103 protein-coding genes and 2 pseudogenes (1 of these 105 cut by a window edge) are annotated in these 115,343 nt (G+C 71.5%); 54 read left to right on the top strand and 51 right to left on the bottom strand.

Annotated features, from left to right (window positions below; translation table 11 throughout):
• Positions 1–723 carry the start of a BTAD domain-containing putative transcriptional regulator gene (locus ISP_RS41940; RefSeq protein WP_235190564.1) on the bottom strand. The gene continues 2,907 nt to the left of window position 1, outside the view, so 723 of the gene's 3,630 nt are visible here — the first part of the coding sequence; it begins with the start codon at positions 721–723; its stop codon lies off the left edge, out of view.
• A 282-nt stretch (positions 724–1,005) separates the two neighbouring features.
• The gene (locus ISP_RS41935) at positions 1,006–4,239 is read right to left on the bottom strand and encodes a BTAD domain-containing putative transcriptional regulator (protein ID WP_013229852.1); all 3,234 of its coding nucleotides are present in this window, start codon (positions 4,237–4,239) and stop codon (positions 1,006–1,008) included.
• A gap of 269 nt (positions 4,240–4,508) precedes the next feature.
• Here ISP_RS41935 and ISP_RS41930 point away from each other — a divergent pair, with 269 nt between their 5' ends.
• From ISP_RS41930 to ISP_RS41915, 4 genes and pseudogenes are all read left to right on the top strand, one after another.
• A complete protein-coding gene (locus tag ISP_RS41930; protein WP_013229851.1) occupies positions 4,509–4,754 on the top strand; it encodes a WXG100 family type VII secretion target in 246 nt (81 codons plus the stop codon).
• Entirely contained in the window at positions 4,751–4,996 is a 246-nt protein-coding gene (locus ISP_RS41925) for a WXG100 family type VII secretion target (RefSeq protein WP_013229850.1), read from the top strand. Before ISP_RS41930 ends, ISP_RS41925 begins: the two co-directional genes overlap by 4 nt.
• Before the next feature lie 46 nt (positions 4,997–5,042).
• Positions 5,043–5,645: a helix-turn-helix transcriptional regulator gene (locus ISP_RS41920; RefSeq protein WP_013229849.1), complete on the top strand. Its 603-nt coding sequence runs from the start codon at positions 5,043–5,045 to the stop codon at positions 5,643–5,645.
• 111 nt (positions 5,646–5,756) lie between these two features.
• Positions 5,757–6,965: pseudogene (locus ISP_RS41915) on the top strand (amidase family protein); the annotation flags it as partial.
• Positions 6,966–7,203: 238 nt separating this feature from the next.
• Here ISP_RS41915 and ISP_RS41910 read toward each other — a convergent pair.
• From ISP_RS41910 to ISP_RS41895, 4 genes are all read right to left on the bottom strand, one after another.
• Complete coding sequence (locus ISP_RS41910) at positions 7,204–8,373, bottom strand: coiled-coil domain-containing protein (RefSeq protein WP_013229848.1); 1,170 nt, start codon at positions 8,371–8,373, stop codon at positions 7,204–7,206.
• 105 nt (positions 8,374–8,478) lie between these two features.
• Entirely contained in the window at positions 8,479–10,473 is a 1,995-nt protein-coding gene (locus ISP_RS41905) for an SDR family oxidoreductase (protein ID WP_013229847.1), read from the bottom strand.
• 102 nt (positions 10,474–10,575) lie between these two features.
• Positions 10,576–11,409 (bottom strand): class F sortase, encoded by an 834-nt coding sequence (locus ISP_RS41900; RefSeq protein ID WP_013229846.1) that lies wholly within the window; start codon positions 11,407–11,409, stop codon positions 10,576–10,578.
• Positions 11,410–11,412: 3 nt separating this feature from the next.
• Entirely contained in the window at positions 11,413–12,873 is a 1,461-nt protein-coding gene (locus ISP_RS41895; protein ID WP_013229845.1) for an MSCRAMM family protein, read from the bottom strand.
• A 318-nt stretch (positions 12,874–13,191) separates the two neighbouring features.
• Here ISP_RS41895 and ISP_RS41890 point away from each other — a divergent pair, with 318 nt between their 5' ends.
• Together ISP_RS41890 and ISP_RS41885 are read left to right on the top strand one after the other, a co-directional pair.
• Complete coding sequence (locus ISP_RS41890; protein ID WP_013229844.1) at positions 13,192–14,025, top strand: Bax inhibitor-1/YccA family protein; 834 nt, start codon at positions 13,192–13,194, stop codon at positions 14,023–14,025.
• Positions 14,026–14,218: 193 nt separating this feature from the next.
• Positions 14,219–14,929 carry an LppU/SCO3897 family protein gene (locus ISP_RS41885; protein ID WP_013229843.1) on the top strand — a complete coding sequence of 237 codons (711 nt, stop codon included), beginning with the start codon at positions 14,219–14,221 and terminating at the stop codon, positions 14,927–14,929.
• A 64-nt stretch (positions 14,930–14,993) separates the two neighbouring features.
• Here the strand turns inward: ISP_RS41885 and ISP_RS41880 are convergent, their stop codons facing one another.
• A complete protein-coding gene (locus ISP_RS41880) occupies positions 14,994–16,214 on the bottom strand; it encodes an acetyl-CoA C-acetyltransferase (protein WP_013229842.1) in 1,221 nt (406 codons plus the stop codon).
• Positions 16,215–16,392: 178 nt separating this feature from the next.
• Between ISP_RS41880 and ISP_RS41875 the strand changes: the two genes are divergently transcribed.
• The 4 genes from ISP_RS41875 to ISP_RS41860 all read left to right on the top strand — a co-directional run bounded on the left by ISP_RS41875 (position 16,393) and on the right by ISP_RS41860 (position 21,708).
• Positions 16,393–17,763, top strand: coding sequence for a cystathionine beta-synthase (locus ISP_RS41875; protein WP_013229841.1), 1,371 nt, complete (start codon positions 16,393–16,395; stop codon positions 17,761–17,763).
• Positions 17,764–18,009: 246 nt separating this feature from the next.
• A complete protein-coding gene (locus ISP_RS41870) occupies positions 18,010–19,473 on the top strand; it encodes a hypothetical protein (protein WP_013229840.1) in 1,464 nt (487 codons plus the stop codon).
• 343 nt (positions 19,474–19,816) lie between these two features.
• On the top strand, positions 19,817–20,269 hold the full coding sequence (locus ISP_RS41865; RefSeq protein ID WP_013229839.1) for a hypothetical protein: 453 nt from the start codon (positions 19,817–19,819) through the stop codon (positions 20,267–20,269).
• A gap of 281 nt (positions 20,270–20,550) precedes the next feature.
• Complete coding sequence (locus ISP_RS41860) at positions 20,551–21,708, top strand: cystathionine gamma-synthase (protein WP_013229838.1); 1,158 nt, start codon at positions 20,551–20,553, stop codon at positions 21,706–21,708.
• A 3-nt stretch (positions 21,709–21,711) separates the two neighbouring features.
• Here the strand turns inward: ISP_RS41860 and ISP_RS41855 are convergent, their stop codons facing one another.
• Positions 21,712–22,185, bottom strand: a complete 474-nt coding sequence (locus ISP_RS41855) for a TIGR03618 family F420-dependent PPOX class oxidoreductase (RefSeq protein WP_013229837.1) — start codon at positions 22,183–22,185, stop codon at positions 21,712–21,714.
• 81 nt (positions 22,186–22,266) lie between these two features.
• Entirely contained in the window at positions 22,267–22,539 is a 273-nt protein-coding gene (locus tag ISP_RS41850) for a hypothetical protein (protein ID WP_013229836.1), read from the bottom strand.
• A 95-nt stretch (positions 22,540–22,634) separates the two neighbouring features.
• Between ISP_RS41850 and ilvA the strand changes: the two genes are divergently transcribed.
• Positions 22,635–23,837, top strand: coding sequence for a threonine ammonia-lyase (ilvA, locus tag ISP_RS41845; protein WP_013229835.1), 1,203 nt, complete (start codon positions 22,635–22,637; stop codon positions 23,835–23,837).
• Positions 23,838–23,874: 37 nt separating this feature from the next.
• On the opposite strand, the gene ISP_RS41840 is transcribed toward ilvA, so the two are convergent.
• The 6 genes from ISP_RS41840 to hppD form a co-directional block, all read right to left on the bottom strand.
• A complete protein-coding gene (locus tag ISP_RS41840) occupies positions 23,875–24,708 on the bottom strand; it encodes a hypothetical protein (protein WP_013229834.1) in 834 nt (277 codons plus the stop codon).
• A 93-nt stretch (positions 24,709–24,801) separates the two neighbouring features.
• The gene (locus ISP_RS41835) at positions 24,802–25,356 is read right to left on the bottom strand and encodes a hypothetical protein (protein WP_013229833.1); all 555 of its coding nucleotides are present in this window, start codon (positions 25,354–25,356) and stop codon (positions 24,802–24,804) included.
• Positions 25,353–28,901 carry a hypothetical protein gene (locus ISP_RS41830; RefSeq protein WP_013229832.1) on the bottom strand — a complete coding sequence of 1,183 codons (3,549 nt, stop codon included), beginning with the start codon at positions 28,899–28,901 and terminating at the stop codon, positions 25,353–25,355. Before ISP_RS41830 ends, ISP_RS41835 begins: the two co-directional genes overlap by 4 nt.
• Positions 28,901–29,209, bottom strand: coding sequence for a type VII secretion target (locus ISP_RS41825; RefSeq protein ID WP_013229831.1), 309 nt, complete (start codon positions 29,207–29,209; stop codon positions 28,901–28,903). The genes ISP_RS41830 and ISP_RS41825 overlap by 1 nt, the downstream gene beginning before the upstream one ends.
• 10 nt (positions 29,210–29,219) lie before the next feature.
• Positions 29,220–29,756 carry a YbaB/EbfC family nucleoid-associated protein gene (locus tag ISP_RS41820; protein ID WP_014467736.1) on the bottom strand — a complete coding sequence of 179 codons (537 nt, stop codon included), beginning with the start codon at positions 29,754–29,756 and terminating at the stop codon, positions 29,220–29,222.
• Positions 29,757–29,878: 122 nt separating this feature from the next.
• Complete coding sequence (gene hppD, locus ISP_RS41815; RefSeq protein ID WP_013229829.1) at positions 29,879–31,078, bottom strand: 4-hydroxyphenylpyruvate dioxygenase; 1,200 nt, start codon at positions 31,076–31,078, stop codon at positions 29,879–29,881.
• Positions 31,079–31,186: 108 nt separating this feature from the next.
• On the opposite strand from hppD, the gene ISP_RS41810 reads away from it, so the two are divergent.
• Positions 31,187–31,660, top strand: coding sequence for an Lrp/AsnC family transcriptional regulator (locus tag ISP_RS41810; RefSeq protein WP_013229828.1), 474 nt, complete (start codon positions 31,187–31,189; stop codon positions 31,658–31,660).
• 4 nt (positions 31,661–31,664) lie between these two features.
• Here ISP_RS41810 and ISP_RS41805 read toward each other — a convergent pair whose 3' ends face one another.
• The 3 genes from ISP_RS41805 to ISP_RS41795 form a co-directional block, all read right to left on the bottom strand.
• Positions 31,665–32,477 (bottom strand): MBL fold metallo-hydrolase, encoded by an 813-nt coding sequence (locus tag ISP_RS41805; RefSeq protein WP_013229827.1) that lies wholly within the window; start codon positions 32,475–32,477, stop codon positions 31,665–31,667.
• Between the two features lie 49 nt (positions 32,478–32,526).
• On the bottom strand, positions 32,527–33,030 hold the full coding sequence (gene greA / locus ISP_RS41800) for a transcription elongation factor GreA (RefSeq protein ID WP_013229826.1): 504 nt from the start codon (positions 33,028–33,030) through the stop codon (positions 32,527–32,529).
• Between the two features lie 197 nt (positions 33,031–33,227).
• Positions 33,228–33,683, bottom strand: coding sequence for a DUF4307 domain-containing protein (locus ISP_RS41795; protein WP_013229825.1), 456 nt, complete (start codon positions 33,681–33,683; stop codon positions 33,228–33,230).
• A gap of 133 nt (positions 33,684–33,816) precedes the next feature.
• Here ISP_RS41795 and mca point away from each other — a divergent pair, with 133 nt between their 5' ends.
• Together mca and ISP_RS41785 are read left to right on the top strand one after the other, a co-directional pair.
• Positions 33,817–34,737, top strand: coding sequence for a mycothiol conjugate amidase Mca (mca, locus tag ISP_RS41790; protein WP_013229824.1), 921 nt, complete (start codon positions 33,817–33,819; stop codon positions 34,735–34,737).
• Entirely contained in the window at positions 34,734–35,063 is a 330-nt protein-coding gene (locus tag ISP_RS41785) for a hypothetical protein (protein ID WP_013229823.1), read from the top strand. Before mca ends, ISP_RS41785 begins: the two co-directional genes overlap by 4 nt.
• Before the next feature lie 84 nt (positions 35,064–35,147).
• On the opposite strand, the gene ISP_RS41780 is transcribed toward ISP_RS41785, so the two are convergent.
• From ISP_RS41780 to ISP_RS41765, 4 genes and pseudogenes are all read right to left on the bottom strand, one after another.
• Positions 35,148–37,640 (bottom strand): polynucleotide kinase-phosphatase, encoded by a 2,493-nt coding sequence (locus tag ISP_RS41780; protein ID WP_013229822.1) that lies wholly within the window; start codon positions 37,638–37,640, stop codon positions 35,148–35,150.
• A complete protein-coding gene (locus ISP_RS41775; protein ID WP_013229821.1) occupies positions 37,637–39,004 on the bottom strand; it encodes a 3' terminal RNA ribose 2'-O-methyltransferase Hen1 in 1,368 nt (455 codons plus the stop codon). Before ISP_RS41775 ends, ISP_RS41780 begins: the two co-directional genes overlap by 4 nt.
• A 68-nt stretch (positions 39,005–39,072) precedes the next feature.
• Positions 39,073–39,492, bottom strand: a complete 420-nt coding sequence (locus ISP_RS41770) for a hypothetical protein (RefSeq protein WP_013229820.1) — start codon at positions 39,490–39,492, stop codon at positions 39,073–39,075.
• 871 nt (positions 39,493–40,363) lie between these two features.
• Positions 40,364–40,504: pseudogene (locus tag ISP_RS41765) on the bottom strand (RICIN domain-containing protein); the annotation flags it as partial.
• A gap of 226 nt (positions 40,505–40,730) precedes the next feature.
• Here ISP_RS41765 and ISP_RS41760 point away from each other — a divergent pair.
• Positions 40,731–42,698 carry a thioredoxin domain-containing protein gene (locus ISP_RS41760; protein ID WP_034284173.1) on the top strand — a complete coding sequence of 656 codons (1,968 nt, stop codon included), beginning with the start codon at positions 40,731–40,733 and terminating at the stop codon, positions 42,696–42,698.
• A gap of 83 nt (positions 42,699–42,781) precedes the next feature.
• Entirely contained in the window at positions 42,782–43,339 is a 558-nt protein-coding gene (locus ISP_RS41755) for a hypothetical protein (RefSeq protein ID WP_013229818.1), read from the top strand.
• Between the two features lie 216 nt (positions 43,340–43,555).
• On the opposite strand, the gene ISP_RS41750 is transcribed toward ISP_RS41755, so the two are convergent.
• Entirely contained in the window at positions 43,556–43,978 is a 423-nt protein-coding gene (locus tag ISP_RS41750; protein WP_013229817.1) for a hypothetical protein, read from the bottom strand.
• An 18-nt stretch (positions 43,979–43,996) separates the two neighbouring features.
• A complete protein-coding gene (locus ISP_RS41745; protein ID WP_013229816.1) occupies positions 43,997–44,947 on the bottom strand; it encodes a DUF6745 domain-containing protein in 951 nt (316 codons plus the stop codon).
• A gap of 235 nt (positions 44,948–45,182) precedes the next feature.
• On the opposite strand from ISP_RS41745, the gene ISP_RS41740 reads away from it, so the two are divergent.
• Positions 45,183–46,556, top strand: a complete 1,374-nt coding sequence (locus ISP_RS41740) for a glycosyl hydrolase family 28 protein (RefSeq protein ID WP_013229815.1) — start codon at positions 45,183–45,185, stop codon at positions 46,554–46,556.
• Positions 46,557–46,636: 80 nt separating this feature from the next.
• Positions 46,637–48,526: an acyl-CoA dehydrogenase family protein gene (locus ISP_RS41735; protein WP_013229814.1), complete on the top strand. Its 1,890-nt coding sequence runs from the start codon at positions 46,637–46,639 to the stop codon at positions 48,524–48,526.
• A 67-nt stretch (positions 48,527–48,593) separates the two neighbouring features.
• Here ISP_RS41735 and ISP_RS41730 read toward each other — a convergent pair whose 3' ends face one another.
• Complete coding sequence (locus ISP_RS41730) at positions 48,594–49,355, bottom strand: DUF2382 domain-containing protein (protein ID WP_037374310.1); 762 nt, start codon at positions 49,353–49,355, stop codon at positions 48,594–48,596.
• Between the two features lie 310 nt (positions 49,356–49,665).
• On the opposite strand from ISP_RS41730, the gene ISP_RS41725 reads away from it, so the two are divergent.
• Both ISP_RS41725 and ISP_RS41720 read left to right on the top strand, forming a co-directional pair.
• Complete coding sequence (locus tag ISP_RS41725) at positions 49,666–50,139, top strand: carboxymuconolactone decarboxylase family protein (RefSeq protein ID WP_013229812.1); 474 nt, start codon at positions 49,666–49,668, stop codon at positions 50,137–50,139.
• A 195-nt stretch (positions 50,140–50,334) separates the two neighbouring features.
• A complete protein-coding gene (locus ISP_RS41720) occupies positions 50,335–50,685 on the top strand; it encodes a hypothetical protein (protein WP_013229811.1) in 351 nt (116 codons plus the stop codon).
• Positions 50,686–50,911: 226 nt separating this feature from the next.
• Here ISP_RS41720 and trhA read toward each other — a convergent pair whose 3' ends face one another.
• Positions 50,912–51,553 (bottom strand): PAQR family membrane homeostasis protein TrhA, encoded by a 642-nt coding sequence (gene trhA, locus ISP_RS41715; protein ID WP_013229810.1) that lies wholly within the window; start codon positions 51,551–51,553, stop codon positions 50,912–50,914.
• Between the two features lie 113 nt (positions 51,554–51,666).
• On the opposite strand from trhA, the gene ISP_RS41710 reads away from it, so the two are divergent.
• From ISP_RS41710 to ISP_RS41700, 3 genes are all read left to right on the top strand, one after another.
• Positions 51,667–52,443, top strand: coding sequence for an isoprenyl transferase (locus ISP_RS41710; protein ID WP_034284012.1), 777 nt, complete (start codon positions 51,667–51,669; stop codon positions 52,441–52,443).
• Between the two features lie 461 nt (positions 52,444–52,904).
• A complete protein-coding gene (locus ISP_RS41705) occupies positions 52,905–54,197 on the top strand; it encodes a PhoH family protein (protein ID WP_013229808.1) in 1,293 nt (430 codons plus the stop codon).
• A 123-nt stretch (positions 54,198–54,320) separates the two neighbouring features.
• The gene (locus tag ISP_RS41700; protein WP_230468592.1) at positions 54,321–57,404 is read left to right on the top strand and encodes an amidohydrolase family protein; all 3,084 of its coding nucleotides are present in this window, start codon (positions 54,321–54,323) and stop codon (positions 57,402–57,404) included.
• 4 nt (positions 57,405–57,408) lie between these two features.
• Here ISP_RS41700 and guaB1 read toward each other — a convergent pair whose 3' ends face one another.
• Positions 57,409–58,848: a GMP reductase gene (guaB1, locus tag ISP_RS41695; RefSeq protein WP_013229805.1), complete on the bottom strand. Its 1,440-nt coding sequence runs from the start codon at positions 58,846–58,848 to the stop codon at positions 57,409–57,411.
• Positions 58,849–58,891: 43 nt separating this feature from the next.
• Between guaB1 and ISP_RS41690 the strand changes: the two genes are divergently transcribed.
• From ISP_RS41690 to ISP_RS41680, 3 genes are all read left to right on the top strand, one after another.
• Positions 58,892–59,359 (top strand): DUF309 domain-containing protein, encoded by a 468-nt coding sequence (locus tag ISP_RS41690; protein WP_013229804.1) that lies wholly within the window; start codon positions 58,892–58,894, stop codon positions 59,357–59,359.
• The gene (locus ISP_RS41685; RefSeq protein ID WP_013229803.1) at positions 59,353–59,541 is read left to right on the top strand and encodes a hypothetical protein; all 189 of its coding nucleotides are present in this window, start codon (positions 59,353–59,355) and stop codon (positions 59,539–59,541) included. Before ISP_RS41690 ends, ISP_RS41685 begins: the two co-directional genes overlap by 7 nt.
• A 192-nt stretch (positions 59,542–59,733) precedes the next feature.
• Positions 59,734–60,018 (top strand): hypothetical protein, encoded by a 285-nt coding sequence (locus ISP_RS41680; RefSeq protein WP_013229802.1) that lies wholly within the window; start codon positions 59,734–59,736, stop codon positions 60,016–60,018.
• A gap of 84 nt (positions 60,019–60,102) precedes the next feature.
• On the opposite strand, the gene ISP_RS41675 is transcribed toward ISP_RS41680, so the two are convergent.
• From ISP_RS41675 to ISP_RS41650, 6 genes are all read right to left on the bottom strand, one after another.
• On the bottom strand, positions 60,103–60,726 hold the full coding sequence (locus ISP_RS41675; RefSeq protein WP_013229801.1) for an MBL fold metallo-hydrolase: 624 nt from the start codon (positions 60,724–60,726) through the stop codon (positions 60,103–60,105).
• On the bottom strand, positions 60,723–61,340 hold the full coding sequence (locus ISP_RS41670) for a Pr6Pr family membrane protein (RefSeq protein ID WP_013229800.1): 618 nt from the start codon (positions 61,338–61,340) through the stop codon (positions 60,723–60,725). Before ISP_RS41670 ends, ISP_RS41675 begins: the two co-directional genes overlap by 4 nt.
• A 91-nt stretch (positions 61,341–61,431) precedes the next feature.
• On the bottom strand, positions 61,432–61,872 hold the full coding sequence (locus tag ISP_RS41665) for a hypothetical protein (RefSeq protein ID WP_013229799.1): 441 nt from the start codon (positions 61,870–61,872) through the stop codon (positions 61,432–61,434).
• Positions 61,873–62,086: 214 nt separating this feature from the next.
• Positions 62,087–63,619 carry an ATP-dependent DNA ligase gene (locus tag ISP_RS41660; RefSeq protein ID WP_013229798.1) on the bottom strand — a complete coding sequence of 511 codons (1,533 nt, stop codon included), beginning with the start codon at positions 63,617–63,619 and terminating at the stop codon, positions 62,087–62,089.
• A gap of 31 nt (positions 63,620–63,650) precedes the next feature.
• Positions 63,651–64,502 (bottom strand): helix-turn-helix domain-containing protein, encoded by an 852-nt coding sequence (locus tag ISP_RS41655; protein WP_014467732.1) that lies wholly within the window; start codon positions 64,500–64,502, stop codon positions 63,651–63,653.
• Positions 64,502–65,899, bottom strand: a complete 1,398-nt coding sequence (locus tag ISP_RS41650; protein ID WP_013229796.1) for a class II fumarate hydratase — start codon at positions 65,897–65,899, stop codon at positions 64,502–64,504. Before ISP_RS41650 ends, ISP_RS41655 begins: the two co-directional genes overlap by 1 nt.
• Positions 65,900–66,021: 122 nt before the next feature.
• Between ISP_RS41650 and ISP_RS41645 the strand changes: the two genes are divergently transcribed.
• The gene (locus ISP_RS41645; protein ID WP_034284007.1) at positions 66,022–67,011 is read left to right on the top strand and encodes an NAD(P)/FAD-dependent oxidoreductase; all 990 of its coding nucleotides are present in this window, start codon (positions 66,022–66,024) and stop codon (positions 67,009–67,011) included.
• Here ISP_RS41645 and ISP_RS41640 read toward each other — a convergent pair whose 3' ends face one another.
• From ISP_RS41640 to ISP_RS41615, 6 genes are all read right to left on the bottom strand, one after another.
• Positions 67,012–67,770: a S1 family peptidase gene (locus ISP_RS41640; protein WP_034284005.1), complete on the bottom strand. Its 759-nt coding sequence runs from the start codon at positions 67,768–67,770 to the stop codon at positions 67,012–67,014.
• 8 nt (positions 67,771–67,778) lie between these two features.
• A complete protein-coding gene (gene glpX / locus ISP_RS41635; RefSeq protein WP_176742217.1) occupies positions 67,779–68,828 on the bottom strand; it encodes a class II fructose-bisphosphatase in 1,050 nt (349 codons plus the stop codon).
• Positions 68,829–68,913: 85 nt separating this feature from the next.
• Complete coding sequence (locus ISP_RS41630; RefSeq protein ID WP_013229792.1) at positions 68,914–69,135, bottom strand: exodeoxyribonuclease VII small subunit; 222 nt, start codon at positions 69,133–69,135, stop codon at positions 68,914–68,916.
• Complete coding sequence (locus tag ISP_RS41625; RefSeq protein ID WP_013229791.1) at positions 69,132–69,536, bottom strand: hypothetical protein; 405 nt, start codon at positions 69,534–69,536, stop codon at positions 69,132–69,134. The genes ISP_RS41630 and ISP_RS41625 overlap by 4 nt, the downstream gene beginning before the upstream one ends.
• A complete protein-coding gene (gene xseA, locus ISP_RS41620) occupies positions 69,533–70,780 on the bottom strand; it encodes an exodeoxyribonuclease VII large subunit (RefSeq protein WP_013229790.1) in 1,248 nt (415 codons plus the stop codon). The genes ISP_RS41625 and xseA overlap by 4 nt, the downstream gene beginning before the upstream one ends.
• Positions 70,777–71,529 carry a lipid droplet-associated protein gene (locus ISP_RS41615; RefSeq protein ID WP_013229789.1) on the bottom strand — a complete coding sequence of 251 codons (753 nt, stop codon included), beginning with the start codon at positions 71,527–71,529 and terminating at the stop codon, positions 70,777–70,779. Before ISP_RS41615 ends, xseA begins: the two co-directional genes overlap by 4 nt.
• Positions 71,530–71,671: 142 nt before the next feature.
• Here ISP_RS41615 and ISP_RS41610 point away from each other — a divergent pair, with 142 nt between their 5' ends.
• Entirely contained in the window at positions 71,672–72,667 is a 996-nt protein-coding gene (locus tag ISP_RS41610; protein WP_014467730.1) for a 4-hydroxy-3-methylbut-2-enyl diphosphate reductase, read from the top strand.
• Positions 72,668–72,805: 138 nt separating this feature from the next.
• On the opposite strand, the gene ISP_RS41605 is transcribed toward ISP_RS41610, so the two are convergent.
• Both ISP_RS41605 and rmuC read right to left on the bottom strand, forming a co-directional pair.
• A complete protein-coding gene (locus ISP_RS41605; RefSeq protein ID WP_230468591.1) occupies positions 72,806–73,579 on the bottom strand; it encodes a DUF6542 domain-containing protein in 774 nt (257 codons plus the stop codon).
• A 689-nt stretch (positions 73,580–74,268) separates the two neighbouring features.
• Positions 74,269–75,183, bottom strand: coding sequence for a DNA recombination protein RmuC (gene rmuC / locus ISP_RS41600; RefSeq protein WP_013229786.1), 915 nt, complete (start codon positions 75,181–75,183; stop codon positions 74,269–74,271).
• A 218-nt stretch (positions 75,184–75,401) separates the two neighbouring features.
• Between rmuC and ISP_RS41595 the strand changes: the two genes are divergently transcribed.
• From ISP_RS41595 to ISP_RS41585, 3 genes are read left to right on the top strand one after another with little or no spacing between them, the layout of a single operon-like run.
• Complete coding sequence (locus ISP_RS41595) at positions 75,402–76,553, top strand: exonuclease SbcCD subunit D (RefSeq protein WP_034284170.1); 1,152 nt, start codon at positions 75,402–75,404, stop codon at positions 76,551–76,553.
• The gene (locus ISP_RS41590) at positions 76,550–79,501 is read left to right on the top strand and encodes an AAA family ATPase (protein WP_013229784.1); all 2,952 of its coding nucleotides are present in this window, start codon (positions 76,550–76,552) and stop codon (positions 79,499–79,501) included. Before ISP_RS41595 ends, ISP_RS41590 begins: the two co-directional genes overlap by 4 nt.
• Before the next feature lie 21 nt (positions 79,502–79,522).
• Positions 79,523–79,714 carry a DUF1737 domain-containing protein gene (locus tag ISP_RS41585; RefSeq protein ID WP_013229783.1) on the top strand — a complete coding sequence of 64 codons (192 nt, stop codon included), beginning with the start codon at positions 79,523–79,525 and terminating at the stop codon, positions 79,712–79,714.
• Here the strand turns inward: ISP_RS41585 and ISP_RS41580 are convergent.
• The gene (locus ISP_RS41580) at positions 79,671–81,110 is read right to left on the bottom strand and encodes a DNA-3-methyladenine glycosylase 2 family protein (protein WP_013229782.1); all 1,440 of its coding nucleotides are present in this window, start codon (positions 81,108–81,110) and stop codon (positions 79,671–79,673) included. The genes ISP_RS41585 and ISP_RS41580 overlap by 44 nt on opposite strands.
• Positions 81,111–81,212: 102 nt before the next feature.
• On the opposite strand from ISP_RS41580, the gene ychF reads away from it, so the two are divergent.
• The 4 genes from ychF (at position 81,213) to ISP_RS41560 (ending at position 83,750) form a co-directional block, all read left to right on the top strand.
• On the top strand, positions 81,213–82,295 hold the full coding sequence (gene ychF, locus ISP_RS41575) for a redox-regulated ATPase YchF (protein WP_013229781.1): 1,083 nt from the start codon (positions 81,213–81,215) through the stop codon (positions 82,293–82,295).
• A gap of 65 nt (positions 82,296–82,360) precedes the next feature.
• Entirely contained in the window at positions 82,361–82,951 is a 591-nt protein-coding gene (locus ISP_RS41570; RefSeq protein WP_013229780.1) for an ArsR family transcriptional regulator, read from the top strand.
• A complete protein-coding gene (locus ISP_RS41565; protein WP_013229779.1) occupies positions 82,948–83,415 on the top strand; it encodes a hypothetical protein in 468 nt (155 codons plus the stop codon). Before ISP_RS41570 ends, ISP_RS41565 begins: the two co-directional genes overlap by 4 nt.
• A 2-nt stretch (positions 83,416–83,417) precedes the next feature.
• Positions 83,418–83,750 carry a hypothetical protein gene (locus ISP_RS41560; RefSeq protein ID WP_013229778.1) on the top strand — a complete coding sequence of 111 codons (333 nt, stop codon included), beginning with the start codon at positions 83,418–83,420 and terminating at the stop codon, positions 83,748–83,750.
• Between the two features lie 407 nt (positions 83,751–84,157).
• On the opposite strand, the gene ISP_RS41555 is transcribed toward ISP_RS41560, so the two are convergent.
• On the bottom strand, positions 84,158–84,442 hold the full coding sequence (locus ISP_RS41555; RefSeq protein WP_013229777.1) for a 4a-hydroxytetrahydrobiopterin dehydratase: 285 nt from the start codon (positions 84,440–84,442) through the stop codon (positions 84,158–84,160).
• Positions 84,443–84,602: 160 nt separating this feature from the next.
• Here ISP_RS41555 and ISP_RS41550 point away from each other — a divergent pair, with 160 nt between their 5' ends.
• From ISP_RS41550 to ISP_RS41540, 3 genes are all read left to right on the top strand, one after another.
• Positions 84,603–85,652, top strand: coding sequence for a thiamine ABC transporter substrate-binding protein (locus ISP_RS41550; protein ID WP_049878186.1), 1,050 nt, complete (start codon positions 84,603–84,605; stop codon positions 85,650–85,652).
• 77 nt (positions 85,653–85,729) lie between these two features.
• Positions 85,730–87,286, top strand: a complete 1,557-nt coding sequence (locus tag ISP_RS41545) for an ABC transporter permease (RefSeq protein WP_013229775.1) — start codon at positions 85,730–85,732, stop codon at positions 87,284–87,286.
• Entirely contained in the window at positions 87,286–88,293 is a 1,008-nt protein-coding gene (locus ISP_RS41540; RefSeq protein ID WP_013229774.1) for an ABC transporter ATP-binding protein, read from the top strand. The genes ISP_RS41545 and ISP_RS41540 overlap by 1 nt, the downstream gene beginning before the upstream one ends.
• A gap of 18 nt (positions 88,294–88,311) precedes the next feature.
• On the opposite strand, the gene ISP_RS41535 is transcribed toward ISP_RS41540, so the two are convergent.
• The 3 genes from ISP_RS41535 to ISP_RS41525 are packed head-to-tail and all read right to left on the bottom strand — an operon-like array spanning position 88,312 to position 91,255.
• Entirely contained in the window at positions 88,312–89,187 is an 876-nt protein-coding gene (locus tag ISP_RS41535) for an ABC transporter permease (protein ID WP_013229773.1), read from the bottom strand.
• Positions 89,184–90,161, bottom strand: coding sequence for an ABC transporter ATP-binding protein (locus ISP_RS41530; RefSeq protein ID WP_013229772.1), 978 nt, complete (start codon positions 90,159–90,161; stop codon positions 89,184–89,186). Before ISP_RS41530 ends, ISP_RS41535 begins: the two co-directional genes overlap by 4 nt.
• A complete protein-coding gene (locus ISP_RS41525; RefSeq protein ID WP_013229771.1) occupies positions 90,158–91,255 on the bottom strand; it encodes a LolA family protein in 1,098 nt (365 codons plus the stop codon). Before ISP_RS41525 ends, ISP_RS41530 begins: the two co-directional genes overlap by 4 nt.
• A 148-nt stretch (positions 91,256–91,403) precedes the next feature.
• Between ISP_RS41525 and ISP_RS41520 the strand changes: the two genes are divergently transcribed.
• The 3 genes from ISP_RS41520 to ISP_RS41510 all read left to right on the top strand — a co-directional run bounded on the left by ISP_RS41520 (position 91,404) and on the right by ISP_RS41510 (position 94,005).
• Complete coding sequence (locus tag ISP_RS41520) at positions 91,404–92,120, top strand: response regulator transcription factor (RefSeq protein WP_034283998.1); 717 nt, start codon at positions 91,404–91,406, stop codon at positions 92,118–92,120.
• Entirely contained in the window at positions 92,117–93,436 is a 1,320-nt protein-coding gene (locus tag ISP_RS41515) for a sensor histidine kinase (RefSeq protein WP_013229769.1), read from the top strand. The genes ISP_RS41520 and ISP_RS41515 overlap by 4 nt, the downstream gene beginning before the upstream one ends.
• A 161-nt stretch (positions 93,437–93,597) precedes the next feature.
• On the top strand, positions 93,598–94,005 hold the full coding sequence (locus tag ISP_RS41510) for an NUDIX domain-containing protein (protein ID WP_013229768.1): 408 nt from the start codon (positions 93,598–93,600) through the stop codon (positions 94,003–94,005).
• A gap of 66 nt (positions 94,006–94,071) precedes the next feature.
• On the opposite strand, the gene trpS is transcribed toward ISP_RS41510, so the two are convergent.
• Positions 94,072–95,091 (bottom strand): tryptophan--tRNA ligase, encoded by a 1,020-nt coding sequence (trpS, locus tag ISP_RS41505; protein ID WP_013229767.1) that lies wholly within the window; start codon positions 95,089–95,091, stop codon positions 94,072–94,074.
• A gap of 216 nt (positions 95,092–95,307) precedes the next feature.
• Here trpS and ISP_RS41500 point away from each other — a divergent pair, with 216 nt between their 5' ends.
• On the top strand, positions 95,308–95,607 hold the full coding sequence (locus ISP_RS41500) for a YciI family protein (protein WP_013229766.1): 300 nt from the start codon (positions 95,308–95,310) through the stop codon (positions 95,605–95,607).
• A 3-nt stretch (positions 95,608–95,610) separates the two neighbouring features.
• On the opposite strand, the gene ISP_RS41495 is transcribed toward ISP_RS41500, so the two are convergent.
• A complete protein-coding gene (locus ISP_RS41495) occupies positions 95,611–95,760 on the bottom strand; it encodes a hypothetical protein (RefSeq protein WP_014467724.1) in 150 nt (49 codons plus the stop codon).
• 194 nt (positions 95,761–95,954) lie between these two features.
• On the opposite strand from ISP_RS41495, the gene typA reads away from it, so the two are divergent.
• From typA to ISP_RS41465, 6 genes are all read left to right on the top strand, one after another.
• Positions 95,955–97,880, top strand: coding sequence for a translational GTPase TypA (gene typA / locus ISP_RS41490; RefSeq protein ID WP_013229765.1), 1,926 nt, complete (start codon positions 95,955–95,957; stop codon positions 97,878–97,880).
• 380 nt (positions 97,881–98,260) lie between these two features.
• Positions 98,261–99,997, top strand: coding sequence for an ABC transporter family substrate-binding protein (locus ISP_RS41485; RefSeq protein ID WP_013229764.1), 1,737 nt, complete (start codon positions 98,261–98,263; stop codon positions 99,995–99,997).
• A 290-nt stretch (positions 99,998–100,287) separates the two neighbouring features.
• Positions 100,288–102,099 carry an ABC transporter family substrate-binding protein gene (locus tag ISP_RS41480; RefSeq protein WP_034283994.1) on the top strand — a complete coding sequence of 604 codons (1,812 nt, stop codon included), beginning with the start codon at positions 100,288–100,290 and terminating at the stop codon, positions 102,097–102,099.
• Positions 102,100–102,285: 186 nt separating this feature from the next.
• A complete protein-coding gene (locus tag ISP_RS41475; protein WP_013229762.1) occupies positions 102,286–103,302 on the top strand; it encodes an ABC transporter permease in 1,017 nt (338 codons plus the stop codon).
• The gene (locus ISP_RS41470) at positions 103,295–104,224 is read left to right on the top strand and encodes an ABC transporter permease (RefSeq protein WP_013229761.1); all 930 of its coding nucleotides are present in this window, start codon (positions 103,295–103,297) and stop codon (positions 104,222–104,224) included. The genes ISP_RS41475 and ISP_RS41470 overlap by 8 nt, the downstream gene beginning before the upstream one ends.
• 80 nt (positions 104,225–104,304) lie before the next feature.
• The gene (locus ISP_RS41465; RefSeq protein ID WP_013229760.1) at positions 104,305–105,321 is read left to right on the top strand and encodes an ABC transporter permease; all 1,017 of its coding nucleotides are present in this window, start codon (positions 104,305–104,307) and stop codon (positions 105,319–105,321) included.
• Positions 105,322–105,494: 173 nt separating this feature from the next.
• On the opposite strand, the gene ISP_RS41460 is transcribed toward ISP_RS41465, so the two are convergent.
• A complete protein-coding gene (locus tag ISP_RS41460; protein WP_014467722.1) occupies positions 105,495–107,276 on the bottom strand; it encodes an ABC transporter ATP-binding protein in 1,782 nt (593 codons plus the stop codon).
• Between the two features lie 113 nt (positions 107,277–107,389).
• On the opposite strand from ISP_RS41460, the gene mshB reads away from it, so the two are divergent.
• Genes mshB through ISP_RS41445 form a run of 3 tightly spaced genes read left to right on the top strand, consistent with a single transcriptional unit; the run spans position 107,390 to position 109,390 of the window.
• Entirely contained in the window at positions 107,390–108,232 is an 843-nt protein-coding gene (gene mshB / locus ISP_RS41455; protein WP_013229758.1) for an N-acetyl-1-D-myo-inositol-2-amino-2-deoxy-alpha-D-glucopyranoside deacetylase, read from the top strand.
• Complete coding sequence (locus ISP_RS41450; RefSeq protein ID WP_013229757.1) at positions 108,229–108,621, top strand: hypothetical protein; 393 nt, start codon at positions 108,229–108,231, stop codon at positions 108,619–108,621. Before mshB ends, ISP_RS41450 begins: the two co-directional genes overlap by 4 nt.
• Positions 108,614–109,390, top strand: coding sequence for a hypothetical protein (locus ISP_RS41445; protein ID WP_013229756.1), 777 nt, complete (start codon positions 108,614–108,616; stop codon positions 109,388–109,390). Before ISP_RS41450 ends, ISP_RS41445 begins: the two co-directional genes overlap by 8 nt.
• 88 nt (positions 109,391–109,478) lie before the next feature.
• Here ISP_RS41445 and ISP_RS41440 read toward each other — a convergent pair whose 3' ends face one another.
• Entirely contained in the window at positions 109,479–110,240 is a 762-nt protein-coding gene (locus tag ISP_RS41440; RefSeq protein WP_013229755.1) for a site-2 protease family protein, read from the bottom strand.
• Between the two features lie 264 nt (positions 110,241–110,504).
• Here ISP_RS41440 and ISP_RS41435 point away from each other — a divergent pair, with 264 nt between their 5' ends.
• On the top strand, positions 110,505–110,792 hold the full coding sequence (locus ISP_RS41435; protein ID WP_161790928.1) for a WhiB family transcriptional regulator: 288 nt from the start codon (positions 110,505–110,507) through the stop codon (positions 110,790–110,792).
• Between the two features lie 285 nt (positions 110,793–111,077).
• On the top strand, positions 111,078–114,341 hold the full coding sequence (locus tag ISP_RS41430; RefSeq protein WP_013229754.1) for a glycosyltransferase family 2 protein: 3,264 nt from the start codon (positions 111,078–111,080) through the stop codon (positions 114,339–114,341).
• Between the two features lie 67 nt (positions 114,342–114,408).
• Here ISP_RS41430 and ISP_RS41425 read toward each other — a convergent pair whose 3' ends face one another.
• Entirely contained in the window at positions 114,409–114,873 is a 465-nt protein-coding gene (locus ISP_RS41425; protein ID WP_004559274.1) for a metallopeptidase family protein, read from the bottom strand.
• Positions 114,874–114,950: 77 nt separating this feature from the next.
• On the opposite strand from ISP_RS41425, the gene ISP_RS41420 reads away from it, so the two are divergent.
• Positions 114,951–115,304, top strand: a complete 354-nt coding sequence (locus ISP_RS41420; RefSeq protein ID WP_026468546.1) for a DUF3499 domain-containing protein — start codon at positions 114,951–114,953, stop codon at positions 115,302–115,304.
• Positions 115,305–115,343 lie beyond the last annotated feature (39 nt).

Raw genomic sequence — 115,343 nt, 5'->3', positions numbered from 1 at the left:
TTCGACGCCGAGTTCCGCGACGAGCGTGGCGCGGGCGTCGCGGAAGACGTCGAGGGCATCGGCGGGCCGTCCGCTGCGGTAGAGGGCGAGCATGAGCGATTCCCGCAGCGACTCCCGCAGGGGGTGCTCGCCGGCCAGCACGGCCAGCTCCGGCGCCAGGTCGAGGTGCCCGCCGAGGGCGAGCACGGCTTCGGCCCGCCGTTCGAGCGTGTTCAGCCGGAGCTCGGCGAGGTATTCGCGGTGCCGCTCGGCGAACCCGCCGGGAACCCCGGAAAGGGCCTCGCCTTGCCAGAGCGCGAGAGCGTCGTCCAGTTCGGTGACCGCGGCCCGCGGATCACCCTGCTCGAGGTGCCGCTGCGCGCGTTCGCGGTGCCGTTCGAACAGGGCCGCGTCGAGCGCGTCTTCGCCGAGGAGCAGGGAGTACCCGGCGGGATCGGAGACGAGGACGCTGGCCGCCGACCAGCGCGACCGGTCCGGTTCGAGGGCCCGGCGCAGCCCGGAGACGTAGGTGTGGACGCTGCCTTCGACGCTCGCGGGCGCGGAATCGCCCCACACCCCGGCGATCAGTTCGGCCCGCGGGACCGGCCGGCCGGCGTTGACCGCGAGCACCGCGAAGATGGCGCGCTGACGGGCGGGGCCGAGGCCGATTTCGGCCGTCCCGCGCCAGGCCCGCAGCGGGCCGAGCACGCCCACCCGCAGGCCCGGGTCCGCATCCCCTGGCATGTCGTTGCCGTCCCCTCTGGGGCGTGCGCCCCAGACCCCATCCCCCAGGGACATCTGGTACCGGCTACTCCGGTGACCTTACCGACGTGGCACCCCCTCGCAAGGTTGCGCGTACTCGCGTGATCAGAGGGCCGACACGCGTGATCAGGGGGGCGACTCGCGTGATCAGAGAGTCGACACGGCCAGATCGGGAAGGCCAACCGTGTCGACCCTTCAATCACGCGAGTCGACCTCTCAATCACGCGTGTCGGCTCCTCCAGCACACCGGCAGCCGGTGCGGGGTCACTTCCCGGCGGCGACTCGCGGCCTCGCCGCGTGGGCCCGCCGGATGCCGAACGGACCCATCCGGGCCTCCGCGCGCCGCACGTCCCACACCGCACCCATCTCCGTGTACGCCGTCAACGCGGCCCGAAACGCCGTACGCGCCTCCGCCAGCTCGCCCGACTCCGCCAGCAGGATCGCCGCGTCCTCGTTGGCCTTCGCGTGCTTGAGCAGCCGGCCGGCCACCCGGTAGTGCCCGGCCGCCGTCAGGACCGGCCCCGGATCACCGGTCGCCAGGCCGCGGCAGTGCGCGGCCGCCGCCGCGTGGGCGGGTGGGACCTCTCCCTCGGGTTCGAGCAGGCGCAGCGCCTCCTGCACCCGCGGCCGGTCGCCGAGCGCCAAGGCGAGCCGCACCAGGTCGGGCAGCCACTGGTAGCGGGCCGCCGGCGGGTGGTTGTCCTCCAGCAGCGGCAGCAACGCCGTCAGGGCCGCCTCCGGCCTGCCCTCCTGCTCGGCCAGCAGAGCGCGCGCCGCGAGCAGGAAGTCCCCGCCGTCCGGCTCCAGGCCCGGTGGCCACTCCCGGCGGTCGGCCGCGTCCAGGTGTGTCCGCGCCTGTGCCGGTTCGCCGCGGTGCCCGGCGATCAGCGCGCCGACGCCGTGGACCAGCAGGGCCGAGCCCGGGCTGCGCAGGACGTAGGAGGCGGTCTCGGCGCCGCCGCGGATCACCGCGTCCAGCTCGGCCAGCGCCGCCGGCCAGCGGCCCAGCCAGTAGTAGTGCACCGCGCCGGCCAGGTGCATCTCGCCCGGCACCGCGCGGGTCGCGGCGATCCGGCGGGCGGCGTCGAGCGGCTCGGCGGCGTCGTCGAGGCTGTCGAGGTTCGGCACGGCCAGTGCCGCGTCGTCCAGCGGGTGCAGGCCGGCCGGTGCCAGCGCCGTCTCGTCGCCGAGTTTCTCCAGCGTGGCCAGCAGCGCCTCGTGCCGCCCGCGCCACATCTCCGGGACGTCGGTGTCGTCGAGGGTGCGCTTCAGCTCGGCGGTCGCCTCGGCGAAGTCGCCGCGGCGGTAGTAGACGTAGGCCAGGATCCAGCGCATCTCGGCCGCACGCCTGCTGTCGGAGGTCCGCGCGACGACCGAGCGCGCCTCGGCTTCGGGCTCCCGGCCGAGCCAGAACAGCAGCCGGGCCAGGGTCGCGGTCAGCGTCTCCCGCGCGTCCGGCGGCAGCGTGCCCTGGGTGACGGCGTGGCGCAGCAGGTCCACCGCGACCCGCGGGGTCTCGGTGGCGACCGTCCCGATGTGCTCCAGCAGCCACCCGGTGACCCACGGGTCCACCTGCGCGGGCGCGGCGGCGAGCTGCTCGGCAACGCGTTCGGCGGGTGCGCCCGCGGCGGCGAAGGCCTCGGCCAGCTGCCGGTGCAGCGCGACCCGCATCGCGGCGGGCGTCTTTTCGTAGAGCACCCGGCGCACCAGCGGGTGCCGGAACGCCAGCCGGTCGCCCGATTCGACGAGCACCCCGGACGTGATCGCCTCGTCGACCGCGCCGACCAGCGCCGTCGGCGGCCGCTCGGTGGCGACGGCGATGTCCGCCAGCGAGAACTCGTGCCCCAGCAGCGCGGCCCAGCGCAGGGTGTCGCGGGCCCCGCTGGAGAGGAAGCTCAGGTACAGCGTGGTCCGCGAGCCCAGCGGCGGCGGGATCGTCTGGCACGCATTGCCGTCGAGGTGCGCGTGGACGCCGTCGAGCACGATCATCGACTGGCCGAGCAGCGTCTCGATGATTTCCCGGACGTAGCGCGGGTTCCCGGCCGCGTAGGAGACGAGCAGCTGCAGCCCGGGCCCGGCCGGCGCGCCGGCCAGCTCGGTGGCCAGCTCGCGGGTGGCGTCCTCGGTCAGCGGCGGCAGGACCAGGACGGTGATGTCATCGTTGTCAAGCTCAGCCCGCAGGTCTTCGAGCGCGGCCGGTCGTGGCACCGGACGGCAGGCGCCGACGAGCAGCAGCGGCAGCTCGCGCGTCTCCCGGCTCAGGTAGCGCCAGACGCGCAGGGTGGCGTCGTCGGCCCACTGCAGGTCGTCGACCACCAGCACGAGCGGCGCCTCCGCGCACAGCTCGCGGACCAGCCCGAGCACGTCGTCGACGGGATCCTCGCCGGACTGCCCGGCGAGCCGCGCTGCCAGGGCGGCCCGGCGCTCGTCGGTGGCGCGCGGGTGCACGCCCAGCGCGTCGAGCAGCGGCCGCAGGGAGAACCGCTGGTCCAGGGCGTCCGCGGCGGCGAAGGCCGGGTGGAAATCCTTCGCCGCGGCGAGGACTTCGGCGAGCAGTGCGGTCCGGCCGATGCCCGGCTCGCCTTCCAGCCACACCGAGCGCCCCACGCCGGCACCGAGGCCGACGACGGCTTCGTGCAGCCGGTCGAGTTCGGCTTCCCGGCCGACGAAGATCTCCGCCCGCTCCGGCAGCGCCGCGGCCGGCACCCGCGCCGGTCGTGGCGGCGGGGGCTTCGGTTCCGGCGCCGCGACGGGTTTCTCCAGCAGCTCGTCGTACAGCCGCCGCAGGGCCGGCCCGGGTTCGGTGCCCGACGACTCGACGAGCCGGTCGCGGACGTCGGTGTAGACCGCGATGGCCTCGGTCCGCCGTCCGGCCCGGACCAGGGCCCGCATGAGCAGTCCGCGCAAGGTCTCGCGGAACGGGTGTTCGCGGGTCAGCGCGGTCAGTTCGGCGACGAGTTCGGTGTGGCCGCCCGATTCCAGCACGACCTCGGCGCGGCGCTCGGTGGTCGCGAGCCGCACCTCGGTGAGCCGGGCGCGCTGGGCGGCGGCGAACGGCCCGGGCAGGCCGGACAGCGGAACGCCCTGCCAGAGCCCCAAAGCTTCGTCGAAGGCCTCGCGCGCACCGCGGAGATCGCCCGCCGCGTGCCGGCGTTGCGCCTGCTCGCGCAGGGCCTCGAACCGGTGGACGTCGATCGCTTCGGCGTCGAGGCGCAGCGAATAGCCGGACCCGATCGACGCGAGCAGCTGCGAGCCCTCGCCCTTGGCCCGGCCGGGTTCGAGCGCCCGCCGCAGCCCGGAGACGTAGGTGTAGATGGAGCCCTGCGCGCTCTGCGGCGGCGCGTCGCCCCAGACGGCGTCGATCAGCTCCTCACGCGAAACCGTGCGGTTCGGGTGCATCGCCAAAGCGGCGAGGACCGTACGGCGGTGCGCGGAGCCGAGGTCGAGCTCCGTGTCGCCCTGCCAGGCTTTCAGCGGGCCCAGCAGCTGGAGTACCACAGGCGCGGTTGGGGGGTCCAGGGGGGCTCGCCCCCCGGCCGGGGTCTGGGGCTCGGCCCCAGAGGGAGGCAGTGCGGAGCCGTCCGCGGCCGACATCGGTCTCCCTTCGTGCGTGAACGAATCGTCACGCGCCGGATGCCTGCCGTGAGCATACGCGGACGGCGTGAACCGGCAGGCAAGGATGGCGGACATTCGGGCAACGGCACCTGGGTGGGGTTCCGCGCCGCCACCGGGTGCGCCACGCTCGGGAGCCCGGGAGAGGAGCGCGGATGCCGACCGAAGACATGCAGCGAGCCGCCGCTTGCTTCGCCTACGCCCTCGAAGGAGCCCGTTCCTGCCTGCGCGACGTCAACAGCGAGATGGCGGTGGCGCAGGCGTCGTGGCGCGGGGAAGCATCGGTGCGGTTCGGCCAGGCGATGAGCGACTGGGAGCAGGAGTTCGACGTGATCCTTTCGCGGCTGAGGGAGCTGCTGGAGGCGACCGGCGGCCCGATGCCGCGGCCGCGCCTGCCGTGACGCGGCTCGACTTCGGCTTCGCCGATCTGGTGCTGGACCGGATGGGTGCCATCACCGGTGAGCTCGGCGAGCTGCTGGCCGACCTGGAGGCCCGGGTCGAGCCGGAGCTGGCCGGCTGGACCCCGGAGGCGCGGGAGGAGTACTGGCGCGCCAAGTGCGACTGGGCCCGCGCGGCCGGGCGGATGCCGGGCTGCCTGGAGCGGGCGCGGGCGGCGTTCGGGGAGCTGTCTTCACGCGCGTGAAGACGGAATAGGGAAGGCGTGAAGACACGCCGTCCACACTGCCCCCATGAAGCCCGTCGAAGTGAGCGTCCTCGCCGCGGACCCGATCACGCACGCCGGCGCGGTGAGCCTGCTGGACAACCACCCCGACGTCCGGCTGACCGACCTCGTGCCGGACGTGCTGCTGGTGATGGAGGACCACGTCACCGAGACCGTCTTCGGCGAGATCCGGGCGGCCAAGGCGTCCCACGTCGTGCTGGTCGTCGAGCACTTCCGCGAAAGCGACCTGATGGCGGCGCTGGAGTGCGGCGTGGTGGCGATCCTGCCGCGCCGCGAGACGGGCGGCGCCGAGCTGGTGACGGCGGTGCTCGCCGCGGGTGACGGCACGGCCAACCTGCCGCCGCGGCTGCAGGGCGCGCTGCTCGCGCAGGTGCAGCGGATGCGCAAGGACGTCCTGGAGCCGAACGGGCTCACACTGTCGGGGCTCGCGGCCCGCGAATGCGACGTGCTGCGGCTGGTCGCCGAGGGGTTCGGCACCGAGGAGATCGCGGCGAAGCTGTGCTACTCGGAGCGGACCGTGAAGAACGTCCTCTACGGCCTGATGACGCGCTGCGGCCTGAACAACCGCGCCCACGCCGTCGCCTACGCGCTGCGGGCCGGCGCGATCTGAGACGTTTTCTTTGCCGCTGTCACCTTTCCGCGGGTTGCTTTTCGGGGGTTCCGGGTGGCGAAGCCCCCGGCCCGGGGCGAAGCCCCGGATGTTGCAGCTAGGGTCGCGATCATGGCGCTCACGGCAGTGGAGATCGCGGCCTCCGTCCGGGCCGGGAAGCTCGATCCGGTGCGGGTCACCGAGGAGACCCTCGACCGCATCGCCGCGGCCGACGGCGTCATCGGCGCCTTCCGCCGGGTGCGCGCCGAGGAGGCGGTGAAGGAAGCCGCGGAGGTCGCCGTGCGGCCCGATCTCGCGTCGTTGCCGCTGGCCGGGGTGCCGGTCGCCGTCAAGGACGTCACGGAGCTGGCCGGTGAGTACGCATCGCACGGTTCGCTGGCCGGATCGTCCGCACGGGCCGACGCGGACGGCGTGATCGCGGCGCGGCTGCGCGCGGCGGGCGCGGTGATCGTGGGGCTGACGCGGGTGCCGGAGCTGTGCATCTGGCCGATGAGCGACACCCCGGACGGCATCGCCCGCAACCCCTGGGACCCGACCTACGCGGCGGGCGGATCGTCGGGCGGCAGCGCGGCGGCGGTGGCGGCCGGCCTGGTCCCGCTGGCCCACGGTACGGACGGCATGGGCTCGGTCCGCCTGCCGGCGGCGATGTGCGGCCTGGTCGGGCTGAAGCCGGGCGCGGACCTGCTGGCCGAGGGTGGCTGGTTCGGCATGTCGGTGCACGGCCCCCTGGCCACGACGGTCGCCGACACGGCCCTGTTGCTTTCGGTGCTGGCGGACTCGCCTTCGCTGGCTTCGGTGTCTTCGCCGGCTCCGGTCCGCATCGGCCTGTCGACGACGGTGCCGGTGCTGCACACCCCGGTCCCGAAGGAGCTGGTGGCGGCGGTCTCGACGGCGGCGGGCCACCTGGCGGCGGCCGGGCACGCGATCGCCCCGGCGGCACCGCGTTACCCGGCGACGATGGTCCTGGGCATGACGGCCCGCTGGCTCGCGGGTCCGGCGGCCCAGGCACGCGCGTTCGACGTGCCGCGGCTGCAGCGCCGGACCCGGGCCCACATCCGCGCGGGGCGGCTGGTCGAGCGCGCGGGCCTGCTCCGGGAGAGCACGCGGGACCACTGGGTTTCCCGGGCGGAGGAGTTCTTCGCGTCGCACGAGGTGTTGCTGACGCCGACGCTGTCGCACTGGCCGGTGAAGGCGGCTCGCTGGCACGAGAAGGGGTGGCCGGCGAACGTCCTGCCGTCGACGCGGCTGGCGGGCTTCACGGGCCAGTGGAACTTCGCGGGCTACCCGGCGATCACGGTCCCGGCGGGCCGGTCGGTGGTCTCGGGACTGCCGACTTCGGTGCAGCTGGTGGCGCGTCCGGGAGGGGAGTCGCTGCTGCTGGGCTTGGCGGCCCAGCTGGAAGCGGCGAACCCCTGGCCCCGGACCGCGCGCAACCAGCGCCCCAAGGTGGCCTTCGGTGCGTTGGACGCACCCAAGGTGGCCTTCGGTGCGTTGGACGCACCCAAGGTGGCCTTCGGTGCGTTGAGCGCACCCAAGGCCACATTGGGGCGTTCGGAAGTCAGGCGCCCGGCTTGCTCCCGGTCGGCGAGAGCGGCTTCGCGCCATTGCCGTTCGCGCCGTTGCCGTTCGCCGGCTTGGTCGCCGGGCCGTTCGAGTTCGCCGGCTTGGCGGCCTGGGGCGCCGGCTTCGGGACCGCGGCCGGCTTGGGAGCCGGCTTCGGGGCCGCCGCCTTCGGGGTGGCCGGCTGCACCACCGGAACGACCGGCGCCGCCGGCGTGGTGGCCGCCTCCGAGTCACCGCCGACCAGCCGGGAAGCCTGCGGGATCACGGCCTCCTCCGGCAGCGTCGCCAGCTGCGTCTCGCTCCGGTTGAGGATGTCCTCCGCCATCGCCAGGCTCTTGCGCGCCTGCTCGCGGATCTCCGTCAGCCGCTCGACCTTCCGGTTCGCCACCGTCGTCCGCTGGGCCGCCTGCGTGGTCGCCTCGTCGAGCCGCCGCTTGGCCTCGGCGGTCGCCTCGTCGAGCCGTCGCTTCGCCTCCGCCGTCGCCTCCGCGAGACGGCGTTCCGCCTGGTTCTTGCTCGCCGTGCGCTGGTCGGCGACGTGCTTCTCCAGTGCCGCCTTCTGGGCCGCCTGGGACGCCTCGAACTCGCGCTCGAGCTTCCGGCGCTTCCGCTCGGCCTCGTTGTCCAGCAGCTCGCGCCGCTGGGCCGCCTCGACCGTCAGCCGCTGGACCTCGGCGCGCGTCTCCGCCAGCGCGCTCTCGTGCTCCGTGTGCAGCAGGTCGGCCTGCTTGTCGAGCTCCTCGACCAGCCTCGTGTACCGCTCGCGCAGCTTCGTCGACGCCTCCGTCGAGGAAGCCCACGTCTTCTCCGCGGCCACCTCGGCGCGCTTGATGATCTCGTCGGCGCGCGCCTGCGCGAGCGTCACCGTGCGCTGCATCCGCTCGTCGAGGTCCTCGAGCCGCTCCGGCGGCTTCTTCAGCTCCTCGACGCGGGCTTCCAGCGCCGCGACCTGTTGCCGGACGGACTCGACCTCGCGGGTCGCGGCGGCGGCCTGCGCCGCGGCGGCGTCGCGTTCGCTGAGCACCCGGCGCAGCTGGGCCTCGACGTGGTCGAGGTACTGCCGGACCTCGTTGCGGTCGAAGCCGTGCCAAGCCTGGGTGTACTCACGACGGAGGGGGAGGAGGCCGTTGAGGGCGGTTGCGGCGGGGTCGCGCTCAGGAACCATGGGCCCGACCGTACCCGGGCACCCGCCGCCTCCGCCTTCCGGCTTGACGAATCACCAACACGTGTCGCCGTGTCGCCGGAACGGCCGCACCCTGGAAACGCTGCGTTACCAGTGGAAGCCGCGCGACAGCCGGGCCAGCGCCATTGCCGCGCGCGAGAGGTGTTTCTCGCCACGTCCGATCTTGAGTTCGCCCGAACCGCCCGCCGCGGCCGAATCCGGGAAGATCCGGAACCCCTGGTACGCGATCGCGTCGGTGAGCCCCGGTGTGAGCGTGTAGGCCAGCCCGATCGCCTGCCCGGCCGGGGTGCCGATGTGCTTCGGCCGCTCGACGAGCGCCGTCATCACCATGTCCGCGGCCTGCTCCGGCGACTTAGTCGGGAACGCGTCGTAGATCTTCGTCGGGCGGATCATCGGGGTGCGCACCAGCGGCATGTGGATGGTGGTGAACGTGATCCCGTCGCCGTGCGTCTCGGTCGCCGCGATCCGCGAGAAGTAGTCCAGCGCCGCCTTCGACGCCGCGTACGCCGAGAAGCGCGGCGCGATGCCCTGCACGCCGATCGACGACACGTTCACGATGTGCCCGAACTTCCGCTCCGACATGTGCGGCAGCACCGCGAGGATCAGCCGCACCGCACCGAAGTAGTTGATGGCCATCGCGCGCTCGTAGTCGTGCATCCGGTCGTAGGACAGCTTGATCGACCGGCGGATCGACCGGCCGGCGTTGTTCACCAGCATGTCGATCCGGCCGTGCTCGGCCAGCATGGCGTCGACGGCCTTGCGCACCGAGTCCTCGTCGGTCAGGTCGGCCGGGTACACCGACGCCGTGCCGCCGGCGGCGACGATCTCGTCGCGGACCTCTTCCAGTTCGTGCTGGCGGCGCGCGACGAGCAGCGGGACACCACCTGCCGCTGCAACTTTGAGCGCGGTCGCGCGGCCGATGCCCGAGGACGCGCCGGTGATGATCACGCGGCGGCCGTCGAGTTCGCCGCGGGGGCCGTGCTTGCGCGCGCGGAAGGGGTCGAGGTGCTCGCGCCAGTAGCGCCACAGCGTCGGCGCGTACTCCTCCAGCCGGGGGACCTCCACGGTGCCGGCCAGCGCCTTGCGCGTCTCGGCCGAGGAGAACACCGACGGGAACGCCATCGTGTCGAGCAGCACCGGCGGGATGCCGAACCGCTCCATCACGGCGTCGCGCGCGATGGTGACGCCGGGGATATGCTCGGTCAGCTTGACCAGCCCGATGATCCGCTTCGAGAGGCCTTCGCCCAGCTGCACGGTGATCGTCGGCGCGCCCGCGGCCCGAGCGAAGGCGTTGTACACCGACACGACCGGCTGCGGTTCGGGGTTGACCAGGTGGAAGGCGTGCCCGTCGAGACCGGGCTTGACCACCAGTTCCAGCAGCGCCTTGGCGACGTAGTCGACCGGCACGATGTTGGTGTCGCCGAGGTCCGGGCCGACGACCGGCAGCACGTCGGGCAGCCCGGAGAGCCGGTTGATAGCGGGGAAGAGGTAGTACGGGCCGTCGATCTTGTCCATTTCGCCGGTCTCGGAGTGCCCGACGACGACGGCGGGCCGGTACACCCGCCACGGCACCTCGTCCTGCTCGCGGACGATCTTCTCGGCTTCGAACTTGGTCCGGTGGTACGGCGTGACCAGCCGCTGCCCGGCGTCGAACATCTCCTCGGTGAACACGCCTTCGTGGTCGCCCGCGACGGCGACCGACGACACGTGGTGCAGGCAGCCCGCGCGCAGGTCCGCGGCGAGGCCGACGACGGCCCGCGTACCGTCCACATTGGCCTTGATGCTGGCTTCGTCGTCGGCGGTGAGGTCGTAGAGCGCGGCGAGGTGGACGATGTGGTCGACGTTCCCGCGCAGCTCCTCGCGGTCGGTTTCGGACACGCCCAGCAGCGGCTCGCCGAGGTCGCCGGTGATCAGCGTGACGCGGTCGGAGTGCGGCCACTGGTCGACCAGCGCGGCCAGTTTGGCCCGCGAGGACGCGCGCACGACGAGCGCGACCCGGTCCTCGTCGGGGCGGGAGAGCAGCAGCCGGGTGAAGTGACGCCCGATCAGTCCGGTCGCCCCGGTCACCAAGAACGTCGCCATCGTCTTCACACCTCTCGCCGCCACAGCCCTGACCCTGGGCATTGTGCTGCATGGCGACGCGCACGACCACCGTTTCGAAACGTGATGTTACCCACGAGTAACTTAGGCCGGGTCCGCGATGACGACGCGGTTCTCCTCGTAGCCGTCCGATCCGCCGACCCAGCGGCCGCCGCACGTCACCAGCACCACGCGGTGCGGGCCGGACGGGCCGAACAGGTAGTCGGCGCGCGCCGCCAGGTCGTTCTTGTGCACGGTGACCAGCTGCGAGATCCGGTACCGCCACGTCTTGCCCGCACTGTCCACAATGGTCACTTCGGCACCGATCCGTTCGTTCCACAGCTCGGCGAACGGCCCGGTCGCGCCCCGCCAGTTCACGTGGCCGGCGAACACGCTCGCCCCGCCCGCCGCGTCGAGTGACGCACCCCACCACGCCGCCTGCCCGAGGTTCGCGGGGACCGGCAGTTCGCCGCCCGGGCCGAGGTTCTGGCGCACCAGCGTCGCCGTCCCGCCGCCGGGCAGCCGCACGGTGCCCGGCCGCTGCGGCGGCAGGGACGGCGGTGGCGCCGGTGACGCCGATGCCGACGATGACGAAGGCGGCTGCCCGGCCGGAGCGGCCGGGGTCGCGGAAGCGGTGGCCGTCGGGGAAGGGGACGGCACCGGCGCCGCGGCTCCGGCCGCGCCCGAGGCGGGCAGCGCCGTGCCGGTCACGACGGTCACCGGCGCCGCGGCGACCACGGTGGAGCCGTACTCCACCCCGAGCACCGTCGCCGCGCCCAGTGCGAAGCCGGCGAGCAGCCGACCCCGGCCGCGCTTCGGCGCGGCCGGATCCCGGTGGCCGGCGGGCGGCTCGTCGTCGACGGCCGCCCAGCCGGTGCTCCGGTGCCATTCGTCGACGAACCAGTCGTCGCCCCGCCAGTCGTCGTCGTGGTTCGCCACGCCTTACCGCCGGGACGCCCGCCGCGCGGCGAAGCCGACCAGCCCGGCTGCCAGCAGCACGAGCAGGCCGACGCCCGCCAGGCCCGGCACGGAGTAGCTCGTCTCGACGACCCCGTGCGCCTGGGCGACCGGCTGATCGCCGGCCGGGATCGCGCGCGGGACTTCGTTCGGCTTGTTCGTCACGGTCAGCGCGAGCGTCTCGCCCGGCTGCACGGTGCCGCACGCCGACGGCGGGTTCTGCGGGTCGTAGGCGTTCGTGTATCCCGGCGGCGGGCTCGCCTCGACGACGCAGATCTCCTGCGGTGCACGGAGGTTCTCGACCGTCACGCCGCCGGTCTTGCCGTCGGTGGTGACGACCACGGGCTTGCCGTCGGTCCCGGTGAGCGGCTTGCCGTCCTGCCCGAGCGCGGCGGACGTCTTGTCCTTGCCCGTGATCCGCAGCACCGCACCGCCGACGCCCGCGCCGGTGTTCGCGTCCGTCTTGGTCACCTGGACCTTGCCGGGCTTGGCGACGTTGACGACGCCCTGGGCGGTCAGCTCCTTCTCGCCCCCGGTGGAGACCACGCGCTGCACCGTCGTGTCCACCGGCAGCCGGACGTAGGGCCGGTCGGCCGGCGCGGACAGCGAGGCCACCAGCTTCGGCTGGTCGCCGGTCGGGGTCAGCTTCACCGTCACGGTGCCGTCCGCGCCGGTCTTGAGCGTGACGTCCTTCGCGGCGGCCTGCGGGCTCGCGTTGCCCGCGGCGCTGTCCGTCTTCCCGTCGCCGAGGGTGGCGTCGGTCGCCGTCAGCTTCACCGGGACGTCCGGGATACCTTTGCCCTGGGCGTTCTTCACGGTGGCGGTCCACTCGGCCGCTTCGCCGAGGTGCTGGTCGCCCTTGGGCTTGGTCATCGAAGCGGTCCACGGCCCGCGGTTGGTTTCGGCGTCCGTCTTCAGCCGGTCGACGGCGTCGGCCGCGGCCTGCATGCCGTGGTCGCGCAGGTACTGGAGGTGCGCCGGCGCGTCGTAGGCGATCTTGTCCTTGGGCAGGTCCGGATTGAGGTCGTCCGGGGTCCGGGGCGCCGCGGTCCACGAGTGCAGCAGGTGCGCGAGCGCGGTCGCTTCGTCCGGGTTCTTGGTGTTGCCGTAGCGCAGCAGCAGGTACGAGATGTTCGCGGCGTTCTCGGCGGGCAGCTTCTCGCCCCACTTGGTGAGCAGTTCGTCGCCGGGCTTGTACTGCTCATCGGTGTTCGGCGCCTTCAGCAGGAAGCTCACGCAGAACACCTGCTGGCCGCCGACGACGTACGACCCCAGCCAGACCGTGCCGAAGCCGGTCTGGCCCCCGACGTCGTGCCCGATGCCCTGCTGGGTTGCGGCCGAGGCCGCGGGCACTCCGGCCGTCACGGAAAGGATGCCGAGCAAGGCCGCGGCGACGAGGCCGGTGAGCGCGCGAACACCCGCGCGCGGGCGTGTTGACCACCCCATGGTGTCAATGCTCCTTCGTTCGACGCGCGGCAGCACCCGGCGTCTCTGCAGGTCACACGACTGATCAAGTCCCCGACGCGCATTCGGTGAACATCCGAGCACGCGAGGTGAGCGTTGCGTCAAGCAGTGAAACTGTGTACCGCTCTTCGGGTGGCTGTCGCCGAACGGTCGTGTCAGCCCCTCGCTTACCGTGTCGTCGGCGGCCGGGGGACGGCCGTCGAGTAAAGTTGTCTTTACTCGACGGGAACCGCTCGTCCCCGGCGGTCGTTGAACCCGATGCAGCGATGATCCACGAAGCAGCAGATCCAGGAGGATCAGGTGCGTTCCAGTAGCAACCCGGCGTTCCGCAACCTGCCCGGCGGCGGAACCCAGACTTACGGGCAGTACGGGCCCCCGGTGGGCTTCAACCAACCCCAGGGCGGCGTGCCGGGGTACGACCCGGGCCGGGCCACCGCCGGCGAGGGCGACCGCCCGATGACCGTCGACGACGTCGTCGTCAAGACGGGCATGTCCCTCGGCGTCGCGCTGCTCGTCGGGGTGATCACGGGCATCTGGGCGCAGGTCCAGCTGGCCGAGACCGGCCGGCTGTCCGGTGCGCTCATCGGCGCGATGCTCGGCGGCCTGATCGTCGGGTTCGTCATCTCGCTGGTGATCATCTTCCGCCGGAAGCCCAGCGGCGCGCTGACGCTGACGTACTCGGCCGCCGAAGGGCTGTTCCTCGGTGCGCTGAGCGGCGTGTTCGAGGCGATCTACCCGGGTATCGCGCTGCAGGCGATCATCGGCACCGTCGGCGTCTTCATCGGCATGCTGGTGGTCTACAAGACCGGCGCGGTCAAGGTCACGCCGAAGCTGACCAAGTGGATCGTCGGCGCCGTCGTCGGTGTCGCGATCCTGATGCTGTTCAACCTGGTCAGCTCGCTGTTCTTCGGCTTCAACCCGTTGCGCGACGGCAGCCCGCTCGCCATCGCCTTCAGCATCCTCTGCATCGGCATCGCCGCGTTCAGCTTCCTGCTCGACTTCGACCAGGCCGACCGGATGATCCGCGAGGGCCTGCCGTCGAAGTGGGCCTGGTACACCGCCTTCGGCCTGATGACGACGCTGGTTTGGCTGTACCTCGAGATCCTGCGGTTGCTTTCGTACTTCCGTGAGTAACCTGGCTCACAGTCCCGCAGTGAAGGCGCTCCGTAATCGGCGGGGCGCCTTTTCTGTGGGTAATTCGTGCATTTGTGGACCCCGCTGCGGATGGCGATCACCCTGCGTGTTGGATGAGCCGGTCGGTTCTCATTTCACATGTGTGAGGTTCACAGTGAGCGTTCCCCCTCCGGCCCCCGGGGGCCAGCAGCCGGTGGGTCAGCCCGATCCTTACGGACCGCCTTCGGGCGGCCAGCCGCAGCAGCCGTACGGCCAGCCGGGCCAGTACGGCCCGCCGCCGCAGGGCCAGCCGGGCCCGTACGGCCCGCCGCCCGGCCAGTTCCCGCCGGGCCAGTTCCCGCCCGGCCAGCCCGGTTTCCCGCCCGCGCCGCCGGCCCCGCCGAAGCGCTCGAAGGCCCTCGGCCTGATCCTGGGTGGCATCGGTGCCTTCGTGCTGATCGGCCTGATCATCGTGGGGGTCTTCGCCTTCATGAAGTCGCCGGCCACCGCGAACGCCGGTGACTGCCTCACGATCACCGAGTTCACCCAGGGCGGCGACGACCCGGCGAAGGCCGACTGCAACGACCCGAAGGCGAACGTCAAGATCGCCAAGAAGCTCGACACCTCCTCCGAGAACTGCCCCGGCGGGTCCGACGCGGGCTACGACACGTACTCGGTCAGCGGCCGCAGCTCGTACAAGCTGTGCCTGATGATCAACGCGAAGCAGGGCGACTGCCTGGCGAACTTCACGTCGCAGACCAAGGGCTACCTGAAGGTCCCGTGCACCGACCCGGCCAAGGACGGCGAGCTCGTCAAGGTCGTGACGGGCCAGGCCGACAAGAGCGTCTGCGAGGGCACCGACGCCACGCGCGTCGCGGTGTACCCGGAGCCGGCGACGACGATGTGCGTCAAGACGAACGAATAGCCGTGACCTGACGAAGAAGGCCCCCTCGCTGTACCGGCGAGGGGGCCTTCTTCGCGTTCAGGGGTCAGGAAAGGCGCTCGATGATCAGCGCCATGCCCTGGCCGCCGCCGACGCACATCGTCTCGAGGCCGAACTGCTTGTCGTGGTGCTGCAGGGAATTGATCAGCGTCGAGGTGATCCGGGCGCCGGTCATGCCGAACGGGTGGCCGACCGCGATCGCGCCGCCGTTGACGTTCAGCCGGTCCAGGTCGATGCCCAGGTCCTGGTAGGACGGGATGACCTGCGCCGCGAACGCCTCGTTGATCTCGACCAGGTCGATGTCGCCGATCGACAGCCCCGCGCGCGAAAGCGCCTGCTTGGACGCCTCGACCGGGCCGTAGCCCATGATCTCCGGCGAAAGCCCGGTGACACCGGTGGACACGATCCGCGCCAGCGGCGTCAGGCCCAGCTCGCGCGCCTTCGTGTCGGACATGACGACCAGCGCCGCCGCGCCGTCGTTGAGCGCGCAGCAGTTACCCGCCGTCACGCGGCCGTCCGGGCGGAACACCGGCTTCAGGCCGGAGACGCCTTCCACGGTGACGCCGGCGCGCGGGCCGTCGTCCTTCGAGACGACCGTGCCGTCCGGCAGCGTCACCGGCGTGATGTCCTTGGCCCAGAAGCCGTCCGCGATGGCCTTCTCGGCCAGGTTCTGCGAGCGGACGCCGAACTCGTCCATCTCCTCGCGCGTGACGCCCTTCAGCCGCGCCAGGTTCTCCGCGGTCTGGCCCATCGCGATGTAGACGTCCGGCACGTTGCCCTCGGTGCGCGGGTCGGTCCAGGTGTCGGTGCCGGACTCGGCGGTCGCCTGCGTGCGCGCCTCGGCGTCGGCGAACAGCGGGTTGTGCGTGTCGGGCCAGGAGTCCGAGCTGCCCTTCGAAAACCGCGAGACGGTCTCGACGCCGGCCGAGATGAAGACGTCGCCCTCGCCCGCCTTGATCGCGTGGAACGCCATCCGGGTGGTCTGCAGGCTGGAGGAGCAGTACCGGGTGATCGTGCAGCCGGGCAGGTGGTCGTAGCCCAGTTCGACGGCGACCGCGCGGCCCATGTTGAACCCGGACTCGCCGCCCGGCAGGCCGCAGCCCAGCATCAGGTCGTCGATGTCGGCCGGGTCCAGCTGCGGCACCTTGGCCAGCGCCGCCCGGACCATCTGCACGGTCAGGTCGTCGGGCCGCATGCCGACCAGCGAGCCCTTGTTGGCCCGCCCGATGGGCGAGCGAGCGGTGGAGACGATGACGGCTTCAGGCATGACGTGACACATCCTCGTATCGCGAGCTAAGCAGTTGCTCACCATAGTGCCGGGTACGGCGGCGCGGTCAAAGCCGAACGCGACCTGCGCCACTCCCGGCGCCGGGTGGTCCGCACCGGAACGGGTGACCGGACAGCGAGTGGACAACGCCACGGGTCGGCCGTTTAGGCTGGCGGTCGTGGAGTACGCAGAGCACATCGCAGACCTCGTGGGCAACACCCCGCTGGTCAAGCTGAACTCGTTGACCAAGGGGCTCAAGCCGCTCGTGCTGGCCAAGGTCGAGTACCTGAACCCGGGTGGCTCGGTCAAGGACCGCATCGCGCTGCGCATGGTCGAAGCCGCCGAAGCATCCGGCGAGCTGCGCCCCGGCGGCACGATCGTGGAGCCGACGTCCGGCAACACCGGCGTCGGCCTGGCCATGGTCGCCCAGCGCAAGGGCTACCGGTGCGTGTTCGTCTGCCCGGACAAGGTCAGCGAGGACAAGCGCAACGTGCTCAAGGCGTACGGCGCCCGGGTCGTGGTGTGCCCGACGGCGGTCGCGCCCGAGCACCCGGACTCCTACTACAACGTCTCCGACCGCCTGGTCCGCGAGATCGAGGGCGCCTGGAAGCCCAACCAGTACGCCAACCCGCAGAACCCGGAGAGCCACTACCGCTCGACCGGCCCGGAGCTGTGGACGCAGACCGAAGGCAAGATCACGCACTTCGTCGCGGGCGTGGGCACCGGCGGCACGATCTCCGGCACCGGCAAGTACCTCAAGGAGGTCAGCGACGGCGCCGTGCAGGTGGTCGGCGCCGACCCGGAGGGCTCGGTCTACTCCGGCGGCAGCGGGCGGCCGTACCTGGTCGAAGGCGTCGGCGAGGACTTCTGGCCGGACACCTACGACCGGGACATCGCCGACGAGATCATCCCGGTCTCCGACGCCGACTCCTTCCAGATCACCCGGCGCCTCGCGCTGGAGGAGGGCCTGCTGGTCGGCGGCTCCTGCGGGATGGCCGTCGCGGCCGCGCTGAAGCTCGCCGAGCGGCTCACCGAGGACGACGTCGTGGTCGTGCTGCTGCCCGACGGCGGCCGCGGCTACATGACGAAGGTCTTCAACGACACCTGGATGTCCTCCTACGGCTTCCTGCCGCCCGACTCCTCCGGCGCGACGGTCGCCGACGTGCTCACCAAGAAGAGCGGGCACCTGCCGGCCCTGGTGCACTCCCACCCGAACGAGACCGTCGCCGAGGCCGTCGCGATCCTCTCCGAATTCGGCGTGAGCCAGATGCCCGTCGTCAGCGCGGAGCCGCCGGTGATGGCCGCCGAGGTCGTCGGCGCCGTCAACGAGCGCGACCTGCTCGACGCGCTGTTCACCGGCAAGGCGCAGCTGGCCGACCGGCTCGAGCAGCACATGTCCCCGCCGCTGCCGACGATCGGCGGCGGCGAGCAGGTGGGCGCGGCGATGACCGCGCTCGTGGGGGCCGACGGCGCGCTCGTGCTGGTCGACGGCAAGCCGGCCGGGGTCCTCACCCGGCACGACCTCCTGGGCTTCCTGGCCGGTCGCTGACTCCGGCCGCGGAAGAGCATTGATCGGCGGACCCGGCCGGGGCGTTTGCGAGCGCCCTGCCGGGTGATCCGATAGCGTGGGCGCAAATAGAACACTTTCGCGTCCTCGTCAAGGGGGTTCAAGACCCACATGAGTGCACCGCAGCCACCGAACCAGCCGTGGGGTGGCGGCCAGCCACCTCAGGGCCCGCCGAGTGGCCCCCAGCCGCAGCAGGACGACCCGTTCAGCAGCCCCGAGCCGACCCAGGTGGTGCAGCCCGCCCAGCCCCACGGCGGTTCCCCGTTCGGGGAGACGCCGGAGCCGACCCAGGTCGTCCAGCCGGGTCAGCCGGGTGACGGCGGGGCGACCCAGGCGATGCCGCCGGTCGACGCGAACGCGACCCAGATGGTGAACCCGGGCGGTGGTGGCCCGGTCGCGGAGTCGACGCAGCTGGTGCCCCCGGGCTCCCAGCCGCCGGCGATCCCGTACACCCCGCCGCCGAGCGCGGCCGACAACCCGGGCGCTGCCTTCGGCCAGCAGCCCGGTGGGTACGGCCAGCAGCCGGGCGGGTACGGGCAACAGCCGGGTGGCTTCGGGCAGCAGCCGGGCTACGGTCAGCCGGGCCAGCCGCCGCAGGGTTTCGGGGCACCCGGGTTCGGTGGCCCGCAGCAGCCCGGCTTCGGCGGGCCGCAGCAGCCTGCCTTCGGCGGGCCGGCCGCGGGCGGCAACGGCCTGTTCGGCTACATCGCCGGCGGCGTGGTCACGCTGCTGGCGCTGGCCGCGCTGATCTACTCGTTCGCCTACATGGGTGACGCGAGCGACTATTCGGCGCTCCTCGACCGCGTGGCCGACCAGGCCGCGATCCAGCGGGTGCTGGACTCGGCCGGGCTCATCGGGCCGGGCTTGGTCTGGTTCTACGTCATTATGATCCTGCTGGGCTCGCTGATCTCGCTGGCCGGCGGCGTCGGCCTGGCGCTGGTGGGCAAGCTGGGCGGGATCCGCAAGTTCGTCCCGATCGCGATCGTCGCGGGTGGCGCGGTGCTGACGCTGTTCGCCCTGCTGCTCAAGATCGGGATGACGCCGAACGCCGAGACGCTCGCGCAGGCGTCCGCCACCGAGCGGGACACGTTCGGCCTCGGCCTGCCGCCGCTGATCCTCGGCATCCTCATCCTGATCGTCGGCGTCGTCGGGCTCATCCCGGCGACTCGGCAGTTCGTCGGCCTCGGCGACGGCAGTGCCGCACCGGGGGGTCCGGGCGGGCCGCAGGGCTTCGGCGGGCCGCCCCCGGGCTTCGGCGGCCAGCAGCAGCCGGGCGGTTTTGGCCAGCCGGGTCAGCACGGTCAGCCGGGCCAGCCGCCGCAGGGCTACGGCCAGCCGGGTGGCTACGGCCAGCATGGTCAGCCAGGTCAGCCGGGTCAGGGCTACGGTCAGCCAGGCGGCTACGGCCAGCCGGGCGGCCCCAACCCGTCCAGCGGCGGGTTCCCGCAGCCGTCGAGCGGGGGCTTCCCGCAGCCGGGTCAGCAGGGCGGGTACGGCCAGCCGGGGCAGCCCGGTGGGTACGGCCAGCCTGGCGGGTACGGCCAGCCAGGTCAGCACGGTCAGCCGGGCCAGCCGGGCCAGCCGGGACAGCCTGGTCAGCCGCCGCAGGGCTGGGGGCAGCCGCCGGGCCAGCAGGGTCCGCCGAGCGGCGGGTTCGGCCAGCCGGGCCAGCCCCCGCAGCAGCAGTGGTGAACTGAAGCGCGCATTCCGTGCCCCGGAGCCGATTCGGCTCCGGGGCACGCGCATTTCCGGGCCGGTAATTGTCCGAAAAGGACAATAAACGAGCGGCACCACAGCCCGTAATCGCGTGACGCATTTCTGCCACTACCGCACAGAAATGATCTTGGGTTCCGCCGTCCGGCCGAATTCCGTTCTCATTCCCGACTCCTGCCCCCGAATTCCGACTAGGGTGAACGCCGTCGTCCTGTGCTCGGCTGATGGGGGAGATGTGACCGGTCCGCACCGTTATCCGGTGTCGCATTCGCATTCGTATTCATCGGCTCGGCCATCCGGAGTAACGGCGGTCCTCGCCGGCGTGCTCGGTTTTCCGGGCGCGGTCGCCGCGGGATACGTGCCGGTCAAGACCTTCCTCGACATGCCGGCGGAATTCAGCCTCGGCGCGCTGCCGGGCTGGGTCCTGGTGGACCTCGCCGCCTACGTCGTCGCGGGCCTGGTGCTGCTCCTCGGTTCGCTGGCGACGCTCTTCCGCGCGACGGCGGGAGCGGTCCTGCTCGGCCTGGGCGCGCTGCTGGCCATCGGTGCCCTGCTCACCGAGCCGATGTCGGTGGGCGTCCCGCCGGCCCGGTTCGCCGACGCGATGTTCACCCACGGCGGGTTCGCGATGGCCGACCGCGTCGGCCTGGCCGCGCTGGCGGTGCTCGTGCTGGTGCTGGCGTTCCTGCCGCCGACGTTCCGCTACCTGCGGTACCGCACGTCCGCGGTCCCGGTGCTGTCCGGCCAGGGCGCGTACTCGTCCCGGAGCTGGTGAATGGCGGCCGTGGCGCCGCCGCGGCCGCGCGGGCACCGCGGTTCCCGCTGGACGCAAGGATCCGCGCCCGCCCGGTGACTTGGTCGTTCGTGGTGGTTGCGCCGGGGTGCTGACGGCGGTCGGCGTGGGCCGGTCGGGTTGGTTGGGCGGTCAGCCGTGCTCGCGCCCGAATGCCCGGTCACCCACCGTCACGCTCGTCCCGATCGCCACCGCCGCTGGACACGGCGCTGAGATCCATCCCACCTGCCGGGAATGCCAGGGGCGGCCCGTACGCTGAACCGATGGTGGACGACTACTCCGTACTCGGCTTCGAGACCCGCGCGATCCACGCCGGTCAGAAGCCCGATCCCCGCACCGGCGCGGTGACCGTGCCGATCTACCAGACCTCGACCTACGCGCAGGACGGCGTGGGCGGTACCCGCGAGGGCGACTACGAGTACTCGCGCACCGCGAACCCGACCCGTTCGGCGCTGGAGGAGGCGCTGGCCTCGCTGGAAGGCGGCCGGCACGCGCTGGCCTTCGCGTCCGGCATGGCCGCCTCCGACGTGGTGCTGCGCAGTACCCTCCGCCCCGGTGACCACCTCGTGCTCGGCAACGACGCCTACGGCGGCACGTTCCGCCTGATCGACAAGGTGCTCAGCCTCTGGGGCGTCGAGCACACCGTCGCCGACCTCGCGGACCTCGACGAGGTGCGCGCCGCGATCCGGCCCGAGACCAAGCTGATCTGGTGCGAGTCGCCGACCAACCCGATGCTGGGCATCGCGGACATCGCCGCGCTGGCCGGGGTCGCGCACGACGCCGGTGCCCGCCTGGTGGTCGACAACACCTTCGCGACGCCGTACCTGCAGAACCCGCTGGCGCTGGGCGCGGACATCGTCCTGCACTCCACGACCAAGTACCTCGGCGGCCACGCCGACGTCGTCGGCGGCGCGATCATCACGAACGAGGACGAACTGCGCGAGCAGTTCTTCTTCCTGCGCAACACCGCGGGCGCGGTGCCGGGGCCGTTCGACGCGTGGCTGACGCTGCGGGGCGTCAAGACCCTCGCCCTGCGCATGGAGCGGCACAGCGACAACGCCGAGAAGATCGTCCAGGCGCTGATCAAGCACCCGAAGGTGACGAAGGTCTACTACCCGGGCCTGCCGGAGCACCCCGGCCACGAGACCGCGGCCAAGCAGATGCGCCGCTTCGGCGGGATGGTCTCCTTCCGCCACGTGGACGGCGAACAGGCCGCGCTGGAGGTGGCTTCGCGCACGAAGCTGTTCATCCTCGCCGAGTCGCTCGGCGGCGTCGAGTCGCTGATCGAGCACCCGGGCAAGATGACCCACGCGAGCACGGCGGGTTCGACCCTCCAGGTCCCGGCCGACCTGCTGCGCCTCTCGGTCGGCATCGAAGACGGCCGCGACCTGGTCGCGGACCTGCTGGCCGCGCTGGGCTGAGGCTCAGCTCACGTCGAGGCCGCCGCCGTAGAGCCGGTCCACCCGGAGCCGGATGACCACGCGGCGGTCCTCGACCATGTTCCGCAGGAACGCGGCCTCGTCGCCGGGATCGGCGAACGGCGCCTGCATCGCGAGCAGCTCCCGGCCGGTCTCGTCCCCGGGCACCGAACTGACCGGCGACACTGCGGCCAGGCCTTCGGCGACGGCGAAAGCCAGGTGGTCGGCGCTGGTGACGTGGAGCGCCGCGTGCGGGTCACGCGCGAGCTGGCGGACCTTCGCGCGCCCCGCCGTGGAGCCGATCCGCACCACGCGCTCGGCCGGATCCCAGGCGTAGGCGACCGTGGACAGGTGCGGAAAGCCGCCGCGGTTGACGGTGGCCAGTGCGCCCAGGCTGTGGGCGGCCAGCAGCCGGCTCGACGCTTCTTCGGTGGGCTTGGCGGGTCCGGGACCGCGGCCCGGCTCGTGGACGGTGGTCACCCGATGATCATCAAGGGCCGACGCGACCAGCGGAAGAAGGCACTTTCGTGTTCCCGGGGAACACGGAGGTAACCCGCCAGGTCAGGGGTTGTAGTTGCCGTGCACGACGCCGCCGGGCGACGACGTGCCGGCGGCCGGCAGCTTCGCGCCGTCGACGCAGCCGCCGACCAGTTCGACGTGGCTGTCGTGGCGGATGTACTGGGCCGGGGAGCCGCACGAGGCGTTGTCCACGGTGAAGTACGCGGCACCCGTCAGCGCGGCGGCCGAGGCCAGCCCGATCACGAGCGGGAGCAGCCCGGCGGAGCGGGTGGCGCGAGCCCGTCGGGCCGTGTTCGCGTCGTTCCCCGGTGCCATGGTTGCTCCTTGTTTACCGCCTGTTGACGCGACCCAGGGTACCCGGCTCACGGTCCGGTCAACCTGTGGAGTTCCTGAGTGGCATAGTCCGGCCCATGGAACTCGTCACCCTCGAGCGGATCCAGGCCGCCCGGGAACTCCTCAAAGGAGTGACCCGGGTGACGCCGATGGAGCACGCGCGCGACCTGCGCCGGCTCCACGGCGGTCCAGTGCACCTGAAGTGCGAAAACCTGCAGCGGACGGGGTCGTTCAAGATCCGCGGCGCCTACACCCGCATCCACGGCCTGACCGTGGCCGAACGCGAGCGGGGCGTCGTCGCGGCCAGCGCCGGCAACCACGCGCAGGGCGTCGCGCTGGCGTCGTCGCTGCTCGGCGCCAAGTCGACCGTTTTCATGCCGCTGCGGGCCCCGCTGCCGAAGCTCGCCGCCACCCGCGGCTACGGCGCCGACGTCCACCTGCACGGCGCGCTCCTGGAAGAGACGCTGCGGGCCGCGATCGAGTTCGGCGAGCGGACCGGGGCGGTGTTCATCCACCCCTTCGACCACCCGGACGTCATCGCCGGCCAGGGCACGGTCGGCCTCGAGATCCTCGAGCAGGTACCGGGCGTGAAGACCATCCTGGTCGCCACCGGCGGCGGCGGGCTGGTCGGCGGAGTGGCGTCGGCGGTGAAGGCGCTGCGCCCGGACGTCCGCGTCGTCGGCGTCCAGGCCGAGGAAGCCGCCGCGTACCCGCCGTCGCTGGCCGCGGGCGCGCCGGTGCGGCTGAGCACGACCTCGACCATGGCGGACGGGATCGCGGTCGGCGAACCCGGCCTGGTCAGCTTCGCCCACGTCGAGTCGCTGGTCGACGACGTCGTGACGGTGTCCGAGCAGTTCCTCTCCCGTGCCGTCCTGCTGTGCCTGGAGCGGCGGAAGCTGGTGGTCGAGCCGGCCGGCGCGGCCACGGTCGCCGCGCTGCTGCAGCACCCCGGCGAGTTCGAGCCCCCGGTGGTGGCGATCCTCTCCGGCGGCAACGTCGATCCGGTGCTGCTGCTGCAGATCATCCAGCACGGCATGACGGCGGGCGGGCGCTACCTGCACCTGAGGTTGCGGGTCCCGGACCGCCCGGGGTCACTCGTGGGCGTGCTGTCGTGCGTCAGCGAGCTGGGCGCGAACGTCCTCGACGTCGAGCATTCCCGCATCTCCGGCAGCCTGGACCTCGGTGAGGCCGACGTCGTGCTGTCCCTGGAGACCCGCGGCCCCGAGCACTGCAAGGAAGTCGAGGTCGCGCTGACGAACGCGGGCTACACGGTCGTCTGAGGGTTCTTCGGGGGTTCAGTTGGCGAAGCCCCGGAGGTCACGGTTCTTCCCCGGTGATCGCCGCGAGAGCCAGGTCCTTGGCGGGCTCGGGGACCTCCGCCGGCGCGGTGAAGCGGCGGGCCCGGATGTGGGCGACCAGGTCCGGGTCCGGCGGCACGCCGTGCTCACGCAGGTAGTACGCCACCGCGCCGGGCCACGCCCAGGCCCCGTCGGTGCGGAAGTTCATCGGCACCGCGTCCGTGCGGTCCGGCGCGAACGCGTCCGGGCCGTTGCTGCGCGAGGCCAGGATGACCGGTGCCGCGTCGAGGTACGCGAGCACCCGCTCGGCCTCCGCCGGGACGAGCGGACGGCGCCGGACCAGCGGCTTGCCCGCCGCGTCGACGCCGTCGTAGATCCGCGGCGTGCGCACCCCGCCCTCGGCGACCGGCGGGGTCAGCCCGGCGCGCTCGCGCAGCCAGGCCGGGATGTGCTCGTCCGCGCGCGGGAAGAACCGCAGCTCGTCCTGGAACCCGACCGGCGGCGGCTGCTGCCGGAACGGCGGTTCGAGGTCCGGCCGCACGAAGTCGACGTCGGGTGGCTGCGCCGGCTCGAACACCAGGATCGCGCCCAGCCACGTGCCGAAGCCGGGCTGGTACATGCCCGAGCGCAGCACCCCGAGCAGCCGCACCGCTTCCGGGTGCGGCTGTCCGGGCCGGGGCACGCCGTCCGGCCCGGTCACCAGCAGATCGGCTTCGACGTGCCGCCCGGCAGCGCGGTACTCGACGCGCAGCTGGCGCCACCCCGGCGGCACCTGCGACGTCAGCACCGCCGCGATCCGGCGGACGATCTCCTGCTGCTGGTCCGGGCGCAGCGGCCCCGGTGGCTGGCTCATGGCGCGGAACCCCGGTGTCGGTCACCCGCCGCGCGAGCCGCTTCGAGCCCGGCGCGGTACCACTCCGGCGTGGGGGCCTCGTCGCGCACCACTTCACCGAGGTTCAATGTACTGCGCCCAATCCGGGATACGTCGGCGACCCAATTCCCGCATCACTTCCAGCCGTTCGCGGTAACGCGCGACATCGGGCGTTATGGCGCGGAACCAGAAAGAAACGCTTTCCCATTGTTCTTCGGTTCCCTCGCCCTCGGTGACGAGCCGGACCGGGGGGTCGGGGAGGTCGATTTTCGCGCCGTCGACGACGTGGAAGGTGTACGACTGGTGCTCCACCAGCACCAGCGCGCCCTCCGGGTCTTCCAGCGGATCGTTCATCGCCGTCAGGGTGGCCAGGAGGTGGTTCTTGGCTTCCCGCCGCACCGCGCCGACCCCGAGCGAGCTCCCGGCCAGCCACAACCCGTGGTCCCGGCCGATCAGCCGGAGGACCTCGCGAACGGCGGCCGGTACGGCGCGGGCGCCCTGCTCGGCGGCCCAGTCGTCGATTTCCGCGTCGGACGCTCCTCGCACGGAGTCCGCGCGCAGCCCGTCCGACACGGCTCCGGCGAAGATTTCGCGGATCCGCTCGGCGGGATCGGTATTCGGCGTGGTCACCAGAGCAGCTCCTCACCCTGGAGGTTGACGACCTCGACGCGGACATTCGGGAACAGTTTCTCGAACTGCATGATGACATCCTGGCACGAGTCGCAGATCTGGTAGTCCACCGGGATGTTGTCGCGTTTGGTGGACGGCAGGTCGACGACCATCCGCAGATCGCCGTCCATGCCTTCCCGCGTGATCGGGGTGTAGTTTTCGCCGCGCGTGGCCGCCCGCTCGGCCGCCCGCCGGTTGATCTCCTCGAGCGCGCTGTCCATCCGGTCCTGCGCGCGGGCGATGTCGCCCTTGAGCCCGTTGTCGTAGGTCCGGAGACCGTCCGATTCTTCGCGCCGCATGCGTTCGATCTGCTTCTTGACGATGTCGTCGACCTCTTCGCGGGGAAGCCCGGACCGCTCGGCGAAGTCGCGGCGGACCAGTTCCTCCATGAGCTTGGGCTCGGAGTCGTGCATCCGCCCGAACTTGTTCGTCGGGTCCGGCTGCCCGAGTTCGGGCCGGTAGGTCCCGGCGTCCTTGGTCTCGAACAGGCGCTCGCGCTTCGGGTAGCTCGGGCCCTCGCTCGCGGGCGCCCAGTCGTGGGTCTTCCCGCTGAAGCTGTGGATGTCCTCCACCCCGCCTTCGAGGCTGCGGTACCTCGAGGTGGTCAGGGCTCGGTCGTGCGGGCGCCGCAGGTCGTCCGTGGTCGGGTTGACGTTCCGGCCGTCGTGGTGCCGGACCGACTCCAGACCTTCTTCGCGCAGGTCCCGGTTCTCGCGGCGGAGATCGCGCAGGTCCTGATCGCGTTCGGCCGGGTCGTACGGCCGCTGTCCGCGGTCGATCGCGCTGTCGGCGTCGACATCGTGCTGGTCGCCGTGGTGGCTGTCGGGCGCGAAGCCGTCTTCGCCGGCGCGGTGCGTCGAACCGTCCGGGTGGTGGGTGGTCCACTCGCCGTCCGGCGGGATGCGCGGACGCATGCGGCCGTCGGGACCGATTTCGTAGTCGGAGGAGAAGACGCGGCCGTGCGAGTCCGTCCACGCGGGTTTCGTCGGGGCCAGGACCTCGGTGTCGAGCTCGCGCGAGAGCCGGTGCGCGAAGTCGTTCGAGCCGGCGTCACAGCCGATCAGCCGGATCGGGCGGCCGTCGTAGTCGCCGTTGCGGCGGAGGATGTCGGCGAATTCCTCGGGGGTGTAGAGGCGGTCGCCGATGCGGGCGTGGCCGTCCGGGGTGACGTGGACGTCGACGGTGTAGCGGCCATGCGGGTCGGGCTGCACGCGGTGCGGCAGGTCGCCCATGTCGGGGTCGCCGGCGTGGTACGAGCTGCCCGACGGGGTGCTTTCCGCGTGCCGCGCGTTGACCTCGTCCGGGGTGAGCGGTTCGTGGTGCGGGGTGCCGCCGTCCGGATCGTGGTGGCCGGGGGTGTTGTCGTGCGGGCCGTTCTCGTGCGGGGTGCGTTCGTGCGAGGTGTTCTGGTGCGGGCCGTTTTGGTGGGAGGGGCCGGTTTCGTGCGGCCGGGTGCCGGGGGCGGGCCCGCCGGGCCGGGTGCCGGGGGTGTGCGTGCCAGGGGCGTGTGTGCCGGGGCCGAAGCCCCGGGCGGCGGGCGCGGGCGCGGGCGGAGTGCGCGGACGGCCACCGCCGGGCAGGTCACCGCCGCCGGTGCGGGGCCGGCCGGGTACGTCGACGTGCGCGCCCGGGGTGCCCGGAGTGCCGGTCCAGCCGCCACCCCCGGTGCGCGGAGAGCCGCCGCCGAGGCCACCCCCACCGGGCCCACCACCGGGCGGCAGGCCACCCCCGCCCATCACCGGCGCGCCACCTGGCGACGGGACAGCGGCCCCGTCCCCACCCCGCGGCGACGGAACAGCGCCGGGCTCACCGGTACGAGGAGCGGCGGGGGCGGTCCCGCTGGCGGAGGTATTGCCATCGACCCGCGGAGGCGCGGCACTGCTGGGCGAATCGGCCCCGCTGTGCGACCCGCCTGCATTGCTGTCCCCGCCCCGCGACGGCGAGCTGCCGCTGTGCGAGGAAGTGCTGCCGCCCACCCGCGACGGCGTGTTGTCCCCGGCGTGGGAGGGAGTGTTGTCGCTGCTGCGGGTGGGGGAAGGGCTGGTGTCGCCGCTGTGCGACGGGGTGCTGTCGGTTCCCCGGGTAGGTGAGGGGCTGGTGTCGCCGGTATGCGACGGGGTGCTGTCGCTGCCGCGGGTGGGTGAGGGGTTGGTGTCGCTTGTCCGCGACGGTGAGTTCTCTCCCGCGTGCGAGGGCGTGCTGTCGCTGCCCCGCCTCGGCGACGGGCTCGAGTCGCCCGTGTGGGAAGGCGAGGGATCGCCCGCGCGCGAAGGAGAACCGTCTCCGGCGGGGGAAGGCGAGCCGTTGCCCGACCGCGCTGCCGATGGCGGACCCTCTCCGTCGCCGGTGTGCGACGGCGAACCGTCCCCGTCCGGCGATCCGGAACCGTCCCGGCTCGGGCTCCGGCGGGATCCGGAGTCCGTGTTCAGCGGATCAGAACTCGGCGAATCCCCGTCTGCGTGGCCGGAATCGCCCGAGCTGCTCGGCGAATCCTCGCCGCCGTGCGAGCTGTCCCCGTCGCCACCCGAAGAACCGTCGCCGCCGTGCGAGCCGTCCCCGTCGCCACCCGGAGAACCGTCGCCGCCGTGTGAGCCGCCCTCGCCGGAGTCCCCTCCGTGGGCTCGGGTGTGGACCCCGCCGCCCTCCTTCGGGATCTTCCGGACGAAGCCGCCCTCCTTGACCTTCAGCCCGTCCAGCCCGCTGACTTTGCCCAGTACCTTCCCGAAGACCTTCGCGATCTTCTCGAACAGGTCCACCAGCTTCGACAGCAGCGGCGAGACCTTGCGGATCGTGTCGGTCAGCTTCTTGAGCAGCTCGCCGATCTTCTTGCCCCACTTGGCAATGGCCGCCGAGGCCTGTGCCACCACCACCGGTGTGCCGAAGCCGAGGCTGAAGACCTCCTCCATCACCCACGAGATGAGCTTGCCGACCAGGTCAGCGATCAGCTGCCGCACCGTCTCCCGGACGAACGACACCACCTGGCCCATGATCATCGTGACCGTGCTGATCGCGCCGGCCACCGTCGCCGCGCCCGAGAGGGCGTCGCTGTGCTCGGCCGCGAACTTGCGGTACGCGTCCGCACCCGCGCCGGTCCAGCCCGTCGTGCCGTTCTTGACCGCGTTGTCGAAGTCGGTCTTCCGCTCGCCGAGCGCCTTCGAGACGTTGCCCCAGGTGTCCGCATAGGACTGGATCACCGGCGGGTTGCCCGCGACGGAGTCCAGCATGTCCTTCAGCGGCTGCACGTGTTCCATCAGGAACGACGCCACCGACGACATCAGGTACCCGAACGGGTCGATCGCCGCCCCGGCGATCTCGCCGGCCAGCGACAGCATGCCGAGGCCGCCGGAAACCCAGTCGCCGTCCTTGATGCCGTTGAACGCGTCCATCGACGACTCGGCGATGCCGATGCCGCCGGCCCAGCCGTAGTCGCCGTTGCCCGCCGTGAACGCGCCTGGCCCGTCCGGGTCCTTTTTGGCGTCGGCGACGAGCGGGTTCCCCTCCGGCATCAGGCACCGTCCGCGGACTTGTTCAGGTCGTCGGCGACGCCGCTTTCGTACTTGTGGTAGGCCGCCGCGGCCTCGCGGACCTTGCCGGACACGGCCGTCATCGCCTGCACGGCGTCCTTGAGCGCGTCGATCCCGTACTGCTCCACCGGGTCGAGCAGCATCCGGAACGGCTGGCAGAGGATGCCGTACGCGTCGGTCGGCATGCTCACCTGGTTCGCCGCGTCGACGGCCTGCTGCAGCCCGTCACCGATGGCGTCGAGCTGCTTCGCGTGCGCCGTCAGGTCGGTGCTGAGTTCCACATCCGTCATCGGTTCCCCCTCAGGAAAGGATCGGTCCGCCGAAGTCGTCGTCGTCTTCGTCGCCACCCGGGCGGCGACGGCGGGGCGGCGGCGGGATCCGCGGCGCCGCGGGCGGCGGCGGCTCGGTGTCCTCCGGCAGGAACCGGCGGACGCGGTCGGGTTCCGGGAACGCGGGTTCGGCCTCGGGCGGCGGCTGCGGGAACGTGCTCTGCGCCTCGCGGACGATCTCCGCCGCGGCCTGGTCGCCGGTGCCGGTGGTCTCGGTCATGGCCTGCTGCAACAGCTCGGGGATCCGCGCCTGCGCCCGCTGCACCAGCTGCATGACCTGCGCCGACACCTCGGCCATCCGCTTGCCCGCCGCCGACTCCGCGATCACGAGGTTCTTCAGCAGCCCGCGGGAATCGACGGTCACCTGGACGGAGCCGTCCTTCGACCGCTCGGTGACCGACTGGCCCTGCATGCGATCGGCCAGCGCCTGGTACCGGGCGGCGTTCTCCTCGAGCCGCTTGGTCCAGTTGTCGATCAGCGCGTCGCTGGCGTCGATGCTGTCCGGCATCACGGCCCCTTCTCTCTGCTTCCCCACACTGACGGATCCCGGGTCCCGCCGGTTCCCGGATCACGCAAAAAGCCACCATAGGGGACCCGGAGATCTCCCACGGTGGCCTTCGCCGAGATGTGTCAGAGGTTGCCGCGACGCTCCTGTTCACGCTCGATCGCTTCGAACAGCGCCTTGAAGTTGCCCTTGCCGAAGCCCAGCGAGCCGTGCCGCTCGATCAGCTCGTAGAACACGGTCGGGCGGTCGCCGATCGGCTTCGTGAAGATCTGCAGCAGGTAGCCGTCCTCGTCGCGGTCGACCAGGATGCTGTGCTCCTTCAGCGTCTCGATCGACACGCGGACGTTGCCGATCCGGGCGCGCAGCTCGGGATCGTCGTAGTAGGAGTCCGGGGTGGCGAGGAACTCGACGCCGGCGGCGCGCATCGCGGTGACCGTGGCGATGATGTCGTTGGTGGCCAGCGCGATGTGCTGGCAGCCGGCGCCGCCGTAGAACTCGAGGTACTCGTCGATCTGCGACTTCTTCTTCGCCACGGCGGGCTCGTTCAGCGGGAACTTGACCCGGTGGTTGCCGTTCGAGACGACCTTGCTCATCAGCGCCGAGTACTCGGTCGCGATGTCGTCGCCGACGAACTCCGCCATGTTCACGAAGCCCATGACGCGGTGGTACCAGTCGACCCAGTAGTCCATCTTGCCGAGCTCGACGTTGCCGACGCAGTGGTCGACGGCCTGGAACAGCCGCTTCGGTGCGCCTTCGGGCCGCTTGATCGTGCTCTCGCGCGGCTCGTAGCCGGGCAGGTAGACACCGTTGTAGCGCGACCGGTCGACCAGCGAGTGGCGGGTCTCGCCGTAGGTCGCGATCGCGGCGACGCGCACGGTGCCGTGCTCGTCGGAGACGTCGTGCGGCTCCTCGAGGACGGTCGCGCCCTGCGCGCGGGCGTGCTCGATGCACTTGTCGACGTCGGTGGTCTCCAGCGCCAGGTCGATGACGCCGTCACCGTGCTTGCGGTGGTGGTCCAGCAGCGGCGAGTCCGGCTTCACCCCGCCGGTGATGACGAACCGGGCCGAGCCGGACTTCAGCACGTAGGACTTGCGCTCGTAGTCGCCGGTCTCGGGTCCCGAGTACGCGACGAGCTGCATCCCGAACGCGATCTGGTAGTACCAGGCGGTCTGGGTGGCGTTGCCGGCGATGAACACCACCGCGTCCATGGCCTTGACCGGGAACGGGTCGGTCGAGGCGTCGTGGTCGACGAGCCCGACCAGCTGACGCAGCTGGTCATAGCTGACGTCGTCGAGGGCACCCTGGGGTTCGGCAGTCTGGGTCATACCCGAAGGATCAACCCAGCGAGGCAAGATGAGCAATGGACTCAGATCTTACTGGACAAGATGACCGGTGATCATGGGGCACCGGCCGTCATCGTGGACAATCTGCGTATGCCGGAGAACCTGGATGCGCTGGATGCCCGACTGCTGTTGCTGCTCACGGACTCCCCGCGTCTGGGGGTGCTGGAGTGCGCGCGGCGGCTCGGTGTCGCCCGCGGCACGGTCCAGGCCCGCCTCGACCGCCTGACCGAGCGCGGCATCCTCGGCGGCTTCCCGCCGGAGCTCGACCTGGCGGCGATGGGCTACGGCCTGACCGCGTTCGCGGTGCTGGAGATCGCGCAGGGCCGCCGCGCGGAGGTGGCGGCGGCCCTGGCGGCGATCGACGAGGTGTGCGAGGTCCACGCGACGACCGGCCAGGGCGACCTGTTCGTCCGCATGGTCGCGCGCGGCAACGACGACCTGCAGCGGGTGATCGACAAGGTGGTCGGCGTCCCGGACGTCCTGCGCACGTCGACGTCGATCGCGCTGTCGACGCCGGTGCCGCCGCGGGTCCGCCCCCTGCTGGAGCGGACCGCGCGGGGCTGAGGGCTCAGCCCTCGTCGGCCACGTGGGCCAGGTACCGCTTGGCCGAGCGCTGGACGACCTCGAAGCCGCCGGTCCGCACGATCGCGTTCCACCAGGCGCCGTAGATCGCCTCGAAGCGGTACCCGGCCAGCAGTTCCGCGGCGCGGCGGACGACGTGGGGCCGCTCCGGGACGAGGTTCGGGTAGCTGTACATGAAGCCGACGTGGGTGCGGTCGGGGATCACCTGCACGATGTCGCCGGACAGCAGCGCGCCCTGGCCGTCTTCGCCGTCCGGCCAGTGCAGCACCGTGCCGCCGGCGAAGTGCACGCCGAGATTGATCAGCCGCAGGTCGTCGGCGACGTCGAGGGTGGTCCCCGACCACAGCTTCACCGCCGGGTCGGGCCGGCCGATCCACTGCTCGTCGCCCTCGTGCAGGTAGATCGGCACGTCGAACGCGTGCGCCCACTCCACCATCGTCGTGTAGTAGTGCGGGTGGCTGATCGCGATACCGGTGATGCCGCCCAGGTCGCGGACCTGCGCCACCAGCGCGTCGTCCAGGTACGCCGCGCAGTCCCAGAGGAAGTTCCCCGAGCGGGCCCGCACCAGCAGCGCGCGCTGGCCGATCGCGAACCCCGGGTTCGAGCCGACCCCGACGATGCCGGGGCCCTGCTCCTCGATCCGCGGGGTGTAGGTGCCACTCGACCGGAGCGCGTCCAAGGTGGTCCACTGCTGCCCGCCCTGCGGGACGTACTGGCGTTCGTCCTCGCAGATCGGGCAGTCCTCGCGGGCCGCGGCGTACTGCATGCCGCAGGCCTGGCACATCGGTTCGGTGCTCACGACTTCGTCCTCCCAGAATGTGGATCCTGGGAGGACACGCTAGCCGCTGCTATTTCGCGTCAGTGTAGGGAACCGCCTTGACGAGCGTCACCTTCTGGACCTTGCCGTTGGGCAGTTCGTACTCGCGGGACTCGCCCTCCTTGGCGCCGAGCAGGGCCTTGCCCAGCGGCGATTCCGGGGAGTACACGTCGAGTTCGCCCTCGGCGCCCTCTTCACGGGTGGCGAGCAGGAACTTCTCGTCCTCGTCGTCACCCTCGTACCGGACGGTGAGCACCTTGCCGGGGCCGGCGGTCCCGTCGTTCGCGGGCTTCTCGCCGACCTTGGCCGAGCGCAGCAGCTCCTGCAGGTGCCGGATGCGCGCTTCGGCCTGGCCCTGCTCCTCGCGAGCCGCGTGGTAACCGCCGTTCTCCTTGAGGTCACCTTCTTCGCGGCTGTCGTTGATGCGCGCGGCGATGACCGGCCGATTCTCGATCATTTCGTCGAGCTCGTGCTTGAGCCGGTCGTAGGCATCCTGGGTGAGCCAGGTCACCTTGGTGTCGCTCACGGTCACCATCTCCTCGTCGGGCCTGCCAGGCTTGCGTGTTCAAGCCGGCCCACGCGGGCCTAGGTGCCCGCGTGGCTCTCGGATAAAGCAAAAACACGGCCCGTCGCGGGCCGTGCTGAGGGGTCAGAGTATCACGGCGCGAGAGGTCGACGCCCGTTATTTCCCCGCGCCCTGGGCGTTGAGCGCGCGGTTCACCCCGTTGGCCGCTATGGGGTTGACAGATAGCGTGGTATGTCGTACGAGCAGCCGAAGACGTCGGCGGTCACCGGTGCCCCGATGCTCTTGATCGTCGTGCTGATCCGGTTGTGCTTCGCGCCGGCGGGGATCAGGAGCTCTTTGCGGCCGCTCTCGGCGCCGGTCTTGTCGCGGGCGCGGACGACGCACACGCCCGGCCTGCTGTCGTCGTCCCGGGTGACGTTGAGGGTGATTTCCATCGCGTTGCCCGGTTTCGCGCTGAACGCGATGCGCTCGGCGTCGATCGGCGCCGAGCCGAGGTTGACGTACGCGACCCAGGCGATCAGGCCGCTGACCAGCAGGGCGATGGCCAGGAAGAGCCAGCGCCGCCAGCGCCGGGACGTCTTCGCGCGCCCGGTGCCGTACCGGCCCTCGGGCAGCGCGGGCGCCCTGCCGCCGACGGCCGTTTCCGCCGGTCCGCCTGCCAACCCGGGCCTCCTGCTCGTTCTTGTCGTACCCGTGAGGACAATGGGACGCGGGTACGTCTCGAGTATCCGCCCGCTGGGTGGGCGGCCCGCAGGTGGGTCGCGGAATAAGGGTAGAAGGGGAGTCGTTCGGAGCATGGTGGACGCCGACGAGCTGAGGAACACCGCCAACCCGCGCCTGCGCCTGATGGCCGTGCACGCGCACCCGGACGACGAGTCGAGCAAGGGCGCCGCCACGATGGCGCGCTACGCCGCCGAAGGTCACGAGGTGCTGGTCGTCACGTGCACCGGGGGCGAAGCAGGCAGCATCCTGAACCCGGCCATGGACCGGCCCGAGGTGCTGGCGAACATGAGCGAAATCCGCCGGGAGGAGATGGCCCGGGCGGCCAAGATCCTCGGCGTGAGCCAGCACTGGCTGGGCTTCGTCGACTCCGGCCTGCCGGAGGGCGACCCGCTGCCGCCGGTGCCGGAGGGGTCGTTCGCGGTCGTGCCGCTGGAGGAGTCCACCGAGGCGCTGGTGCGTGTGATCCGGGAGTTCCGCCCGCACGTGATCACGACCTACGACGAAAACGGCGGCTACCCGCACCCCGACCACATCCGCACCCACGAGGTGTCGATGGCGGCGTGGGACGCGGCGCCGGACCCGGCCCGCTTCCCCGACGCCGGCGAGCCGTGGCAGCCGCTGAAGCTGTACTACGTGCACGGCTTCTCGCGCGCCCGGATGGTGCTGTTCGACGAGGCGCTGAAGGAGGCCGGGCTGGAGTCGCCGTACACCGAGTGGCTGGCGAACTGGGACCCGAACCGGGGCGATGTGATGGAGCGGGTGACGACCCGCGTCGAGTGCAGTGAATACTTCGAGGTGCGGGACGAGGCGCTGAAGGCGCACGCCACGCAGATCGACCCGACCAGCCGCTGGTTCGCCGTGCCCCGCGAGATGCAGCGCGAGGTCTGGCCGACCGAGGAGTACGAGCTGGTCAAGTCGCTCGTCGACAGCACATTGCCGGAGGACGACCTGTTCGCCGGCATCGTCGGCGCCGAGGAGAAGGTGAACACATGAGTCTGACGCTGCCGGCCGGCGTGGCCCTTCCGGTGACCGCGTCGGCCCTGGTCTTGACGCAGCAGCCGGGCAACGGCGACAACGGCGGGCAGGGGGAAGACTTCGGCAAGTCCTCCCCGGTCGGCTTCCTGGTGCTGATCCTGTTCCTCATCGCGGTGGCCTTCCTGGTCCGTTCGATGACCAAGCACCTGAAGCGCGTGCCGGCCAGCTTCGACGACCCGCCGGCCGAGGAAGCTTCGGCCGACGAGCCGCCGGCTGAGGCCGCGGCTCCGGCTGAGCCGGAGAAGAAGCAGCCCAACGGCGCCTCCCCGGCCAAGTCCGACTGATCCGGATGCAGTGAATGACTCATTCCTGGCGTCAGACGCCAGGAATGAGTCATTCACTGCGTTTCGGCCCGGCGGCCCGGCGTCTCAGAGCCGCGGGTCCACCGGGTCCGACTCCAGCGCGAGCACGGCGAACACGCACTCGTGCACGCGCCAGAGCGGCTCGCCGCGCGCGACGCGCGCCAGGGCTTCCAAGCCCAGGGCGTACTCGCGCAGTGCCAGCGTGCGCTTGCGGTTCAGCCCACGCTTGCGCAACCGCTCCAGGTTCTCCGGCAGCGTGTAGTCCGGGCCGTAGATGATCCGCAGGTACTCGCGCCCGCGCACCTTCACCCCGGGCTGGACCAGCCCGCGCGTCCCGCGGGTCAGGTTCGCCGCCGGCTTGACGACCATGCCCTCGCCGCCGGTGGCCGTCAGCTCTTCCCACCACGCGACGCCCCGGGTGACCGATGCGTCGTCCAGCAGATCCACCTCGAGCGTCCGGGTCCGCTGGAAGCGCGATCCGCGCAAAAGATCCAGCTGCGCGAGGTGCCAGGCGTGCGGCCGGTCGTGGTAGGCCTTCCCCTCCGACGCCAGGAGCTGGAACGGCGCCAGCCGGACGCCGTCCAAGCCCGACGTCGGCCAGCAGTAGCGCCGGTACGCCGTCCGGTAGGAATCCACTGTGGACGACCGGGAAGCGGTTCGTGCCAGCAAATCCGAAACGTCGATGCCCCGCGCGGCCGCCGTCGTCAACGCCGAGACCGCCGAAGGCAGCACCGCCTGGGCGGCCGCGCCCACCGACGCGTATTGAGACGCGATCAGCGAACCGGCCTTCGCGCTCCACGGCAGCAGCTCGGCGTCGAGCAGCAACCAGCCCGAGTCCAGCTCCTCGAACAGCTCGGCCGCCGCCGTGCGCACGTCGGCCAGGAGCGCCTCGTTTTGCGAAGCCGAGAAGAACGGCCGCCCGGTCCGCGTGTACACCGCGCCACCGCCGCGGATCCCGAAGCGGCGGTACGCCACTTCGTCGTCCCGGCAGACCAGCACGACGGCTCGTGAACCCATGTGCTTCTCTTCGCACAGCACGGCGCCGACCCCGGCCGCCCGATATTCGGCGAACGCCTCCTCCGGGTGCTCCAGGTAGTCCGCTTTCGACGACGTCGAACACGGCGCCATCGTCGGCGGCAGGTAGGCCAGCCACCGCGGGTCGACCGCGAACCGGCTCATCACCTCCAGCGCCGCCGCCGACTGCTCCGCCGAGACGCCGACCCGGCCGTGGTGGGCGGTCTGCACGATCCGCTTCCCGGTGACGTCGGCCAGCTCCAGCACCGCCGGCTCGCGCCCGCCCAGCGGCCGCGCCGCGTCGAGCGGGCGCACCGGCTCGTACCAGACCCGGTGCGCCTTCACCGAGACGACTTCGCGCTCCGGGTAGCGCAGCGCGGTCAGCTTCCCGCCGAACACGGCGCCGGTGTCGAGGCACATCGTGTTGTTGACCCACTCCGGCTCCAGCGTCGGCGTGTGCCCGTAGAGGACCATCGCCGTTCCGCGGTAGTCGTGGGCCCACGGCAGCCGCACCGGCAGGCCGTACTCGTCGGTCTCGCCGGTCGTGTCGCCGTAGAGCGCCATGCTGCGCACCCGCCCGGAGGCGCGCCCGTGGTACCGCTCCGGCAGCCCGGCGTGCGCGACGACGAGCTTCCCGCCGTCGAGGACGTAGTGCGCGATCAGCCCGTCGCAGAACTCGTGGACGCGACGGCGGAACTCCTCGCTCTCGGCGCCGAGCTGCTCCAGCGACTCGGCGAGCCCGTGCGCGACGTTGACCTTCCGCCCGTGCAGGGCGCGCACCAGCTTCTGCTCGTGGTTGCCGCACACGACCAGCGCGCTGCCGGACGAGGCCATCCCCATCACGCGCCGCAGCACGCCCGGGGTGTCCGGGCCGCGGTCGACGAGGTCGCCGACGAACACCGCGGTCCGCCCGTCCGGGTGCACACCGTCGACGTACCCCAGCTCGGCCAGCAGTTCCTCGAGTTCGGCCGCGCAGCCGTGGACGTCGCCGATCACGTCGAACGGCCCGGTCAGCGCGCGCTTGTCGTTGCGCAGCGGCTCGACGACGATCTCGGCTCCGGCCACCTCGGCTTCCGACCGCAGCACGTGCACGCGCCGGAAACCCTCGCGCTCCAACGACTTCAGCGACCGCTGCAGCTCACCGCGCTGCCGCCGGATCACGTGGTCGCCGAAGTCGCGGTCGGTGCGCGAGGTGTTCCGGGCGGCGCAGACGGCCACCGGCAGGTCGAGCACGATCGCCGTCGGCAGCACGTCGTGCTCCTTCGCGAGCTTCACCAGGCTCGCCCGCGAAGCACGCTGGACGTTCGTCGCGTCGATGACGGTCGTCCGCCCGGCCGCGAGCCGCTTGCCCGCGACGAAGTGCAGCGCGTCGAAGGCGTCGGCCGAGGCCGACTGGTCGTTTTCGTCGTCGGCGACGAGCCCGCGGAAGAAGTCGCTGGAGAGCACCTGCGTCGGCGCGAAGTGCGTGCGCGCGAACGTCGACTTGCCGGAGCCGGAAGCGCCGACGAGCACGACGAGCGACATGTCGGGAACGGTCAGCTTCACGCGGCCACCTCCTCGTGGGTGGTGAAGACCGCCAGCTGGGTCGGCGGTCCCGATTCCTGGTCTTCCGGTCCGATCGGCAGGTACCGGACGTCGTAGCCGTGTCGGGTCGCGACACCGTCCGCCCAGGCGCGGAACTCGGCTCGCGTCCATTCGAACCGGTGGTCGGCGTGCCGGAAATGCCCCATCGGCAGGAACTCGAACAGCCGGTTGTACTCCGCGTTGGGCGTCGTGACGAGCACTGTGCGCGGCGCCGCGACGCCGAACACCGCGTGCTCCAGCGCCGGGAGCCGCTCCTCGTCGACGTGCTCGACGACCTCCATGAGCACGGCCGCGTCGAACCCGGCCAGTGCTGGGTCGGCGTAGGTCAGCGCGGACTGGCGCAGCGTGACGCGGGAGCCGTCCTTCAGCCGCTTCTCCGCGATGGCCAACGCACTGCTCGACACGTCGACGCCGACGATTTCGGTGAACGACCGCTCCTTCTCGAGCACGCGCAGCAGCGCGCCGGAGCCGCAGCCGAGGTCCAGCACGCGCCGGGCGCCCGCGGCCCGGAGCGCGGCGAGCACGCTGCCGTGGCGCTGGGACGCGAGGCTTTCCGGCTTGTCCGGCACCTCGGTGACCAGCGCTTCGGCCTCCGCCGGGACGTCGTCGGCCTCGGCCAGCCGGGAAAGCGCGTACGCGACGACCGGACGGCGCCGCTCCAGGTAGCGGTTCGTGATGAGCGTCCGCTCGGGGTGCCCGGCGAGCCAGCCGTCCCCGGCGCGCAGCAGCTTGTCGGCCTCGTCCTGGCCGACCCAGTAGTGCTTGTCACCGTCGAGCGCGGGTAGGAGGACGTACAGGTGCCGCAGCGCGTCGGCGACCCGCTGGGTGCCGGTGAGCTTCAAGTCGACATAGCGACTCTCGCCCCACTGCGGGAACTCCGGGTCGAGCGGGATCGGCGTCGCCGAAACGCGCCAGCCGAGCGGTTCGAACAGCTTGTGCACGACCTCGGCGCCGCCCCGAGCGGACAGCGACGGCAGGTGGATCTCCAGGTCGAAGCGCTCGTCGACCAGCTCCGGACGTGCCGCGCACCGGCCCGCGAGCGCCGTCGTGAACGCGGCCCGCAGCGCCACCGCGAGGTACGAGCCCCCGGCGTACGGCCGGTCGTTGACGTACTGGGTCAGCGACGTCCCGCCGCCGCGCACGAGCTCGATCGGGTCGATCTCCACGAACAGCGCCGCGGTGCAGCGGTCCGGCGCCGCTTCGGGGTAGAAGACGTGCGCGGTCCCGGCGGACAGCGCGACCGACTGCGCCTTTTCCGGGTGCTTGTGCAGGAGGAAGCCCAGGTCGGTGGCGGGGTTCCGGGTGGTCGTGATGGTCAGCAACACCGGCTCAGTGTGGCGGAGCGGCCGGTGACCGCGCGCCCGGTTTTCCCGGGTGCGCGCTCACCGGTCGGCTACTTGAGCGGGGTACCACCCGAGCTGCGGTACGCGATCGTCTTGCCGATCAGGTTGCGCCCGTCGGTCTCGACCCCGGTCTGTTCCTGCTGTCCCGCGCCGAACAGGAGGGCGGCGACGTGCGCGTCCGCCACCTGGTCCAGGTGCGCGAAGAACCAGTCCACCTTGTCGTCCTGGTAGTGGTTCAGGGTGTTGTTCTGCGCCAGGTTGCCCACCGGGACCTGCCACAGGACCACGGGCTTGCCCGTCGATTCGGCCATGGTCTTGTAGAACTTCAGCGCGGCCGCGGCCTGCTGGTCGGTCCAGAAGGTGTTGCGGCCGCCGTTCGCCGGCTTCGCGTACCAGCCGGCGTCGCGGTCCGACACGTCGGTGACGAGGAAGCCGGCGTTCTTCGCGCCGAGTTCCTGGTAGTCCTGCACACATCCCTGACGGTTGGTTTCCCAGTCCCAGCAGGTGAGGTGGAGCCCCGCGCCCGCGTTCGGCGCGGTACTTGTGCGCCATCGCCACCAGGCAAGCGGCCAGGCCGGCGGCGCTGTTCTCCTGCGCGCCGCAGTCCGTCGGGTTCGCGGCCTTGACCTGCGCGGCGACCTGGTGCGGACTGCCGAGGGAGCGGACGTGGCCCCAGAAGTCGGGCTCGATGTCGATCATGTCGTGCGAGGTGCCGATCTTCTGGAGGAAGAAGCGGTAGTCGTTCAGGCAGCGGGTGAGCAGATCGGCCCGGTTGATGGCGACGACCTCGCCGGGACCGTCGCCCTGGCCCGCCGCATCGCCGAGGTCGCGCAGCGAGTACCAGGTCCAGAGGTACTTCTGCGGGCGCGGCTTGCCCTGGTAGGTGGCCTGGGCCACGTGGTCGTCGCCCCAGGTCACGTAGAAGCCGGGAGCCGTGGTTTCGCCGGTCCAGCAGCCCCACCAGCTCGACCACTCGGCCTTGCAGCGTGCCGCCGTGTAGTAGTCCGAGGAGGGCGCGGGCTGACTGTGGACGTAGTTGTACCGCACGTCGAACGGCGCGGCCGTCGCCGAGGCGTCGTTCATCGAGCCGCCGATGAGCACCGTGCTGCTGCCCAGGAACCGGGTCGTCGCGGTACCCCCACGGCTGTCCGCGGCCGGAGCCGGCGACGTCGGCGACGGGCGGGTGCTGGTCGGGGCCTGGCTCGTCGCGACGCTGGTGCGCGGGGTGGTGGAGGTGGTGGACGTGGTCGGCGTGGCGGTGCCCCCGGTGCTGCCGACGCTCCCGGCCGGGACGAGCTGCCACTGCTGGTTGGCGCCGCCCCAGTCGTGGTACTGGGCGATGCGGGCCCCGGCGCTCTTGGAGCCGGCCGGGACCTCGACGGCCATGCCGCTGAAGCGGTTGATCAGGCGCACGTGGCCGTCCGGCGACTTCTCCAGGCGGAACTGCTGGTTGGCACCGCTCAGGTCGTGCCACTGCACCATGGCGGACCCGGCGGTCTTGGACCAGCGGGTAGTCGTCCAGCACGTTGCCGGAGTTGCGGTTCTGCAGAGGCGACATGCCGGTGCTCTCTTTCGGTCGCTGCCTCTGACGCCGACCGCGTGGCCGGACGAACACCTGGTTGCCGCCGATCCCGGGAAGGTTGCCGCGGCCGGCGAGATTTCCGGCGGCTGCCGCGCGCCCGGTTTTCCCGGGTGCCACCCTGGACCCATGAACCGCCTCGCCAGCGCGACCAGCCCGTACCTGCTCCAGCACGCGGACAACCCGGTCGATTGGTGGCCGTGGGGACCCGAAGCGCTCGCCGAGGCGAAGCGGCGGAACGTGCCCATCCTGCTTTCGGTCGGTTACGCCGCCTGTCACTGGTGTCACGTCATGGCGCACGAGTCGTTCGAGGACGCGGGGACCGCGGCCCTGATGAACGCGAACTTCGTCACCATCAAGGTCGACCGCGAAGAGCGGCCGGACATCGACGCGGTGTACATGGCCGCCACCCAGGCCATGACCGGCCAGGGCGGCTGGCCGATGACCTGCTTCCTCACCCCGGACGGCGAGCCGTTCCACTGCGGTACCTACTACCCGCCGTCGCCGCGGCCGGGTATGCCGTCGTTCCGGCAGCTGCTCGTCGCCGTCGTCCAGTCGTGGCAGGAGCGGCCGGACGAGCTGGTGGACGGCGCCAAGCAGATCGTCGCGCACCTCGCCGAGCAGACCGGGCCGCTCAAGGAGTCCGTGGTGGACGAAGCGGTGCTCGCCGGCGCGGTCGGGAAGCTCCAGCAGGAGGCGGACCGCGTCAACGGCGGGTTCGGCCGCGCCCCGAAGTTCCCGCCGTCGATGGTCCTGGAGTTCCTGCTGCGCCACCACGAACGCACGGGCTCCGCAGTGGCACTGTCCCTTGTGGACTCGACGGCCGAGGCGATGGCCCGCGGCGGCCTGTACGACCAGCTGGCCGGCGGCTTCGCGCGGTACTCCGTCGACGCCGAGTGGATCGTGCCGCACTTCGAGAAGATGTTGTACGACAACGCGTTGCTGCTGCGGTTCTACGCGCACCTCTGGCGGCGTACCGGCTCGGCGACGGCGTTGCGGGTCGCGACCGGAACGGCGGAGTTCCTCTTCGAGAGCTTGCGAACGCCCGAAGGCGGCTTCGCGTCTTCGCTGGACGCGGACACCGAGGGCGTCGAAGGCCTGACGTACGTCTGGACTCCTGCGCAGCTGCGTGAGGTGGTTGGTGACGACTCCGCCGCTGAGCTGTTCGGCGTCACCAAGGAGGGCACTTTCGAGGAGGGTGCCTCGACGTTGCGCCTGTTCGGCGACCTGCCGGAGCCGATGCGCGTCAAACTCCTGGAGGCGCGCGCGAAGCGGCCGCAGCCAGGCCGGGACGACAAGGTGATCGCGTCCTGGAACGGCCTGGCGATCACGGCGCTGGCCGAGGCGGGCGTCGCCCTCGATCGTCCACAGTGGATCGAATGGGCTCGTGAGGCGGCCGAGCTCCTGCTGCGCGTGCACGTCGTCGACGGACGGCTGCGGCGCAGCTCGCGTGACGGCGTCGTCGGAGAATCCGCCGGGGTGCTGGAGGACTACGCCTGCGTCGCCGACGGGTTCCTGGCGCTGCACCAGGCGACCGGCGCCGCGAAGTGGCTCACCGAAGCGACCCGGCTGCTCGACCTGGCGCTGGCGCACTTCGCGTCCCCGGACGTCCCCGGCGCGTACTTCGACACGGCCGACGACGCCGAGACGCTGGTCCAGCGCCCGGCCGACCCGGGCGACAACGCGAGCCCGTCGGGGGCGTCCGCGCTGGCCGGAGCGCTGCTGACGGCGTCCGCGCTCGCGGGCCACGCCGACTCGGGCCGGTACCGGGAGGCGGCCGAGCGGGCGCTGAGCCGGGCCGGGGTGCTGGCCGGGCGGGTGCCGCGGTTCGCCGGGCACTGGCTGTCGGTGGCCGAGGCGCGGCAGGCCGGCCCGGTGCAGGTCGCGGTGGCAGGCGCCAGTCCGGAGCTGCTTCGTGCGGCCGCGCGGGGCATCCACGGCGGCGGCGTGGTGCTGGCCGGCGAGCCGGACGCGCCGGGTGTCCCGCTGCTGGCCGACCGTCCCCTGGTCGACGGCGCCCCGGCGGCGTACGTGTGCCGGGGGTACGTCTGCGACCGCCCGGTCACCTCCGCGGCGGAGCTGACCGCCCGGCTCTGATCGCCCTGGGTGAACGCGGTGTTGGTGACGGTGTATTCGGCGTAGCTTCGGTAGCGATGTAATCATGTAATCGGAGGTACGACATGGGACGCGGATGGCGCGGAGGCCGAGGCTGGCAGCAGGCCGAGGTACCGCCGGCGGACGACGCGGCGGCCTGGTTCGGCGGCCGCTTGCCCGACGGCTGGTTCACGGGCGCACCGGAGGTCACGGTCGACCGCGAAGAGATCATCGTGGTCGGCGAGCTCCCGCCGTTGACGGAGGAGCACGCGGACGACGCCGCCCGCGCGGCGGCCGAAGAGGGCCGGATCAGCCGGTACCGCGAGGAGACGCGCGACGAGCGCATCGAGATCGCCCGCCAGGCGGAGCACCGCTACCAGCGCAAGGTGGCCTGGGGTGCCCGCTTGGGCGGCACGACGGCCCTGTTCACGACGCATTCGGCACCGGTGATGACGCGCTTGCGCCAGCCGGAGCGCTTGGTGCTGGACACGCTGGTGGACGCGGGCGTGGCGCGCTCGCGCTCGGACGCACTGGCCTGGGCGGTGCGGTTGGTCGGCCAGCACGCGGACAGCTGGCTGGGCGAGTTGCGCGAGGCGATGACCAAGGTCGACGACCTGCGCTCGAAGGGGCCCGACCTGGGCTGACCACTCCCAGGGCTGCGGCGCCATGAATGACTCATTCCTGACCACTCCCAGGGCTGCGGCGCCATGAATGACTCATTCCTGACCACCGACGCCAGGAATGAGTCATTCACTGCGTCCCCAGCCTCCGGCGGTCAGCGGCAGCTGCCGCCTCGCCCCACCTCGGGCCGCGCGGTGCTGCCCCCTCGGCGGCACCCCGCGGCCCGGGCCGCGCCGCACTCAGTCCGCGATCAGCACCGGCTTCCGGAACCCCGCTCCCAGCTCCCGTTGCCGCCGCACGAACCAAGCCCCCGGCGCGATTCCGGTGGCTCCGTGCTCCGGGTGGATCAACCACGCCGGCGCCGTGTTCTCGAAAGCCGCGATCGCGAGCCGCTCGGGGTCGGCGAGCCAGGTCGTCATCCGGCAGGTCCCTCGGTCCGCCACCAGCGTGTGCGGGTTGTTGCCCGCTTCGCCACGGACCAGCTCACGCCCCTCCGCGGGCAGCGGCCACCAGTCCCGGGCCACCCACCCCAGCAACCCCAGCGGCAGCACGATCAGGTCCCCCTGGGCCTGGAGCCCGTCGATCACCGGGACGGTGACCTGGCGGTCCAGGTGGTCGAGGACGTCGAGTCCGGTCCGGTCGAGCAGTTCGGCAAGAAACATGTGATCACCTCAAGGAAGTCAGGTCCGGCGCTGCAGGCGCGCGTACTGGGCTCCGGTGAGCCCGTACGACCAGCCGGCCGCGTCGAGGGGATGGTCGTATTCGGCGGGCACGCGCAGCCCGTAGCGGCGGCGGGTGCCGTCGCGCTCCACCGAGCCGTTCACCGCCAGCAGCAGCCGCGAAGGCGCGTGCCACTTCTGCGACGGCAGGTCGTAGAGCTGCAGTTCACAACCCGGGTTGCCAGGATCGGGCGCCCGGCTCAGGATCCGCAGCCCGGCCTGCTCGATGTAGGCCGTCCAGCCGAGGTGCTCGACCGCGCAGCGCCGCACCTCGACGTTGAACTCGCGGTTGATCCGGTCCGCGGTGGGGTCTTCGATCACCCAGGACGGCACCCGCGTGCCGTGCCAGGCGTGCACGCTCCAGCCGTCGGGGTAGACCACCGCGGGCCCGGACGCGTCGTGCAGCCGGTGTTCGTCGTCCGTGTGGAGCACCAGCGGCCGTTCGGCGACGACGCAGAGACCGTCGCGCGGCCACCACCAGCCGCAGGAGCGCACCAGGGTCGCCCACAGTTCCAGCTCCGGGTCACCCGAGTCCGGCGTCACCCAATAGGCGTCCTGCTGCCCGTACCAGTGCAGGCCCAGCGAACGCGGGATGGCGGACCGGATCAGGCCGGCGACGGACTCCTTGACGGCCTGCCGCGCCTCGAGCGAGATGTCGCCCCACCGGCGTCGCAGCGCGGCCACCCGCGTCGCCAACCGGGCTTCCACCGGCTCCACGGACACCGATGGCGGCACGGCCGCGTTCGGGGAAAGCGCCCAGACGAATCGGGGCGGTGGTTCGCCGAGCAGCGCGTAGAGCCGGGTGATGGCGTCTTCGGCCGCGGGACGATTCGCGGAATACGTGGAGAAGGCGTGGTTCAGCCACTCGGAAAGATCGGGAAGCGGGCGGCCCGGCCGCCGCGAGGCGCTCAACGCGCGAGGGCGCGCACGCCCTTTCGAATCGACATGCCGTGATCATGACAGCCTTTTCGCCTATCGCGCAAGCGGCTTCTCGGGGGTTCCGGGTGGCGGAGTCCCCGGCTCGGGGCGAAGCCCCGGATGTCACAGCCTGGACCTGGAGCCGCTTGCGCGTCTAGAGTTCGTCGTGCCCGCGGTCCGTGCCGCGGTTCCGCCGTCGCACCAGGTCTTTCCCGTGAAGGAAGTGTCCATGGACGGCAGGTTCACCCGGCGGCAGCTGATCAAGGGCGGCCTCGCGGTGGCGGCGGTGCCGCTGCTCCCGGCCGTCGCTTCGGCGGCGCCCCGCATCGACGTTCCCACGCTCCCGTGGCCAGCGGCGAACGACATCGTCGCGAACACGACGATTCCCGTGTTCCCGGATCGCAGGTTCCCGATCACCGGTTACGGCGCGAAGAACGACGGCAAGACCGACAACACCGCGGCGATCGCGAAGGCGATCGACGCCTGTGTCGCGGCCGGCGGCGGGCACGTGATCGTGCCGGGCGGCGGGAGTTTCCTGACCGGCGCCATCCGGCTCAAGAGCAACGTCGACCTGCACCTGGAAGCCGGCTCGGTGCTCAAGTTCAGCGGTGACGCGGCGAAGTTCCCCAACGTCCTGACGCGCTACGAAGGCATCGAGTGCGTCAACCACTCGCCGATGATCTACGCCTACCAGGAAAAGAACATCGGCCTCACCGGCAGCGGCACGCTCGACGCGGCGGCCACGTCGTCGTGGAACAAGGGCAGCGACCGGGCGTACCTGGAAACGTTGGTGGCCAAGGGAACCCCGCCGGAGAAGCGGGTGGTGCCGGGCTCGGGGCACACCATGCGGTCGGCGTTCGTCGAGCCGTACGCCTGCGAGAACGTGCTGATCCAGGGCATCACCCTGAAGAACTCCATGTTCTGGCAGCTGCACCCGACGCTGTGCCGCAACGTCACGGTCGACGGCGTCAGCACCGACCCCAGCACCGCGCACAGCAACACCGACGGCTGCGACCCGGAATCGTGCGACCACGTCGTCATCGCGAACTGCACCCTCGGCGCGCACGACGACAACATCGCCATCAAGTCCGGCCGCGACGCCGACGGGCGCCGGGTGAACGTCCCGTGCCAGAACCTCGTCGTGGTGAACTGCGTGATGAACGGCAACTGGGGCGCGATCACCTGCGGCAGCGAGCAGACCGGCGGAATCCGCAACGTCTACGCGTACAAGCTCACCGTGAAGGGTGACACGAAGTTCGCCCTGTACGTGAAGTCCAACACGCTTCGTGGCGGGTTCTCCGAGAACATCAACCTCGACAGCGTTTCCGGCACGTTCGCGCGGAACTTCGTGTACGTGACATCGACGTACAACAGTCAGACCGGCAGCTACGTCCCGTCGTTCGGGCCGTTCACGATCAGCAACTGTTCGAGCACGAAGATCGCGGGCAAGACGTTCGACGTCAGCGGGCTTTCGAACGCCCACGTGCACGGGTTCGCCGTGGCGAACTCCACGTTTAAGGGCGTGTCGGACACGTCGAACACGCTGAAGTACGTGGACAACGCCCGCTTCACGAACGTGACGGTCAACGGCAAGCCGATCTGAACCTGCGAAATCGCCGACGCTGCGGCAGGCTTACTACCAACGAGTAGGAAGCCTGCCGTTCGTCCTTTCCGGAGGTAGCCGTGGACGTCCCCGAAGTGCCCTCCAAGGTGGATCCGGACGCACTGACCGCCGTCCTCGACGGTCGCTGGGCCGAGCTGCGCCGCGGGGTGCGGGCGCAGATGGCCGGCGCGGAGTTCCGGGACCCGGTGGACCTCGGCATCGAGGCGCACCGCGCCCAGGTGCTCGACCAGCTGCGTGCGCTCGCCGAGACCGACCGGCCCGGCCTGGGCTTCGACCCGGCGTACGGCGGCGGTGGCGACGTCGGCGGCTCGGTGACCTCGTTCGAGATGCTCGGCTACGGCGACCTGTCGCTGATGGTGAAGGCCGGCGTCCAGTGGGGCCTGTTCGGCGGCGCCGTCCAGCTGCTCGGCACCGAGCGGCACCACGAGCGGTACCTGCGCGGGATCATGGACCTCGACGTGCTGGGCTGCTTCGCCATGACCGAGCACGGCCACGGTTCCGACGTCCAGCACCTGCGCACCACGGCGACCTTCGCCGACGGCGGGTTCGTCATCGACACACCGGATGCGATGGCCCGCAAGGAATACATCGGCAACGCGGCCCGCGACGGCCGGCTGGCGGTGGTGTTCGCGCAGCTGGTCACCGGCGGCGAATCACGCGGCGTGCACGCGTTCCTCGTGCCGATCCGGGACGACGACGGCAAGCCGATGCCGGGAGTGTCCATCGAGGACTGCGGGTCGAAGGCGGGCCTCAACGGTGTCGACAATGGACGGTTGAGCTTCGATAACGTCCGGGTGCCGCGCGAAGCCCTGCTGAACCGCTTCGGCGACGTCGCCGAAGACGGGACGTACTCCAGCCCGATCGAAAGCGACAGCCGCCGGTTCTTCACGATGCTGGGCACGCTGATCCGCGGCCGGGTGAGCGTCGCGGGCAGCGCGGGCAGCGCCACGAAACGCGCGCTGACGCTGGCGATCCGCTACGGCGAGGTCCGCCGCCAGTTCGCGAAGCCGGACGGCGACGAGGTCGTCGTCCTGGACTACCTGGCCCACCAGCGGAAACTCCTGCCGGCGCTGGCGAAGACCTACGCGCTGCACTTCGCGCAGGAAGAGCTGGTCTCGAAGCTGCACGACATCGATGCGTCGGCGCCCGAAGAGGACCAGCGCGAGCTGGAGTCGCGCGCCGCCGGGCTGAAGGCGCTCGGAACGTGGCACGCGACGTCGGCGATCCAGACCGCGCGCGAGGCGTGCGGCGGCGCGGGCTACCTGGCGGAGAACGTGCTGCCCGGCCTGAAGGCGGACACCGACGTCTTCACGACGTTCGAGGGCGACAACACGGTGCTGCTGCAGCTGGTCGCGAAGGGCCTGCTGACCAGCTACAAGCAGGACTTCGAGGACCTTTCGCCGCTGGCGACGGCCCGGTTCTTCACCGACCAGGTGGTCAACACGCTCCTGGAGCGGACCTCGGTGCGCAAGGCGCTCGAGTCGCTCACCGAAGGGTCCGACGCGGAGGTGTTCTTCCGCCGCGAATGGCAGCTGCGGCTGCTCGAGGACCGCGAAGACCACGTCGTCGAAGGGGTGGCGAAGCGCCTGCGCAAGGCGGCGGCCGACCCGTTCGGCGTGTTCAACTCGGCGCAGGACCACGTGCTGCGCGCGGGCCGCGTCCACGTCGAGCGCCTGGTGCTGGAGGCGTTCACGGCGGCCGTCGAGCGCTGCGACGATCCGGACGCCCGCACGCTGCTGGAGCGCGTCTGCGACCTGTACGCGCTGTCGGCGATCGAAGAGGACCTGGCGTGGTTCCTGGGCCACGGCCGCCTGACGGCGTCGCGCGCGAAGGCCGTCACGTCGGCGGTGAACCGGCTGTGCTCGGAGCTGCGTCCGCACGCGCGCACGCTGGTGGACGCGTTCGCGATCCCGGAGCAGTTCCTCGCGGCGCCGATGCTCACATCCTGACCGCGCGGCCGCGGTGGAGCCCGGACGGGTGGCCGGTATCGGGGACCGGCCACCCGTCCGGGAGCCTTCAGGAGCGGCGGTGCTTCCGGTCGTCGTCGGTGACTTCGAACTGCTCCTTGCGGACCTTGCCGGACACGGTCTGCTCGTCGCTGACCGTCTCGGTCCGCAGGCGCGCCCGCTCGACCGGGACGGTTTCCTTGCGCACCACGGGTTTCTCGGCGTGCAGGATGACGTCCTGCTCGGCCTCGCCGATCTCCGCCGTCCCGTCGGCGCGGGTGATCGGCTCCCGTTCGACGCGCACCTCTTCGTGCCGGACCGGCACGGTGACCTGCTGCTCCTCGGTGACGACGTACTTGCGCAGCCGGACGTGCCCGGTCTCGACCTGCTCGGTGCCGACGTTCAGCCGTTCCTCGGAGCGCGTCATGGCGGCGCGGTCGTCGCGCTTGCCGCGCCCGCCCGGGACGGCCGGCCCGCGGTCCATCCGCCCGTCCGGCCGTCCGTCCGATGAGGTGCGCGGCACCGGCAGGCCGTAGTGCTGGTAGAGCTGCGTGCTCTCTTCGGGCGAAAGGTGCCCGTCGGCGTCGATGCGGGGCGCCTCGGAGACGCTGTCCTTGTCCACCTGGACGTGGATGCCGTCCTTGTCCGTGCGCGCCCCGGAGAGCGGGACGAAGCTTTCCTTGGTGCCGAAGAGGCCGGTCTTGACGGTGATCCACTCGGGCTGGTGCGTCGCGTCGGCGAGGTAGACGTTGCCGACCTTCCCGATCTTGTTGCCGTCGGGGTCGACCACGGCGCTGTCGATGAGTTCTTCGGGCTGCATGGTCCTGGCCATCGCGGTCGTGCTCCTTCCACGTTGGAGTCCGTTGTTTGAGATCCACCGTCGGCCGCGCCGGTGACCACGGCAACCGTCGTGGTGGTCCCGTGGGTGACCCCTGATCGTGATCGTTTGAAGCGCCTCCCGCGGGCCAGGCGCGGCAGGTCCCGCAGGTGGAGCGCGGTGCCGTCGGCGTGACCGGCCGCCGCGGGGCGGACGCAAAGGTGTGGATCTGGATTTCGCGTGACCGGGGTCACTCGCGGCGTTGTCACAACCGCCGCGCCCGGGTCGTCAAGGGGGTGAAGCAGACGAGGAAAGGGGAACGGCCATGGAAGCGCGGCTCAACATGTTCGAGAACGAGGTCACCGGCAAGTTCGTCAAGCGCCTGATCGCGGCGTCGCGGCCGGTCGAAGAGTCGTCGCTGCCGAAGGCGACGCAGGAGCTGGTGAAGATCCGCGCGAGCCAGATCAACGGCTGCGGGATGTGCCTCGACATGCACACGAAGGACGCGGCGGCGGCCGGCGAGACGGCGGTCCGCCTGGCGATGGTGGCGGCGTGGCGCGAAGCGGTGGTGTTCACCGAGGCGGAGCGCGCGGCCCTGGCGCTGACGGAGGAGGGCACCCGCCTGGCGGACGCGCACACCGGCGTCAGCGACGAAACGTGGGCCGCGGTGCGCAAGCACTTCGACGACGAGCAGATCGGGGCGCTGGTCGCACTGGTGGCGACGATCAACGCGTGGAACCGGCTGAACGTGATCGCCCGCAACCCGGCGGGGGAGTACCAGCCGGGGATGTTCGGCTGAGGGCGCTTCCACCGGCCGTGGGGCGGCGGACCAGCTTCGATGGTGACGACCTCACGGCGGTGGAACCCTCGACCGTCGCACAGCTTCGCCAACACCGCTCGGCTCAAGGTGTTTGATTGCCGGGACGGGTGATGTTGTCCAAACCATCGGGTGATGTCGATAAAGGACGGCCGGATATCGCCCGATGATTTTATCATGATGAAAAAGACGCTCTTCGCAGCCGCAGTCATCGGTGGCGCCATGCTCGCTGTTGCCGCGCCGGCATCCGCCGGTGAGGGCGGGCACCACCCGGGCGGCGGCATCAGCATCGGCGACAACCTCTGCGCGGCACCGTGGCAGTGGAACGGTCCCCTCGAGCTGCTGCACGCGGGCCACGCCCCGTCGTACGCGGCGTGCAACAACAACTCCACCGGCGGCGGTCACGGTGGCATCAGCATCCTCAACAACGCGTGCCTGCTGCCCTGGCAGTGGAACGGCCCGCTGGAGCTGCTGACGGTCGACCACAACCCGTCGTACGTCGCCTGCAACGGCAACTCGGCAGGCTGATCGGGAGGAAGAGCCGCCGGCTGGTTGATTGAGTGTGCACCAACCATCCAGGCTCGTCTTCAAGAAAGCGCGGCCATTCATTCGATGACGAGTGAGTGGCCGCGCTTTTCGGGTAGGTACGATTCGATCCGCCGCGTGGGGGAACCAGCACCTACCGGACCGGACGATAGGGGCACCGGCCGTAGTCACAATCAGGCTTCGGGATGCAGGTCTCCAAACGAGAGACCTAGGCGTACATGGCCAGCCAAATCGCAATGTAGTGCGACACAGCAGCCAACACCGTGCAAGCGTGGAAGAACTCGTGGTAACCAAAGGTCTCAGGCCAGTGGTTCGGCCACTTGACGGCATAAAAAACCGCACCAAGCGTATAAAACAACCCACCCACGCACAGCAGCACGAGCGCCCCGACCCCGGCATGCGAAGCCAGCTCGGGGAACACGAAAACCGCGACCCACCCAAGCGCAATATAGATCGGCACCCCGAGCCACCGCGGCGCATTGGGCCACAGCATCTTCAACGCCACACCGGCGATCGCCCCACCCCAGACGATCGACAGGATCACGTACCCAGTCGGCTTCGACATCGCCAACAACGTGAACGGCGTATACGTCCCAGCGATGAACAGGAAGATCATCGAGTGGTCCGCACGCTTCATCCACTTGTACGCGCGGGGGCTCCAGAACCGGCGGTGGTACAGCGCGCTCACGCCGAACAAGCCGAGGACCGTCAGGCCGTAGACCGACGTCGCCAACGCGGCGACCGGGGACACTGTGGACGCCGCCAGGGTGATGAGCGCCGCTGCCGCGACCAACGCGCCGAAGAACGTCCAGAAGTGGATGTGCCCGCGCAGCCGGGGGCGGAGGTCCACTACGGGCTCGGGCGGTTCCGTCGTCACACTCACACATCCAGGTTACGACAGCGTAGGTTCTCCAGCAGTGCTCAAGTCACACGCCTCACACCGGGTGCGTAGGCTGACTCGACGTGAGTGTTCGCTCCTTCTTGTCCGACGTCGTGTACAGCGCCTACGGCAGGCGCCTCATCCAGCAGGCCGCCGGGCGGCATCCCCGGCACATCGCCATCATGCTCGACGGCAACCGCCGGTGGGCCCGTGAAGCGGGCTTCACGGACGTTTCGGACGGCCACCGCGCCGGGGCCAAGAAGATCGCGGACTTCCTGAGCTGGTGCCAGGAGGCCGACGTCGAGGTCGTCACCATGTGGCTGCTGTCCACCGACAACCTCAACCGCGACCCGGACGAGCTCACGCCGCTGCTGAAGATCATCACCGACGTCACCGACGAGCTCGCCGGGCCGGGTACGGCGTGGCAGCTGCGGATCGTCGGCGCGCTCGACCTGCTCCCCGCCGAGGTCGCCAAGCGGCTGAGCGAAGCCGCCGCCCGGACTGAGGGGCGGACCGGGATGGAGGTCAACATCGCGGTCGGCTACGGCGGGCGCCAGGAAATCGCGGACGCGGTGCGCAAGCTGCTGCGGCAGCACGCCGACGAGGGAACGTCCATTCACGAGCTGGCGAAGATCCTCGACGTCGACCACATCTCCGAGCACCTCTACACCTCGGGCCAGCCGGACCCCGACCTCATCATCCGCACCTCGGGCGAGCAACGGCTCTCCGGCTTCCTGCTGTGGCAGTCCGCGCACTCGGAGTTCTGGTTCACCGAGGCGTACTGGCCCGCCTTCCGCCGCGTCGACTTCCTGCGTGCCATCCGCGACTACGCGTGGCGCCACCGCCGGTTCGGCTCGTAAGACACCGGCAAAACCGCAGGTCACGGCCCGCGTACGTCACCCGGAGTTGATTTCGGACGACCGACGGTGAGGTGACGATCTGGCGAATCACCGTGTTGGCTCCCTGCGCGCCGCCGGATTCGTGGGTACCTTCCGAGGTGAGGGCGCGCGTTCCGTGCGGGTCCTCGCGGGAGGCCCTGGTCGTGGCGGTGATCGAGGGGGCGGCTCAGTCGCCCACGAGACGCTCGAGGGGGCCGGCACCCGGCCCTCGTGGCCGCGCCGCCTGACCCACCAGGTCAGGAGGAACGGTCCAGCCAGGGAGGTGCCCGGCCCAGCGAGTGCGGGCGTGAGGTGCACACGCCCTCGAGGGAGATGCCGTCGTGACTGCGCAGCGTTTGCCCCGTAAGGCCTCTGGCCGTTCTTCGACCGGTGCCGTTCCTGGCCCGGAGAAAGCCTCGACCTCGCCCGAATCCCAGCAGCACATGTACGTGCTCGACACGTCGGTCCTCCTTTCGGACCCGTGGGCGGTCACTCGGTTCGCCGAGCACGCTGTCGTGCTTCCGCTGGTCGTCATCAGTGAACTGGAGGCGAAGCGCCACCACCCGGAGCTCGGCTGGTTCGCCCGGGAATCCCTGCGCATGCTCGACGACCTGCGCCGGCAGTACGGCAGGCTCGACGCGCCGCTCCCGATCGGGGATCACGGCGGCACGCTGCAGGTGGAGCTGAACCACTCGGACCCGTCGGTGCTCCCGTCCGGGTTCCGGACCGACTCCAACGACCACCGCATCCTCGCCTGCGCGCTGAACCTGGCGGCGGAGAACGCGGCGGTCACGCTGGTGACGAAGGACATCCCGCTGCGGGTCAAGGCCGGGGCCGTCGGTCTCGAGGCGGACGAGTACCGCGCGCAGGAAGTGACGCCGTCCGGCTGGACCGGCATGGCGGACGTCGACGTCGAGCAGGACGTGCTCGACACGTTGTTCGGCGGCAGCACCGTCGACCCGGTCGAATACGGCATGGACGAGCTCGCCGAGCTGCCCTGCCACACCGGGCTGCGGCTGCTCGCGGGCAGCTCCAGCGCGCTCGGGCGGATCACGGCGGACAAGCGCATCCGGCTCGTCCGGGGCGACCGCGAGGCGTTCGGCCTGCACGGCCGCAGCGCCGAGCAGCGCGTCGCGCTCGACCTGCTGCTCGACTCCGACGTCGGGATCGTGTCGCTGGGCGGCCGGGCCGGCACCGGCAAGTCGGCGCTCGCCCTCTGCGCCGGCCTCGAGGCGGTGATGGAACGCCGTCAGCACCGCAAGGTCGTGGTGTTCCGGCCGGTCTACGCGGTCGGCGGTCAGGACCTCGGCTACCTGCCCGGGTCCGAGAGCGAGAAGATGCAGCCGTGGGCGCAGGCGGTGTTCGACACCCTCGGCGCGCTGGTCAGCCAGGACGTCCTCGACGAGGTCTTCGACCGCGGCATGCTCGAGGTGCTCCCGCTGACGCACATCCGCGGCCGGTCGCTGCACGACACGTTCGTGATCGTCGACGAGGCGCAGTCGCTGGAGCGCAACGTCCTGCTCACGGTGCTTTCGCGGCTCGGCACGGCGTCACGGGTGGTGCTCACGCACGACGTCGCCCAGCGTGACAACCTGCGCGTCGGACGGCACGACGGCGTCTCGGCGGTGATCGAGAAGCTCAAGGGCCACCCGCTGTTCGCGCACGTCACGCTGACGCGCTCGGAGCGGTCGCCGATCGCCGCCCTGGTCACCGAGATGCTGGAGGACCACGGCTGAGGGACCCCGGGGGCGGCGCGCTCGCGCCGCCCCCGGCAACCCTTGCCGCCATGGCCGGACATCCGGTGAAAAACCCGCTCGGCCGCTGGACGGCCGATCCACCGGGTGGGCATAGTTGGCCGCATGGCGCCAGAAGGCCTCTCCCGTCGTGAACTTCTCGTGCGAGGTGGCGCGGCCGCGGCCGCGCTGACCGTGGCCGGAGCGGGGGTCGCCGAGGCCGAACCGGACCTGCAGCCGGATGGCGGGCGCGCCGGCGTGGTGCTGCGGGAGGGCACGAACCTGTCCGCCGCGCTGTCGCCGGACGGCCGGTGGATCGCGGTCGACCTGGTCACCGGGATCTGGGTGCTGCCCGCCGGCGGCGGCCGCGCCCGGCGGCTCACCGACGACCTGCAGGACGCCACCCTCCCCACCTGGTCGCCGGACGGCCGCCGGCTCGTGTTCCAGTCCTACCGCGACGGCAACTTCCACCTGTACGTCATCGATGCCGCCGGGGGTACGCCCCGCAAGCTCACCGAGGGGCGGTTCGACCACCGGGAGCCGGTGTTCTCGCCGGACGGCACCAAGCTCGCCTTCAGCAGCGACCGGGACGGCAGCTACGGCATCCACTTGCTGGACCTCGCCTCCGGCGCGATCAGCACGGTGGTGTCCACCCCGGACGAAGAGGCGTCGCCGCGGTGGTCGGCCGACGGCACGAAGATCGTCTTCACCGTGAACGACACCGCCATCGACGTCGTCACCCTCGCCACCGGCGCCCGCACCCGCCTGGTCACCGCGACCGGCGCCGACAAGCTCTACGGCCCCGCGTTCGGTCCCGGCGGGCAGCCCAGCTACCTGCGGCTGCGGGGCGCCGAAGCGGACCTGATGCTCGGTGACGAGCAGCTGACCAAGGGCGAGGACGTCTTCGGCTTCGCCGCGAACTGGTCCGGGTCCGCCGTGCTCTACACCGCCGACGGGCACATCCGGTGGCGCGAACAGTCCGGCGCCGTCAAGGACATCCCGTTCGAAGCGGGGGTGTCCACGGCCCCGCGTGATTACCGACGGCGGGTCCGTGACCTGGACTCGCCCGCGCCGAAGCCGGTCCGGGGCATCGCCAGTCCGGTGGTGTCGCGGGACGGCAAGCGGATCGCGTTCCGGGCCCTCAACGCGATCTACGTCGTCGCGGCCGGCGGGGGCCGGCCACAGCGGCTGATCGGCGACGGTTACTTCAACTCCGACCCGGACTTCCACCCGGACGGGACGAAGCTGCTCTACACGAGCGACCGGCTCGGCACCGCCGACCTGTGGCTGCACGACCTCGGCACCGGCACGGACACCGTTCTCACGCAACTGGCGGGCGCCCAGGTCGCGCCGCGGTGGTCGCCGGACGGCGGCCGCGTGGCCTACGCCGACCAGGACGGCGCCACGTGGATCCACGACGTGGCCTCGAACAGTGCCCAGCAGGTGACGCCGCCGCTGTTCATGCCGGGCCGGCCCACCTGGTCGCCCGACGGGTCGGTCCTCGCGCTGGCCGCGGTCAAGCCGTACTCGAAGCGCTACCGCGAGGGCACGAGCCAGATCCTCACGGTCGACCTGAAGACCCACGAACTCCGCTACGCCGAGCCGATGCCGTTCCGCTCGTTCGCCACCCGCGGCGACGACGGTCCACTGTGGTCACCCGACGGCCGGTACCTCGCGTTCACGGTCGAGAGCGTCGCCTGGATCGCCCCGGTCGACGGCACCGGCCGGCTGATCGGCGCGCCGAGGCAGGTCACCCACGACGTCACGGATTCCCTGGCCTGGCAGGGAAACGACACGCTCGTGTACCTGTCGAAGGGCCGGCTCAAGGCGCAGAAGATCGCCGGCGGCGAGCCGCGAACGATCCGGCTCGACTTCACCTGGGCCCGCCCGCGGCCACCGCGTCCGACCGTCATCCACGTCGGCGCGGCGTGGGACGGCGTCGCCCGGACGCTGCGGCGCAACGTCGACATCGTCGTCGACGGTGGCCGGATCGCCGACGTCCGGCCGCATCGGGCCGCCCCCGGGACCGTCGACGCGCACGACCTGACCGCCATGCCCGGGCTCGTCGACATCCACAACCACTGGCACCTGCGCGGCCGGCAGTGGGGTGACCGGCAGGGGCGGCTGTGGCTGTCCTACGGCATCACCACGACCCGCTCGCCCGGCGACCCGGTGTACCAGATGCTGGAGACGCGCGAGGCGCTGGAATCCGGAAACCGGGTCGGGCCGAGGTACTTCGGTACCGGAGAAGCCATCGACGGCTCCCGGATCTACTACAACTTCATGCGGCCGACCCTGTCGCCGGAGCAGCTGAACCTGGAGCTGTCCCGCGCGGTCGAGCTCGAGTACGACATGATCAAGACGTACGTCCGGCTGCCCGTGGCCTCCCAGCAGGCCGTGGTCCGGGCCGCGCACGGGGCGGGCATCCCGCTGTCGTCGCACTACCTGTACCCGGCGGCGAACATCGGCATGGACGCGATGGAGCACACCGGCGCCACCAACCGGCTCGGGTACTCGCACACCGTCAGCCGGATCGGCCGGTCCTACCAGGACGCCGTCTCCCTGTTCGTCCGCTCGGGGATGTCGATCACGCCGACGTTGTTCACCTCCAGGGCGCTGTACGCGGACGACAAGTCGCTCGTGACCGACGAGCGCACCGAGGTCCTCTTCCCGCCGTGGGAGTACCAGCTGCTCAAGACCACGGCGGACACCGCGGGCAACCCGGAGAACGCCTACCTGCGCCAGGCCCTCGCCGGGAACGTCGACATGGTGCTGCGGATCCACCGGGCGGGCGGGTTCGTGGTCACCGGCACGGACTCGCCGTTGGACAACGTGGCCGTCTCCACCCACCAGAACCTGCGGGCCATGGTCGCGTTCGGGTTCACGCCGTACGAGGCGCTCACCACCGCCACCCGCAACCCGGCGCGGTGGCTGGGTCTCGAAGACCGGATCGGTGTGCTCAAGCCGGGTGCGTACGCCGATCTGTCGCTCGTCAGCGGCAACCCGTTGCAGGACATCAAGGCGGCCGCGAACGTCCGCAGCGTGCTGGTCGGCGGGGTGCTGCGGACGGTCGGCGAGCTGCTGGCGCCCTACCGGAACCAGCCGGGGCCACGGGCGGCCACCGAGGTGGTGCCCGCGGCCCGATCGGCGGAGAAGCAGCACTGGTGGCACGTTCCGGAGTGGTCGGAACACGTGTGCTGCTCGGGCTGAGCGCTTACCAGCCGGCGGGGAGGGGACGGCCCTCGGCGAACCCGGCCGCCGACTGGACGCCCAGCAGCGCGCGCTCGTGGAACTCCTCGAGCGTGCGCGCACCCGCGTAAGTGCAGGAAGAGCGCACGCCGGAGCCGATCGAGTCCAGCAGGTCCTCGACCCCCGGGCGCTGCGGGTCGAGGGACATCCGCGACGACGAGATGCCCTCCTCGAACAGCGCCTTGCGCGCGCGGTCGAACGAGTTGTCCGTGCGCGTCCGCGCGCCGACCGCGCGCTTCGACGCCATGCCGAACGACTCCTTGTAGGGCCGCCCCTGCTCGTCGAACCGCAGGTCGCCGGGGGATTCGTAGGTGCCGGCGAACCACGAGCCGACCATCGCCGCGGACGCGCCGGCGGCCAGCGCCAGTGCGACGTCACGCGGGTGGCGGACCCCGCCGTCGGCCCAGACGTGCTTGCCCAGCTCGCGTGCGGCGGCCGCGCACTCGGCGACCGCGGAGAACTGCGGGCGGCCGACGCCGGTCATCATCCGGGTGGTGCACATCGCGCCCGGCCCGACACCGACCTTGACGACGTCGGCCCCGGCCTGGATCAGGTCGCGCGTGCCCTCGGCCGTGACCACGTTCCCGGCGACCACCGGGACCCGCGGCGACACCGACCGGACGGCCTTCAGCGCGGCGATCATCTTCTCCTGGTGCCCGTGCGCGGTGTCGACGACCAGCACGTCGACGCCCGAGCCGAGCACGGCTTCGGCCTTCGCCGCGACATCGCCGTTGACGCCGACCGCGGCGGCGACGCGCAGCCTGCCCGCGTCGTCGACGGCGGGGGTGTAGATGTCCGCGCGCAGCGACCCGACGGCGGTCAGCACGCCCGCGAGCCGGCCGTCGGCGTCCAGGCCCAGCGCCAGGTTCGCGCCGTGACTGTGCAGGAGTTCGAAGACCTCGCGCGCCGGGGTGGCCAGCGGGACCGCGACGGCCGGCGGTTGCGCCACGTCGGCGAGACGCGCGAAGCGGTCGACGCCCGCGCAGGCCGCTTCGTCGACGATGCCGACCGGGCGGCCTTCGCCGTCCACGACCACGACAGCGCCGTGCGCCCGCTTGTGGACCAGGTTGAGGGCGTCGGCGACGGCGTCACCGCCGGTCAGCACCAGCGGCGTGTCCCACACGGTGTGCCGGCTCTTCACCCAGCCGACGATCTCCGAGACGGCGGGGCTGTCCACATCTTGCGGCAGCACGACCAGCCCGCCGCGGCGAGCGACGGTCTCGGCCATCCGGCGGCCGGCGACCGCGGTCATGTTCGCGACCACGATCGGGATCGTCGCGCCGGTGCCGTCCGCGGTGGAGAGGTCGACGTCGAAGCGGGACTCCACGTCCGAGCGGTTCGGCAGCAGGAACACGTCGTCGTAGGTCAGGTCGTGGGCGGGCCGGTGGCCGTCGAGGAAACGCACGAGTGCCCAGACTACCTGCCGGGCCCGTGGCAGGATCGAGGGCATGAGCCGCCGCGACCGGGACGCCGAAGGACGGGCACGCAACGCACGGCCGCGTGACGGCCTCGGCCGGCCGCTGCCGTACGGCTCGGACGGCGTCGAGCGCCAGCCGGAAGGCATCGCCCGAACGCCGGCGCAAACGCTTGCGGAGGCCCAGCGGCTGCTCGACGACGGCAAGCCGTTCCACGCGCACGAAGTCTTCGAGGACGCGTGGAAGACCACCGACGGCCCCGATCGCGAGCTCTGGCGGGGGCTGGCGCAGCTCGCCGTCGGGCTGACGCACGCGGCGCGCGGCAACAACGTCGGCGCGGTGTCGCTGCTGGAGCGGGGAGCGGCGAACATCGAGCCGTTCCGGGGCACGCCGCCGCACGGCATCGACGTCGCCGGGCTGCAGCAGTGGGCGCTCACGCTGGCGGAAGAGGCGAAGCAGCGCGTACGGGTGTCGCCGAGCGTGCCACGGTTGACGTGCTGACGGCGCTCGGGGCCGCGGTCGTCGCGGCGGTGGCGTCGCTGGCCGGCGTGACGCTGGGTGCGCTGGTCGAGCCGCTGAAGCTCAACGCCGCCCGGCGGGCGAAGCTGCGGCAGGACCGCGCCGACCGCTGCGCCGGGATGATCGAGGAGTTCGCCCTCGTCGCCCGGAAGCACACCTCCTGATCCCGCGACGGCGCCCCGTACCTCGCCGGACTTCCCTGCGGTACAACGATTTCACCGGAAATTCACCGCGGCCTGGCCGGGCGGGTGATCGTCGAGGCCAAACGGGCAAGGGTGCGTTCCGGCCATTGCCCGCCCGCTCCCCGGTGGTCGAGACTCGGGCCGCTGTCGCACACATCCGAGCAAGGAGAATGCATGCTCCGCAAGTTCGCCGTGGCCGCCGCGCTCGCCTGCGCCGCCCTCGTCGTCACGGCGCCCGTCGGTTCCGCCGCCACCGGCCCCGGATCGGGTGGGGCTCCGGGCACGACCGCCCCCGCGCCCGGCACCGCGCCGAAGGCCACCACGCCGTACTACTACGCCTGGTACACCAGCCAGAGCGCCGCTCAGAAGGTGTGCAACGACAAGCTCGGCAGTGGTCAGTGGCGGGCGTGCGCCGTCCAGGCCAAGTCCGGCCTCTACTACGTGTGGTTCAACCTCTGATCGAGGTTGCGGAGCGGTTCGCGGCGCTGCCGGTCGGCGGCGCCGCGACTCGTTCGCCCGCCCCACCTGAGGGCCGTGGCGGGACTAAGGCTGGTCCCAGCCGTCCGAAGCCGCCTTCTCGGCGCCGATCGTCGTGCCCTCGCCGTGTCCGGTGTGGACCTTCGTGGCGTCCGGGAGCGTGAACAGCTTCTCGCGGATGGAGTGCACGATGGTCGGGTAGTCCGAATAGGACCGCCCGGTGGCCCCGGGCCCGCCGTGGAACAGCGTGTCGCCGGTGAACACCACGCCCAGGTCCGCCGCGTACAGGCAGACCGCGCCGGGCGCGTGCCCCGGCGTGTGGATGACCTGCAGCGTCGTGCCCGCGACGGTGAGCACCTGACCGTCGGCCAGTTTGACGTCCGGGGCGCGGTCCGGGTGGGTGAGGTTCCAGACGACCCGGTCGTCCGGGTGCAGCAGGATCGGCGCGCCGGTCGTGGCGGCGAGTTCCGGGGCGGCGTTGACGTGGTCGTTGTGGGCGTGGGTGCAGACGATCGCGGCCAGCTTCCGCCCGCCCACGACGTTTTCGATCGCCCTCGCGTCGTGGGCCGCGTCGATCACGATCACTTCCGCGTCGTCGCCCACGAGCCAGACGTTGTTGTCGACGTCCCAGCTGCCTCCGTCGAGCCGGAAGACGCCGGAGGTCACCAGGTTCTGCACGATCGCCGTCATGCGCCCGACCCTAGCCGCACGAACCGGCGGTCGTACAGGAGCGCGGCCGCCGCGAGCGCGGTGAAGAAGAGGCCGATGAAGACGCAGTTCAGCGTCACCTCGCCGTAGCCGAGCGCGCCCGCGTCGACGAACGGGTACGGGTAGAAGCCGGTGATCGCGCCACGCGGGAGCGTGAAGGCGAGCCAGGCGAGCGGATAGAGCAGCGACCACCAGACCGTGCGCCACGTGAGGGCGCCGCGCGGGCCGGCCAGGAGCCAGCCGAGCACGAACAGGATCGGCGTCACCTTGTGCAGCATCGTGTCGGAGAACAGCGAAAGGCCGTGCAGGTCGTACAGGCCGGCGAGGGCGACCTGGTAGACGATGCCGGTCACGATGATGCCGGTCAGCGCGTCGAGCCAGAGGACGGTGAACAGCCGCCCGCGGGCCCGGCCCAGCGCGACCAGCGCCGAGGTGCCCAGGACCAGCAGGTTCGAATCGATCGTGAAGAAGCAGAGCAGGTTCGCGACCCGCCCGCCGGGGTCGCCCGCGGTCGCGACGACCTGGGTGACGAGGCCGGCCAAGGCGACCACCGCGGTGACCGCGAACCAGGCGCGGGTGAACTTCTCGCTGCGCATCGCCGGAGCTTAGCTCCACTGTGGACAAACAGGGCGGTGGACCCGGCGAACCGGCCGTGCCCCGGCGCCGTCCGCACCGGGGCACCGGTCATCACGCCGCGAGCAACGAGTCCCGGAGCGCGACGAAGGCCTCGTACTCCGCCTTCTGCTCGACCGGCAGCTGGTAGGCGACGGCCACGAGCTTCGTCACGGACGGGATGATGCTCAGCCGGAACGTCCGGCCGTCGGTCGTCTTGATGACGAACCGGCCCTGCAGGTCGCGCTTCTTGACCGAAGCCCGGTTGGCGTCGTTGATCGTCAGCGGCGTGCCCGCCGTGACGGTGCCGTTCTTCTCCTCGAGCGGAACGAGGACGAGATCGGTCTGCCCCGGCTTGAAGCCCAGGGCGAAGTTGGCGACCGAGGTGGTCCGGAAGACCAGGTAGTTCTTCTGCCTGATCTCCGCGGCGTACACCTTGGTGTAGCTCGCCCCGTCGGCGACGGCTCCGTCGAAGGCGGCGTGGATGGCCGTCTTCATCTGTTCCTTGCTGACCACTGAGTGCTCCTCCATGACCGCTCGGGAAGTGAGCGGGAACCTTGTGAAGGAGCGCACTTTAGGGATTCTGCGCCGTGGGTTGTGTCGGCAAAATTCTCGTCAAATCCGGCCCCGGCGCACGTCTGATCGGCCGAGCGCATCCCGGGACGCGCCGACACCCTCCACTCTGGTCCGCGGGAACAGCGGGCACCAGCGACTTTCGTCTGTCGTTGCGTCAGCTCCCTTCCGAACGGTCGCCGTGCAGCAGGCCGCGGACCGTGTCGATCGTGTCCGCGTCGGCCGGGTCCTTGTCCGGCCGGTAGCGGACCACCCGGGCGAACCGCAGCGCCAGACCGCCCGGGTAACGCGTGCTCACCTGCGCGCTGTCCAGCTCGATCTCCACCACGACCTCCGGCCGGACGTACACCGTCCACTCGTCGCGGTGGGTCTCGATCTCCTGGAACGTCCGGGTCTGCCACGCCAGCAGCTCGTCGGTCATGCCCTTGAACGTCTTGCCCACCATGATCGGCGGGCCGCCGTCCGGGTCGCGGGCGCCCAGGTGCAGGTTCGACAACGTGCCGGTGCGCCGGCCGTGGCCCCACTCCGCCGCCAGCACCACCAGGTCGATCGTGTGCACCGGCTTGACCTTCAGCCACGCCCGCCCGCGCCGCCCGGCCGCGTACGGCGCCGCCAGGTCCTTGACCATCACCCCTTCGTGGCCCGCTTCCATCGCCGCCTCCAGCACGGCGGCCGCGCCCGCGGTGCCCACCTCGCCGGGGATCACGTGCGCCCCGGCGACCTTGCGCAGCGCCGCGTTGCGCTCCGACAGCGGCGCGTCCAGCAGGTCGACGCCGTCGAGGTGCAGGCAGTCGAAGAAGTACGGCCGCAGCAGCAGCGCCTTGACCTGTTCCTCGCGGGTGCTGCCGAACCGGCTCATCGTGTCCTGGAACGGCCGCGGCCGCCCGGCGTCGGTCAGCGCCAGGGTTTCGCCGTCGAGCACCACCGACTCGCACGGCAGCGCCCGCACGAGGTCCACCAGTTCCTGCACGCTGCCGGTGATCTCGCGCAGCGTCCGCGTCCAGACGTGCACCTCGTCGCCCTGGCGGTGCACCTGGATCCGCGCACCGTCCATTTTGTACTCGACGATCGCCTCCGCGTGCTCGGCGACGGCCTCGTCCAGCGACTCCGCCGGCGACGCCAGCATCGGCTTGATCGGCGTGCCGAGCGTGAGCCGGAACTCCGCCAGCGCGGCCTGCCCGCCGGTCATCGCCGCGACCCCGGTGACGCCGAGCTTCCCGGACAGCATGAAGGCCCGCCGCACGTCCTCGGCAGGCACCTCGGCCGCGGCCGCGATGGCGTCGACCATCACGCCCTCCAGCGCGCCCTGCCGCAGTTCGCCGGTGACCAGCCGGAACAGGAACTGCTGCTCGTCCTTCGTCAGCCGCTCGAACAACGCCCGCAGCACTTCCTGCCGGCGCGTCGACGAGCCCGTGCCGGCCGCGACACCGGCCGCCGCGGTCAGCGCCGCGTCCACCTCCAGCACCGAGGCCACCGGTCCGGCCGCGGCGCCGGCGCCCAACGCGGCGAGGGTGCGCCAGCCCGCACCCAGCCTGTCCTGCGCCGTTTGCCCGGTCAGGTACGCGATCACCGTGGGCAGCTCGGCGATCTCCGCCGCGCGCAGCAGTTCGGCCAGGAGGGCGATCTTCGCCTTCCTGGACCTGGTCGCCGCCAGTTCGGCGGACGCGCGGACCAACTCGCTCAGCAACACCCGGACATCATGACCCGGACCACCGACAATTTCAGAGCGACGGAAAGTTTGCCCTGGTCAACGGGGCTTCGGCGATCCAGCTGGCCAGCAAGCCGAGCGCGCGTTCGCTCGCCGAGCCGGGCTCGGCGTGGTACATCACCAGGCCCTGATCCGGGTCGTCGGGCAGGCGCAGCGTCTCGTACCGCAGCCGCAGCTCGCCGACCACGGGGTTCATGATCAGCTTCCAGCCGCGGGCCTTCTCCTGGACCGCGTGCTCGGCCCACAGCTCCCGGAACCGCTCGCTCGCCACCGAAAGCTCGCCGGCCAGCCGGGCGAAGTGCGGGTCATCGGGGTGTTTGCCGCGCTCGGCGCGCAGGTTGGCGACGACGTCGCGGCACACCGCGTCCCACTCCGGGTGCAGCTGCTTCGCGCGTTCGTCGGTGAAGACGAGCTTCGGCATGCTGCGCTCTTCGAGCCGGCCGAAGTCGAACGACACCGCGCCGCCGAGGGCGTTCCAGGCCAGCACGTCCAGGTACCGGCCGAAGACGAACGCGGGCGTCTGCACGGCGTCCAGCAGGTGCTGCAGCTCGGGCCGGACCCGCTGCGGCGCGCTCTTCTCCCGGCGCTTCGGCGCGGCGAGGTTGCGCAGGTAGGACTCCTCGCCGGCGTCGAGGCGCAGCGCGCGGGCGAGCGCGCCGAGGATCGCCTCCGAGACGTTCTTCGCGCGCCCCTGCTCCAGCCGCGTGTAGTAGTCGACGCTGATGCCGGCCAGCTGCGCCAGTTCCTCCCGGCGCAGGCCCTTGACCCGCCGCTGGGTGACCCCGGGCGGCAGGCCGAGGTCGGCGGGATCCAGCGCGGCGCGCCGCGCCTTCAGGAAGGCGCCCAGCTCGGCAGCGTCACTCATCATTTGCCGCCGCGGGCCATGCGCAGCACGTCGAGGGCCTCGTCGAGCTGCTCCTCGGTGAGCTTGCCGTCCTTCACGTAACCGCGTTCGATGACGACTTCGCGGATCGTCTTCAGCTCCTTCAACGCCTGCTTCGCGACCACGGCCGCTTCTTCGTAGCCGATGTACTTGTTCAACGGCGTCACGATCGACGGCGAGCCTTCGGCGTAGGTCCGCGTGCGTTCGGTGTTCGCCGTGATGCCGGCGAACACCTTGTCCGCCAGCAGCCGCGAAACGGCCGCGAGCAACCGCGCCGATTCGAGGACGTTCCGGGCGATCACGGGCAGGTTGACGTTCAGCTGGAAGTTGCCCGCGGCGCCGGCGAAAGCGACGGCCGCGTCGTTGCCGATCACCTGCGCGACCACCTGCAGCGTCGCCTCCGGGATCACCGGGTTCACCTTGCCGGGCATGATCGACGAGCCCGGCTGCAGGTCCGGCAGCGCCAGCTCGGCCAGGCCGGTGCGCGGGCCGGAACCCAGCCAGCGCAGGTCGTTGGCGATCTTGTTCAGCGACACGGCGACCGTGCGCAGGTGCCCGGACGTCTCGACGACGCTGTCCTGGGTCGCCTGCGCCTCGAAGTGGTCGCGGGCCTCGGTCAGCGGCAGCCCGGTGACCGTGGCGAGTTCCGCGGCGACCGACGAGCCGAAGCCGTCCGGCGCGTTCAGGCCCGACCCGACGGCCGTGCCGCCGATCGGCAGCTCGCCCAGCCGCGGCAGGCCCGACTTCAGCCGTTCGACGCCGTAGCGGACCTGCGACGCCCACGCGCCCGCCTCCTGGCCGAGCGTGATCGGCACGGCGTCCATCAGGTGCGTGCGGCCGGACTTCACGACGTCGGTCCACTCGGCGGCGCGCACCTCGATGGCGCCGGCGAGGTACTCCAGCGCCGGGATGACGTCCTTGACGACGGCTTCGGTCGCGGCGACGTGGATGGTCGTCGGGAAGGTGTCGTTCGACGACTGCGACGCGTTGACGTGGTCGTTCGGGTGCACGTCCCGGCCGAGGGCGCGGGAGGCGAGCGTCGCGATGACCTCGTTGGCGTTCATGTTCGACGACGTCCCGGACCCGGTCTGGAAGACGTCGATCGGGAAGTGCGCGTCGTGGGCGCCGGCGGCGACCTCGTCCGCGGCGGCCGCGATGGCGTCCGCGACGTCGGCGTCGAGCACGCCCAGCTTGAGGTTCACGCGCGCGGCGGCGGCCTTGAGCAGGCCGAGCGCGCGGATCTGGGCGCGCTCCAGGCCCCGGCCGGAGATGGGGAAGTTCTCGACGGCCCGCTGGGTCTGCGCGCGGTAGAGCGCGTCGGCAGGCACGCGGACCTCGCCCATGGTGTCGTGTTCGATCCGGTATTCCTGATCAGCCATGACACCGATTCTGGCCCTCTTCGCGCGTGACCGCGTGGTGGCGTCGCCCACCCTCGGCGGCGCGCGCCGCTAGGATCGGGTGTGTTCTCGATCACCGCCATCCACCACTGGCTGGAGCGAGCATGACTGACGTTGCCGGGGATGCCCACGACCTCGTGATCATCGGTGCGGGCCCGACGGGCCTGTTCGCCGCCTACTACGCCGGGTTCCGCGGCCTTTCGATGGCGGTGGTCGATTCGCTGCCCGAGCCCGGCGGCCAGGTGACCGCGATGTACCCGGAGAAGATGATCTACGACGTCGGCGGGTTCGCCGAGGTCCGCGGCCGCGATCTGGTCGAGGGCCTGGTGAAGCAGGCCGCGCCGTTCAAGCCGAAGTACCTGCTGGGGCGCAAGGCCGAAAAGCTGGCGCCGGCCGGGGACGGCGTCGAGCTGACCCTCGACGGCGGCGAGACGCTGCGGGCCCGCGCCGTGCTGATCACCGCGGGCATCGGCGAGTTCACCCCGCGCCCGCTGCCGGCCGGCGACGGCTGGCTCGGCCGCGGCATGGTCCACTTCGTGCCCTCGCTGCAGGCGCACGCGGGGCAGCACGTCGTGGTCGTCGGCGGCGGCGACTCGGCGTTCGACTGGATCCTCGCGCTGCACCCGGTGGCGGCGAGCGTGACGCTGGTGCACCGCCGCGCCAAGTTCCGCGCCGCGGAGTCGATCGTCCGGCAGGCGCGCGAGCTCGGCACCCGGATCATCACCGACGCCGAAGTCACGCGGTTCGTCGAAGCACCCGACGGCTCGCTCGAAGCCGTCGACGTCTCGATCAAGGGCGCCGGCGACGAGCGGCTCCCGGCCAACGCGGTCGTCGCGGCGCTGGGGTTCACCGCCGACTTGGGCCCGATCGAAAGCTGGGGCCTGGAAATCCACCACCGCGCCATCGCGGTCGACTCGACCATGGCGACCGCGCGGGAACGCGTCTACGCCGCGGGCGACGTCGCCGCGTACCTGGGGAAGGTGAAGCTGATCGCGACCGGCTTCGGCGAGGCCGCGACGGCCGTCAACAACATCGCCGTCGCGCTCGACCCGGACGCCCACCTGTTCCCGGGCCACTCGAGCAACGCCGAATAGTCAGGCCTTCGTCTTCTCCGCGATCCAGGGCGCGTAGGCGACGACAGAGGTGTAGATCGACGGCGCCGTCGCGCATTGCGGGTCGTTGTTGCCCGGACGGCTGGTGACCCCGGCGAGCTGCCAGTGGTCGCCGTCGCGCACGACCTCCGGGCCACCGGAGTCGCCGAAGCACGCCCCGGACTTGCCGCCCGGGTTGTCGGTGCACAGCTCGGCCGTGCCGTCGAACACCGACGTGCACTTCGTGCCTTCGACGATCTGCGTGTCGAGCTGCTGCAGCGTCGTGGGGAGCTCGCCGCAGTTCACCTTCGGGCAGGTCTGGCCCCAGCCGAGGATCCGGGTCGCGGTGCCCGGCGACGCGGCCGTCGCGAGCCCGATCGGCGCCGCGGTGGCCGGCGTGGTCAGCCGCAGCAGCGCGATGTCGCCCGCCGGGCTCTGCGTGTTGAACGCCGGGTTGACGACGATCTCGGCGGGCTGTGCGACTTCGCCGCCCTGGCCCGAGTCGTTCGTGCCCATCCGCAGCGAGATGTCGGCCGGTGCCTTGCCGAACGCGCAGTGCGCGGCCGTGACCACCCAGGTGGGCGCGATCAGCGCGCCGGCGCAGAACAGCTTCCCCGACGTGGAGTGCAGCGACACCGCGAAGGGGTACGGCTGGTCGGCGTTCACGCCCCCGACGACGGCGGGAGCGGCCGCGGCGGTGCCGGGGACCAGGACGAGGCTCAGGGCCAGCAGGGCCGGCAAGGCCGGTAGTCGCCTGGTCACGGAGCTCCTTAGGGCAGCGGGGGCACGACGTCGTCGTCGGGCGCGTCCAGGTGGCCGTCGAAGTTGACCGAGGAGTACGCCCGCAGCTTGTTCAGCCGGTGGTAGCCGTCGATCATTCTGACGGTCCCGGACTTGGACCGCATCACGATGGACTGCGTCGTCGCCCCGCCCTCGCGGTAGTGGACGCCGCGCAGCAGGTCGCCGTCGGTGACGCCGGTGGCGCAGAAGAAGACGTTGTCGCCACGCACGAGGTCGTCGTTCAGCAGCACGCGGTCGAGGTCGTGCCCGGCGGCGAGGGCCTTCTCGCGCTCGGCGTCATCCTTCGGCCACAGCCGGCCCTGCAGCTCGCCGCCGAGGCACTTCATCGCGCAGGCCGCGATGATGCCCTCGGGGGTGCCGCCGATGCCGATCAGCATGTCGACGCCGGTGGTCGGGCGGGCCGCGGCGATCGCGCCCGCGACGTCGCCGTCGGAGATGAACCGGATCCGCGCGCCGGCGTCGCGGATCTCCTTGATGATCTGTTCGTGCCGGGGGCGGTCCAGGACGCACACGGTGACGTCGCCGATGCTGCTGTTCTTCGCCTTGGCGACGCGGCGGATGTTCTCCGCGATCGGGGCGCCGAGCTCGACCTTGCCCGCCGCGTCCGGCCCGACGGCCAGCTTTTCCATGTAGAACACCGCGGACGGGTCGAACATCGCGCCGCGCTCGGCGACCGCCAGCACGGCGAGGGCGTTCGGCATGCCCTTGGCCATCAGCGTGGTGCCGTCGACCGGGTCGACCGCGACGTCGCAGTCCGGGCCGTCGCCGTTGCCGACCTCTTCGCCGTTGAACAGCATGGGCGCTTCGTCCTTCTCGCCCTCGCCGATCACCACGACCCCGCGCATCGACACGGTCGAGACGAGCTGGCGCATCGCGTCGACGGCCGCGCCGTCGCCGCCGATCTTGTCGCCGCGGCCGACCCAGCGGCCGGCGGCCATCGCGGCGGCTTCGGTGACCCGGACCAGCTCCATCGCGAGGTTGCGGTCGGGCGCTTCACGACGACTGTCTGCGGCGGGCATCTGTGCCTCCCGGATCGTGGAACTGGCGGGTAGCCAGTCTGTCAGATACCCGCCGTGTTTCCAGATACCGTCGGCATGGCCTACCTCACTGTTCGGAGTCGTCCTCCACGGACGCGAGGGCGGCTTCGATCCGCTCGCGGGCGCCTTCGAGGTGACGCTCACAAACCTTCGCGAGCTTCTCGCCCTTCTCCCACAACGCGAGCGACTGCTCGAGGGACAGGCCGCCGGCCTCGAGCTCGCGGACGACCTCGACGAGGCGGTCGCGCGCCTGCTCGTACCCGAGTTCCTCGCTGGCTGCTTCACTCACGCTCGGTGTTCTCCGACCTTCCGGGCTGACGGGTGGGCGCTGTTCGCGCACACTACCGCGCTGGCCATCGCGTGGTCGTACCCGACGAACGCCAGCGCGAACTCCTGCCCGTCACCCTCCGCGATCGCCTCTTCGAGGTTCTCCTGCGCCCCGGCCACCCGCCGCCGGTGCCCCGCGCCCTCGGCGAACCACCAGCGCGAACCGACCTGCATCGACGTCGCCTCGGACAGCCGCCGCAGCTGCGGCCCGAGGTCGCGGCGGGCGGCGGTGCCGCAGCCGGCGAGCAGGGCCGTCCAGCACTCGGCGGCGGCCCGGTCGGTGCGCACCGCCTGGTCCAGCAGCGGCCGCGCGCCGAGCCTCCTGGCCGCGTCCACGGTGAGCGGGAGGAACGTCACCTTCACCCCTGCTCTCCTTCCGCCACCGCCTTGATCGCGCCGTCGCCCACCCGCACGCGCAGCTGGGCACCGGCCTCGACTTCGGAGACGGAGCGGAGTACCTGGAGGTTGCCTTCGGCGTCGACGAACTGCACGACCGCGTACCCGCGGGCCAGCGTCGCGGCCGGTCCGAGCGCGGTGAGCCGGGCCCGCGCGTTCGCGACCTCGGCCTGGTCCTTGGCCAGCAGGCTCAGCATGGCGCGGCGGGCGCGTTCGCGGTGGACGTCGACGTCGTCCTGGCGACGCTGGACCGGGCCGAGCGGGTCGGCCAGCGCCGGGCGGCTGCGGATCTGGTTGAGCAGCCGTGCCTGGGTGTCGACCCAGCCGTGCAGCGCCCGGCGGCCGCGGTCACGCATCTGCCGGACGCGTTCGGTCTCCTCGCGCAGGTCCGGGACGATCCGCTTGCCGGCGTCGGTCGGCGTCGAACAGCGCAGGTCGGCGACGTAGTCGAGCAGCGGGGTGTCCGGTTCGTGCCCGATGGCACTGACCACCGGCGTGCCCGTGGCCGACACCGCGCGGCAGAGCGCTTCGTCGGAGAACGGCAGCAGGTCCTCGACGCTGCCGCCGCCGCGGGCGATGACGATGACGTCGATGTCGGGGTCTGCGTCGAAGATCCGCAGCGCGCGCATGACCTGCGGCACCGCCTGCGAGCCCTGCACGGCCGTGTTGAGCACCTTGATCCGGACGTGCGGCCACCGCCCCTGCGCGTTGGCCAGGACGTCCCGCTCGGCCGCCGACGCGCGGCCGGTGATCAGCCCGACGCCCTTCGGCAGGAACGGGATCGGCCGCTTGCGCTGGGCCGAGAAGAGGCCTTCGGCGGTCAGCAGCTTCTTCAGGCGTTCGATCCGGGCCAGCAGCTCACCGATGCCGACCGCGCGGATCTGGTCGGCGCGCAGGCTGATCGTGCCGCGGCCGAAGAAGTACGACGGCTTCGCGTGCACGACCACGCTCGCGCCCTCCCGCAGCGGCGGCTCCATCTCGCGGATCAGCCAGTTCGGGCAGGTGACGGACATCGAGACGTCCGCCGAAGGATCGCGCAGGGTCAAGAACGCGGTCTGGGTGTTGGGCCGGGAGCTGACCTGGGTGACCTGGCCCTCGACCCAGACGGCGCCGAGCCGGTGGATCCAGTCGCCGATCTTGCGCGCGACGGTCCGGACCGGCCACGGCGATTCCGCGGTGCTCGTGGGAGCCGGTGCGGACTCGGTGCTCACCGGCCTTCCGCGCCGTCGCCGCCGTCTTCGTCTTCCTTGGCCCGGTCCGCCTTGCGGGCGTTGGCGATCCGGCGCGACAGCATGCCGGTGAACGACGAGCGGTCGGCGTGGGTGCGCTCGTACTCGAGGATGGTCTCGAGCTGGTCGATCGAGAACTGGCGCAACCGGGCCCGCAGCTGCGGGAGGGTGAGCTGGTCGTAGCCGGTCAGCCCGGCCGGACCCTCGTACCCGGCGGCGCTGGTTCGCGGCGTCTCGCTCTTGGTCTTCTTGTCGACCTTGGGCGTGCCGGGCTTGGGCTTCTTCGGCGGTTCGTCGTCGCCGGCTTCGCTGTCGTTCTCGCCGTCGGCGTGGTCCTCGGCGAGCGCGCGTTCTTCCTCGGCCCACGGATCGCCGAGCTCTGCTTCGAGCTCGGCCGCCGACGGCACGCGGCCGTTGACCTCCGAACGCGGTTCGGGCACTTCGGCGACCGGGGCCAGGTTCGGCCGCGCGGGCGGGACGCCGGGCTCGGCGTCCTCGTCGAACGTCGCCCAGCTCGGCGTGTCTTCGATCGGGCGCAGGCTCGACAGGGCGCTGTCGCCCTTGATCGCCAGCTCGGTGACGTGCTGCTGCACCCGCATGGAGGCCTGCAGCACCTGGCTGACCACGGTCACCGGGAGCCCGGCCAGCTGCCGGGGAAGTTCGCGAACCCGCTCGGCGGTGGAGACGGCGAGGCCCGCGGCGACCCGGAGGGGGAGCGGGAAAGGCTTCATGGGGTCCAGCCTGCCGCATGACCGTCCCTCCTGCCCAACCGGACGGGCGCAGTGCGTGACCTGCGGCACAGCTCGGAAGGGGGACGAAGCTCACCCGAAAGGGACTTCGAGTCCGTCTCGGGGCTGCCCGTACCCTGGGGGCATGAGTGCAGCGAGTCCCGGAATCGAGCCCGCGGGTACCCCGACGATCACCGGAACCGCTTCCGGCAAGCGGGTGCTGCTCGCCAAACCCCGTGGTTACTGCGCCGGCGTCGACCGCGCGGTGATCGCCGTCGAGAAGGCCCTCGAGGTCTACGGCGCCCCGGTGTACGTCCGCAAGGAGATCGTGCACAACCGGCACGTGGTCGACACGCTGCGCGAGCGCGGCGCGATCTTCGTCGACGAGACGTCGGAGGTGCCCGAGGGCGCGCTGGTGGTGTTCTCCGCCCACGGTGTCTCGCCGATGGTGCACGCGGAGGCGGCCGAGCGGAACCTGCGCACGATCGACGCGACCTGCCCCCTGGTGACGAAGGTGCACAAGGAGGTCAACCGGTTCGCGAACGACGACTACGACATCCTGCTGATCGGCCACGAAGGCCACGAAGAGGTCGAGGGCACGGCCGGCGAGGCGCCGGACAAGGTCCAGCTGGTCGACAAGGCCGAGGACGTCGACAAGGTCGAGGTGCGCGACCCGTCGAAGGTGATCTGGCTCTCCCAGACGACGCTGTCGGTCGACGAGACGATGGAGCGCGTCGACCAGCTCCGCGAGCGCTTCCCGGGTTTGGCGGACCCGCCCAGCGACGACATCTGTTACGCGACGACGAACCGTCAGGTCGCGGTCAAGGCGATGGCCGCCGAGTGCGACCTGGTGCTGGTGGTCGGGTCGACGAACTCGTCCAACTCGAAGCGCCTGGTCGAGGTGGCCCTGAAGGCGGGAGCCCGGGCCTCGTACCTGGTCGACTTCGCGCACGAGGTCGACGAAGCGTGGCTTTCCGGCGTCACGACGGTGGGCGTGACCTCAGGCGCGTCAGTGCCGGACGTGCTGGTCATGGAGCTGCTGGACTGGCTGGCCGAGCGCGGCTACGGCGACGTCGACGAAGTCACGACGGCCAACGAGAAGATCTCGTTCGCGCCGCCGAAGGAACTCCGCAAGGTCTGACTCCCGTGTCGTCCCCCCAATCACGCGTGATGCCCTCCCAATCACGCGTGATGCCTCTCTGATCACGCGTGATGCCTTTCGGCGCACGGTCCCGGCATGCGAAACGGCGGTCACCTCGCAAGAGGTGACCGCCGTTCGTCAGCGTTCTTCGTCGTCCCAGGGACGGTTCCGGCGCGGCGGCGCGTTCCGGCCGCCGGACGGGCGGCGGGGCGGCGGGGTGTCCCGGCCGTCCTCGGGCGGGCGCGGACGCCGTCGTGGCGCGTCACCGCGCGGCTCGCGCGGGCGCGGGTCCCCCTCTGCCGGACGGGGCGTGCGCCGATTGGCCGGCGGCGGCTTGCGTGTGCCTCGGGTGCCCGGGTCGCGTTCGGCGGGTGGGCGAGGTGCCCGGCGTTCGCCGTCGGCGGGCGGGCGCGGGCGTCGCGGCGGTTCGCCTTCCCGGCCGCGCCGAGCGCCGGACGGGACCGGGGTCTGCCCGGTCCGGTTCGAGCCGGCCGGCCGCGGCCGCCCACCGGCCGCGGCGCGCGGGGCGGGCGTTTCGTCGTCCTCGTCGGCCCGGCGGTCGGCCTTCTTGGCCTTCTTGGGAGCGTCCGGGTCGCGCTCGCGGAAGATGCGGACGAAGCCGATCAGCAGCGTGATGCCGGTGGTGATCGCCATCATGGGGAAGCTGTTGATCAGCGGCGTGCCGATGCTCAGGGCCTTCGACAGCATGTCGTCGCCCTGCGCCGCGGACCCCGAGGTCAGCAGGATCACCGTGGGCACGGTGACGGCCAGCACGAGCGGCGGCATCACCATCGGCCCGAACAGGCCCCGCCGCCGCACCGCGCAGACCGCGATCACGGCCCCGGCGATGTAGCAGACGATGAAGATCACCGGGATGTTCGTCTGGCTCGGCTTGCCCAGGAGAGCGCCCACGACCGCCAGGACGAGGCCGACCAGGACCGCCGCCCACCAGGGCAGTCCGCGCCTCGAACCGACGACAGGACGCTCATCCCACGCAACGGGGACGTCGTCGGCATCTGGATCGCTCTGGCGATCGCGAATCGCGGTCACAGGGCAACACCGTATCTCGTGGTTGTGAAGATCTTGCCAGCACCGCCGCCGACGTGGGCCAACAGCCACCCGGCGGCATGATCCGGTGGCGCCGGGTAGCGGCGGTGGAGCGAACCGGGTGGCCCGCTTTCGCCAGGGTCCTCTGAAAGAGAGGTCGAGGACAACCTGCGGTCGAAGGATCACTCCGCCGAGAGCGCTTGCCGCGAGTTCCGGACTCGGCTCAGACTCGTGGTCACCGCTGGTCAGACGCCTCCAGCCACGCTCAACTCGCCACAGCTAGCGCCCAAGTACTCGAACGGTCGGTGGGCGTACCCAGACGGTCGGTCCGCGTGCCCGGGCAGTCGGTTGGCGTACTCGGACGGTCGGTCGCCGGCCGACTTCCCGGGGTGAGCTACCCGACCGTCCAGGTACGCGGGCCGACCCACTGGGTACGCGCGTGCCGTCTCGCGTCGGCGAGCCCGCGCCCCGTGCGAGCGCTGAATCGGTCGCGGTCGGTATCCCTGTCCTGCGCCGGTCCCGGCCCTGAAGGCCTGACCGCATCGCCCGGAAGCTCAGCTGGCTGCCAGCTCGTCCCCCTTCCGCACCGTCGGCACGGCCGCCGGGCTGCCCGAGGCGTCGGTGAGAGGCGCCACCGTCGCCCGGAACGTCTCCAGTGCCTCCAGCTCCCGTCGGCGGGCCGACAGGAACCGCTGCAAGTGCGTGCTCGACAGGTTGAGCGCCTCGACCGCGCCGGCCGCCGCGCGGTGGGCCGCCGCCGCTCCGGCTCGGACCTGCTCCACGTCCGCCTCGAGCGTGCGGTCGCTCGCCGCGAACAACGCCGCCGAGGCCAGTACCCCGAAGCCCGTGGGGCCGCAGAGGAACACCCTTCGGTCGATCAGCCAGCGCAGCAGCTCCGGGTCCGTGTCCAGCGCCGCGACCACCGCCGCGTCGGACGGGACGAACATGATCGTGCCGTAGATCGCGTCCGCCCAGCGCTGGTAGCCCTTGCCCGCCAGGTCTGCCGCGCGGGACCGGATCTGCCGCACGTGCGCGCGCAACGCGTCCAGCCGCTCGTCCGGGTTGTCCGTCTCCACCGCCTCGGACCACGTCGCCATGCTCGCCTTCGCGTCCACCGGGACCGTGCGGTCGCCGCCCACCCGCAGCACCATGTCCGGCTTCGCCGAGCCGCCGCCGCCCAGGTCCGTCTGCAGGGTGAAGTGCAGGTCTTCGCGCAGCCCCAGCGCCCGCGCCGTCTCGACCAGCACCTGCTCGCCCAGCTCGCCCCGGCCGCTGATCGACGCGAACGCGACCTCGTAGCGCCGCAGCGCCAGCTGCTGCTGGTCCGCTTTGGCCCGCTCGGCCGCCACGAGCCGGGCCGCCGCGTCCGCCCGGCGCATCCCGTCCTGGTACAGCCGCCACAGCACCGCGACGGCGAACAGCAGCAGGACCGCGAGCACGATCGCCGCGGTGGTCAGCACTGTCGCCACTTCGTCTCCTCCGTCCGAGCTCCGAGCTCGCAGACATCATGGCGGACCGCACCGACAAAAACCGCACCCGATCCGTCGCTCTGGGTAGCTGACCTGCGAACACATCGATTCCGCGCAGGGCGTGTCCGATCTTGCCCACTCGTGTTAGTACACACGTTCGAGTGAGAAGGCGGCGTGCCTGCGGGATTTCGTCGGAGCCGGGTCGTACCTTGGCCGTCGTGAGATTCCTGCACACGTCCGACTGGCACATCGGCCGCACGTTCCACGGCGCCGATCTGCTCGCGGAACAGGAAGCGGTGCTCGGGCACCTCGCCGACCTCGTGGCCGGCGAGGCGATCGACGCCGTCCTGGTGGCAGGCGACATCTACGACCGCGCGGTCCCCTCCGCCGAAGCCGTGCGGGTGGCGACGAAAGCCGTCTCCCGGATCCGCGCGGCCGGCGCGCAACTGGTCGTCACACCCGGAAACCACGATTCGGCGCCGCGCCTCGGCGCCTTCGCGGAGTTCGCCGCGGCGGGCGGCCTCCACCTGCGCACGACCGTCGCCGGGCTGGCCGAACCGGTGCTGCTCGACGACGGCCACGGCCCGGTCGCCGTCTACGGCATCCCTTACCTGGAACCGGAACCGGCGCGCCACGCCCTCGGCGTTCCCGACGCGCGCGGCCACACCGGCGTGCTCACCGAGGCCATGCGCCGGATCCGCGCGGACCTCGAAATCCGGCCCGGTGTCCGGTCGGTCGTGCTCGCGCACGCGTTCGTCACCGGCGGCGAACCCACCGACTCCGAGCGCACGATCGCGGTCGGCGGCGTCGAACAGGTGCCCGGTTCGGTCTTCGACGGCGTCGACTACGTGGCGCTCGGCCACCTCCACGGCCCGCAGACGCTCGCCGAGCACCTGCGCTACTCCGGCAGCCCGCTGGCGTACTCGTTTTCCGAGGCGCGCCAACGGAAATCGGTCTGGCTGGTCGATCTGGACGCCGACGGCCTCGCCGAGGTCCGGCGCCACGAGCTGCCCGTGCCGCGGGCACTCGCCACGCTCACCGGCGAGCTCGAAGACCTCCTGCTCGACCCGGCGCACGACGCCTACCTCGAGCACTTCCTGTCGGTCACGGTCACCGACCGGGTGCGCCCGGTCGACGCGATGCGGCGGCTGCGCGAGCGGTTCCCGTATGCGGTGCACCTCGACTGGGCGCCCGCGGGCGGGCACGCCGGCGCCCCGCTGCGCTACTCCGACGCCGTCCGCGGCCGGTCCGACATCGAGGTCTCGCGCAGCTTCCTCGACGACTGCCGCGGCGCCCCGCCGACCGAACGCGAAGAACAGCTCCTGTTCCTGGCCCTGGAAGCGGCCGACCGGGGGGCCCTCGCGAAATGAGGCTGCACAGGCTGGAGGTCGAAGCCTTCGGGCCGTACTGCGCACGCGAAGTGGTCGACTTCGACGTGCTCGGCGCCGACGGCCTCTTCCTCCTGCACGGCGAAACCGGCGCGGGCAAGACGACGCTGCTCGACGCGATCGCGTTCGCGCTGTTCGGCGTGGTTCCCGGCGCCCGCAACGAGGCGAAGCGGCTGCGGTGCGACCTCGCCGAGCGCGACCAGGTCACCGAGGTCGCGCTGGAGCTCACCGTGCAGGGCCACCGGCTGAAGATCGTGCGCAACCCGGAGTACCAGCGGCCGAAGCGGCGCGGGGAGGGCACCACCACCCAGCAGGCGCGGGTGTCGCTGAGCTGGGTCGGCACCGCGCCCGCCGGCCTGGCGCCGGAGGGCCTGATCCGGATCGAGGAGGTCGCGCGCACCGTCGAGCGGCTGCTCGGGATGACCGCGGCCCAGTTCTTCCAGGTGGTGCTGCTGCCGCAAGGGGAGTTCGCCCGCTTCCTGCGTTCGGACACCGCCGAGCGCGAGAAACTGCTGGAGCGGCTGTTCGGGACCGAGCGCTTCGCCGACGTCGAACGCTGGTTCGCCGACCTGCGCGCCGAGCGCGGCCGCGAACTGGAAGCGCGGCAGCGGGACGTGCGGGAACTGCTGGCCCGGTACGCGCAGGAGGCCCAGCAGGACCCGCCCGACGCGGACTTGGGCGAGTGGGTCGAAACCGTGCTCACCGCGTCGAAAGCACGCGTCGAGCAGGTGACGGCCGAGGACGAACGGGCGCGAGCGGCGGCGCGGCGCGCGGACCTCTACCTCCAGGAAGAACGCGCGGGCGCGGAAAAGATCCGCCGCGTCCGCACCGCGCACCTGCGGCTGCTCGAGATCACCGAACAGGCGCCGCAGCGGGCCGAGTGGGCGCAGGAGGTCGCGGCCGCGCGGCGCGCCGCCGGTGTCGCCGTCGAGGCCGACCTGCTCGACCGGCGGGCCGCCGAACTGACCGAAGCCGAGCAGGCGGAGAAGGCGCGCGGCGCCCGGCTGCGGGAGTTCGGCACCCGGGCGACCGGCGATCTGAAGGCGCGGGCGGCCGCCGTGCGCGAAGAGGCGGGCGCGGTCGCGGAACTGGTCGCCGAGGCCGAGCAGCAAGAGCTCGACGTCATGCGGCGGGACGACCGGAAGCTCGCTGCCGTCACGGCCGGCCAGCAGGTCGAGGCGCTGACCACCGAGCTGGCCGCGATCCCCGGTCAGCTGACGAAACTGCGGGCGGACGCCCTCGAAGCCGCCGAAGCCGAAGCCAAGCTCGACGGCGCCAAGGCGAAGGTGGACGAACTGCGCGCCTTCGCCCGCGATGCGGCCGAACTGCCCGAGGCGCAGGCGAAGGTCCACCGGGGCGAGGCGAAGCTGCGCGAAGTCGTCGACGCGCATCAGGCGGCCCGGCAGCACCGGCTCGACCTGCGGGAGCGGCGGCTCGACGGCATGGCGGCCGAGCTGGCCGCCGCGTTGCCGGACGGCGCGCCGTGCCCGGTGTGCGGGGCGGCCGAGCACCCGGCGAAGGCGAACCGGGACGTCGAGCTGGTCGATCCGGCGGAGGAACGCGCGGCCGAGGAAGCCGAGCAGGCGGCGGACGCGATGCGGCAGCGGGTGGTCGTCGCGCTGGAAGAAGCGAAGGCACGGCTGGCCGGGCTGATCGAGCGGCTGGCCGGGCGCACGGCCGAGTCGATCACCGCCGAGCTGGCGGGTGCCCGCACAACCGTCGCCGCGCTGACCGAGCAGGCCGCCGCCAAGGCCAAGCTGGGGCACCAGGTCGTCCTGCTGGAGCGCGACCTGGAAGCGCGCACCGAACGCCTGCGCCGGGCCGAGCAGGCGGCGACCGAAGCCACGACCGACGTCCGCGCCCTGGAAGAACGGCTGGCCGAGCGCGAACGTCGCCTGGTCGCCGGCCGGGGCGAGTTCGCGGACGTCGGCGCGCGGCGGACCCACCTTCTCGGGCTCGCCGAGGCGCTGGAGGCCGTCGCGGAGGCTCGGACGGCCGTCCTGGGCGCGCGTGAGCGGGTCGCCCAGCAGAAAACCCTGGTCGAGGCGGCTGTGGCGGCGAAGGGGTTCACCTCGCTGAAGAAGGCGCGCGCCGCGATGCTGCCGGACGAACAGATCGAGAAGCTGGAGCAGGGCATCGCCGAGGCCGAGGCGGCCGCCGCGGGCGCGCGGGCGCTGCTGGCCGAGCCGGACCTGTTCGGGATCTCGCCGGACGACATCGCGGACGTCGGACGCGCGGCCGACGCGGCCCAGCTGGCCCGGGCGCGTGCCGACTCCGCGTACGCGGCGCTTCGGGCGGTCACCGCGCAGCACGAGGAGCTGACCCGGCTGGCCGGCCTGCTACGCGCGGCGCTCGCCGGGCTCGTGCCGGCCGAAGCGGAGTACGCCGAGCTGCGGGCCTTGGCGGAGGTCGTCAACGGGCGCGGGCAGAACAGCCGCAAGATGTCCCTGCGGTCGTACGTGCTGGCGGCGCGGCTCGAAGAAGTCGCCGTCGCCGCCACGCACCGGCTGCGCACGATGAGCCAGGGCCGGTACTCGTTCGTGCACTCGGACGCGGCCGGGGCGCGCGGCACCCGCGGCGGACTCGGCATCGACGTGCTGGACGACTACTCGGGCACCATCCGCCCGGCGAAGACCCTGTCCGGTGGCGAGTCGTTCCTCGCGTCGCTGGCCCTCGCGCTGGGGCTGGCGGACGTCGTCGCGGGGGAGGCCGGCGGCGCGCTGCTGGACACGCTGTTCGTCGACGAAGGGTTCGGCACGCTGGACGCCGAAACCCTCGACGTCGTGATGAACATCCTCGACGAGCTGCGCGCCGGCGGGCGGGTGGTCGGGCTCGTGTCCCACGTCGAGGAGCTGCGGCAGCGCATCCCCACCCGGCTGCGGGTCCGCAAGTCCCGCACGGGCTCGACGTTGGAGGTGCGCGCGGGCTGATCATCCGGCCAAGATGAACCCATGACCGACCAGCCGCCGAACGGCCTGCCCCGCTACCGCGTGCTCACCGGCCCGGACGACGCGAAGTTCTGCCACCGGGTCAGCGAGGCACTGGACCTCGGCTACCGCCTCTACGGCTCGCCGGCAGTGACGTTCGACGGCGACCAGGTCATCGTCGCCCAAGCCGTGCTGTGGCGGGGCGACCAAGGCTAGGCGAGGCGGCCGCGTGCCGGAGATACCTCCCGGCGTAGGAACACCACGGCGTCCACGAGCGGGCCCGCTCGCCGAGTGAGTCGGGTGCGATGCCCAGCGCCTCGGCACCGCGCCGGACCTCGGTGTCGCCGGTGAGCAGGATGTCCGGGGCGCCGAGAACGCGCATCAACACGTAGTCCGCTGCCGACGGGTCGATCCCCGGGCACGCCAGCAGCTCCGCACGCAGTTCGGCCGCCTCCCGGCCGACGTGGACCTCCAGCCGTCCTTCGGCCAGGGCGGCGGCCACGCCGGTGACGGTTTCGCCGAGCCCGGCCGTCGCGATCCGGGCTGCCGTGGGGAAGAGCCTGCGCACACCCCACTCGCCAGGCACCTCCTCGCCCGGAGGCACCTCGCGCAGCAGGGCGCGGAGCAGCAGTTCCTCGCCGTCGACGGCGCCCGGCACCCGGATCCCCGGCACGGCCGCGACCACCGGCGCCAACGCCGGATCGGCGCCGAGGACGCGGGTGACCGCCGCGGGATCGGCGTCGAGGTCGAGCAGCCGGCGCACCCGGCTGACCGCGCTGCCGAGATCGCGCAGGTCGGTGAGCATCAGCTCGCAGCGCACGTGGTCCGGCGAAGGCGTCAATCGCACGACGCCGGTGCCGTGGGCGAGCCGCAGGGTCCGCGCGTAGGCCTCCGCAGTGACTTCCTCGACGCCTGGCACCGCGTGGTCCGCGAAGAAGCGAAGCAACCCCGCAGCGTCGAAGGGCGGCCGGAACGGCAGCCGCAGGCTGAGCCGGGTCCCGGTCACGTCGCTCTGCCGGCCACGTCGTGAAGCCGCGAAGGCACGAAGCTGCGAAGGCGTCGTGGCGAACACCTCGCGGATCGTCTCGTTGAACTGCCGCACGCTGGAGAAGCCCGCCGCGAAGGCGACGTCGGTCAGCGGCAGCTCGGACATCTCGATGAGCAGCCGCGCCGAGTGCGCGCGGTGCGCCCGGGCCAGGGCCAGCGGGCCTGCGCCCAGCTCGGCGGCGAGCACCCGGCCCAGCTGGCGTTCCGAGTAGCCGAGCCGCCGCGCGAGGCCGGGGACGCCTTCGCGCTCGACGGTCCCGTCGGAGATCAGGCGCATCGCCCGCGCGGCCAGGTCGGCGCGCACGTTCCAGTGCGGCGAGCCGGGCACGGCGTCCGGCAGGCAGCGGCGGCAGGCGCGGAAGCCGTTGGCCTGCGCGGCCGCCGACGTCGGGAAGAAGCGGACGTTTTGCACCTTCGGCGTCGAAGCCGGGCACGACGGGCGGCAGTAGATCCCGGTGGTGCGGACCGCCATGATGAACTGGCCGTCGAAGCGCGGGTCGCGGGCGGTGACCACGCGGTAGCAGCGCTCGGCGTCTCGCCAGAGTGAGAGCGTTTCGGTGACCATTGATCCGAGCATGCCAGCAGGTCAGCGCGGTCGCTGGCGGAAATCCGCCACGGCGTTGGGTGCGTGGGGCGTGACCGGGGCAGCCACGTAGACTGCGGGGTCGTGAGCCTCACCCTCGGTATCGTCGGCCTGCCCAACGTCGGCAAGTCCACCCTGTTCAACGCGCTGACCCGCAACGACGTGCTCGCCGCGAACTACCCGTTCGCGACGATCGAGCCGAACGTCGGTGTCGTGCCGCTGCCGGACCCCCGGCTGGACAAGCTGGCCGAGCTGCACAAGTCGGAGAAGATCGTGCCGGCCGTGGTGTCCTTTGTGGACATCGCGGGCATCGTGAAGGGCGCGTCCGAGGGTGCCGGGCTGGGCAACAAGTTCCTGGCGAACATCCGTGAGGCCAACGCGATCTGCCAGGTCATCCGTGTGTTCGACGACCCCGACGTGGTGCACGTCGACGGCCGGATCGACCCGTCGAGCGACATCGAGACGATCAACACCGAGCTGATCCTCGCCGACCTGCAGACCCTCGACAAGGCGCTGCCGCGGCTGGAGAAGGAAGCGCGGACGAAGAAGGAGAACAAGCCCGCGCTGGACAACGCCCAGAAGGCGAAGGAAATCCTCGACGCCGGGCGCACCCTTTTCCAGGCGCAGAAGGAAGTCGACTTCGACGCGCTGCGTGAACTGAGCCTGCTGACGACGAAGCCGTTCCTGTACGTCTTCAACGCCGACGAGTCGGTGCTCACCGACGAAGCCCGCCGCGAGGAGCTGACCAAGCTGGTCGCGCCCGCGGACGCGGTGTTCCTCGACGCGAAGGTCGAGGCCGAGCTGCTGGAGCTGGACGACGAGGAGTCGGTGCGCGAGCTGCTCGAGTCGGTCGGCCAGCCGGAGCCGGGCCTGTATTCGCTGGCCCGCGCGGGTTTCCACACCCTCGGCCTGCAGACGTACCTGACGGCGGGCCCGAAGGAGTCCCGCGCCTGGACGATCCCCCAGGGCGCGACGGCCCCGCAGGCGGCGGGCGTGATCCACACGGACTTCGAGCGCGGCTTCATCAAGGCGGAGATCGTCTCCTACGACGACCTGATGGCGGCGGGCTCGATGGCGGCGGCCCGCGCGGCGGGCAAGGTCCGCATGGAGGGCAAGGACTACATCATGGCCGACGGCGACGTGGTCGAGTTCCGCTTCAACGTCTGACGCACGCTTCGTGAGCAAGAACTACTGACTGTTGTTTTCATTGGGCGCAGGATATACTGCGTCCAATGAAAGCTTCGTCGAGCTTGCTGCCCCTGCTGCGGTCCCGCATGCAGGGTGAGCTGCTGGCGCTGGTGCTCCTGCACCCGGAGCGCGAGTACAGCATCACCGAGCTCGCCGAGGCCTGTGGTGTCTCGCCGACGGCCGTGCTGCGCGAGGTCGAACGGCTTGTCGGTGGCGGCATCCTGGAAGACCGGCGGGTCGGCCGGAGCCGGCTCGTCAAAGCCCGCACAGACACCCCGCTCTACCGGCCGTTGAGCGAGGTCATCGCGATCACCTTCGGGCCGCTGCCGCTGCTCGCCGAGGCCTTGTCCGGGCTGGCGGGGGTGCGCGAGGCCTACATCTACGGGTCCTGGGCCGCGCGCTACAGCGGCGAACCGGGGCCGCCGCCCGGGGACGTCGACGTGCTCGTCGTCGGTTCGCCCGACCAAGACACGCTCTTCGACCTGGCCGAGGGCGTGTCGCGGCGGCTGGGCCGGGAGGTCAACGTCCACCGGATCTCGCCGGCGTCGTGGGCGGCGAGCAGCCCGGATCCGTTCCTCACCAGCGTGCGTGAGCGTCCGCTGGTCCCGCTGCCCCTTGAGCAGGAGAAAGAATGACCCGCTGGAACCAGGGCCGCGCCACGATCGACGCGCTCATCGCGCGCGGTGCCCTCGAACACGTCCCGGCTTCGCGGGAAGCCGCGGAAGCGGAGCTCGCCAGGGCCCGCACGCACGTCGCTTCGGCGCGGCAGCTGTTCGACTCGGATCCGGAGGGCGCCTACACGCTGGCGTACGACGGCGCCCGCCGGGCGTTGGCGGCCGTCCTGCAGAACCAAGGCCTGCGTGCGACGAGCCGTGGTGGCCACATCACCGTCTACGAAGCGGTTCTCGCGCAGCTCGATCCGCCGCTGGGGCCGCTTCTGCGTCCCTTCAACCGGATGCGGATCCGGCGCAACGAAGTCGCCTACCGTTCGTCCGAGGCGCCTTCGGTGACCGCCGAGGACGTGACGGCCGACGTGGCGAAGGTCGAGGATCTCATCGGGGTCGCCGAGAAGACGATCCCGAACATGGGCCGCTACTGATCATGGGGAACCCGCGCCCGCTGACGCCGAACGAGCGCACGACGTTGGACATGCTGCTCGCGGCGGACTTCCCGGGTGCGGTGGAACTGCGGGCGCAGGCCGCCAGGGCCCGGGTGATCGGGCGCTGCGGCTGCGGCTGCCCCACGATCGATCTCGCCGTGGACGAAGCGACCCCGCGCTCGCCGAAGAAGGAATCGGTGGCGGTGGAGGCCGACGTCCCGGACGGCGGCCTCATCGTGTTCGTCGCCGACGGCCGGCTGTCGTGCCTCGAGTACTGGACCACGGCGGACGAGACCCCCACCGAGTTCCCGCCGCCCGGGCAGATCACCTGGTAGCCCGCCGGACCCGAAGGTCCGGCGGCCCTGGGCGACCTAGCCGAGCAGGCCCAGCAGCGCGATCGCGATCAGCACCACCGCGGGGGCGAGGGCGTTGATCCAGACGCGCTGGGCGGGGGTGAGGGCGGCGGTGCTGTTCATGGCGTTTCCTAGGGGCCGAACCGATGCTTCCGCAGGAACAGCGCGCCGATCATGCCCGGCGTTAGCCTCTGTGATCGAACTCTCAGCCGTCCAGGTGACGGCGGTGGCGGGCGGTGAACCAGAGCACCCCGCCGGCCGCCGCCACCATTGCCGCGAACGCCGTCGTGCCGACCACGATTGCCTGAGTCATCTGTGTCTCCCTCCCGAAGGTTCCGGTAACCGAGAGACGCCGGACCCGGGCGAAGGTGCACTCAGCGTAGTCGAGATCACACTGCGGCGAGCACCGAATCGATCTGCGACGCCAGGTCGAAGTCCTTCGCCGTCAGGCCGCCCGCCGAGTGCGTGCTGAGCCGGAAGGTCAGCGTGCGCCAGCGGATGTCGATGTCCGGGTGGTGGTCGGCGGCTTCGGCGAGTTCCGCCACCCGGTTCACCACCTCGATCGCCTGGGGGAAGCTCGCCAGCTCCACCTCGCGGGAGATCTCCGCGCCGGACCGCGTCCAGTCCGCGCCCAGCCGTGCGTCGGCTTCGTCGTCGTTCAAGATTTCCGTCATGTCTCCATGGTCGACCGTCCTGGACTACGCTGCACGGTTGCCACGGGAGTCCGGTGAGCCGGGCTGAGAGGCGGGGTCACCCGCGACCGTTCGCACCTGACCGGATCATGCCGGCGACGGGAGGGCTTCCCTCCGCGTCGGCGAAGTGCAGGAGGGTTAGATGAAACGCAGGGCTGTGCGCGCCGCGACGGCCATCGCCGCCGTCAGCGCCGTCGCCGCGGCGTGCTCGCTGTCGAACGGTGACGGTGGCACGCAGCAGACGCCCACCGTCACCCTCGTGACGCACGATTCGTTCCTGGCGCCGCAGGAGGTGCTCGACGCCTTCCAGAAGCAGTCGGGCATCAAGGTCTCCGTGCTCAAGCAGGGCGACGCCGGTTCGCTGACCAACAAGCTCGTGCTGACGAAGGCCAACCCGATCGGCGACGTCGCGTACGGCGTCGACTCCACCTTCGCCTCGCGCGCGCTCAGCGAGGGCGTCTTCGAGCCCTACACCAGCCCGGAAGCCGACCGCGGGCCGCAGCGCTACGCCGTCGACCCCGAGCACCGGCTGTCCGCGGTCGACGTCGGCGACGTCTGCGTCAACGTCGACACGAACTACTTCACGAGCAAGGGCATCCCGGCGCCGGAGTCGTACGACGATTTGGCCGACCCGAAGTACAAGGACCTGCTGGTCGCCGAGGACCCGGCGACGGCGTCGCCCGGGCTGGCGTTCCTCCTGGGCACCGTCGCCAAGTACGGCGACGCCGGCTGGAAGGACTACTGGACGAAGCTGAAGGCCAACGGCGTCAAGGTGGTCAGCGGCTGGGAAGAGGCCTACACCAAGCAGTTCTCCGGCTCGTCCGGCAAGGGACCGCGGCCGATCGTCGTCTCGTACGCGTCGTCGCCGGCCGCCGAAGTCGGCGACGACGGGAAGCCGCGCACCAAGGCGCTGCTCGACACCTGCTACCGGCAGGTCGAGTACGCCGGCGTGCTGGCGAACGGCAAGCAGGTCGAGAACGCCCGCAAGGTCGTCGACTTCCTGCTCTCGCAGCAGTTCCAGGCCACGGTCGCGGCCACCATGTACGTCTACCCGGCGCGCCAGGGCGTCGACCTGCCCGCGGGCTGGGCCCAGGTCGCCCCGCTGCCACAGAAGCCGCAGGCGCTGCCCGCGGACCAGGTGCAGGCCGGGCGCGAGAAGTGGATCGGCGAATGGCGCACGCTCGTGCAGTGACAGCGCCCCCGCGCAGCCCCCGGAAAGCAACCGCGCCACCCCGGACCGCCCGCGCGCTCGGCCTGGCGCTGCTTGGCTTGGCCCCGGTCGGGTTCCTGGTGGTGTTCTTCGCCTGGCCGGTGCTGGCGATCATCGGACGCGGGTTCGCCGCGGGCGGCCTCGACGTCGTGCTCGGCGACGCGCGGACCTGGCAGCTGGCCGGGTTCACCGTCGCGAGCGCGGCCGCGTCGACGGTGGTCGCGGTGCTGGCCGGGCTGCCGGTGGCGTTCCTGCTGGCGCGGGTGCGGCTGCCCGGCGTCGGCCTGGCGCGGACGCTGGTGCTGGTGCCGTTCGTGCTGCCGACCGTGGTCGTCGGGCTGGCGTTCCGGGCGCTGTGGCCGGACGGCGGTGTGCTGCCGATCGTGCTGGCCAACGCCTTCTTCAACGTCGCCGTCGTCGCGCGGACCGTCGCCGGGCTGTGGGCGCGGCTGGATTCACGGACGACCGACGCGGCCCGGGCGCTCGGCGCCTCGCCGTGGCGGGCCTTCCGGTCGGTGACGCTGCCCGCGCTGGCGCCCGCGGTCGCGTCCGCCGCGGCCGTCGTGTTCCTGTTCTGCGCCACCAGTTTCGGGGTCGTGCTCATCCTCGGCGGCGCCCGCTACCGCACCCTGGAAACCGAGATCTACCTGCGGACCGTCGACCTGCTGGACCTCTCGGGCGCGGCCGCGCTTTCGCTGATCCAGTTCGCGGCCGTGGTCGCCGCGCTGGTCGTCGGCGGGCTGGCGCGCCGGCGGAAGGAAGGCGCCCGGATCGGTTCCGGCGGGGCAAGAACGCCGAGGGGCGGCGAGTGGTGGGTCGTCGGCGCCGCGGCAGTCGTGCTCGCGTTGCTGGTGACGCCGATCGTCGCGCTCCTCGCCGAATCCGTGTCCACTGAGGACGGCTGGAGCCTCGCCGGGTACCGGGCCCTGACGAGCACCGGCGAGAAGGGCGCGCTCCAGGTGTCCGGCTGGGACGCCGCGCTGAACTCGCTCAAGGTGGCCATCGACGCGACGCTGCTCGCGATGGTCGTCGGCGTGCTCGCGTCCGTCGTCCTCGTGGCGCTGCGCCGCTCGCCCGCCCAGGCCGCGCGCGGCCTGGGCGAGACGATGGACGCCGTGCTGATGCTGCCGCTCGGGGTGTCCGCGGTGACCGTCGGGTTCGGTTACCTGGTGACGCTCGACGCGCTGCCCGGCGACCTGCGGACGTCGCCCTACCTGGTGCCGCTGGCCCAGGCGCTGGTGATCATCCCGCTGATCGTGCGGATGGTGCTGCCGGTGCTGCGCTCGGTCGACGTCCGGTTGCGGCAGGCCGCCTCGACGCTCGGGGCGAGCCCGCTGCGGGTGTGGCGGGAGATCGATCTGCCGCTGACGCTGCGGCCGCTGGTCGCGGCGGCGGGCTTCGGCTTCGTCGTGGCGCTCGGCGAATTCGGCGCGACGAGCTTCCTCGCCCGGCCGACGGCGCCGACGCTGCCGGTCGCGGTCGCGACGCTGATGGCGCGACCGGGGGAACTGAACAACCAGATGGCCTACGCGGCGTGCGCGTTGCTGATGCTCGTGACGGTGCTGGCGGTCGCCCTGATCGACCGGCTCGGGCGCGGCGGGGTGGGAGAGTTCTGATGGCGCTGTCGGTGCGGGACCTGACCGTCCACTACGGATCGTTCGCCGCGGTGCGCGACGCCCGGCTGGACATCGCCGACGGCGAGGTGCTGGCGCTGCTCGGCCCGTCGGGCTCGGGCAAGTCGACGCTGCTGCGCGCGATCACCGGTCTCGAGCCGTCGGCGCGCGGCTCGGTGAGCTGGGACGGCGAGGACCTCGGCGCGGTCCCGGTCCACCGGCGCGGCTTCGGCCTGGTGTTCCAGGACGGCCAGCTGTTCGCCCACCGCGACGTCGCCGCGAACATCGCGTTCGGCCTGCGCATGCACGGCGTGCCTCGCGCGCAGTGGGCGCCGCGGGTCGCCGAGCTGCTGGAGCTGGTGGGGCTCGCCGGCTTCGAACGACGGCGCGTCACGGAGCTGTCCGGCGGCCAGGCCCAGCGGGTGGCGCTGGCCCGGGCGCTGGCGCCGAAGCCACGGCTGCTGCTGCTCGACGAGCCACTGTCCGGTTTGGACGCGGGCTTGCGTGAGCAGCTGGCGATCGATCTGGCGGACCTGTTGCGCCGCAGCAAGATCACCGCGCTGCTGGTGACGCACGACCAGGAAGAGGCGTTCACGCTGGCCGACCGCGTGGCGGTGCTCGACGCGGGGGAGGTCCGCCAGGAGGGTGCGGTCCGGCGGGTGTGGCGGAATCCGGCGGACGACGAGGTGGCCCGGTTCCTCGGCGTGACGACGTTCCTCGACGCGGTGGCCGCGGCCGGGCACGTACCCACGGCGCTGGGAGACCTGGAGCTCCCGGACGTCGACGACGGCCCGGTGCGGCTGGGGCTGCGGCCGCACGCGCTGCGGGTGGCGACGTCCGGAGTGGACGGTGAGGTGGTGGCCGCGGTGCACCGGCGGGACCACGTGCGGCTGGTGGTGAAGCTCGCGGAGTCCACTGTGGACGCCGTGGCGCCGGCCGCGTCGGACCTGCGGGCCGGGGACGCGGTGCGGCTGGAGCTCGACCCGGACGGCGTCGCGCTGGTCGGTTGACGCCGTCCGGAAGGAACCTCAGCCGTCTCGGGTCGACAGGCGGGCGTACGCCAGCGAAAGCCCGATCACGATGTAGCAAACCGCGCGCAGCGCGCCTTCGCCCAGCATCTGGGTACCCATCGGGTCCTGCAGGACCTCCGCCGGAGCCATCGACCAGTTCTGCGTCAGCAGGAACGGGTGCAGCCAGTCCAGCGAAGACAGGAACCCGAGGATCGTGAACACGATGTCACCCGCCAGTACCGAAGCCACCACCAGCATCGGGTGCTCGGTCCAGCTGGAGATCGCCAGCGCGACCGCGCCGACCGCCCACAGCTGGAGCACCACCCAGCCTGCGACCAGCAGGATCCGGGCCAGCGCGCCGCCCAGGGACAACGTCGTGCCCGACAGCGTGAACAGCGAGTCCGTGCCGTTGATGATCAGGCCCGTCACCACGCCCGTCACGCACATCGCCAGCACCGAAACGACCGACACCGTCGCGACGCCGAACGCCTTGACCGCCAGCAGCCGGCCTCGGCCGACCGGGGCGATCAGCCAGCCGCGCAGCGTGCCGTGCGAGGTCTCGCCCGCGATCGCGTCCGCGCCCGCCATGGCCGAGGCCAGCGGGAGCAGCAGCGCCAGCGACATCACGATCGCCGCGATGGGCAGCACGAACGCGTTGTTGACCGCCGACGCCAGCAGCGCGCCGTCGGGGTTCGGCCCGCCGGCGTCGGGCGGCCCGCTCACCAGCGTCAGGCCGATGCCGATCACCACCGGGATCAGCGCCAGGAGCCCCAGCACGGCCAGCGTGCGCGGCCGCCGGAAGATCCAGCGCAGCTCCGCGGCTAGCAGCCGCGGCAACGGCACCGTGTCGTGGCCCGTGCGGGCCGCCGGTGCGTCGAGAACCGCCGTCGTCATTCCGCCCCCTCGGTCAGCCGCGCGAACAGGTCTTCCAGGCCGGTGCGGGCCCGCGTCGCCTCGTGGACCGCGACCCCCGCGCCCACCAGGACCTGCAGCACCCGCGGCGCCTCGGCCGCGGTGAGATCGGCCCGGATGCCGTCCGGCGTCAACCGGGCGCCGATCCGGTTCTCCCGCAGCACTTCCACCGCGTGTTCCGCGTCCGGCGTGCGGACCAGCAAGGCCGCGTTCCCGGACTCCAGCAGCTCCGCCAGCTCGCCCTGCGCGACGACGTTCCCGGCCTGCAGCACGGCCACGTGCGTGCACGTCGCCTCCACCTCGGCCAGCAGGTGCGACGACACCAGCACGGTGACGCCCTCGGCGTGCAGCTCGGCGACGATCCTGCGGATCTCCCTGGTACCAGCAGGGTCGAGGCCGTTGGTCGGCTCGTCGAGCACGACCATCTTCCGCGGCACCAGCAACGCCGAAGCGAGCCCGAGCCGCTGCTTCATGCCGAGCGAATACCCCTTGTACCGCCGTCGCGCCGCCCCGGTCAGCCCGACGCGCTCCAGCGCGGAGTCCACCGCGACCGGGATCCCGGCCGCGGCCAGCCGCGGTTCCGCCGCGGCGAAGCGCAGCAGGTTGTCGCGCCCGGACAGGAACGGGTGGAAGCCCGGCCCCTCGACCAGCGCGCCGACGTCCGGCAGCGCGTGCGCGGCGGCGTCCGGCATCGGACGGCCCAGCAGCTCGACCTCGCCCTCGGTCGGCCGGACCAGGCCGAGCAGCATCCGGATGGTCGTCGTCTTGCCCGAGCCGTTCGGCCCGAGCATGCCGACGACCGCGCCCTGCGGGATGTCGAGGTCGACGTGGTCCACCGCGACGGTGCTGCCGTAGACCTTGCGCAGTCCCCGGGTCCGCGCGGCCAGCGGGACCGCCGGGGCGGACGCCTCCGAAGAGACGTCCGCCCCGGACTCCACAGAGGTCGTGCTGGTCACTTCTGACCCAGCGCTTCGTACAGGACCTGCTCCGGCACCGCGCCGGCGGCGAACCGGCCGTCGTCGGTCAGCACCGCGCTGCCGACCTTCGTGGTGACGAGGTAGCCGCTGCCCCACGCGCCGTTGACCTTCTTGGCGAACCGCGCGAGCAGTGCCTTCGGGTCCGTGTTGCCGCCGCGGCCTTCACGGCCGGACTGCTGCTTCGGCGCCGCGTTCAGCGCGTCCGCCGGCACCTTGCCGGTGACGACGGTGTCCCAGCCGTCGCCGACGACCTTGACGTCCTGCTTCGCCTGCTCGGCGAGGTCCTTGTGCTGCTGGTCGATCGTCGGCGTCTTCTCCTGCACCTTGGCGCCCTTCGGCGGGGTGAAGGTGAAGAGGTCGGCCGGCTGCTGGGTGAACTCGATCTCGGTGAACGCCACCTCGAGCGCCGGCGTCGCCGTGCCGTTGCTCAGCACCGACACGCGCAGCGGCATCCGCGTCTGCGAGTCGACCGCCACGCGGATCTCGCGCAGCAGCGTCCGCTCGGTCGGCTTCGGCGTCAGGACCAGTTCGTAGGCCGCGCGGCCGGCGACGGACGCGGTGCCGTCGACCGACACCGTGCTGCTCTCGCGGACCTTCGCGAGCAGTTCCGTCGAAGCCGTCAGCGGGTCGGCGGTCTTCTCGCTGCCGGCGCCCTTCTGCTGGGCCACGTCGGCCGGGATGGTCACCTTGGTCGCGGTGTTCGTCTTGGAGCTGTAGTCCCAGACGGTGGTGCCGTCGTGGACCACCGTCTGCTGGCTCGCCCCCTGCGTGACGGCCAGCCGGCTCTTGCCCGCGCCGTCGGTGAAGATGTGCGCGGAGTCCATGTTCAGCGCCGACGCCCCCGGCACCGCGTTCCCCAGCGCGGGCAGGCCCAGGTCGTTGCTCACCTTCAGCGTGCCGTCGAACGCGCCGGGCTTCGCCTTGGCGACCGACTGGACCAGGTCTTCGGCGCTGACCTGCGGCAGGGCCGGCTTGTCGTCGGCGCTGGCCGGCATCGCGACGAACGCGAGGCCGCCGGCACCGAGCGCGGTGCCGAGGACCGCGGCGGTGATGCCCTTCGTCTTCGGTTTCATGCGTCTCTCCCTGTGGTGTTCCCGGACCTGAGTGTGCCCGGCTCCCTGGCCACGACGCTTCCCTCTCGAGGCTGAGATACCCCTGAAGGTTCTCCCTCCCACGCTGAGATCGCGCTGAGAACCGACGCACGACCTGCGCAAACCGGCCATGATGAGTCTCGTGAAACCTCGGGTGCTGGTGGTCGACGACGAACCGGGCGTGCGGAAGGCGCTGCAGCGCGGGCTGCGCGCGGAGGGCATGGACGTGGTGACCGCCGCGGACGGGCCCACCGGCCTGCAGCTGGCGAGCACCGGCTCGTTCGACGTCGTCCTGCTCGACATCATGCTGCCGGGCCTGTCCGGCTACCGCGTGCTGGAGCGGCTGCGCAAGGACGGCGTGACCACACCGGTGCTGCTCGTCTCGGCCAAGGACGGCGAGATCGACCAGGCCGACGGCCTCGACCTCGGTGCCGACGGCTACCTCGTCAAGCCGTTCTCGTTCGTGGTGCTGGTCGCGCAGGTCCGCGCGGTGCTGCGCCGGGCCGGGCCGGAAGCCGGCCGCGGCACGCTGCGGCTCGGCGCGCTGGCCGTCGACCGCGGGCTGCGGCAGGTGCACTGGCACGACGAAGAAGTCGGGCTGAGCCCGCGGGAGTTCGCGCTGCTGGAGGTCCTCGTCGGGCGGGCGGGCACGGTCGTCACGAAGGACGAGCTGCTGCGCGCGGTCTGGGGCGAGGAGCAGGCGGTGACCCGCAACCTCGTCGAGGTCTACGTCGGTTACGTGCGCCGCAAGCTCGACGCGGTCGGAGCCGGCGCGCTGCTGCGGACCGTGCGGGGGCACGGCTACCTGGCGTCCGACGCGGAGCTCGACGAGGTCATCACCCCGTGATCGCCTGGTGGCGGGGCCGGACGCTGCAGGCCCGGATCACCGTGCTGGCCGCGACGATCACCCTGGTCTGCCTGCTCGGGCTGGCGGCGCTGGCCGCGTCGAACCTCTCGCCGCGGCTCATCGGCTCGGTCGACCACGAGCTGACGGGCGCGCTCGGCCCGGCCGGGGCCGAGGTGAGCGCGGGCCGTCCGCTGTCCGGGTCCGCCCCGGTGACGCTGCGGGTGCTCGACATCGCGGGCGCGCCGGTGGACGGCGGCACCCCGACCGGGCTCTCGGCTTCGGACGTCTCGGCGCTCAAGGCGGGCCAGCCGGTCCAGCGCGACGGCGCGCGGTACCTGGGCACGGTCGTCAGCGCGCCGGACGGGGCGCAGCGGCTGGTCGTCGCGGGAGCCGGCCTGGTCGGGTTCGCCGCCGCGGTGCACTACGGCGGCGTGTGGCTGGTGGTCGTCGCGATCGCCGGCGCGCTGGTGGCGGGCTTCGCGACGTGGCTGGTGGTGCGCCTGTCCCTGCGGCCCGTGGCGCGCATGCGGGGTTCGGTGCGGTCGCTGCCGCCGGGGGCGCGGCTGGCGCTGCCGGACTCGCACGACGAGCTGCGCGCGCTGGCGGAGGAGTTCAACGCGCTGCTGGAACGGCAGGAACAGGCCAGCGACCGGCTCCGGCGCTTCACCGGCGACGCCGCGCACGAGCTGCGCTCGCCGGTCGCGTCGATCCGGGTGCAGGCCGAGGTGGCCGTGACCAACCCCGATCCGGAGCTGGCGCAGGAGACGCTGTCGGACATCTTGACCGAGGCCGAGCGGCTGTCGTCGCTGCTGGACGGGCTGCTGTCGCTGGCCCGCTCGGACGCGGGGGAGGTGCCGCCGGCTTCGCCGGTCGAGCTGGTGAGCGAGGTCCGCGCGGCGGTGGCCCGGCTCCCGGCGGGCGCCCCGGAGACCCGGGTGAGCACGGCGGTCGCCCAGGCGTGGGCGTCGGCCGCGCACGCGGAAGTGGAGCTGGTGCTGGACAACCTGCTGCGCAACGCGTGCCGCTACGCGCGCGGGCAGATCGTGGTGTCGGTGCTGGCGTCGCGGTCGTCGGTGCGGGTCGTGGTCGACGACGACGGCCCGGGCATCGCGCCGGAGCACCGCGAAAAGGTGTTCGACCGCTTCTACCGGATCGCCGATGACCGGGCCCGGTCATCGGGCGGCACGGGACTGGGCCTGGCGATGGTGGCCGAGACCGTCCGCCGTCGCGGCGGCCGCGTCCAGGTGGGCGAGTCCCCGGACGGCGGCGCGCGGTTCGTGGTCCTCTGGCGCGCGGCCGCGGGCGGGGAGGCGTGACGGAACGGCCGGTTGACGCACCCGGAGGGTCGGTTCGCGTACCTGAAGGGTCGGTTCGCGTGATTGGCGGGGCATCTCGCGTGATTGGCGGGGCATCACGTGTGATTGGCGGGGCGACACGGCGCGGCCGGGGGCGGGGCTTCCGGGTAAGTTCCGGGACTGTGAACGCTGTGATCGTGGGAGCCGCCCTGGTGCGGGACGGCAAGCTGCTGGCCCAGCAGCGGGCCTGGCCGCCGAAGCACGCGGGGCAGTGGGAACTGCCCGGCGGCCGGGTCGAGGAAGGGGAGTCCGAGGCCTTCGCGCTGGCCCGCGAGTGCAGCGAGGAGCTCGACGTGGTCGTCGAGGTCGGCGGCCGGGTCGGGGAGGACATCCCGCTGCCCGGTGGCCGGGTTCTCCGCATCTACGCCGCGAAGCTCGTTTCGCCCGGCGAAGAGCCGCGGGCCGTCGAGCACCGAGCCGTGCGCTGGCTCGGGCCCGACGACCTCGACGACGTCGACTGGCTGCCCGCCGACCGGATCCTGCTGCCGGCCTTCCGCGCGCTGCTCGGTGACCAGTCCGGCCAAAAGTAGGCCGCCCCGCGCTCGGCACGTGACCGTTGCCACGAAGTCATGCGGCCGGACTGGTCACCGAGCTGCTCAATTGGCGCCGATCATCCGCAGCGCCGCGTCGAGCCGGTGCGAGCCGCGTTCGCGGGCGCGCTCCGCGCCCGCCTTCCGCACGCGATCCAGCTCCGCGACGTCGTCGAGCAGCGAAGACGCGCGTTCCCGTACGGGCCGCAGCTCTTCGATCACCGCGTCGGCGACGGCGTCCTTCACCGCGCCGTACGACGAGAACCCGTCGGCCAGCTCCGCCGGTGACCCGCCCCGGCACGCGGCGAGGATCTCCAGCAGGTTCGCCATCCCGGGCCGCGTCTCCGGGGCGTGCACCGGCACCGAACCGCCGTCGGTGACCGCGCGGCGGATCTTGCGGCGGATCTGGTCGGGCTCGTCGAGCACGAACACCACGCCCACCGCGTCCCGCGCCGACTTCGACATCTTGCGCGTCGGGTCGGCCAGGTCCTTGACCCGGGCGCCCGTCGGCGGCAGCACCGCGCGCGGGATGGTGAACACGTCGCCGTAGGTGCCGTTGAACCGCTTCGCGAGGGTCCGCGTCAGCTCCACGTGCTGGCGCTGGTCCTCGCCGACCGGCACCTCGTCCGCGCCCTGCAGGAGGATGTCGGCGGCCATCAGCGCCGGGTACGTCAGCAGCGACAGCCGCACCCCGGCCTGGCCTTTGGACTTTCCATCCATGCCCCCGCCCCCGCCCTCAACCGAGGCGCTGCGCGCCGCTGATTTTTCTTTGAACTGGATCATCCGCGCGGCCTCGCCGTAGTTGCAGGTGCACTCCAGGACCCAGGTCAGCGCGCCGAGCTCGCGGGCCAGGTCGGACTGGACGAACACCCGCTCGGGATCGATGCCGGCGGCGATCAGCACGGCGAGCTGCTCGCGTGCCAGTGATCGGAGTTTCGGTGGATTGTGCGGGGTCGTCATGCCGTGCAGGTCGGCGACGAAGTACAGGTCCTCCGCGCCGCCATCGAGCGCCCAGCGGCGGACCGCGCCGAGGTGGTTGCCGAGGTGGACGTGACCGGAGGGCGTGATGCCGGACAGCTTGCTCATCGTGTCTTCCTTCCGCGGGGGACCACCCCGGAGAAGGCACGAAAAAGGCCGCCCGTCCGGGGCGGCCACTGGCTGGTTCAGCGCAGGGTCAGCAGGCCGCCGAGGGCGGCCACCAGCTGGACGTCTGCGTGTACACGCCGCCGACTATAGCCGGATCCGTCACCAGTTCGCATCGTCCGGACGCGCGCGGGCGCGAGCGGAGTTACGGTCTTAACCATGTATGTCGTCCTGCTGAACTACACGGCCCCGATCGAGGAAATCGACTACGCGCTCCCGGACCACGCCGAGTGGCTGAACAAGCAGTACGAGCACGGCCACTTCCTGGCGTCCGGGCGGCGGAACCCGCGCACCGGCGGCGTGATCATCTCGCGCCCGATGTCCCGCGGGAAGCTCGACGCCATCCTGGCGTCCGACCCGTTCTGCGTGAAGCACCTCGCGCAGTACGAGGTCATCGAGTTCTCGCCGACGAAGACCGCGCCGGAGCTCCGGCTGCTCAACGAGGCCGTCTCCCGCTAGCACTCAGGCGGCCAGGTCCAGCTTCGCCTTCTTCAGAGCCAATACCGGGCACTTCTTGCAGCGCGGCGTCGACCGGCAGCACTTCTTCTTGACCTTGCCGGCCTTCATGAGCTTGCGCACGACCTTTCGCGGGTCTTTCGGCTTCTTGCCCACGCGCACGCACCTTCCGGATCGGCGACCTTCACCGGGTTTCCACGTTAGGTCAGCCTAACCGACAGGGGGGCGTGGGGCCGCTCACACAAGGGCGCCAGGTATCCTGGGTGAGGTCCGCGTGTGACCAGAGCCGGTCACGGGATGCCTGAACGGTGTGCGCGGCCATCCAACCCTTGAAGTTCAGGAGTTCTCGCGTGCCCGCAGCCAGCGCTACCGTCGAAACCGGCCGGCCGACCGGTAAGACCCGGCCCGACCTGCGCAACGTCGCGATCGTCGCCCACGTTGACCACGGCAAGACCACGCTGGTGGACGCGATGCTCCGCCAGTCCGGCGCCTTCGCCGAGCGCGCCGAGGTCGTCGACCGCGTGATGGACTCGGGGGAGCTGGAGCGCGAAAAGGGCATCACGATCCTCGCGAAGAACACCTCGATCCACCGCCAGACGCCCGAGGGCTCGGTGACGATCAACGTCATCGACACCCCCGGCCACGCCGACTTCGGCGGTGAGGTCGAGCGCGGCCTGGCCATGGTCGACGGCGTCGTCCTGCTGGTCGACGCGTCCGAGGGCCCGCTCCCGCAGACCCGGTTCGTGCTGCGCAAGACCCTCGAAGCCGGCCTGCCGGTGATCCTGCTGGTCAACAAGACCGACCGGCCGGACGCCCGGATCGCCGAGGTCGTCGAGGAGACCCACGACCTGCTGCTCGAGCTGGCCAGCGACATCGAGGACGCCGACCACGACGCGATCCTCGACCTCCCGGTCGTCTACGCCTCCGCGCGCGCCGGCAAGGCGAGCCTGGAGCAGCCCGCCGACGGCGAGATCCCGGAGAGCGAAAACCTCGACCCGCTGTTCGACACCCTGCTCCGGCACGTGCCGCCGCCCGCCGCCGACCTCGACGCGCCGCTGCAGGCGCTGGTCACCAACCTCGACGCGTCCAACTTCCTCGGCCGCATCGCGCTGATCCGCATCCACGCCGGCAAGCTGCGCAAGGGCCAGACCGTGGCCTGGATGCGCGAAGACGGCAACGTCCAGAACGTCCGGATCTCCGAGCTGCTGGTCACCGAGGCGCTCACCCGCGTCCCGGCGACCGAGGCCAGCGCCGGCGAGCTCGTCGCCATCGCGGGCATTCCGGACATCACCATCGGCGACACCCTCGCCGACTCCGACAACCCGGTCGCGCTGCCCCGGATCACCGTCGACGAGCCCGCGATCTCGATGACCATCGGCGTCAACACCTCGCCGCTGGCCGGGCGCAACGGCGGCGACAAGGTCACCGCGCGGCTGGTCAAGGCCCGCCTCGACCAGGAGCTGATCGGTAACGTCAGCATCCGCGTCCTGCCGACCGAGCGCCCCGACACCTGGGAGGTCCAGGGTCGTGGCGAGCTGGCGCTGGCCATCCTCGTCGAGCAGATGCGCCGCGAGGGCTTCGAGCTGACCGTGGGCAAGCCGCAGGTGGTCCTGCGCACGATCGACGGCAAGCTGCACGAGCCGTTCGAGCGCCTCTACATCGACTCGCCGGAGGAGCACCTCGGCGCGATCACCCAGCTCCTGGCGGCGCGCAAGGGCCGCATGGAGGACATGAGCGGCAACGGCACCGGCCGGATCAAGCTGGAGTACGTGCTCCCGTCGCGCGGCCTGATCAGCTTCCGCACCGACTTCCTCACCGAGACCCGCGGCACCGGCATCGCGAACCACGTGTTCGAGGGCTACTTCCCGTGGGCGGGGGAGATCCGCACCCGCCACAGCGGCTCCTTGGTCGCCGACCGCACCGGGCCGGTCACCGCGTACGCGATGATCCAGCTGGCCGACCGCGGTACGTTCTTCGTCGAGCCGGGCGCCGAGGTCTACGAGGGCATGGTCGTGGGCGAGAACCCGCGCTTCGAGGACCTCGACATCAACATCACGAAGGAGAAGAAGCTGACCAACATGCGTCAGTCCTCCGCCGACGTGATGGAGACGCTGGCCCGGCCGCGCAAGATGGGCCTGGAAGAGGCACTGGAGTTCTGCTCGGTCGACGAGTGCGTCGAGGTCGCGCCCGAGGTCGTCCGGGTCCGCAAGGTCACGCTGGACATCAACACCCGCGCGAAGGAGCGTTCGCGCGCCAAGAGCCGCGACAACGGCTGATCTCCCGGCTTCGGAAAAACCTCCCGGTGCGCGTCGCCGGGAGGTTTTTTCGTGTCCGTTCCCTTACGCTGGGTCGGCCGGTGGCGGACCCAGCGTCATGAATTCCGCCGTTCTTCTCCTTATATCTTTATAGGGGTCGCGACGGTTTCACCGCCTGGCGCCGACCACCGACGTGAACCGTTTTCGTGTCCGGCCCGTGTTCGTTCCGCCGTTCCGGAACGGTCCGGGAACCCGGACGGTGTTCCGCGCGTCCTCTCCGATAGCGCCCACCTTGGGGCGGCGGGGCCGCCCGATCCGGGTATGGGAATCTCGGTTCCGGCGGCGAAGGGGGTCGTGGGAGCATGACTGACCCGATCGGGCGAAACTGGGAGGAACGGGGCGTGCGGGTGAATCGCAAGGCGGTGCCGGTACTGGCACTCGCGACCGTGCTGCTCACCGCCTGTTCCAACACCCCGCCACCCCCGGTCGTGTCGTCGTCGGTCGCGCCCGTGTCCACCACCGGCAAGACGCCGTCGCAGATCGTCGTCGGCGTCGACGACGTGCTCGGCGGGTACAACCCGCACAACCTCGCGGACTCGTCCCAGGTGACCTCCGCGCTCTCGCAGCTGCTGCTGCCCTCGGTGTTCCGCCAGAAGGACGACGGCGCCACCCAGCTCGACAAGAACCTGATGAAGTCCGCGGAGGTGATCTCGCAGCAGCCGTTCGTGGTGGCCTACGAGATCCGGCCCGACGCCTCCTGGTCCGACGGCGCGCCGATCGCCGCCGAGGACTTCGACTACCTGCGGACCCAGCTGCGCGACCAGCCCGGCGTGCTCGGGCCCGCCGGCTACCGGCAGATCACCGACCTGCAGTCCCGCGAAGGCGGCAAGCGCGTCGAGGTCACCTTCGCCAAGCCGTACCCCGGCTGGCAGACGCTGTTCTCCGACCTGCTGCCTGCCCACCTGCTCAAGGACGCGCCCGACGGCTGGCGCGGGGCGCTCGCGTCGAACTTCCCGGCGGTCGCCGGCCCGTTCTCGATCAAGAGCCTGGACACCGCCCGCGGCGAGGTGATCCTCGAGCGCAACGAGCGCTATTGGGAGAAGCCCGCCGCGATCGACCGGATCGTGCTCCGCCGGTCGGACCAGAACACGCTGCTGGCCGCGCTGCGCAGCGGCAACGACCAGTTCGCGCTGGCGCGGACCACCGGCGACGAGCTCAAGCTGCTCGGCGAGCTCGGCTCGTCGGTGCGGCTGCACACCGTGGCCCGCCCGCTCGTGGCGGACGTGCTGCTGCGCCCGGTCAGCGCGACGCTGCAGGACGCCCAGGTGCGCGCCGGGGTGGCCGCGCTGATCGACCGCACCAAGCTGATCACCGAGGGCGTCAACGGCGGCCCGTCGTCGACGCTCCACGCCGACGCCCAGGTGACCGCGCCGTCGGTGAAGGGCTACGCGGCGACCATCCCGCCCGGCCCGCCCACCGCCCCCGACGTCGCCAAGGCCGAGCAGTCGCTGACGGCGGCCGGCTACACCAAGACCGCGGGCACCTGGCGCAAGAACGGCCGGGCGCTCTCGCTGGTCATCGCCTCCCCAGCCACCCAGGAGCCGTACGCGACGATCGCCAAGGAGCTCACCAGCGAGCTCGCCGCGCAGGGCATCGAGGTCAACGCGATCACGCCGCAGCCGCGGGACCTGTTCAGCGGCCTGCTGGCGATGCCGGTCGTGGGCGGGGTCCAGCAGCCGACCGGCGACTCGGCGGGCAACGTCGGGATCGACATCGCGGTCGTCCCGCAGGCGGTCGGCGGCGACACCGCGTCGGTCCTCGCCTCGACCTTCGGCTGCCGCCCGGAGCAGACGGCCGCGGGCGTGGACAAGACCAAGCCCGTCGTCCCGGGCAACGCGGCCGGCTTCTGCGACCCGGCGCTGCAGCCGTCGATCGACGCGGCGCTGTCCGGATCGACCTCCGTCACCGAGGCGCTGACCACCCTGGAGCCTGAACTTTGGCGCCAGAACGTGGTGATTCCGCTGTTCCAATTGGCTGACACCCTGGCGATCGGCTCGGGCATCTCGGGCGTCACGCCTGGTCCCCCGATGGTGGGCCCGTTCGGGTCGGCGGTGAACTGGACTCGCGGCCCGAAGTAATCGGTTGGCTACGCATTCAGTACTACCGGGTGATCTTTACCAACGCCTTCGAGTGGGACGTTGTGAATCCATGAGGTAACCGTCGTATTTCTGGATGTCGACTGGAAGTCACCCTTTGGTCACGATCGACCCTGAACTGGTGACTGTCGGTGCTTTTCCTTTCTAGCGTGCTCCCGCAGTGCGCCAGTTGAGTGTCGCTTGGCGTGTCGTAGGCTCCGGCCCATCCAAACCGGAGCGGTGTGGGCCCTTGTCCCGATATTCAAGGGCTCAGTGCTAGGAGGGCACACTTCATGAGGAGATCCAAAGCTGTCTCCGCTTTGTCGCTCGTCGCCGGCGCTTCGCTGTTGCTGAGCGCCTGCAGCGGCGGCGATTCGGGTTCGGGCAACACCGACAAGAACGGATCGTCGACCGACGTCAAGGCGATGGCTGCCGGCAAGGCCGAGACCGGTGACCTGTTCAAGCTCGCGGACACCCCGGGGTACGACGGCACGGTCACGATCGGTATCGACGACGGGTACTCGGGGTACAACAACCAGACCCCGGACACCAACAGCTCGTACAACAACTACGTCCTGACCGCGGTGCTCTCCGGTACGTTGAAGCTCGACGGCAACAACAAGGTGCTGCTGAACAGCGACGTCTTCCAGTCGTGGGACATCACGCAGAAGGACCCGCAGCAGGTCACCTACAAGATCAAGCCGAACATCAAGTGGTCGGACGGTCAGGCCTACGACTGCAAGGACATGTACCTGGCGTGGCTGTCGCAGAGCGGCCTCGCCAAGGGCCCGGACGGCAAGAACCCGTTCAACTCGGCGTCGACCACCGGGTACTCGCTGATCAGCAAGGCCGAGTGCAAGGACCCGCTGACCTTCGTCACCGATTACAGCGAGCCCTACCTCGACTACAAGGGCCTGTTCAACTCGCCGGCGATCATGCCCGCGCACATCCTCGAGGCCAAGACCGGCATCGCCGACATCACCAAACTGGCCCCGACCGGCGACGGCGCGCAGATCAAGGCCGCCGGTGACTTCTGGTCGAACGAGTGGAAGGGCTTCAAGGCGGACATCATGCCGTCGTCGGGCCCGTACAAGATCACCGCGTTCGACGCCAACCAGAAGGCCGTCACCCTCGAGAAGAACCCGCTGTGGGCGGGCGGCAAGGGTGGCCCGTCGAAGATCGTCGTGAAGGCCATGGAAGACACCAAGGCCATGGCGACCGCGCTGCAGAACGGTGAGATCGACGTTGCGGCGTCGACCCAGCCGGACGCCACCGCGGCCCAGACGATGAAGGGCCTCGCGGCGCAGGGTGTGGTCTACGGTTCGGCCCCGCAGCTGACCTACGAGCACCTCGACCTGAACTTCAAGCGCATGTTCGCCGACAAGGACCTCCGCAAGGCGTTCCTCGAGTCGGTCAACCGCAAGGAGATCACGGACAAGCTGCTCAAGGAGGTCCAGGCGGACGCGGAGCCGCTGAACAGCGTCGTCTTCTTCCAGGGTGAAGAGGGCTACACCGACCTGTACAGCAGCAAGGCGGGCCTGGGCGCCGACGCCGCGGCCAAGACGCTGACCGACGCCGGCTGGGCCAAGGGCGGCGACGGCATCTTCGCGAAGAACGGTGTGCGTGCCTCGTTCAAGATCACGCACAACCAGAACGCGCGCCGCAGCCAGACCGTCGAGATCATCATCTCGCAGGCCAAGGCGGCCGGCATCGAGGTCAAGGACGAGACCGACGCCAACTTCCTCAAGGGTGGCCGCGTCTCGACCGGTGACTACGACGTCGCGCTGTTCGGCTGGTCGGCCCAGCCGTTCAAGGCGGAGTCCCGCTCGATCTACATCTGCCCGGACAAGGGCGGCGAGCAGAACTACCAGGCGCTGTGCGACTCGAAGATCGACGACGCCTACAACTCTGCGGTGAAGGCGACCGACGAGCAGGTCAAGCTGCAGAAGTACCAGGAAGCCGACAAGGCCATCGCCGACGACTACGCGACCCTGCCGCTGTTCCAGACGCCGAGCATGTGGGCGTTCAAGGGCATCGACCGCGTCTACATGCAGTCGTACGACGGTGTTCTGTGGAACGTCGGCGAGTGGGAGAAGAAGAAGTAGGGCTCGTCCCGCCTCTTCTTTCCCCTCGCTCCAGATGACCTGGGAGGTACCGGGGTCCGGCCACGAGCCGGGCCCCGGTACCCACCGGAAGTAGCTGTTGACCGTAGGGTTACCGCCACTACGGTAGACAACCGGGTAGCGGTCCAGCGCACTTCTGACGACCAGGCCCGGATGAGGAGCAGTTCGTTGAACCTGGTGATCTACATCCTTCGCCGTTTGGCGATATCGATCCCCGTCCTGCTGGTCGGGACTTTCTTGTGTTTCGTCATGGTCGCCGGCACCGGCGACCCGCTGGGCGAGCTGCGGCAGAACCCGACCATCAGCAAGGAAGCGCTGGCCGCCACGGCCGCCAAGCTCGGTCTCGACCAGGGCATCGTGCCCCGCTACTTCACGTGGCTGGGCGACTTCCTGAGCGGGAACTGGGGCATCTCGATCGCGCAGGGCAACGCCCTCGCGCCGGTCGCGCCCAAGGTGATGGCCGCCTTCGCCGTCACCCTGAAGCTGGTCGTCGGCGCCGAGATTCTCGCGCTGATCATCGGCATCATCGTCGGCGTGCTCGCCGCGGTGAAGCAGTACTCGATCTGGGATTACCTGGCCACGACGCTGGCGTTCCTGCTCTTCTCGATGCCGATCTTCTGCGTCGCGATCGTGCTGAAGCGCTACGCGATCGAGATCAACGGCTGGGTCCGCGACCTCGGCCTGTCCGACGTCCTCGGCAACCCGTGGCTCCGCACGACCAGCCCGGAGCAGCTGAAGACCGACGGCGTCGGCGACTTCATCACCAGCACGATCGGCGCGTACCTGCTGCCGACCCTGTCGATCATGGCGATCAGCTTCGCCGCGTACAGCCGGTTCCAGCGCGCCTCGATGCTCGAGGTGATGAACTCGGACTACGTGCGCACCGCGCGCGCCAAGGGCCTCGGCAACGGCCGGGTCATCTTCCGGCACGCGTTCCGCAACGCCCTGATCCCGGTGTCGACGCTGTTCTCGGTCAACTTCGGCTCGGTGCTCGCCGGCGCGATCATCACCGAGACGGTGTTCAACTGGCACGGTATGGGCACATTGCTGGTGGAAGCCGTCTCGAAGAACGACACTCAGGTGATGATGGGTTGGCTCGTGGTGATCGCCAGCAGTGTCATCGTCGCCAACCTGATCGCCGACCTGATGTACGGCATCCTGGACCCGAGGATTCGCGTTGGCTGACTTGAACTCTCTTCTCGCGAGCGAAACCGCCGCCGCCGAAGGCACGCTCCCGCCGGAAGCGCTGCCCGAGCCGCGCAGCCAGGGCAAGCTGGTCCTGCGGAAGTTCCTGCACCACAAGCTGGCGATGGCGTCGTCGGCCGTGCTGCTCCTGATCGTGCTGAGCAGCGTCCTGCTGCCGCTCTTCTGGAAGCACAGCTACCAGGACAGCTCGTTCCCGTCGTTCGCCAAGCCCAACGCCGACTTCCCGCTCGGGACGACGCAGGTCGGCAAGGACATGGTGTCGCAGGTGCTGCGCGGCACGCAGTACTCGCTCCTCATCGCGCTCACGGTGTCGATCCTGGCCACCGTCATCGGCGTCGTGTTCGGCGCCGTCGCCGGCTACCTGCGCGGGTTCTCCGACTCGGCGATCTCCCGGGTGACGGACCTGTTCCTGATCATCCCGCAGATCGCCGCGGCGGCCATCCTCGCCAAGGTGTTCGGCGGCGGCTCCTGGTACATCGTCGCGCTGGTGCTGGCGGCGTTCGGCTGGATGCAGATCGCCCGGATCACCCGCGCCGAGGCGATGTCGCTGTCCCAGCGCGAGTTCGTCGACGCGGCCCGCGCCTCGGGCGCCGGGACGTTCCGGATCATCTTCAAGCACCTGGTGCCGAACATGGTCGGCAGCATCACGGTCAACGCGACCCTCGCGGTCGCGCAGGCCGTGCTGGCGGAAGCCGCGCTGTCGTTCATCGGCCTGGGCGTCCAGCTGCCGGACACCTCGCTCGGCCGCGTCATCCTGGAGAACTACGCCCAGCTGCAGACGCGGCCGGCGCTGTTCTTCGGGCCGTTCGTCGTGCTCGTGCTGATTTCACTGACGATCAACTTCATCGGTGACGGTCTTCGCGACGCCTTCGACCCGCGCCAGCGGAGAATGAAGGCCTGAACGCGCGACGCGGGGGTGACCGGTTCCGGTCGCCCCCGCGTGGCGTTTCGCGCGCGGATCGCCGGACCTGGGGGTTTCGGATGAATCTCGTGCTCTACGTGCTCCGCAGGCTGGTCATCTCCATCCCGGTCCTGCTGGTGGGCACGTTCCTGTGCTTCGTCATGGTGGCCAACACCGGCGACCCGCTCGGCGAGATCCGCAGCAAACCGGGGATCAGCGCCGCGGCCATCGCCGAGACCGAGCACAAGCTCGGCCTCGACCAGAGCGTCGTCGCCCGCTACTTCAGCTGGCTGGGCCACTTCCTGACCGGCGACTGGGGCATCTCGATCGCGCAGGGCAACGCGTTCGCGCCGGTCCAGCCGAAGGTGCTGGCCGCGTTCCGGGTGACGCTGGAGCTGGTGCTGACGGCATCGGTGCTGGCGCTGTTCTTCGGCGTCCTGGTGGGCGTCCTCGCCGCGGTCAAGCAGTACTCGATCTGGGACTACCTCGCGACGACGCTGGCGTTCCTGATGTTCTCGATGCCCATCTTCTGCGTGGCGATCGTCCTCAAGGGCTACGCGATCCGCGCCAACATCTGGGTGCGGGACCTGGGCCTGTCCGACGTCCTCGGCGACCCGTGGCTGCGGACGACGAGCCCGGAGAGCCTTTCGGCCACCGGCGTCGGCGACGCGCTCGCGAAGTACGTCGGCGCGTTCCTGCTGCCGACGCTGTCGATCATGGCGATCACGTTCGCCGCCTACAGCCGGTTCCAGCGGGCGTCGATGCTGGAGGTCCTGAACGCCGATTACGTCCGCACAGCGCGCGCCAAGGGCGTCTCGAACAGCCGCGTGATCTGGCGCCACGCGTTCCGCAACGCGCTCATCCCGGTGATGACGCTGTTTTCGGTCAACTTCGGCGCCACGGTGACGGGCGCGATCATCACCGAGACGGTGTTCAACTGGCACGGCATGGGCACGCTGCTGGTGGAGGCGGTCAACAAGAACGACCCGCAGGTGCTGATGGGCTGGCTGGTGGTGATCGCGGCGAGCGTGGTGATCGCGAACCTGGTCGCGGACCTGCTGTACGGCATCCTCGACCCCCGCATCCGCGTCGGCTGACGGACGACACGCGTACGCAGCCCGACGACACGCGTACGCAGATGGACGACACGCGCGCCTTATGCCGTGTCGTCCATCTGAGTACGCGTGTCGTCCGTGCAGGTACGCGTGTCGTCCGTAGCACGGCGAAGGGCCCGCACCCGGCCGGGTGCGGGCCCTTCAACGTAGGTACGTCAGTCGGCCACCGGGGCCAGCTTGCCGGCCTCCCAGGCCGCGCGGCGCTCGGCCTGCAGGATCGGGTCCGCGACCGGGGCCGCCGACAGCAGGCGCTTCGTGTACTCCTGCTGCGGCGAGTGCAGCACCTGGTCACGCGTGCCGACCTCGACCAGCTTGCCGTGCTGCATCACCGCGACGCGGTCGGCCAGCAGGTCGACCACCGCCAGGTCGTGGCTGATGAACAGGCAGGCGAACTGCAGCGACTGCTGCAGGTCCAGGAACAGGTCCAGCACGCGCGCCTGCACCGACACGTCCAGCGCCGAGGTCGGCTCGTCCGCGATGAGCAGCGCCGGGTCGAGCGACAGCGCGCGGGCGATCGCCACGCGCTGGCGCTGGCCGCCGGAGAGCTCGTGCGGGTAGCGGTTCATGTAGTGCCCGCCCAGCTCGACCTTGTCGAGCAGCGAGCGCACGCGCGCCGACAGGGCCTTGCCGGACAGCACCTTGTGCAGCACCATCGGCTCCGCGATGGACTCGCCGATCGTCATCTTCGGGTCGAGCGTCGACGCCGGGTCCTGGAACACGATCGAGAAGAACCGGCGAAGCGGGCGGATCTCCTTCGCCGACATCGTCGTGATGTCCTTGCCCGCGATCGCGATCGTGCCCTGGGTCGCGCGCAGCAGGCCGACGGCGCAGCGGCCGACCGTCGACTTGCCCGAGCCCGACTCGCCGACCAGGCCGACGATCTCGCCCTTGGCGATGGTCAGCGAGACGTCGTCGACGGCGCGGTTCTTGGCCTGACCGCGGCGGCCCGGGTACTCGAGCACGAGGTTCTTGATCTCGAGGGCCGGGGCGGCCTCCTCGATCACGGCCTCCAGCTCGGCGTCGGCCAGCCGGATCTCCTCGGCGATCCTGGCCGCCTCGGTGCTGTCGGACGCGATCCCGGTGTCGTCGAGCAGGCGGCGGCCCTCGGGGCGCTGGCCGAGCACCGGCACCGCGGCGAGCAGCCGCCGGGTGTAGTCCTCCTTCGGCGACGCGAACAGCTCGCGCACCGGCGCCTCTTCGACGATCTCGCCCTGATACATCACGATGACGCGGTCGGCCATGTCGGCGACGACGCCCATGTCGTGGGTGATCAGCACGATCGCCGTGTCGAGGGTGTCCCGCAGCTTGCGCAGCAGGCCGAGGATCTCCGCCTGGACCGTGACGTCGAGGGCCGTGGTCGGCTCGTCGGCGATGATGACCTTCGGGTCGCAGGCGATCGCCATGGCGATGACGACGCGCTGGCGCAGGCCGCCCGAGAGCTGGTGCGGGTACTGCTTGAACCGCTGGTCCGGGTTCGGGATGCCGACCATGTCGAGCAGCTCGACCGCGCGCTTGTCGGCGGCGTCCTTGGCGATGTCGAGGTGGGACCGCAGGGCCTCGCGCAGCTGCCAGCCGACCGTGTAGACCGGGTTCAGCGCCGTCATCGGCTCCTGGAAGATCATCGCGACCTGGTTGCCGCGGATCTTCTGCATGTCCTTCTCTTTGAGATCCGCCAGGTTGCGCTCGCCGAGGCGCAGCTCACCGGCGATCCGGCTGGTCTTGGGCAGCAGGCCCAGCACCGACATCGACGTGACGGACTTGCCGGACCCGGACTCCCCGACCACGGCGACGATCTCGCCGGGCTGCACGTCGAACCCGATGCCCTTGACGGCGTCCACGACGCCGTCCTCGGTCTGGAACGACACGCTGAGGTCGGAGATGGACAGGACGGATCCGGACACGCCGGCGACGTTCGCCGAAGTTGCTTCAGTGCTCACCAAGATGCCCTTCGTGGGGGTACAGACGGTCACGACGCGGCGGTCGCGACTCGCGCGAGGATAACCGAGGGTGTCCCCGACGAAGGTCGGAGCACGGGAATTACGCTCAACCCGTGATCTCCCCGGTATCGCGAAGGCTGCTGTTCGTCCACGCCCATCCCGACGACGAAAGCATCACCACCGGCGCCTCGATCGCACGATACGCCGCCGAAGGCGCCGAGGTGACCGTGGTGACCTGCACGCTGGGTGAGGAGGGTGAGGTCATGGCCGGCCTGCCCGAGCTGGCCGGGCTGCGCGCCCAGGCGGCTGACCAGCTGGGCGGCTACCGCGTGGCCGAGTTGAAGGCCGCCTGCGCCGCGCTGGGGGTGGCGCGGCACCGGTTCCTGGGCGGGATCGGCCGGTGGCGCGATTCGGGCATGGCGGGCATGCCGTCGGCGGCGCACCCGCGGGCGTTCACCGGAGGCAGCGCCGAGGAGCAGGCCGCGCAGCTGGCGGCGGTCTTCGACGAGGTCCGGCCCCAGGTCGTCGTCACCTACGACGCCTTCGGCGGGTACGGCCACCCCGACCACATCCGCGCCCACGAGATCACGATGGCGGCGGCGGTCCGGGCCGGCTCGGTGGCGCGGGTGTTCCACACGGTGACGGCGAAGAGCGCGGTGCGTGCCGGGCTGGCCGCGCTGCGTGCGGGCGAGCCCCGCTACCGCGTCCCGGACGACGACGAGCTGCCCTCGACGCCCGACGAGGAGATCACCACGGTGCTCGACGTCGCCGCGTACGTCCCGGCGAAGCTGGCGGCCCTGCGCGCGCACGCGACGCAGCTGGCGGTGGCCGACGGCGACGTCCCGTACTTCGCGCTGACGAACGAGATCGCCCAGCCGATCCCCGCGAACGACTGCTTCGTGCTGGCCCATGGCCCGGCCGAGGGCGCGGCGGACGACCTGTTCGGCGGGCTGTGACCGTGGACGAGCGGCTGACGCTCGAGCAGGGGCTGCTGCTCGCCCTGCTCGCCGTCGACACCGTGCTGCTCGCGCTGCTGGAGCTGTTCTTCCTGCCGCTGCGGATCGGGGTGGTCCCGGTGCCGGTGACGGTGCTCGTGGGCGCCGTCACCACGCCCTGGCTGGTGTGGACCACGGCGAAGCTGGTGCGCCCCGGGCTTTCCTGGGTACCCCTCGCGCTGTGGGTGCTCGTCGTGTTCGGCGTCGGCCTGCTGGGCCCGGGCGGTGACCTGGTGCTGATCCAGGACTGGCGGGCGTTGCTGCTGCTCGGCGCCAGTGCGCTGCCGGGCGCGATGGTGCTCGGCGGCGCGCCGCGCCGGGCGGTGGGAAGGGGAGCGGGACGTGGGTGAGTCGATCTCCGACCGGCAGGTCGTGGCGGTGCTGCGGCCGTTCGTGCGGGCGTGCGGGCCGATGCTGGACGCCTTGCGCGAGTCCGACCCGTTCGGCCTGCAGGCGCGTGCCTCGGAGGACCTGGCCGAGGTCGAGTCGGGGTTGAAGGCGAAGCTGATCCACGGGGTCACGTCGGTGAAGGTGCCGGGCACCGCGGCGTGGGCGCGGATGACGGGGTACGACCGGTCGAGCTGGTGGATGAACCGCGTCGGCCGGTTCACCGCGCTGCTGACGTCGATCCCCGGGCTGGGTGGCGCGCTGGCCGACCGCCTGCCGGTGCAGGACACCCTGGGCGCGGCGTCACAGGGGCTGCTGCTGTGCGCGATCGCGGGCGAGTACGGGGTGACCGACGTCGGCACGCGGGTCCGGCTCATCGCGTGGGTGCTCTTCGAGCGCGAGATCGACCCGGACCTCGCGGCGGGCAAGCACGCGGAGCACGACGAAGCCGCGGAGGCGGACGAAGCGGCGAAGCTGACCGAGGAACTGAGGGCGTCGGAGAAGAAGCACGGCAAGGCGACAGTCAAGGCGGCCGGCCGCACGCTGTGGCGGCTCGGCCGCGGCCTGCTCGGCATCACGGGCGAACTGGAGAAGCGCCCGCGCGGCAACCTGTTCCACCGGGCGCTCGGCATGCTCCCGATCGTCGGTGCCGCGGGGGACTACCTCGGCGAGCGGTCGGGGCTGCGGGTCGTGTGGAAGCGCGCGCACGTCTGGCTGACCGAGCACCGCTGATCCGCCCGCGGACGGTTGCTGCAGCAGGCGATCGGCAAGTTGCCGGACGCCGCGCCTGATCATTCCCGCGCGGCGCCCGCCGCAAACCTCAGTTCCAGAACTGGAAGACGCCGAAGCCGATCTTCGCGCCGTCCACGTACCCGCCGAACGCGTCGAAGATGGCGTAGGCGCTGTCCCACAGGGCGTTGTTCGCCGGGCGGAAGAACCACAGGATCGCGAACAGGATGATCGGCGCCCACGGGCGGACGCGCGCGCCGAGTTCGCGCGCCTGCGCGGGCAGGTACGGCTCGATCGCGCCCCAGCCGTCGAGGCCCGGGATCGGGAGGATGTTGAGGATGAACGTCACGACCTGCAGCAGCGCCAGGTAGGACATCGCGATCACGAGCCCGCCCGCCATCGGGACCAGCGCGACCACCAGGGCCAGCGCCGCCCCGACCGCGAGGTTGCTCAGCGGCCCGGCCAGCGACACCCACGACGACGTCCCGCGCGAGCGCAGCGCCCCGCGGTTGATCCAGACCGCGCCGCCCGGCAGCGGGATGCCGCCGATGATGAGGAAGATCAGCGGCAGGATGATCGACAGGACGGGATCGGTGTACTTGCGCACGTCCAGCGTCAGGTAACCCTTGTGGGCGACGCTGTAGTCACCGCCGCGGTAGGCGACCATCGCGTGCCCGAACTCGTGCAGCGACAGCGACGCCACCCAGCCGGCGGCGACGAAGATCACCACGCCCGCGATGAGCAGCGGATCGCGATCGCGGACGAAAACGGTGTTGATGTCACCGAACGCGGCCATGGCGCCACCGGCGACGGTGAGCGCGAGGATGCCGAGGAAGACCGGGCTGGGGCGCACTGCTGACTTCTGCACGTGCTCCAGTCTTCCGTATGCCCGGTGTGAAGTTACCGGCGTGTCCCCTTGCGCGATCGGGCCGGAACGTCCCCCGAACTCGCTACTCCGCTTGACCTGACCGCACTACACGGGTGTAATCACAGTGATGTCATTCGCCGCCGAGAGGGGACGGCGAGTGTCGTTTCACCACCGCCAGCCTGGGGAGTGCTAGGGAGCGAGGAGGCGGACGTGCGGTTGGAAGCCGATGGGAAGGAATGGGGGCACGTCATGAGTTGGGGCGAGATCCCGGAGCAGGCTCTGGGAGATCTCACCGAGCTCATCGATGCCACCGAAGAAGAGCAGGATTGGCAGGAACGCGCCCTGTGCGCACAGACGGACCCGGAGGCGTTCTTCCCGGAGAAGGGCGGTTCCACCCGCGAAGCCAAGCGGATCTGCCTGGGCTGCGAGGTCAAGGACGAGTGCCTTGAGTACGCACTCGCCCACGACGAGCGCTTCGGCATCTGGGGCGGTCTGTCCGAGCGGGAGCGCCGGAAGCTCAAGAAACGAGCTGTCTAGGGAGAGGTGTGTTCGCGGAACGCGCGAACCATGATCGCTCGTTTCAGTGTCTTCTGGGGGTGCAACCCCCAGAACCCGCCCGGGGGCAAGCCCCCGGACCCCCGCGCCGGGTCGGCTTCGCGTGAAGGCTCGGCTTGGTACTGCGGAATTCGCGGCGAATCACCGGTGATGCCCGGCGTCACCGGTGATTCCGCTGTGCGGGGCGCTCGGCGTGGGTTCACCACCGGGTGACGAGTCGGGGCCGTAGGGTGGCCGCACCGACTGCCGCCTGATCAGGAGCGTTCGTTGCCCCGCACCGCCGCGCCGCCCGTCCCGCGCACCGCGCCCGTTCTGGCCATTGTGGTCTGTCACGACGGCGAAAACTGGCTGCCGCTGGCGCTTTCCGCGTTGCGCCGCAGCACCGTCCGGCCGCGGCACGTCCTCGCCGTGGACACCGGCTCCACCGACTCGACCCCGCGGCTGCTCGCCGAAGCCGCGGAGGATCCGGGGCTGGATTCTTCTCCCGTGCTCTCCGGGGTCATCACGCTGTCGAGTGATACCGGCTTCGCGGCCGCGGTCGCCGCAGCCGTTGGGCACGCCACCGAACGCTGGGGCGACCCCGGTTCCTGGCTGTGGCTGCTGCACGACGACTGCGCGCCCGAACCCGATTGCCTCGAGCAGCTCCTGCAGGTCGCCACGAAGGAACCGTCGGCCACCGTGCTCGGTTCGCTCGGTCTCGACTGGACCGAGCCCCGGCTGATCGTCGAAGCCGGCCTGTCCACCGACGCCTCCGGGCACCGCCAGCAGGTCGCCACGACCGGCGAGGACCCGGTGGCGGTGCTCGCCGTGCCCAGCGCCGGTTCGCTCGTGCGCCGCGACGCCTGGGACGCCCTCGGCGGCTTCGACCCCGGTTTCCCGTTGCTGCGCGAGGATCTCGACTTCGGCTGGCGCGCGAACGCGGCCGGCGGCGTGGTCCTGTCCGTGCCGCTCGCGCGGGTGCGGCACGCCCGCGCCGTGACCACCGGCCGGCGCCCGGCGGCCGCGCTCCCCGGCTCGCCGGCCGCCGCGAACCGCGCCCACGGCCTGCGCGTGTTCCTGGTGAACTGCTCGCCGTTTTCCTTCTGGCTCGGCATGATCCGGCTCCCGGTGCTCGCGGTGCTGCGCGCGCTGGCCTTCGTCCTGCTGCGCCGCACCGGGGAAGCGCGGACCGAGCTCGCCGCCGCCGGGTACCTCCTCAGTGGACGCGGCGGATTGCGCGCCGCACGCGCCCACCGGCGGCGGAATCCGCGGCCGGGCACCGTCCGCGGGCTCTTCACCGGACGTGGGACGCGGTTGCGCAACGCCGTCCGCGCCGGCGTCGTCGGTCTGGTGCGCCGCGGCGTCGAGAACGACGTCGCGCTCGGCCGCGTGCCCGAGACCGTCGAAACCGAGTCGGCGTGGGTGACGCCGGAAGCGCTCGACGCCCGCGAGAACCGTCCGGTCGGTCCCGACGCGCTCCCCGCGGGCGCGCTGCGCGGCGTCAGCGCACGCGGCTCCGGGTTGCGTCGCCCGGGCACGCTCGTCGCCGTCGCGCTGCCGGAAACCCCGGCGCCGGTCGCCGAAGACACCCCCGAAGCCGAAGAGCCGGAACCCGAACTCGTCTTCGTCGAGGTGAACCGCCGCCGGGTGCTGGCGGCCACGATCTTCGCGCCGCCCGTGGTCCTGCTCGTCGTGCTGACCGCGCTCGGCCTGTTCGTCAACCGCGCCCGGCTCGGTCTCGACCTCTTCGGTGGCAAGCTGCTCCCGGTCGCCGGGCTGGGGGAACTCTGGACGTCGTACCTGACGCCGTGGCACGCGATCGCGGGTGGCACCGGCGCGCCCGCGTCGGCCACCCTCCCGGTGCTCGGCGCGCTCGGCGCGGTGTTCGCGCCGATCGGCGGCCCGGCCGCGCTGGTCGCCGTGCTGCTCCTCGGCGACATCCCGCTGGCGGCGCTGAGCGCGTACGCGGCGACGCGGCGGCTTCGCATCCGCCGCTGGGTCCGTGCGGTCGTCGCGGCGACCTACGCGCTCTTGCCCGCCGCGACCGCGGGCGTGGCGCAGGGCCGGCTCGACGTCGTCGTGGTGCACCTGGTGCTGCCGCTGGTGGCCGCGGGCATCGCCGGGCTGCTCGTGCACGCGGACACGCGCTGGCTGCACGTGTCCGCGTTGTCGGCGTTCGGGGTGGCGCTGCTCGGCGCGTTCTCGCCGCTGGCGCACGGGCTCGCGCTCGCCGGGCTGCTGATCGGGTTCGTCGTGCTGCCCGCGCCGACCGGGCTGGCCCGGCGGATCGCGTCGGTGGGGATCGTGGTGCTGCTGCCGCTGGCGCTGCTGCTGCCGTGGCCGACCGTGCTGCTGAGGCACCCGGAACTCCTCGTGCAGGGGCTCGGCGGTGCGGCTTCGGTGGTTTCCGGCACCGATCTGGCCGGGCTCGACCCCGGCGGGCCGGGCGCCTGGCCGATCGGCGTCGTGGTGATCGCCGCGGCGCTGGTGGCGGTGGTCGTCCGGCCGACGAAGCTCGCCGCCGGCGGACTCGCGCTCGCGGCGCTGGGCGCGGGCGGGCTGGTGCTGGTGCGGCTGGTCACGGCGGTCCCGTTGCAGGGTGGCGCGCCGTCACACGGCTACGCGGGCGTGCCGCTGCTGATCGTCGGCGCCGGGCTGCTGTGGGTGGTGCTCGGGTCGTGGCAGCGCGGCGGCACGAGCGGCGTCCCGGCGACCTGGCTACCGAAGGTGATGGCGGTGGCCGGAGTGGCGGTCTTCCTGGCGCTGGCCACCGGCGCGGCGCTCGTCGGCTCGCAGGGCCCGCTGCGGGCCGGCGAGCGGCCGTCGCTCGCCCCGGAGGTCGAGGCCGAGCTGACGGCGTCCGGCCGGTCGGTGCTCGACCTGGCCCCGGACGCGACCCGCCAGATCGGCGGCCGCCTCCCGCACTACGGCGACGACGAGCTGGCCCCGACGCCCGGCACACCGGCCCGCTTGGCGGCTTGGCGGCGCGACCTGGGCCAAGGCGACGCGGCGGCGGTCCGGCGCTCCTTCGCGGCGGCTGCGGCCGCGGGCGTCCAGTTCGTGGTGCTCCCGCCCGGCGTGGACCCGCAGGCGTACCCACCGCTGGCGAAGGACCTGCTCTCGGTGGCCGCCCCGACGTCCGACGGCCGCGGGGTGCTGCGCCTGCTCCCACCGGCGGGCCAGGTGATCTTGATCTCGCCGGAGCAGGCGAAGGCGGCGGTCACGGGCGGCGTCGCGCCGGGCAGCGCACCGGGTGTCGCACCGGTCCACGCGGACTTGCCGGACGTGCGGGTCAGGGTGTCCGACGGCCCGACCGGACGGCTGCTGGTGCTGGCGGCGGAGCAGGAAGCGGGCTGGAAGGCGGCGGTGGCCGGCAAACCGGTGCCGATCGTGCCGGCGTGGGGCCACCAGGTGGCGGTGTCGGTGCCACCGGCGTCCGCGGAGGTGACTGTGGAGTACCCGGGCACGGAGCGGAACCTGCTGCTGCTGGCCCAGCTGGCAGCGGTGTTGTTCACGCTCCTGACGGCGGTCCCGACCCGCCGCCGCCCCTGAAACGCAGTGATGACTCATTCCTGTCATCCGACGACAGGAATGAGTCATTCACTGCGTTCGGGGCCGCTCACTCGCCTTCGATGACGTCCGGCTCCACGCCCAAGTACCCGGCCACCTGCTCCACCAGCACGTCGTGGACCAGCTCCGCCAGCTCCGACGGGTCCTTCGCCCGCGCCTCCAGCGGCCGCCGGTACAGCACGATCCGGGCCCGCGTCGGCAGCCCCGTCCGGTCCACCCCCGCCGGGACCAGGCGCGACAACGGCACCGCGCCGTCGTGCAGCACCCCGTCCGCCGGCGAATGGCCGTTCTCACGGACCTCCGGCACATCGTCGACTGCCACGTCGAGCTTCGTCAGCTCGTGGCGCCAGCGGGCTTCGATCGGCTCCAGTGCGTCGAGCACCAGTGCGTCGAAGCGTTCCGCACGGCTCGCGGCGGCGGGCAGGGTCGCCGGATACAGCGTCCCGCGCAGGCCCCGGCCGTGCCGGTCCCGTCGCGAGCGCCGCCGCTGTCGGTAATCACGAGCCGTCGCCACGTCCGGAAGTCTATGCGACCGCGGTTCAGCGCGTGTCGCGCTGGAGACCTTGCGGCGACGCGCTATCGTTTCGTTTCGTGCGGAGCGTACGGAAGTGTTCGCGTACTGGCTGTCTCGAGCCAGCTGTGGCCACGCTGACGTATGCGTACAGCGACTCCACCGCCGTCGTCGGCCCGCTGGCCACCGCCTCCGAGCCGCACTCCTACGACCTCTGCGAAGCCCACGCGCTGCGGCTGACCGTCCCCAAGGGCTGGGAAGTCGTCCGCCACGAAGGGGCCTTCGCCGCGCCGGACCCGTCGGCCGACGAACTGACCGCGCTGGCCGAGGCCGTGCGCGAGGCCGGCCGCCCCGGCAAACCGGCTCCCGCACCCGAGCCGGAGGGGCCTTCCGGGCGCCGCGGCCACCTGCGGGTCCTCCCCGGCCGCGCCTGAACGCGTAACCCTCTCACCCCGCCGGTAGGCTTTCCGCGC

It is taken from the genome of Amycolatopsis mediterranei (genome assembly GCF_026017845.1).
In the GTDB taxonomy this organism is placed as follows: domain Bacteria; phylum Actinomycetota; class Actinomycetes; order Mycobacteriales; family Pseudonocardiaceae; genus Amycolatopsis; species Amycolatopsis mediterranei.
The sequence above is the reverse complement of the archived record's forward strand: the minus strand, read 5'-3'. Positions and strand labels throughout refer to the sequence as shown.

Excerpts from the sequence above, each read along its gene's own strand:
- ISP_RS41930 (WP_013229851.1), top strand. The coding sequence starts at position 4,509 with ATGCCGACCGAAGACATGCAGCGAGCCGCCGCTTGCTTCGCCTACGCC.
- ISP_RS41920 (WP_013229849.1), top strand. The coding sequence starts at position 5,043 with ATGAAGCCCGTCGAAGTGAGCGTCCTCGCCGCGGACCCGATCACGCAC.
- ISP_RS41910 (WP_013229848.1), bottom strand. The coding sequence starts at position 8,373 with ATGGTTCCTGAGCGCGACCCCGCCGCAACCGCCCTCAACGGCCTCCTC.
- ISP_RS41905 (WP_013229847.1), bottom strand. The coding sequence starts at position 10,473 with ATGGCGACGTTCTTGGTGACCGGGGCGACCGGACTGATCGGGCGTCAC.
- ISP_RS41895 (WP_013229845.1), bottom strand. The coding sequence starts at position 12,873 with ATGGGGTGGTCAACACGCCCGCGCGCGGGTGTTCGCGCGCTCACCGGC.
- ISP_RS41880 (WP_013229842.1), bottom strand. The coding sequence starts at position 16,214 with ATGCCTGAAGCCGTCATCGTCTCCACCGCTCGCTCGCCCATCGGGCGG.
- ISP_RS41860 (WP_013229838.1), top strand. The coding sequence starts at position 20,551 with ATGGTGGACGACTACTCCGTACTCGGCTTCGAGACCCGCGCGATCCAC.
- ISP_RS41850 (WP_013229836.1), bottom strand. The coding sequence starts at position 22,539 with ATGGCACCGGGGAACGACGCGAACACGGCCCGACGGGCTCGCGCCACC.
- ilvA (WP_013229835.1), top strand. The coding sequence starts at position 22,635 with ATGGAACTCGTCACCCTCGAGCGGATCCAGGCCGCCCGGGAACTCCTC.
- ISP_RS41840 (WP_013229834.1), bottom strand. The coding sequence starts at position 24,708 with ATGAGCCAGCCACCGGGGCCGCTGCGCCCGGACCAGCAGCAGGAGATC.
- ISP_RS41830 (WP_013229832.1), bottom strand. The coding sequence starts at position 28,901 with ATGCCGGAGGGGAACCCGCTCGTCGCCGACGCCAAAAAGGACCCGGAC.
- ISP_RS41825 (WP_013229831.1), bottom strand. The coding sequence starts at position 29,209 with ATGACGGATGTGGAACTCAGCACCGACCTGACGGCGCACGCGAAGCAG.
- ISP_RS41820 (WP_014467736.1), bottom strand. The coding sequence starts at position 29,756 with ATGCCGGACAGCATCGACGCCAGCGACGCGCTGATCGACAACTGGACC.
- hppD (WP_013229829.1), bottom strand. The coding sequence starts at position 31,078 with ATGACCCAGACTGCCGAACCCCAGGGTGCCCTCGACGACGTCAGCTAT.
- ISP_RS41810 (WP_013229828.1), top strand. The coding sequence starts at position 31,187 with ATGCCGGAGAACCTGGATGCGCTGGATGCCCGACTGCTGTTGCTGCTC.
- greA (WP_013229826.1), bottom strand. The coding sequence starts at position 33,030 with ATGGTGACCGTGAGCGACACCAAGGTGACCTGGCTCACCCAGGATGCC.
- mca (WP_013229824.1), top strand. The coding sequence starts at position 33,817 with ATGGTGGACGCCGACGAGCTGAGGAACACCGCCAACCCGCGCCTGCGC.
- ISP_RS41785 (WP_013229823.1), top strand. The coding sequence starts at position 34,734 with ATGAGTCTGACGCTGCCGGCCGGCGTGGCCCTTCCGGTGACCGCGTCG.
- ISP_RS41760 (WP_034284173.1), top strand. The coding sequence starts at position 40,731 with ATGAACCGCCTCGCCAGCGCGACCAGCCCGTACCTGCTCCAGCACGCG.
- ISP_RS41755 (WP_013229818.1), top strand. The coding sequence starts at position 42,782 with ATGGGACGCGGATGGCGCGGAGGCCGAGGCTGGCAGCAGGCCGAGGTA.
- ISP_RS41750 (WP_013229817.1), bottom strand. The coding sequence starts at position 43,978 with ATGTTTCTTGCCGAACTGCTCGACCGGACCGGACTCGACGTCCTCGAC.
- ISP_RS41740 (WP_013229815.1), top strand. The coding sequence starts at position 45,183 with ATGGACGGCAGGTTCACCCGGCGGCAGCTGATCAAGGGCGGCCTCGCG.
- ISP_RS41730 (WP_037374310.1), bottom strand. The coding sequence starts at position 49,355 with ATGGCCAGGACCATGCAGCCCGAAGAACTCATCGACAGCGCCGTGGTC.
- ISP_RS41725 (WP_013229812.1), top strand. The coding sequence starts at position 49,666 with ATGGAAGCGCGGCTCAACATGTTCGAGAACGAGGTCACCGGCAAGTTC.
- ISP_RS41720 (WP_013229811.1), top strand. The coding sequence starts at position 50,335 with ATGATGAAAAAGACGCTCTTCGCAGCCGCAGTCATCGGTGGCGCCATG.
- ISP_RS41705 (WP_013229808.1), top strand. The coding sequence starts at position 52,905 with ATGTACGTGCTCGACACGTCGGTCCTCCTTTCGGACCCGTGGGCGGTC.
- ISP_RS41700 (WP_230468592.1), top strand. The coding sequence starts at position 54,321 with ATGGCGCCAGAAGGCCTCTCCCGTCGTGAACTTCTCGTGCGAGGTGGC.
- ISP_RS41690 (WP_013229804.1), top strand. The coding sequence starts at position 58,892 with ATGAGCCGCCGCGACCGGGACGCCGAAGGACGGGCACGCAACGCACGG.
- ISP_RS41680 (WP_013229802.1), top strand. The coding sequence starts at position 59,734 with ATGCTCCGCAAGTTCGCCGTGGCCGCCGCGCTCGCCTGCGCCGCCCTC.
- ISP_RS41675 (WP_013229801.1), bottom strand. The coding sequence starts at position 60,726 with ATGACGGCGATCGTGCAGAACCTGGTGACCTCCGGCGTCTTCCGGCTC.
- ISP_RS41670 (WP_013229800.1), bottom strand. The coding sequence starts at position 61,340 with ATGCGCAGCGAGAAGTTCACCCGCGCCTGGTTCGCGGTCACCGCGGTG.
- ISP_RS41655 (WP_014467732.1), bottom strand. The coding sequence starts at position 64,502 with ATGAGTGACGCTGCCGAGCTGGGCGCCTTCCTGAAGGCGCGGCGCGCC.
- ISP_RS41650 (WP_013229796.1), bottom strand. The coding sequence starts at position 65,899 with ATGGCTGATCAGGAATACCGGATCGAACACGACACCATGGGCGAGGTC.
- ISP_RS41645 (WP_034284007.1), top strand. The coding sequence starts at position 66,022 with ATGACTGACGTTGCCGGGGATGCCCACGACCTCGTGATCATCGGTGCG.
- glpX (WP_176742217.1), bottom strand. The coding sequence starts at position 68,828 with ATGCCCGCCGCAGACAGTCGTCGTGAAGCGCCCGACCGCAACCTCGCG.
- ISP_RS41615 (WP_013229789.1), bottom strand. The coding sequence starts at position 71,529 with ATGAAGCCTTTCCCGCTCCCCCTCCGGGTCGCCGCGGGCCTCGCCGTC.
- ISP_RS41610 (WP_014467730.1), top strand. The coding sequence starts at position 71,672 with ATGAGTGCAGCGAGTCCCGGAATCGAGCCCGCGGGTACCCCGACGATC.
- ISP_RS41590 (WP_013229784.1), top strand. The coding sequence starts at position 76,550 with ATGAGGCTGCACAGGCTGGAGGTCGAAGCCTTCGGGCCGTACTGCGCA.
- ISP_RS41585 (WP_013229783.1), top strand. The coding sequence starts at position 79,523 with ATGACCGACCAGCCGCCGAACGGCCTGCCCCGCTACCGCGTGCTCACC.
- ISP_RS41580 (WP_013229782.1), bottom strand. The coding sequence starts at position 81,110 with ATGGTCACCGAAACGCTCTCACTCTGGCGAGACGCCGAGCGCTGCTAC.
- ISP_RS41570 (WP_013229780.1), top strand. The coding sequence starts at position 82,361 with ATGAAAGCTTCGTCGAGCTTGCTGCCCCTGCTGCGGTCCCGCATGCAG.
- ISP_RS41565 (WP_013229779.1), top strand. The coding sequence starts at position 82,948 with ATGACCCGCTGGAACCAGGGCCGCGCCACGATCGACGCGCTCATCGCG.
- ISP_RS41560 (WP_013229778.1), top strand. The coding sequence starts at position 83,418 with ATGGGGAACCCGCGCCCGCTGACGCCGAACGAGCGCACGACGTTGGAC.
- ISP_RS41555 (WP_013229777.1), bottom strand. The coding sequence starts at position 84,442 with ATGACGGAAATCTTGAACGACGACGAAGCCGACGCACGGCTGGGCGCG.
- ISP_RS41550 (WP_049878186.1), top strand. The coding sequence starts at position 84,603 with ATGAAACGCAGGGCTGTGCGCGCCGCGACGGCCATCGCCGCCGTCAGC.
- ISP_RS41540 (WP_013229774.1), top strand. The coding sequence starts at position 87,286 with ATGGCGCTGTCGGTGCGGGACCTGACCGTCCACTACGGATCGTTCGCC.
- ISP_RS41535 (WP_013229773.1), bottom strand. The coding sequence starts at position 89,187 with ATGACGACGGCGGTTCTCGACGCACCGGCGGCCCGCACGGGCCACGAC.
- ISP_RS41525 (WP_013229771.1), bottom strand. The coding sequence starts at position 91,255 with ATGAAACCGAAGACGAAGGGCATCACCGCCGCGGTCCTCGGCACCGCG.
- ISP_RS41520 (WP_034283998.1), top strand. The coding sequence starts at position 91,404 with ATGATGAGTCTCGTGAAACCTCGGGTGCTGGTGGTCGACGACGAACCG.
- trpS (WP_013229767.1), bottom strand. The coding sequence starts at position 95,091 with ATGAGCAAGCTGTCCGGCATCACGCCCTCCGGTCACGTCCACCTCGGC.
- ISP_RS41500 (WP_013229766.1), top strand. The coding sequence starts at position 95,308 with ATGTATGTCGTCCTGCTGAACTACACGGCCCCGATCGAGGAAATCGAC.
- ISP_RS41480 (WP_034283994.1), top strand. The coding sequence starts at position 100,288 with ATGAGGAGATCCAAAGCTGTCTCCGCTTTGTCGCTCGTCGCCGGCGCT.
- ISP_RS41465 (WP_013229760.1), top strand. The coding sequence starts at position 104,305 with ATGAATCTCGTGCTCTACGTGCTCCGCAGGCTGGTCATCTCCATCCCG.
- ISP_RS41435 (WP_161790928.1), top strand. The coding sequence starts at position 110,505 with ATGAGTTGGGGCGAGATCCCGGAGCAGGCTCTGGGAGATCTCACCGAG.